At 63.7% G+C, this 112,173-nt stretch carries 108 protein-coding genes and 3 tRNA genes (2 of these 111 only partly in view); 66 read left to right on the top strand and 45 right to left on the bottom strand.

What is annotated here, in order from left to right; all coding sequences use genetic code 11:
• Positions 1–1,398, top strand: partial view of an NAD+ synthase gene (locus ACYU8T_RS11045; RefSeq protein ID WP_461159461.1) — the 3' portion only. It extends 258 nt beyond the left edge of the window; only the last 1,398 of its 1,656 coding nucleotides appear in the window; the start codon falls outside the window, past its left edge; its stop codon occupies positions 1,396–1,398.
• Positions 1,399–1,402: 4 nt separating this feature from the next.
• Positions 1,403–2,728, top strand: a complete 1,326-nt coding sequence (gene gltX, locus ACYU8T_RS11040; RefSeq protein WP_461159460.1) for a glutamate--tRNA ligase — start codon at positions 1,403–1,405, stop codon at positions 2,726–2,728.
• A 162-nt stretch (positions 2,729–2,890) separates the two neighbouring features.
• Here gltX and ACYU8T_RS11035 read toward each other — a convergent pair whose 3' ends face one another.
• The 4 genes from ACYU8T_RS11035 to hemC all read right to left on the bottom strand — a co-directional run bounded on the left by ACYU8T_RS11035 (position 2,891) and on the right by hemC (position 6,258).
• The gene (locus ACYU8T_RS11035) at positions 2,891–3,640 is read right to left on the bottom strand and encodes an esterase/lipase family protein (protein WP_461159459.1); all 750 of its coding nucleotides are present in this window, start codon (positions 3,638–3,640) and stop codon (positions 2,891–2,893) included.
• 116 nt (positions 3,641–3,756) lie between these two features.
• Positions 3,757–4,626, bottom strand: a complete 870-nt coding sequence (locus tag ACYU8T_RS11030) for a hypothetical protein (protein ID WP_461159458.1) — start codon at positions 4,624–4,626, stop codon at positions 3,757–3,759.
• Positions 4,627–4,654: 28 nt separating this feature from the next.
• Positions 4,655–5,323, bottom strand: a complete 669-nt coding sequence (locus ACYU8T_RS11025) for a uroporphyrinogen-III synthase (RefSeq protein WP_461159457.1) — start codon at positions 5,321–5,323, stop codon at positions 4,655–4,657.
• Entirely contained in the window at positions 5,320–6,258 is a 939-nt protein-coding gene (gene hemC / locus ACYU8T_RS11020; protein WP_461159456.1) for a hydroxymethylbilane synthase, read from the bottom strand. Before hemC ends, ACYU8T_RS11025 begins: the two co-directional genes overlap by 4 nt.
• A 44-nt stretch (positions 6,259–6,302) precedes the next feature.
• Between hemC and tsaD the strand changes: the two genes are divergently transcribed.
• Genes tsaD through ACYU8T_RS11005 form a run of 3 tightly spaced genes read left to right on the top strand, consistent with a single transcriptional unit; the run spans position 6,303 to position 9,884 of the window.
• Complete coding sequence (gene tsaD / locus ACYU8T_RS11015) at positions 6,303–7,337, top strand: tRNA (adenosine(37)-N6)-threonylcarbamoyltransferase complex transferase subunit TsaD (protein WP_461159455.1); 1,035 nt, start codon at positions 6,303–6,305, stop codon at positions 7,335–7,337.
• Positions 7,334–8,305 (top strand): NAD(P)H-dependent glycerol-3-phosphate dehydrogenase, encoded by a 972-nt coding sequence (locus tag ACYU8T_RS11010; RefSeq protein WP_461159454.1) that lies wholly within the window; start codon positions 7,334–7,336, stop codon positions 8,303–8,305. The genes tsaD and ACYU8T_RS11010 overlap by 4 nt, the downstream gene beginning before the upstream one ends.
• Before the next feature lie 49 nt (positions 8,306–8,354).
• Positions 8,355–9,884, top strand: a complete 1,530-nt coding sequence (locus ACYU8T_RS11005; RefSeq protein ID WP_461159453.1) for a lipopolysaccharide biosynthesis protein — start codon at positions 8,355–8,357, stop codon at positions 9,882–9,884.
• 69 nt (positions 9,885–9,953) lie between these two features.
• Here ACYU8T_RS11005 and ACYU8T_RS11000 read toward each other — a convergent pair whose 3' ends face one another.
• Positions 9,954–10,958: an adenosine kinase gene (locus ACYU8T_RS11000; RefSeq protein WP_461159452.1), complete on the bottom strand. Its 1,005-nt coding sequence runs from the start codon at positions 10,956–10,958 to the stop codon at positions 9,954–9,956.
• Between the two features lie 109 nt (positions 10,959–11,067).
• Here ACYU8T_RS11000 and ACYU8T_RS10995 point away from each other — a divergent pair, with 109 nt between their 5' ends.
• Positions 11,068–11,736: an EI24 domain-containing protein gene (locus tag ACYU8T_RS10995; protein WP_461159799.1), complete on the top strand. Its 669-nt coding sequence runs from the start codon at positions 11,068–11,070 to the stop codon at positions 11,734–11,736.
• Positions 11,733–12,101 (top strand): hypothetical protein, encoded by a 369-nt coding sequence (locus tag ACYU8T_RS10990; protein ID WP_201515863.1) that lies wholly within the window; start codon positions 11,733–11,735, stop codon positions 12,099–12,101. Before ACYU8T_RS10995 ends, ACYU8T_RS10990 begins: the two co-directional genes overlap by 4 nt.
• Here the strand turns inward: ACYU8T_RS10990 and queG are convergent.
• Positions 12,025–13,152 (bottom strand): tRNA epoxyqueuosine(34) reductase QueG, encoded by a 1,128-nt coding sequence (gene queG, locus ACYU8T_RS10985; RefSeq protein ID WP_461159451.1) that lies wholly within the window; start codon positions 13,150–13,152, stop codon positions 12,025–12,027. The two genes, ACYU8T_RS10990 and queG, sit on opposite strands and share 77 nt — an antisense overlap.
• Positions 13,153–13,174: 22 nt before the next feature.
• Between queG and ACYU8T_RS10980 the strand changes: the two genes are divergently transcribed.
• Genes ACYU8T_RS10980 through msrB form a run of 3 tightly spaced genes read left to right on the top strand, consistent with a single transcriptional unit; the run spans position 13,175 to position 15,812 of the window.
• Positions 13,175–14,137, top strand: a complete 963-nt coding sequence (locus ACYU8T_RS10980; protein ID WP_097092933.1) for an ABC transporter ATP-binding protein — start codon at positions 13,175–13,177, stop codon at positions 14,135–14,137.
• Positions 14,134–15,330 (top strand): ABC transporter permease, encoded by a 1,197-nt coding sequence (locus ACYU8T_RS10975; RefSeq protein ID WP_461159450.1) that lies wholly within the window; start codon positions 14,134–14,136, stop codon positions 15,328–15,330. Before ACYU8T_RS10980 ends, ACYU8T_RS10975 begins: the two co-directional genes overlap by 4 nt.
• Before the next feature lie 8 nt (positions 15,331–15,338).
• The gene (gene msrB, locus ACYU8T_RS10970) at positions 15,339–15,812 is read left to right on the top strand and encodes a peptide-methionine (R)-S-oxide reductase MsrB (RefSeq protein ID WP_461159449.1); all 474 of its coding nucleotides are present in this window, start codon (positions 15,339–15,341) and stop codon (positions 15,810–15,812) included.
• On the opposite strand, the gene ACYU8T_RS10965 is transcribed toward msrB, so the two are convergent.
• The 10 genes from ACYU8T_RS10965 to htpX all read right to left on the bottom strand — a co-directional run bounded on the left by ACYU8T_RS10965 (position 15,793) and on the right by htpX (position 27,316).
• The gene (locus ACYU8T_RS10965; RefSeq protein WP_461159448.1) at positions 15,793–17,622 is read right to left on the bottom strand and encodes a hypothetical protein; all 1,830 of its coding nucleotides are present in this window, start codon (positions 17,620–17,622) and stop codon (positions 15,793–15,795) included. The two genes, msrB and ACYU8T_RS10965, sit on opposite strands and share 20 nt — an antisense overlap.
• Entirely contained in the window at positions 17,600–18,013 is a 414-nt protein-coding gene (locus ACYU8T_RS10960) for a GtrA family protein (protein ID WP_461159447.1), read from the bottom strand. The genes ACYU8T_RS10965 and ACYU8T_RS10960 overlap by 23 nt, the downstream gene beginning before the upstream one ends.
• Before the next feature lie 10 nt (positions 18,014–18,023).
• Complete coding sequence (locus ACYU8T_RS10955; RefSeq protein ID WP_461159446.1) at positions 18,024–19,550, bottom strand: NAD(P)/FAD-dependent oxidoreductase; 1,527 nt, start codon at positions 19,548–19,550, stop codon at positions 18,024–18,026.
• 122 nt (positions 19,551–19,672) lie between these two features.
• A complete protein-coding gene (locus ACYU8T_RS10950; RefSeq protein WP_461159445.1) occupies positions 19,673–20,002 on the bottom strand; it encodes a UrcA family protein in 330 nt (109 codons plus the stop codon).
• A gap of 173 nt (positions 20,003–20,175) precedes the next feature.
• Positions 20,176–21,765 carry a bifunctional phosphoribosylaminoimidazolecarboxamide formyltransferase/IMP cyclohydrolase gene (gene purH / locus ACYU8T_RS10945; RefSeq protein WP_461159444.1) on the bottom strand — a complete coding sequence of 530 codons (1,590 nt, stop codon included), beginning with the start codon at positions 21,763–21,765 and terminating at the stop codon, positions 20,176–20,178.
• Positions 21,766–21,860: 95 nt separating this feature from the next.
• The gene (locus tag ACYU8T_RS10940) at positions 21,861–23,630 is read right to left on the bottom strand and encodes a heparinase II/III family protein (protein ID WP_461159443.1); all 1,770 of its coding nucleotides are present in this window, start codon (positions 23,628–23,630) and stop codon (positions 21,861–21,863) included.
• On the bottom strand, positions 23,627–24,289 hold the full coding sequence (gene rpe / locus ACYU8T_RS10935; RefSeq protein WP_097092555.1) for a ribulose-phosphate 3-epimerase: 663 nt from the start codon (positions 24,287–24,289) through the stop codon (positions 23,627–23,629). The genes ACYU8T_RS10940 and rpe overlap by 4 nt, the downstream gene beginning before the upstream one ends.
• Before the next feature lie 91 nt (positions 24,290–24,380).
• Positions 24,381–24,866, bottom strand: coding sequence for a diguanylate cyclase (locus tag ACYU8T_RS10930; RefSeq protein WP_201515853.1), 486 nt, complete (start codon positions 24,864–24,866; stop codon positions 24,381–24,383).
• A gap of 32 nt (positions 24,867–24,898) precedes the next feature.
• Positions 24,899–26,185 carry an RsmB/NOP family class I SAM-dependent RNA methyltransferase gene (locus tag ACYU8T_RS10925; protein ID WP_461159442.1) on the bottom strand — a complete coding sequence of 429 codons (1,287 nt, stop codon included), beginning with the start codon at positions 26,183–26,185 and terminating at the stop codon, positions 24,899–24,901.
• Between the two features lie 156 nt (positions 26,186–26,341).
• Complete coding sequence (htpX, locus tag ACYU8T_RS10920; RefSeq protein ID WP_461159441.1) at positions 26,342–27,316, bottom strand: zinc metalloprotease HtpX; 975 nt, start codon at positions 27,314–27,316, stop codon at positions 26,342–26,344.
• Between the two features lie 47 nt (positions 27,317–27,363).
• On the opposite strand from htpX, the gene ACYU8T_RS10915 reads away from it, so the two are divergent.
• From ACYU8T_RS10915 to ACYU8T_RS10905, 3 genes are all read left to right on the top strand, one after another.
• Positions 27,364–27,537 carry a DUF1674 domain-containing protein gene (locus ACYU8T_RS10915; protein ID WP_461159440.1) on the top strand — a complete coding sequence of 58 codons (174 nt, stop codon included), beginning with the start codon at positions 27,364–27,366 and terminating at the stop codon, positions 27,535–27,537.
• Between the two features lie 196 nt (positions 27,538–27,733).
• On the top strand, positions 27,734–28,162 hold the full coding sequence (locus tag ACYU8T_RS10910) for a hypothetical protein (protein ID WP_097093833.1): 429 nt from the start codon (positions 27,734–27,736) through the stop codon (positions 28,160–28,162).
• A gap of 86 nt (positions 28,163–28,248) precedes the next feature.
• Positions 28,249–29,148: a UTP--glucose-1-phosphate uridylyltransferase gene (locus tag ACYU8T_RS10905; protein WP_097093832.1), complete on the top strand. Its 900-nt coding sequence runs from the start codon at positions 28,249–28,251 to the stop codon at positions 29,146–29,148.
• A 272-nt stretch (positions 29,149–29,420) separates the two neighbouring features.
• Here ACYU8T_RS10905 and ssb read toward each other — a convergent pair whose 3' ends face one another.
• The 4 genes from ssb to ACYU8T_RS10885 all read right to left on the bottom strand — a co-directional run bounded on the left by ssb (position 29,421) and on the right by ACYU8T_RS10885 (position 32,900).
• Positions 29,421–29,987 (bottom strand): single-stranded DNA-binding protein, encoded by a 567-nt coding sequence (gene ssb, locus ACYU8T_RS10900; RefSeq protein ID WP_461159439.1) that lies wholly within the window; start codon positions 29,985–29,987, stop codon positions 29,421–29,423.
• Positions 29,988–30,036: 49 nt separating this feature from the next.
• A complete protein-coding gene (gene feoB, locus ACYU8T_RS10895) occupies positions 30,037–31,896 on the bottom strand; it encodes a ferrous iron transporter B (protein ID WP_461159438.1) in 1,860 nt (619 codons plus the stop codon).
• A complete protein-coding gene (locus ACYU8T_RS10890) occupies positions 31,893–32,147 on the bottom strand; it encodes a FeoA family protein (RefSeq protein WP_201515939.1) in 255 nt (84 codons plus the stop codon). The genes feoB and ACYU8T_RS10890 overlap by 4 nt, the downstream gene beginning before the upstream one ends.
• 87 nt (positions 32,148–32,234) lie before the next feature.
• On the bottom strand, positions 32,235–32,900 hold the full coding sequence (locus ACYU8T_RS10885) for a COQ9 family protein (protein WP_461159437.1): 666 nt from the start codon (positions 32,898–32,900) through the stop codon (positions 32,235–32,237).
• Between the two features lie 142 nt (positions 32,901–33,042).
• Between ACYU8T_RS10885 and ACYU8T_RS10880 the strand changes: the two genes are divergently transcribed.
• From ACYU8T_RS10880 to ribH, 6 genes are all read left to right on the top strand, one after another.
• Positions 33,043–33,735, top strand: a complete 693-nt coding sequence (locus ACYU8T_RS10880; protein ID WP_461159436.1) for an energy transducer TonB — start codon at positions 33,043–33,045, stop codon at positions 33,733–33,735.
• 65 nt (positions 33,736–33,800) lie between these two features.
• Entirely contained in the window at positions 33,801–34,256 is a 456-nt protein-coding gene (locus tag ACYU8T_RS10875; RefSeq protein ID WP_461159798.1) for a hypothetical protein, read from the top strand.
• A gap of 8 nt (positions 34,257–34,264) precedes the next feature.
• Positions 34,265–35,248, top strand: a complete 984-nt coding sequence (gene ribD / locus ACYU8T_RS10870) for a bifunctional diaminohydroxyphosphoribosylaminopyrimidine deaminase/5-amino-6-(5-phosphoribosylamino)uracil reductase RibD (RefSeq protein WP_461159435.1) — start codon at positions 34,265–34,267, stop codon at positions 35,246–35,248.
• Positions 35,249–35,280: 32 nt separating this feature from the next.
• Positions 35,281–35,892: a riboflavin synthase gene (locus ACYU8T_RS10865; protein WP_461159434.1), complete on the top strand. Its 612-nt coding sequence runs from the start codon at positions 35,281–35,283 to the stop codon at positions 35,890–35,892.
• Positions 35,893–35,962: 70 nt separating this feature from the next.
• Entirely contained in the window at positions 35,963–37,246 is a 1,284-nt protein-coding gene (gene ribB / locus ACYU8T_RS10860; RefSeq protein WP_461159433.1) for a 3,4-dihydroxy-2-butanone-4-phosphate synthase, read from the top strand.
• A 14-nt stretch (positions 37,247–37,260) separates the two neighbouring features.
• Positions 37,261–37,683: a 6,7-dimethyl-8-ribityllumazine synthase gene (gene ribH, locus ACYU8T_RS10855; protein WP_097092547.1), complete on the top strand. Its 423-nt coding sequence runs from the start codon at positions 37,261–37,263 to the stop codon at positions 37,681–37,683.
• A gap of 67 nt (positions 37,684–37,750) precedes the next feature.
• Here ribH and ACYU8T_RS10850 read toward each other — a convergent pair whose 3' ends face one another.
• The 4 genes from ACYU8T_RS10850 to ACYU8T_RS10835 all read right to left on the bottom strand — a co-directional run bounded on the left by ACYU8T_RS10850 (position 37,751) and on the right by ACYU8T_RS10835 (position 44,625).
• Positions 37,751–38,833 (bottom strand): alkene reductase, encoded by a 1,083-nt coding sequence (locus ACYU8T_RS10850; protein WP_461159432.1) that lies wholly within the window; start codon positions 38,831–38,833, stop codon positions 37,751–37,753.
• A gap of 99 nt (positions 38,834–38,932) precedes the next feature.
• The gene (locus tag ACYU8T_RS10845; RefSeq protein WP_461159431.1) at positions 38,933–40,198 is read right to left on the bottom strand and encodes a DUF445 domain-containing protein; all 1,266 of its coding nucleotides are present in this window, start codon (positions 40,196–40,198) and stop codon (positions 38,933–38,935) included.
• 71 nt (positions 40,199–40,269) lie between these two features.
• Positions 40,270–43,431, bottom strand: coding sequence for an efflux RND transporter permease subunit (locus ACYU8T_RS10840; RefSeq protein WP_247229955.1), 3,162 nt, complete (start codon positions 43,429–43,431; stop codon positions 40,270–40,272).
• A 24-nt stretch (positions 43,432–43,455) separates the two neighbouring features.
• Positions 43,456–44,625 (bottom strand): efflux RND transporter periplasmic adaptor subunit, encoded by a 1,170-nt coding sequence (locus tag ACYU8T_RS10835; protein WP_461159430.1) that lies wholly within the window; start codon positions 44,623–44,625, stop codon positions 43,456–43,458.
• 172 nt (positions 44,626–44,797) lie between these two features.
• Here ACYU8T_RS10835 and ACYU8T_RS10830 point away from each other — a divergent pair, with 172 nt between their 5' ends.
• A complete protein-coding gene (locus ACYU8T_RS10830; protein WP_097092543.1) occupies positions 44,798–45,046 on the top strand; it encodes a GlsB/YeaQ/YmgE family stress response membrane protein in 249 nt (82 codons plus the stop codon).
• A 70-nt stretch (positions 45,047–45,116) separates the two neighbouring features.
• Here the strand turns inward: ACYU8T_RS10830 and ACYU8T_RS10825 are convergent, their stop codons facing one another.
• From ACYU8T_RS10825 to ACYU8T_RS10815, 3 genes are all read right to left on the bottom strand, one after another.
• Positions 45,117–45,371 carry a GlsB/YeaQ/YmgE family stress response membrane protein gene (locus ACYU8T_RS10825; RefSeq protein WP_022682486.1) on the bottom strand — a complete coding sequence of 85 codons (255 nt, stop codon included), beginning with the start codon at positions 45,369–45,371 and terminating at the stop codon, positions 45,117–45,119.
• Between the two features lie 201 nt (positions 45,372–45,572).
• Positions 45,573–45,872: a CtrA inhibitor SciP gene (gene sciP, locus ACYU8T_RS10820; protein ID WP_097092542.1), complete on the bottom strand. Its 300-nt coding sequence runs from the start codon at positions 45,870–45,872 to the stop codon at positions 45,573–45,575.
• Positions 45,873–45,979: 107 nt separating this feature from the next.
• Complete coding sequence (locus tag ACYU8T_RS10815; protein ID WP_097092541.1) at positions 45,980–46,276, bottom strand: hypothetical protein; 297 nt, start codon at positions 46,274–46,276, stop codon at positions 45,980–45,982.
• A 124-nt stretch (positions 46,277–46,400) separates the two neighbouring features.
• On the opposite strand from ACYU8T_RS10815, the gene mnmA reads away from it, so the two are divergent.
• The 18 genes from mnmA to ACYU8T_RS10725 all read left to right on the top strand — a co-directional run bounded on the left by mnmA (position 46,401) and on the right by ACYU8T_RS10725 (position 62,703).
• Positions 46,401–47,507, top strand: a complete 1,107-nt coding sequence (mnmA, locus tag ACYU8T_RS10810) for a tRNA 2-thiouridine(34) synthase MnmA (protein WP_247229949.1) — start codon at positions 46,401–46,403, stop codon at positions 47,505–47,507.
• A 41-nt stretch (positions 47,508–47,548) separates the two neighbouring features.
• A complete protein-coding gene (gene hisG / locus ACYU8T_RS10805) occupies positions 47,549–48,211 on the top strand; it encodes an ATP phosphoribosyltransferase (RefSeq protein ID WP_097092539.1) in 663 nt (220 codons plus the stop codon).
• The gene (gene hisD, locus ACYU8T_RS10800) at positions 48,201–49,490 is read left to right on the top strand and encodes a histidinol dehydrogenase (RefSeq protein WP_461159429.1); all 1,290 of its coding nucleotides are present in this window, start codon (positions 48,201–48,203) and stop codon (positions 49,488–49,490) included. The genes hisG and hisD overlap by 11 nt, the downstream gene beginning before the upstream one ends.
• An 84-nt stretch (positions 49,491–49,574) precedes the next feature.
• Positions 49,575–50,021 (top strand): transcription antitermination factor NusB, encoded by a 447-nt coding sequence (gene nusB, locus ACYU8T_RS10795; RefSeq protein WP_097092537.1) that lies wholly within the window; start codon positions 49,575–49,577, stop codon positions 50,019–50,021.
• A 43-nt stretch (positions 50,022–50,064) separates the two neighbouring features.
• Positions 50,065–50,979 (top strand): thiamine-phosphate kinase, encoded by a 915-nt coding sequence (gene thiL / locus ACYU8T_RS10790; protein WP_461159428.1) that lies wholly within the window; start codon positions 50,065–50,067, stop codon positions 50,977–50,979.
• A gap of 251 nt (positions 50,980–51,230) precedes the next feature.
• Positions 51,231–53,354, top strand: a complete 2,124-nt coding sequence (locus ACYU8T_RS10785; protein WP_461159427.1) for a sodium-translocating pyrophosphatase — start codon at positions 51,231–51,233, stop codon at positions 53,352–53,354.
• Between the two features lie 191 nt (positions 53,355–53,545).
• The gene (locus ACYU8T_RS10780; protein ID WP_461159797.1) at positions 53,546–54,226 is read left to right on the top strand and encodes a DUF2490 domain-containing protein; all 681 of its coding nucleotides are present in this window, start codon (positions 53,546–53,548) and stop codon (positions 54,224–54,226) included.
• Between the two features lie 106 nt (positions 54,227–54,332).
• Entirely contained in the window at positions 54,333–55,457 is a 1,125-nt protein-coding gene (locus tag ACYU8T_RS10775) for an 8-amino-7-oxononanoate synthase (protein WP_461159426.1), read from the top strand.
• A complete protein-coding gene (bioD, locus tag ACYU8T_RS10770; protein WP_461159425.1) occupies positions 55,454–56,068 on the top strand; it encodes a dethiobiotin synthase in 615 nt (204 codons plus the stop codon). Before ACYU8T_RS10775 ends, bioD begins: the two co-directional genes overlap by 4 nt.
• Before the next feature lie 102 nt (positions 56,069–56,170).
• Complete coding sequence (locus ACYU8T_RS10765; protein ID WP_461159424.1) at positions 56,171–58,192, top strand: M13 family metallopeptidase; 2,022 nt, start codon at positions 56,171–56,173, stop codon at positions 58,190–58,192.
• A gap of 168 nt (positions 58,193–58,360) precedes the next feature.
• Positions 58,361–58,795 carry a DUF4168 domain-containing protein gene (locus tag ACYU8T_RS10760; protein WP_461159423.1) on the top strand — a complete coding sequence of 145 codons (435 nt, stop codon included), beginning with the start codon at positions 58,361–58,363 and terminating at the stop codon, positions 58,793–58,795.
• Positions 58,796–58,861: 66 nt separating this feature from the next.
• A complete protein-coding gene (locus ACYU8T_RS10755) occupies positions 58,862–60,151 on the top strand; it encodes an adenosylmethionine--8-amino-7-oxononanoate transaminase (protein ID WP_461159422.1) in 1,290 nt (429 codons plus the stop codon).
• A 59-nt stretch (positions 60,152–60,210) separates the two neighbouring features.
• Complete coding sequence (gene infA, locus ACYU8T_RS10750; protein ID WP_003049127.1) at positions 60,211–60,429, top strand: translation initiation factor IF-1; 219 nt, start codon at positions 60,211–60,213, stop codon at positions 60,427–60,429.
• Between the two features lie 12 nt (positions 60,430–60,441).
• Positions 60,442–61,014 (top strand): Maf family protein, encoded by a 573-nt coding sequence (locus ACYU8T_RS10745; protein ID WP_461159421.1) that lies wholly within the window; start codon positions 60,442–60,444, stop codon positions 61,012–61,014.
• Between the two features lie 62 nt (positions 61,015–61,076).
• Positions 61,077–62,066, top strand: coding sequence for a ribonuclease (locus ACYU8T_RS10740; protein ID WP_461159420.1), 990 nt, complete (start codon positions 61,077–61,079; stop codon positions 62,064–62,066).
• A complete protein-coding gene (locus tag ACYU8T_RS10735; protein ID WP_097092527.1) occupies positions 62,056–62,250 on the top strand; it encodes a DNA gyrase inhibitor YacG in 195 nt (64 codons plus the stop codon). The genes ACYU8T_RS10740 and ACYU8T_RS10735 overlap by 11 nt, the downstream gene beginning before the upstream one ends.
• 51 nt (positions 62,251–62,301) lie before the next feature.
• Positions 62,302–62,377 (top strand) — tRNA-Phe (locus tag ACYU8T_RS10730).
• A gap of 179 nt (positions 62,378–62,556) precedes the next feature.
• Positions 62,557–62,703: a DUF6538 domain-containing protein gene (locus ACYU8T_RS10725; protein WP_461159796.1), complete on the top strand. Its 147-nt coding sequence runs from the start codon at positions 62,557–62,559 to the stop codon at positions 62,701–62,703.
• A 194-nt stretch (positions 62,704–62,897) separates the two neighbouring features.
• Here the strand turns inward: ACYU8T_RS10725 and ACYU8T_RS10720 are convergent, their stop codons facing one another.
• From ACYU8T_RS10720 to ACYU8T_RS10710, 3 genes are all read right to left on the bottom strand, one after another.
• Positions 62,898–63,374, bottom strand: coding sequence for a tyrosine-type recombinase/integrase (locus ACYU8T_RS10720; protein ID WP_461159419.1), 477 nt, complete (start codon positions 63,372–63,374; stop codon positions 62,898–62,900).
• Positions 63,375–63,376: 2 nt separating this feature from the next.
• Positions 63,377–63,667: a DUF6538 domain-containing protein gene (locus ACYU8T_RS10715; RefSeq protein ID WP_461159418.1), complete on the bottom strand. Its 291-nt coding sequence runs from the start codon at positions 63,665–63,667 to the stop codon at positions 63,377–63,379.
• Positions 63,668–63,833: 166 nt separating this feature from the next.
• Positions 63,834–63,908: transfer RNA gene (locus ACYU8T_RS10710), tRNA-Gly, on the bottom strand.
• Positions 63,909–64,158: 250 nt separating this feature from the next.
• On the opposite strand from ACYU8T_RS10710, the gene paoA reads away from it, so the two are divergent.
• The 5 genes from paoA (at position 64,159) to ACYU8T_RS10685 (ending at position 70,867) form a co-directional block, all read left to right on the top strand.
• A complete protein-coding gene (gene paoA, locus ACYU8T_RS10705) occupies positions 64,159–64,794 on the top strand; it encodes an aldehyde dehydrogenase iron-sulfur subunit PaoA (protein WP_461159417.1) in 636 nt (211 codons plus the stop codon).
• Positions 64,791–65,741, top strand: a complete 951-nt coding sequence (locus ACYU8T_RS10700) for an FAD binding domain-containing protein (protein WP_461159416.1) — start codon at positions 64,791–64,793, stop codon at positions 65,739–65,741. The genes paoA and ACYU8T_RS10700 overlap by 4 nt, the downstream gene beginning before the upstream one ends.
• Positions 65,738–67,954 (top strand): aldehyde oxidoreductase molybdenum-binding subunit PaoC, encoded by a 2,217-nt coding sequence (gene paoC, locus ACYU8T_RS10695; protein WP_461159415.1) that lies wholly within the window; start codon positions 65,738–65,740, stop codon positions 67,952–67,954. Before ACYU8T_RS10700 ends, paoC begins: the two co-directional genes overlap by 4 nt.
• Before the next feature lie 57 nt (positions 67,955–68,011).
• Complete coding sequence (locus tag ACYU8T_RS10690; RefSeq protein WP_461159414.1) at positions 68,012–70,024, top strand: TonB-dependent receptor plug domain-containing protein; 2,013 nt, start codon at positions 68,012–68,014, stop codon at positions 70,022–70,024.
• A gap of 81 nt (positions 70,025–70,105) precedes the next feature.
• On the top strand, positions 70,106–70,867 hold the full coding sequence (locus ACYU8T_RS10685; protein ID WP_461159413.1) for a Crp/Fnr family transcriptional regulator: 762 nt from the start codon (positions 70,106–70,108) through the stop codon (positions 70,865–70,867).
• 47 nt (positions 70,868–70,914) lie between these two features.
• Here the strand turns inward: ACYU8T_RS10685 and ACYU8T_RS10680 are convergent, their stop codons facing one another.
• Positions 70,915–71,895: a GGDEF domain-containing protein gene (locus tag ACYU8T_RS10680; protein WP_461159412.1), complete on the bottom strand. Its 981-nt coding sequence runs from the start codon at positions 71,893–71,895 to the stop codon at positions 70,915–70,917.
• A gap of 112 nt (positions 71,896–72,007) precedes the next feature.
• Positions 72,008–72,082, bottom strand: a tRNA-Thr gene (locus ACYU8T_RS10675).
• Between the two features lie 86 nt (positions 72,083–72,168).
• Between ACYU8T_RS10675 and ACYU8T_RS10670 the strand changes: the two genes are divergently transcribed.
• Positions 72,169–72,342 (top strand): hypothetical protein, encoded by a 174-nt coding sequence (locus ACYU8T_RS10670; RefSeq protein WP_201515820.1) that lies wholly within the window; start codon positions 72,169–72,171, stop codon positions 72,340–72,342.
• Between the two features lie 8 nt (positions 72,343–72,350).
• Here ACYU8T_RS10670 and ACYU8T_RS10665 read toward each other — a convergent pair whose 3' ends face one another.
• Positions 72,351–74,132: an aminopeptidase P family protein gene (locus ACYU8T_RS10665; RefSeq protein ID WP_461159411.1), complete on the bottom strand. Its 1,782-nt coding sequence runs from the start codon at positions 74,130–74,132 to the stop codon at positions 72,351–72,353.
• Positions 74,133–74,238: 106 nt separating this feature from the next.
• Here ACYU8T_RS10665 and ACYU8T_RS10660 point away from each other — a divergent pair, with 106 nt between their 5' ends.
• The 3 genes from ACYU8T_RS10660 to ACYU8T_RS10650 all read left to right on the top strand — a co-directional run bounded on the left by ACYU8T_RS10660 (position 74,239) and on the right by ACYU8T_RS10650 (position 77,404).
• On the top strand, positions 74,239–76,299 hold the full coding sequence (locus ACYU8T_RS10660; protein ID WP_461159410.1) for a S9 family peptidase: 2,061 nt from the start codon (positions 74,239–74,241) through the stop codon (positions 76,297–76,299).
• Positions 76,299–76,697 (top strand): acyl-CoA thioesterase, encoded by a 399-nt coding sequence (locus ACYU8T_RS10655; protein ID WP_461159409.1) that lies wholly within the window; start codon positions 76,299–76,301, stop codon positions 76,695–76,697. Before ACYU8T_RS10660 ends, ACYU8T_RS10655 begins: the two co-directional genes overlap by 1 nt.
• A gap of 89 nt (positions 76,698–76,786) precedes the next feature.
• On the top strand, positions 76,787–77,404 hold the full coding sequence (locus ACYU8T_RS10650) for a hypothetical protein (protein WP_201515816.1): 618 nt from the start codon (positions 76,787–76,789) through the stop codon (positions 77,402–77,404).
• A gap of 52 nt (positions 77,405–77,456) precedes the next feature.
• On the opposite strand, the gene ACYU8T_RS10645 is transcribed toward ACYU8T_RS10650, so the two are convergent.
• The 6 genes from ACYU8T_RS10645 to ACYU8T_RS10620 all read right to left on the bottom strand — a co-directional run bounded on the left by ACYU8T_RS10645 (position 77,457) and on the right by ACYU8T_RS10620 (position 83,070).
• Entirely contained in the window at positions 77,457–77,735 is a 279-nt protein-coding gene (locus ACYU8T_RS10645) for a hypothetical protein (protein ID WP_461159408.1), read from the bottom strand.
• 11 nt (positions 77,736–77,746) lie between these two features.
• Positions 77,747–79,606 (bottom strand): ABCB family ABC transporter ATP-binding protein/permease, encoded by a 1,860-nt coding sequence (locus tag ACYU8T_RS10640; RefSeq protein WP_461159795.1) that lies wholly within the window; start codon positions 79,604–79,606, stop codon positions 77,747–77,749.
• A 141-nt stretch (positions 79,607–79,747) separates the two neighbouring features.
• Entirely contained in the window at positions 79,748–80,587 is an 840-nt protein-coding gene (dapD, locus tag ACYU8T_RS10635; protein WP_461159407.1) for a 2,3,4,5-tetrahydropyridine-2,6-dicarboxylate N-succinyltransferase, read from the bottom strand.
• Positions 80,584–81,255, bottom strand: a complete 672-nt coding sequence (locus ACYU8T_RS10630; protein WP_461159406.1) for a pyrimidine 5'-nucleotidase — start codon at positions 81,253–81,255, stop codon at positions 80,584–80,586. Before ACYU8T_RS10630 ends, dapD begins: the two co-directional genes overlap by 4 nt.
• Before the next feature lie 212 nt (positions 81,256–81,467).
• A complete protein-coding gene (locus ACYU8T_RS10625) occupies positions 81,468–82,343 on the bottom strand; it encodes an LOG family protein (protein WP_461159405.1) in 876 nt (291 codons plus the stop codon).
• 19 nt (positions 82,344–82,362) lie between these two features.
• The gene (locus tag ACYU8T_RS10620; protein ID WP_097092919.1) at positions 82,363–83,070 is read right to left on the bottom strand and encodes an extensin family protein; all 708 of its coding nucleotides are present in this window, start codon (positions 83,068–83,070) and stop codon (positions 82,363–82,365) included.
• A gap of 175 nt (positions 83,071–83,245) precedes the next feature.
• Here ACYU8T_RS10620 and ACYU8T_RS10615 point away from each other — a divergent pair, with 175 nt between their 5' ends.
• The 7 genes from ACYU8T_RS10615 to ACYU8T_RS10585 all read left to right on the top strand — a co-directional run bounded on the left by ACYU8T_RS10615 (position 83,246) and on the right by ACYU8T_RS10585 (position 90,082).
• Entirely contained in the window at positions 83,246–84,406 is a 1,161-nt protein-coding gene (locus ACYU8T_RS10615; RefSeq protein WP_461159404.1) for a phosphoserine transaminase, read from the top strand.
• Between the two features lie 120 nt (positions 84,407–84,526).
• Positions 84,527–86,107 carry a phosphoglycerate dehydrogenase gene (gene serA, locus ACYU8T_RS10610; RefSeq protein ID WP_461159403.1) on the top strand — a complete coding sequence of 527 codons (1,581 nt, stop codon included), beginning with the start codon at positions 84,527–84,529 and terminating at the stop codon, positions 86,105–86,107.
• A gap of 52 nt (positions 86,108–86,159) precedes the next feature.
• A complete protein-coding gene (locus tag ACYU8T_RS10605) occupies positions 86,160–86,543 on the top strand; it encodes an endonuclease domain-containing protein (protein ID WP_461159402.1) in 384 nt (127 codons plus the stop codon).
• The gene (locus tag ACYU8T_RS10600) at positions 86,544–87,671 is read left to right on the top strand and encodes an ATP phosphoribosyltransferase regulatory subunit (RefSeq protein WP_461159401.1); all 1,128 of its coding nucleotides are present in this window, start codon (positions 86,544–86,546) and stop codon (positions 87,669–87,671) included.
• A 131-nt stretch (positions 87,672–87,802) separates the two neighbouring features.
• Complete coding sequence (locus ACYU8T_RS10595; RefSeq protein WP_461159400.1) at positions 87,803–89,092, top strand: adenylosuccinate synthase; 1,290 nt, start codon at positions 87,803–87,805, stop codon at positions 89,090–89,092.
• A 5-nt stretch (positions 89,093–89,097) separates the two neighbouring features.
• Positions 89,098–89,280: a hypothetical protein gene (locus ACYU8T_RS10590; RefSeq protein ID WP_062113188.1), complete on the top strand. Its 183-nt coding sequence runs from the start codon at positions 89,098–89,100 to the stop codon at positions 89,278–89,280.
• A 232-nt stretch (positions 89,281–89,512) separates the two neighbouring features.
• Positions 89,513–90,082 carry an NADPH-dependent FMN reductase gene (locus ACYU8T_RS10585; protein ID WP_461159399.1) on the top strand — a complete coding sequence of 190 codons (570 nt, stop codon included), beginning with the start codon at positions 89,513–89,515 and terminating at the stop codon, positions 90,080–90,082.
• On the opposite strand, the gene ACYU8T_RS10580 is transcribed toward ACYU8T_RS10585, so the two are convergent.
• The 3 genes from ACYU8T_RS10580 to pdxH all read right to left on the bottom strand — a co-directional run bounded on the left by ACYU8T_RS10580 (position 90,045) and on the right by pdxH (position 93,580).
• Positions 90,045–91,361, bottom strand: a complete 1,317-nt coding sequence (locus ACYU8T_RS10580) for a dicarboxylate/amino acid:cation symporter (RefSeq protein ID WP_461159398.1) — start codon at positions 91,359–91,361, stop codon at positions 90,045–90,047. The two genes, ACYU8T_RS10585 and ACYU8T_RS10580, sit on opposite strands and share 38 nt — an antisense overlap.
• 166 nt (positions 91,362–91,527) lie before the next feature.
• Complete coding sequence (locus tag ACYU8T_RS10575) at positions 91,528–92,859, bottom strand: dicarboxylate/amino acid:cation symporter (protein WP_461159397.1); 1,332 nt, start codon at positions 92,857–92,859, stop codon at positions 91,528–91,530.
• A gap of 145 nt (positions 92,860–93,004) precedes the next feature.
• Positions 93,005–93,580, bottom strand: coding sequence for a pyridoxamine 5'-phosphate oxidase (pdxH, locus tag ACYU8T_RS10570; protein WP_461159396.1), 576 nt, complete (start codon positions 93,578–93,580; stop codon positions 93,005–93,007).
• A 118-nt stretch (positions 93,581–93,698) separates the two neighbouring features.
• Between pdxH and ACYU8T_RS10565 the strand changes: the two genes are divergently transcribed.
• The 5 genes from ACYU8T_RS10565 (at position 93,699) to ACYU8T_RS10545 (ending at position 98,772) form a co-directional block, all read left to right on the top strand.
• Positions 93,699–94,625, top strand: coding sequence for a DnaJ C-terminal domain-containing protein (locus tag ACYU8T_RS10565; protein WP_461159395.1), 927 nt, complete (start codon positions 93,699–93,701; stop codon positions 94,623–94,625).
• A 15-nt stretch (positions 94,626–94,640) separates the two neighbouring features.
• Complete coding sequence (locus ACYU8T_RS10560; protein WP_461159394.1) at positions 94,641–95,612, top strand: YihY/virulence factor BrkB family protein; 972 nt, start codon at positions 94,641–94,643, stop codon at positions 95,610–95,612.
• Positions 95,609–96,418 (top strand): enoyl-ACP reductase FabI, encoded by an 810-nt coding sequence (fabI, locus tag ACYU8T_RS10555; RefSeq protein ID WP_461159393.1) that lies wholly within the window; start codon positions 95,609–95,611, stop codon positions 96,416–96,418. Before ACYU8T_RS10560 ends, fabI begins: the two co-directional genes overlap by 4 nt.
• Before the next feature lie 22 nt (positions 96,419–96,440).
• Positions 96,441–97,514, top strand: coding sequence for a chorismate synthase (aroC, locus tag ACYU8T_RS10550; RefSeq protein ID WP_461159392.1), 1,074 nt, complete (start codon positions 96,441–96,443; stop codon positions 97,512–97,514).
• 469 nt (positions 97,515–97,983) lie between these two features.
• Positions 97,984–98,772 (top strand): PhzF family phenazine biosynthesis protein, encoded by a 789-nt coding sequence (locus ACYU8T_RS10545; protein WP_461159391.1) that lies wholly within the window; start codon positions 97,984–97,986, stop codon positions 98,770–98,772.
• Positions 98,773–98,784: 12 nt separating this feature from the next.
• On the opposite strand, the gene ACYU8T_RS10540 is transcribed toward ACYU8T_RS10545, so the two are convergent.
• The gene (locus tag ACYU8T_RS10540; protein WP_141397854.1) at positions 98,785–99,516 is read right to left on the bottom strand and encodes a hypothetical protein; all 732 of its coding nucleotides are present in this window, start codon (positions 99,514–99,516) and stop codon (positions 98,785–98,787) included.
• 486 nt (positions 99,517–100,002) lie between these two features.
• Here ACYU8T_RS10540 and ACYU8T_RS10535 point away from each other — a divergent pair, with 486 nt between their 5' ends.
• The 3 genes from ACYU8T_RS10535 to ACYU8T_RS10525 all read left to right on the top strand — a co-directional run bounded on the left by ACYU8T_RS10535 (position 100,003) and on the right by ACYU8T_RS10525 (position 105,521).
• A complete protein-coding gene (locus tag ACYU8T_RS10535; protein ID WP_461159390.1) occupies positions 100,003–104,829 on the top strand; it encodes an autotransporter domain-containing protein in 4,827 nt (1,608 codons plus the stop codon).
• 107 nt (positions 104,830–104,936) lie between these two features.
• Positions 104,937–105,224: a hypothetical protein gene (locus ACYU8T_RS10530; RefSeq protein WP_247229839.1), complete on the top strand. Its 288-nt coding sequence runs from the start codon at positions 104,937–104,939 to the stop codon at positions 105,222–105,224.
• Positions 105,225–105,230: 6 nt separating this feature from the next.
• On the top strand, positions 105,231–105,521 hold the full coding sequence (locus ACYU8T_RS10525; protein ID WP_461159389.1) for a DUF5818 domain-containing protein: 291 nt from the start codon (positions 105,231–105,233) through the stop codon (positions 105,519–105,521).
• Between the two features lie 119 nt (positions 105,522–105,640).
• On the opposite strand, the gene ACYU8T_RS10520 is transcribed toward ACYU8T_RS10525, so the two are convergent.
• Positions 105,641–106,768 (bottom strand): serine hydrolase domain-containing protein, encoded by a 1,128-nt coding sequence (locus ACYU8T_RS10520; RefSeq protein WP_461159388.1) that lies wholly within the window; start codon positions 106,766–106,768, stop codon positions 105,641–105,643.
• 38 nt (positions 106,769–106,806) lie between these two features.
• Between ACYU8T_RS10520 and ACYU8T_RS10515 the strand changes: the two genes are divergently transcribed.
• The 4 genes from ACYU8T_RS10515 (at position 106,807) to ACYU8T_RS10500 (ending at position 110,978) form a co-directional block, all read left to right on the top strand.
• A complete protein-coding gene (locus ACYU8T_RS10515) occupies positions 106,807–107,127 on the top strand; it encodes a hypothetical protein (protein ID WP_461159387.1) in 321 nt (106 codons plus the stop codon).
• Between the two features lie 120 nt (positions 107,128–107,247).
• Positions 107,248–109,017, top strand: coding sequence for a DNA helicase RecQ (recQ, locus tag ACYU8T_RS10510; protein WP_461159386.1), 1,770 nt, complete (start codon positions 107,248–107,250; stop codon positions 109,015–109,017).
• A 336-nt stretch (positions 109,018–109,353) separates the two neighbouring features.
• On the top strand, positions 109,354–109,782 hold the full coding sequence (locus tag ACYU8T_RS10505) for a protein tyrosine phosphatase family protein (RefSeq protein WP_097092473.1): 429 nt from the start codon (positions 109,354–109,356) through the stop codon (positions 109,780–109,782).
• Positions 109,783–109,784: 2 nt separating this feature from the next.
• Positions 109,785–110,978: a BaiN/RdsA family NAD(P)/FAD-dependent oxidoreductase gene (locus ACYU8T_RS10500; protein ID WP_461159385.1), complete on the top strand. Its 1,194-nt coding sequence runs from the start codon at positions 109,785–109,787 to the stop codon at positions 110,976–110,978.
• A gap of 18 nt (positions 110,979–110,996) precedes the next feature.
• On the opposite strand, the gene ACYU8T_RS10495 is transcribed toward ACYU8T_RS10500, so the two are convergent.
• On the bottom strand, positions 110,997–112,173 hold the 3' portion of the coding sequence (locus tag ACYU8T_RS10495; RefSeq protein WP_097092472.1) for a porin. 257 nt of this gene lie beyond the right edge of the window; the window shows 1,177 of its 1,434 coding nt (coding positions 258–1,434); the start codon falls outside the window, past its right edge; its stop codon occupies positions 110,997–110,999.

Raw genomic sequence — 112,173 nt, 5'->3', positions numbered from 1 at the left:
GTGGTCGCGTCCCAAGGCGTGTTGTTCAACGTCGTCGCCCTGCTGGAAGACGGCGCGGTCACCGCCATCCGGCAAAAGCGCGAGCTGCCCAATTATGGCACCTTCGATGAAAAGCGCCTCTTCGCGCCCGGCCCGCTGCCCGCGCCCATCGATTTCCGCGGCGTGAAGATCGGCGTGCCGATCTGCGAGGATATCTGGTTTCCCTTCGTCACAGCCCATCTGCGGGCGGAAGGAGCGGAAATCCTCATCAGCCCCAATGGCAGCCCGTTCGAAGTCGACAAGGACGATCGCCGCATCAACGCCGTCGCTGGCACGCGGGTGCGCGAAACCGGTCTGCCGCTCGTCTATCTCAATCGCGTGGGCGGCCAGGACGAACTGGTGTTCGACGGTGCGTCCTTCGTCATGGGCGCCGACCGCAGCATCGCCCACCAACTGCCCGATTGGGAAGAAGCGCTCGTCCTCACCCATTGGGAAAAGTGGGAAGGCCAGTGGGTCTGCATCCCCGGCGATCGGCATGAACTCGATAGCCGCCCGGCCGACATCTATAATGCGATGGTGCTCGGCCTGCGCGACTATGTGAACCGCAACGGCTTTCCCGGCGTCGTCCTCGGCCTGTCAGGCGGCATCGATTCGGCGTTGTCGGCTGCCGTGGCGGTGGACGCCTTGGGACCCGATCGCGTCTGGAGCGTCATGCTGCCGTCGCGCTTCACCAGCCAGGACAGCCTGGACGATGCCGTCGAATGCGCCCGCCTGCTCGGCATCCGCTACGATACGATCCCGATCCAACCGGCCGTCGCAGCCTTCGATTCGATGTTGGCAGATTCGTTCGAAGGGCGGCAGCGCGACCTTACTGAAGAAAATCTCCAGTCCCGCATCCGTGGCGTCACGCTCATGGGCCTGTCCAACAAGTTCGGCCACATGCTGCTGACCACAGGCAACAAGAGCGAGATGTCGGTCGGTTACGCCACCATCTATGGCGACATGGCGGGCGGCTATTCGGTGTTGAAGGATGCCTACAAAACCACCGTCTTCGACCTCAGCCGCTGGCGGAACGAGAATGTCTCCTCGCTCGGCCTCGGGCCCTCTGGTCCGGTCATGCCGGAGCGCGTGATCACCAAGCCGCCAAGCGCGGAACTGCGCGAGGACCAGAAGGATGAGGACAGCCTGCCGCCCTATGAAGTGCTGGACCCGATCCTCTATGGCCTGGTCGAAGAGGAACTGTCCGTCGAACAGCTTGTCGCACGCGGCTTCGACAAGGATGTCGTCGCCCGGATCGAACGCCTCCTCTATGTCGCGGAATATAAGCGCCGCCAGTCGCCCCCGGGCGTAAAGCTCGGCATTCGCAATTTCGGGCGTGATCGCCGCTATCCGATCACCAACGCTTTCCGGACGCTTTAAGCTCATGACCGTCATCACCCGCTTCGCTCCCTCGCCTACCGGCAACCTTCATGTCGGCAATATCCGCGCCGCGCTCCACAACTGGCTTTGGGCACGCAAAAGCGGCGGCAAGTTCCTCCTGCGCCTCGACGATACCGACCTTGAGCGGTCGCGCCCCAAATATGCCGACGCGATCAAGGCGGATCTGTCTTGGCTCGGCCTCCATTGGGACGCGGAAGAAAAGCAATCGGATCGCTTCGCCCTCTACGAAAGCCGCTTCGAGCAGTTGAAGGCGTCGGGCCATGTCTATCCGGCCTATGAAACGAGCCAGGAACTGGAACTGCGGCGCAAGGTGTTGCTCGGCCGGGGCCTTCCCCCGGTCTATGACCGCGCCGCCCTGTCGCTGACCAGCGACCAGATCGCCGCCCATGAAGCCGAAGGCCGCAAGCCCCATTGGCGCTTCAGGCTTGATCATGATCAGCCGATCCTCTGGACCGACCTCATCCGTGGCGAGCAGCGTTTCGACCCCAGGCTGCTGTCCGACCCGGTGATCCGCCGCGCCGATGGCAGCTGGCTCTACATGCTCCCGTCCGTGATCGACGATGTCGACATGGGCATAACCCATGTGCTGCGCGGTGAAGACCATGTGTCCAACACGGCGGCGCAGATCCAGATGTTCACCGCTCTGGGTGCGCAGCTGCCATCCTTCGCGCATGAGGCTCTGCTGACCGGCAGCGAAGGCAAGCTTTCCAAGCGGCTGGGCTCCCTCGGCGTTGCGCATTTCCGCGAAATCGGACTGGAACCAATGGCTGTCCTGTCCCTGCTCGCCCGCCTTGGCACCTCCATGCCGATCGAGCCCTTCGCCAATGTCGATCCCTTGGTCGAAAGCTTCGACTTCGCGCATTTCGGCCGCGCGCCCGCGCGTTTCGATGAAGCGGAACTGGCCACGCTCAACCAGAAGATCGTCCATCTTCTACCCTATGAGGCTGTGGCGAACCGCCTCCCTGCCGGGATGGATGAAGCCGGATGGAGCGCCATCCGGCCCAATCTGGAGAATATGTCGCAGGCCGCCGATTGGTGGCGCATCGTGACTGGCCCTGTCGAAGCGCCTGCGCCTGATGAGGATGATCGCGCCTTCCTCGCCACCGCGCGCGAAATCCTGCTCGGCCTGGATTTCGGGCCTGACATCTGGCCCGCGCTCACTGGCGCGCTCAAGGAACGGACCGGTCGAAAGGGCAAGATGCTGTTCCTGCCGCTCCGCCGTGCGCTCACAGGCCTCGATCATGGCCCCGACATGGCGCAGCTCCTGCCGCTGATCGCTAAGGAGGAAGCGCTTCGGCGCTTAGGCTGACCCTGGAAAGTTGTGCTTAGATCGGCACCACCTCTCACACAGTTCGCCCTGAGCCTGTCGAAGGGCTCTAATTTTCTCAAGGAGGAGAGGGCTGCGACATGTTCAATCTGAACGGATCAAGTGGTTCAGATTGAACATGTTTCCAAAACACAGCTGGCCAGATCAGTTGCCCAACGCCTCCAGCGCTTTGCCCACGGCCAGTATTCCTTCCGGCGCAACGGCAAAGCCCATATGGGTGCAGTCCACCTCGATGGCCCTGTCGCGCTCATGGACATGGCCCTTCGCGCATTCCGGCAGGATGACGCCATCCCGCCGCGACCATAGCGCGATGGTCGGAACCGGTGGCTTCACGTCCCGGCTGCAGGCAAAGGGCGGGCAATCGACCGGATGGCCTGCCACCATCTGATAGAGCCGCCATGCATGATTGGCGCGTGGATCGCCGGAAAAGGGCGAGCCGAGGGTAATCACCCCGGCAACCTTCTCCTGTGCACATTTCGCATATTCCCGCGCAAACAGGCCGCCGAGGCTCCAGCCCACCAAGGTTACAGGCGCGCCGCTCCGGCTGCGGATGGCGTCCACCCTCCGGCCGATCTGATCCAGCGTGTCAGGGCGCGGGCCAAGGTTGCGCCCCATGCCCCAGCCATGGGCATGGAATCCTGCCGCCTCCAATATGGTGCGCATCGGCTCCATCCTCTGTTCGGACGCTAGCAGGCCGGGGATCAGCAGGACATGCCGCCCGTCACCCTTTATCGCGCGCGACAAGGCGGCCCGCTGCGCCCGCGTGCGGGCGAGATCGACAGGCATGGATGCGTTGGCGATCAGATGCTGCCAAGAGGGCCGACCAACCTGGCGCGCAGGCTGCGCCTCGCGTCCCTTCCAGAAACTACTGATCGATCGAACATAAGGCGGCACGAGAAAATAGTCTCCATGGCCCGGAGGGCGAAAGATGACATTCTCATGACAAATGCCCAGCGCGTCCAATGGTTTCGTGAAGCCGGGGCAACGGCTTGCCGATTATGACAGCGGGTTCAGGGAGCGAGGGGAGAGGTTTGCGCGACTGGTCCGCCGTCGACGCCGCGCAACTGCCGGGGTTCCAGGATCGCTGCCGTCTCGATCAGGTCGAGCGCGCGCCGGGCCTCTATATAGCGGCGGGCGAACTGCATCCACCGGTCGGCGGCGGCTCTACCCGGCATGGCTTCGACTTCCGTCAACGCCGCACCCACCCGCCCCGCGTCGATATAGCGCAGCGCACGCTCCATCGCGGCCTCGGGGCGGGGAGAGGGCGTGGATGACCGTCTGATGGTCAACAAAGCGCGCGCTTCATGCTCGACCGAATCCCACCAGCTGCTCTGCGGCCCCGGAGTCGTCAGCTGATCCGACACGGTGGCAAGGCCAGCCCGCAGGTCGGCGAGCGTCACCGGCTCGCGCGCAGCATTGATGATGGTCGCCACCGCGCGGGGCTGGGCCTGGCCGAAGCGCAGCCTCAACTGCCCCTCGACATAGCCGAGCGGCGTCCCGCTATCGAGCGCGCGCCGCGCGGCAAAAGCGACCAGCAGCCCCTCGGCGCGGGCTGCGTTGCCTGAGGCTGCCTGAGCCTCGACCGTGATGCGGTTGAGCCGCTCTTCCAATTGTACGACCCGCCCGTCCAGCATTTGCCCGGCATCGGTCGACAGCGGGCGCAGCGCGACGCCGGATCTTGGATAAGGATCAGCGGCTACGGCAGGGCGGGAGGGCGATCCAGCCCAGCGCCCCTGGAAATAGAACATCGCCGCTATCGCAATCGCCACGCCGATCACGAAAGCGAGGACCACGGCAAGGAAAGTCGTCCAGGAACCCCGCGTGCGTGCAGGAACCGGCGGGATCGCTGTCGCGCTCGCTGCGCCGCCTTCTTCGCTCATCGAGGACCTCTCTTCCATCTTGGCGGGATCATTCGCACAATCGCGCCGCGAGGGCCAGCATCCTCTCATCATCGGGCAATTCAGGCGCTTGGCCGCTCGACCAGCCCGGCCCGCAAGCGGTAAGCGCGGCTGGACTGATGGCGATCACATGCAGGCTGCCGCGCCGCTCCGGCCCGATCAGTTCCGCGAGCCTACTCCCGGCGCGAGGCGAATGAACCAGCAGTATGGCGCCGGGCTCCAAATGGGGATCGATCTCTGCGTCCGGCCGCCCTCCGATCGTGTAAACCGCCACCCGATCGATCGTCAGCGGCCCGGAATCGATCCGGGCAAGGGTCGTTCCGCCAAGGTGCAGGACGTGGGCGTGCCCGTCAGCCGCGATGCGCGCGGCAATCGCGCTGCCATCCCGGTCGCCCTCCGTAACATGCTCGAATCCCTGTTCTTCCATGGCGCGGGCCGTGGCGTGCCCGACCGCATAGGCGGGCAGCCGTCTGTATCGGGAAAGCAGCGGCCCGCCGAGCCGCGCTGCCTGTGCGCTGGTCATGAGCAGCGCGTCAAACCGCTCGGCTGGCGGCGCGTCCCAGCTGATCGGCCGCGCTTCGAAGAGGGGGCAAAGGCGGGGGATAAGGCCGAGCTTCATCGCCCGCGCAGCCGTCTCCCTCGCCCCCGGCTCCGGCCGCAGGATGATGACGGGCTTCACGCTTCGAACAGCGCGCGCAGTTCTGCGCTTGCTCGCTCCAGCAGCGATCGTCCCAGCGCTTCGGCGGCGGCGCTGTCCCCTCGGCTGATGATCCTCACATCCTCGACCCGCTCGCGGCCATCGGCACTCAATATCTCCGCTGCAAGACGGATGCCGCCATCCTCCAAACGGCCCAGCGCTGCGATCGGCGAATGGCATGTGCCGCCAAGACCCTTGAGAACCGCGCGCTCCGCCGTCACGCAATCGAACGTATCGACGTCGTTGATCTCGGCGAGCAAGGCCAGCATCTCCGCATTGCCGCTCAGCGTCTCGATCCCCACTGCCCCCTGCGATGGCGCTGGCAACATGACGTCAAGCGGAATGCATGTTCCCACGTCCGGCTGCCCCAGCCGGTCGAGACCAGCGGCAGCCAGCAGGGTGGCATGCACCTCTCCGGCAGCAAGCTTCGCCAGCCGCGTCGCGACATTGCCCCTGAACAGCACGACCCGCGCATCCGGGCGCAACCGCTTCACCTGCGCCGCCCGCCGTGGCGAACTCGACCCCACCACCGGATTGTCCGGCAAGGCGTCGAAACTCTCCGCCCCGACCAGCCGATCCCGCACATCCGCCCGCGGCAGCATCGCCGCGATCGTGATTTCCGCAGGCCGTATAGTCTCCACATCCTTCATGGAATGAACGGCGAAATCGATTTGCCCTTCGATCAGCGCGCGGTCCAGTTCCTTGGTCCACAGCGCCTTTCCGCCGATTTCGGCTAGCGCTCTGTCCTGAATCCGGTCGCCGCTTGTCTGCACGACGACAGTCGCGATCACGTCCGTATCCCACCCATGCCGCGCACACAGCGCCTCCGCCGTCATGCGCGCCTGCGCCAGCGCCAATGGCGAACCTCGCGTACCAAGGCGCAGCGGACGATCAAGCGTGTAGGATGGCGATGTCATATGCCGCTTGCTCTAATATCCGTGGGCATTAGATGGAAGCGGCAATGACGATCATCCTTGGCCTGGAATCAAGCTGCGACGAAACTGCGGCAGCGCTGGTGACGGCTGAGGGCAAAATCCTCGCGCACCGGCTGGCGACGCAGGAAGAGGCGCATCGCCCCTATGGCGGCGTGGTGCCGGAAATCGCCGCCCGCGCGCATGTCGAGGCGCTTGCTCCCTTGATCGAAGCCGCGCTCGCCGACGCCGGACTGACGCTGGAGCAGGTGGACGTGATCGCCGCCACGGCGGGACCGGGTTTGATCGGGGGGGTGATGGTCGGACTGGTGACAGGCAAGGCGCTCGCCCATGCGGTGAACAAGCCGCTGGTCGCCGTCAATCATCTGGAGGGCCACGCCCTGTCGCCCCGCCTCGCTGATCCGGCGCTGCAATTCCCCTATCTGCTGCTGCTGGTATCTGGCGGGCATTGCCAACTGCTCCATGTTCGCGGGCCAGGAGATTATTCCAGGCTGGCGACGACGATCGACGACGCCAGCGGAGAGGCTTTCGACAAGACGGCCAAGCTGCTTGGCCTCGGCTATCCGGGTGGACCGGCGGTCGAACGCGCCGCATCCAGCGGCAACCCGCAAGCCGTCCCGCTTCCGCGCCCCCTGGTCGGAACGGCCGAGCCGCATTTCTCCTTCGCTGGCCTGAAGAGCGCCGTGATGCGCGCGGCTCAATCGGGCCAATATGCAACCGAGGACATCGCAGCGAGCTTTCAGCAGGCGGTAATAGATTGCCTTGTCGATCGGACGGAAAAACAGCTCGCCACGCTTGAAGGGATAACCGCTCTCGTCGTCGCGGGAGGGGTCGCTGCCAACCAGTCGATCCGTGCAGCGCTCCAAGCGCTCGCCGCGCGGCATGATCTTCCCTTTGTCGCGCCGCCGCTCTGGCTTTGCACGGACAATGCGGCGATGATCGCCTGGGCGGGGGCGGAGCGCCATGCAGCGGGGATGGTCGATGATCTTACCGTTCCAGCCCGGCCGCGCTGGCCGCTGGATCCGGATGCGGAGAAAGCGCGCGGGGCAGGAGTGAAGGCATGAAGGCGGGCGTTATCGGAGCGGGCGCTTGGGGCACGGCGCTGGCGCAGACCCTTGCTTCCCAGGGGGAGCATGTCCGCTTGTGGGCGCTTGAGCCGGACGTGGTCAGCGCGGTCAATGAAGACCATCTCAATCCGCTTTATCTGCCGAACATTCCTCTCAGTCCGGCCGTGGATGCCACCGGTGATATGGCGGATATGGCGGATCGCGACCTGCTGCTCATCGTCTGCCCAGCTCAGCATCTGCGCACCATCGTAACCGGACTGCCTGCCGGTCTTCCGCTCGTCCTCTGCTCCAAGGGTATTGAAGCAGGCAGCGGCCTGCTGATGTCTGAAGTCGCCAGGCAGGCCCAGCCTCGCTCGCCGATTGGCGTCTTGTCCGGCCCGACCTTCGCGCATGAAGTCGCGCGGGGACTGCCTACCGCCATCACTCTTGCATGCGAAGACGCAGAACTGGCCGATCGCATAGCGGCGCGTGTCGCGCGCCCCGCCTTCCGCCCCTATGTGTCGGACGACGTCGTAGGCGCGGAAATCGGCGGAGCTGTGAAGAACGTGCTCGCCATCGCGTGCGGCGTTGCGGAAGGTGCTGGCCTCGGCCTCAACGCCCGCGCCTCGCTGATCAGCCGTGGGTTTGCCGAAATGACCCGCTTCGGGCTTGCTCGGGGGGCGCGGGTTGAAACTCTTTCGGGCTTGTCGGGCCTGGGCGACCTGGTCCTCACCTGCTCGTCGACCAATTCGCGCAACTTCTCCCTGGGGAAGGGACTGGGCGAAGGGAAGCCGGCAGCGGAGCTTCTTGCCAATCGCCGCACAGTCGCCGAAGGCGCGTTCACCGCGCCGGTGCTGCGCGAAGCGGCCCGTGCGGCATCCGTCGAAATGCCGGTGGTGGAAGCTGTCTGTGCCCTGCTCGAAGATGCGGCCCCCTTGGGTGAAGTCATCGACGCGCTGCTCGCCCGTCCGTTGCGGCCGGAATAAATCCGTCGCTCTCCGATCATTTATTGTTTACCATCCGGCACCAGAAAATATGACGCGACAGGGGGACCCTCTTTCTTTGCCGGCTGAGCAAAATCCCTCCGCGCAACAGGATGATATCGCGGCGCTTGCCAAAGGCGGCCGGACAAATGTGTTCGGCTTTCTCCTGCGGCTGGCTGCGCGCCTTCCCTTTCTGTTTATCGCAGGCCGCTGGTACGGTGCGGATGCGCTTGGCCGCTTCGCCTATGCCGTGCTGGTCGTCGAATTCGTCGCCCAGCTTGCAACGCTTGGGCTGAAGCGCGGCCTGGCTGGCGCATTGGCGCAGACCGAGCGCCCGCATAGCCATGTGGTGACAGACGCGATGCTCGTGACGCTGATCGCCGCCGCGATCGGCAGCGGCATATTGGTCGCATTCCCCCAAGCTATGTTCCCCAATAGCGGCATCAATGGCCTGGACCGTTTGCTGGCACTCATCGTTATCGCGGTCGCCGGATCGGATGTCGCGCTGGCCGCTTGTGCCTATCGGTTCGATATAGGGGCGACGGTTCGGGCCAGGTCCATCATAGAACCCTGGGCGATCAGCATCGGTGCCTTCGCTTTCGCCTTCTACTCAACGCGCGACGGCCTGATCCTGTCCTACGTCGTCTCCATGGTCGCCGCGCTGGTCGCGTCCATCATCCCCATGACCCGCCACTATGGCATTCCCTTCGGCTGGCGTCCGGACTTCGGCAGGTTGTGGAGGCTGGCGCGGCGCAACCTGCCGCTCGCTGCTGCCGATGGCGTGGAGTGGGGGTCGCGTCGCCTTGACCTCGCGATCCTGGGCCTGTTCGTCAGCCCCGCCATCGTCGGCGTCTATTATGTCGCGCAGCAGGTCGCATCCTTGCCGCAAAAGCTGAAGACCAGCTTCGATCCCATCCTGGGCCCCGTCATCACGCGCAATCTTGCCGAAGGCAATCTGACCGCCATTGCGCGGCAGGTAAGCCAGGTAGGCTTCTGGATCATTGCTGCGCAGGCGGGCATTGCCCTGGCGCTTGGTATTCCGGGCGAGGCCGTGATGGGCCTGGTCGGCCCGCATTTCGTCGGCGGCACCGGGGCGCTCGCCTTTCTCCTGCTCGCCGAAGTCGTCGCGGCGACTGCGGTGGTCAGCGAGTCCGCGCTCGTCTACATCGCTCGCCATCGCAATCTGATGATTTCGTTGGTCATGATCGGATTGCAGGCTGCGCTCAGTTTCGGCCTGATAGCCTTGGCGCGGCGCTTTGAACTCCCGGTCATGGCGATAGCAGCTGCACCCGCCTTGGCGCTGACCATCGCGCTCGGGGTGGGGGCGCTCGTAAAAGCGCGCTTGCTATCGCACCTTTTGAAGGCGCGGGTGAATGCATGGCGCTGGCCGCTGCTCAGCGCGTGCGGCGTCGCCTGCATCGTCGGCGCCGCTTTCGTCGCCCTGCCACCGGCGCTGGAATGGGTGGAGCTTGTCTTTGGCGTGGCGACGATTCTGGTCGTCTACAGCCTGGTCATATGGCGGTGGGGCTTCGGTCCCGACGACCGCGCCCTGTTCCGGCGGCAGAAAGCCGTTCAAGCCTAGCCAAGGCTGTGCCGCCATTGTCTCTGCAATCAGGAACGGCCGCATGCGCTCAGTGTCGTTCCGGCCTTCTTACCTTGCAAGTGCCGCCCGGATCAGTTTCAGGTCCTGCTCCGGCCGCGCGCCCCAATGGGAAATCACCTCGGCCGCAGCAGCAGCGCCCAATTCCAGGCAATGATGCACGTCCAACCCCTCGACATGCCCGGCCAGGAAGCCCGCAGCGAACAGGTCGCCCGCGCCCGTCGTATCGATGATCTGTGCAACCGGCGCTGCCGGAACTTCATAACGGACACCGTCCACGACAGCGACTGCGCCATTTTCGCTCCGGGTGGAAACCAGCACTGGAACCCGGCCAGAGAAAGCGGCGACCGCCTTGTCGAAATCGTCAATCTGCGCCAGCGACTGGATTTCGCTTTCGTTGGAAAACAGGATATCGACCAAGCCCTGATCGATAAGCTGCACGAAATCATCCCGATGCCGTTCGATGACGAAGCCGTCCGACAGCGTGAAGGCGACTTTCCGTCCGGCGCCCTTAGCGGCATCGATGGCGGCACGCATGGCGGCCCGCGGCTGCTCGGGGTCCCACAGATAGCCTTCCAGATAGAGGATCGATGCGGATCGGATCAGATCAAGGTCAAGGGCGGATTCCGGCAGGAACTGTGACGCGCCGAGGAAAGTGTTCATCGTCCGCTGCGCGTCCGGCGTGACCAAGATCAGGCAGCGAGCGGTGGGCACGTCCCCCTTCACCGCTGGCGTATCGTAGCGAATGCCGAGCGCTCGCACATCATGGGTAAAAACCGCGCCCAGCTGGTCGTCGCAGACCTGCCCGATAAAGGCGCAGCGCTTGCCAAGGGCTGCAAGCCCGGCAAGCGTGTTCGCGGCCGATCCCCCGCTGATTTCCTTAGCCGCCCCCATGTTGGCGTAAAGCGTTTCGGCAGTCGCCGCATCGATCAACTGCATGCCGCCCTTCGCCAGCGCATGTTCGGCCAGGAATGCGTCGTCGCTAGGAGCAAGCACGTCGACGATGGCATTGCCGATCGCGACAACATCTAGCGAGGGAGCAGCAGCAGCGGTCACGCGAAATCCTTATCAGAAGGCTGTAAAATCGCGCCGTGTCTATCCGGCCCGGCTGCCGCGCGCAATGTTGCAGATTGACCGGACAGACGCGGCGGGGAATAGCGTCATCATGGTGATCGCCGCTGCCTATCGCGCCTTCCCCGCGATCTTTCATCCAGCGGCCTTGTGCCTTCTTGCAAAGACGCTGGCCTTGACGCTGATCATTTTCGCCGTGGCCGCTCTGGCGCTCTGGGCGCTGATACATGCCGCGCGGCAATATCTCGGATGGGGCGGGGGCGGCTTTGCCGAAGCTGCGGCAATCGCATTGGTCGTCTTTGCCTTTGCCTGGTTGCTCTTCCGGACGATCGCCATGGCGATCATGAACCTGTTCGCCGATGATATCGTCATTGCGGTGGAGCAGGACAGCTATCCCGCCGCCGCAGCTTCGGCTCGTCCCTTGGGCTTTGCGCGCAGCGTCCGGCTGGCTCTTCGCTCGGCCGGGCGGTCGGCGGGCTGGAACCTGCTCGCGCTCCCTCTTTATCTGGTTCTTCTGATAACCGGTATCGGGACGATCCTGCTTTTCCTCATACTCAATGCCTATCTCCTCGGCCGCGACCTCAGCGAGATGGTGGAGCAGCGGCATGCCGGGCTTGTCACCATGTCTGGCGGCAGCCGATGGCTTCTAGGCCTCGTTTCGGCGCTTCTGTTCCTCATCCCCTTCATCAACCTGCTTGCACCGGTTTGGAGCGCGGCTATGGCGGTACACATGCTGCACGGTGTCCGGAGCAAGTCTTCATGAAAGCCCCTCATCCTGTCTTCTGCGCCTTGCTGGCCCTGTCTCTGTCGGCCTGTGGTGGCTCGATCGTGCCGCCTTCACCGGCTGGACGGTCACCTTCGGGTCCGCCCGCCAGCGCCTTCATGAAATCGGGTCCGCTCATGGGCATGGACGCGCGCCACCTCGTCCAGCAATTCGGCACGCCCCGTCTGGACATCAGGGAAAGCAGCATGCGCAAGCTTCAGTTCGCGAATGGCCGCTGCGTGCTTGACGCCTATCTCTACATCCCTGCTCGGGGCAAGGAGCCGGTCGTCACCCATGTCGATGCACGAACGCCCGCTGGCGCCGATATGGATGCTGGCGCCTGTGCTTCAGCTCTCCACCGTTAGGTGACAGCGCGGATAGCCGCTCCACGGCCCAGGCGGCCGCTTCCGCCACGACGGGATCGTCGTCGGTCAGCAAAGGACGCAGAGGTGTCAGCAGCTTCGGATCACCGCTATTTCCTGCTGCTATCGCGGCGTTGCGCACCATCCGGTTGCGTCCGATCCGCTTGATGGGCGATCCCGAGAAGACCTCTCTGAACCCCGCATCGTCCAACGCCAGCAGGTCGCCAAGTTCAGGCGCGGCCAGTTCCGCCCGGCCGATGAATGCCCGGTTGGCCGCGGCCGTATCGGCGAACTTGTTCCACGGGCATACTGCCAGGCAATCGTCGCAGCCATAGATGCGGTTGCCGATCTTGTCGCGAAACTCCGCCGGGATAGGCCCCTTATGCTCGATGGTGAGGTAAGAAATGCAGCGGCGCGCGTCGACGACATAGGGCGCAGGAAACGCAGCGGTAGGGCAGGCCGATTGGCAAGCGGTACAACTGCCGCAATGGTCCGTTTCCGGCAGGTCGGGCTCCAAGGCAATCTCGCTGTAGATCGCGCCCAGGAAGAGCCAGCTGCCATGGTCGCGGCTGACAAGATTGCTGTGCTTTCCCTGCCAACCCAGCCCCGCCGCCGCCGCGAGCGGCTTTTCCATCACCGGCGCGGTATCGACGAAGACCTTCAGCGCGCTTGCCTGCTCTTCGACCAGCCAGCGGGCAAGGCTCTTCAGCCCCTTCTTCACCACATCATGATAGTCGCGCCCCTGCGCATAGACCGAAATCCGTCCACGGTCGCCCTCATCGGCCAGCGCCAGCGGATCGCGCGCGGGGGCATAGCTCATCCCAAGCATGATGACGCTGCGCACGTCGGGCCACAGCGCTTGCGGCGAGCCTCGCTGCTCGGCGCGCTCCTCCATCCACAGCATCTCGCCATGGCACCCATCGTCCAGCCATTGCCGCAGCCGCCGTCCCGCCTCAGGTGCAGCGTCCGCGCGCGCGATGGCGCATGCGGCAAAGCCCAGCCGCCGCGCCTGCGCCTTCAGGCGCTGTTCCAAGGATTCGGTTTGCGTTGGCATGCTGTGCGACTATCAGGAGGGGATGATCCGTAACAATCCGGCTCCGTCTTCGGCCTATGCCGTCGAAGGCCATGCTCTTGTCAAGACTTTCGGCAAATTCCGGGCAGTCGATGGCATCGACATCGCCGTTCCAGCCGGGTCGATCTATGGCATCCTGGGGCCGAACGGGGCGGGCAAGACGACCTTGCTGCGCACCCTGCTCGGCATCATCGATCCTGATGAAGGCCATCGTAGATTGCTGGGCGACGACGTTCCGCTGCGCCAGGCGCGCGCTATCGGCTATTTGCCTGAGGAGCGCGGCCTTTACCCGTCCATGAAGGCCGCGGAGGCGATCGCCTTCATGGGTGCCCTGCGCGGGCTGCCGATCAAGGTCGGGCGGGAACGCGCCCGGGCGATGCTCACCGAACATGGCATGGGCGCCTCTGTTGACAAGCCGATCCGCCAATTGTCGAAAGGCATGGCCCAAACCGTTCAGCTTTTCGGGACGATCGTTCATGAGCCGAAGCTGATCGTTCTGGACGAGCCATTTTCCGGCCTGGACGCGATCAACCAGGGCAAGCTGGAAACGCTGATCCGTGATCAGGCACGGCGCGGCGTCACCATCCTCTTCTCCACCCATGTCATCGCGCACGCCGAACGTCTTTGCGAACGCATCGCGATCGTGGCTGGTGGGCAGATCCGGTTCGAGGGATCGGTGAGCGAGGCGCGGGACAAGCTCCGGCCGCAAGTGCGACTGAGGACGCGCGCGAGCGATGGTAGTTGGCGCCGCGCACTCCCGGCCGAGACATTGGCGGCCGATGGCGCTTGGCATTTCGATCTTCCGGACGAGGGGATCGAACCGCTGCTGCGCGCCCTGCTCGACGGACAGGCAGGTATTGAGAGCCTCTCGATCGAACGACCGGGCCTGCATGACGCGTTCGTTTCCATTGCGGGCGCAGCTGCGGCCCGGCAGATGCAGGGTGCGGAAGAGGAACTGGCCGGATGAGCCAGATCCTGCGCGCCGCCCTGGTGATTGCCCGCCGCGATTTTTCCGCCGTGATCTTTTCCAAGACCTTCATCCTTTTCCTGCTCGGTCCCCTGTTCCCGGTGGTGATCGGCATGGCGTTCGGGGGGCTGGGTGAAAAGATCACGACGGAAAGCCTGCGTCCGACCGTCGGCCTGGCCATGGCGGCCGATGACGCCGCGCGGATGGAACATGCGCACGACATGCTGGCCGTGCGCGTTGGGGCGGCCAACCTCCCCCGCCTGCAACGCGCTCCCCCAAGTGACCCTCGCTCTTTGCTCACGCGGCCGGACACGCGCTTCATCGCCATCGTTTCGGGTACGATCGACAAACCCGTGCTGACAGGCAAGGCCGGTGACCTGGCCATGCTGGAGGGTGATATAAACCTGATCGCCAGCGCCGCCGTCGCCGGCGAGCAATTGCCTCATGTGCGGGTCGCAAAGCAGCTGGTGACTGCGAGCGCTGGCGCGGAAGCGCAGTCCCGCCTGCTGACCGGCCGGGCCGCCCAGGTGCTCATTTTCCTGCTGACGATGTTGCTGGCGGGCATGGTCCTGTCGAACCTGGTGGAGGAAAAGACCAACAAGGTGATCGAGATCCTCGCCGCCGCCGTCCCGATCGACTCCGTCTTTCTGGGGAAGCTCATCGCGATGCTTGGGATGAGCTTTGTCGGCATCGCTTTCTGGGGAGCAGGTGTCGTGTTCGGCGTCAGGATCTTTGCAGGCCCGGATATCGCGCCGCCCACTCCCGCAGTTGGATGGCCTATTTTCCTGTTGCTTGGCGGTATCTACTTCACCATGGCCTATGCGCTTCTTGGCTCCCTGTTCCTGGGGATTGGCGCGCAGGCCGCCACAGTGCGCGAGGTGCAGACTCTCAACATGCCGGTCACCATGGCGCAGATGGGCGTGTTCTTCTTCGCCACCTATGCCGTCGATCATATGGGATCAGCGCCTGAAATCGCCGCGATCCTCTTTCCCTTTTCCTCACCCTTCGCGATGATCGCGCGGGCGGCGCAGGATGCAGCCCTTTGGCCCCATGTCGTTGCGATCATCTGGCAGGCGATCTGGGTGGCTGCTATCATTCGGCTCGGCGTCTGGCTGTTCCGGCGGCATGTCCTGAAATCGGGGCAGGGTAGCAGCAGGAAGTTGTTCAGGCGCCGCTCAGCCCCGGCAAGTTAGACAGAATGATGGATCGCCGTCACCTCCTCAAGAGCAGCTTGGGCGGAGCCGCCGCACTTACCTTCTGGGCTCTTGGAGGAGGCGAGGCTGCCGCTTATCCCTTCTCGCTGACGGATGCGCAGTGGCGCAAACGCTTGAGCCCCCTAGCGTACAATGTGCTGCGCAAACATGCGACCGAGCATCCCTTCACCAGCCCGCTCAACAAGGAACATCGTCCTGGCATCTTCAAATGCGCGGGCTGCGGACAGGGGTTGTTCGATGCGAAGACGAAGTTTGACAGCGGCACCGGCTGGCCAAGCTTCTGGGCGCCGCTGCCACGCGCCGTGGGCACGTCGCGGGATTTCTCGCTGGTCTATCCCCGTATCGAAGTCCATTGCGCGCGGTGCGGCGGCCATCTCGGCCATGTGTTCGATGATGGGCCGCGACCTACCGGCAAGCGCTATTGCATGAACGGCGTTGCCCTCAGCTTTTCGGCGGCATGATCCTGTCGACCCGCAGGGCTGCGGTGCTTTGAACCTTTACCGGCTTCAGCCATGCGGGAGTCGCGCCCTTGTCCAGCACAGACGCCAGACTGCCGGGATGTTCGTCGGCATAATGCCTGAATTCATTGAGGCCTCCGCATGTCACCAGATAGTCCGGTCCCTTGCCACTATTCAACGCGCTCAGAATGTCCCTGGCTCTTGATGGCGGCGCGGTGAAGGCTTCGACGACTGCAGTGATCCCGGCCGCGTTGCGGTGATGGGCCGTGCCGATGACATTATGAGGGGTCCTGATCAGAATGTCCGGGCCCATATCCAGCGGGGCGAACAGCGTTGATCGGGGCAGTCGCCGCAACGGTGCCAAGGCGTCGGCGCTGCGGCATTCTCCGGCGGGCGTAGCCGCTTTTTCTGCCTTGTCGTCCGCGCTCGCCGTCACCGCGATCCAGAGCGCGCACAAGGCCGCTGGCGTGAGCAGGGCGACGGCGGAAGAGGCAAACACCCTCGGCAGGGTTGCGGATTGCTGTTGCGCGCGGCGGAAGAGCCGCAACATGAGCCAGGCAAGGCCCGGCAAGGCCAGAACATGAGCCACGGACATAGCCCGCATCACCAGCATGGCGATCAGCGTCGATCCGGTCAGAAGCAGCACCACGGCCAGCCAACGGTCGCGGGCCTTCGCCGATTCGCTGGCACGCACGGCCAGAAGCGAACCAGTCAGCCCTGCCAGAGGCGGCAGAAGGATAAGGCCCGTCATCGAGCGGCCCTGTTCCCAAATCGGACGGCCTTCCATGACGTGCAGATACCAGAGCTTATAGGCGATCGGCCCAAGTGCCTGGAACGGATCGCCCGTCAGGCAGGGGCGACCGGTAATGACGAACAGCGCGGCCGCTGCCATGGCACCCGACCCGGCGGCAAGGAAGCGCCCCAGTGCCGAGGCAGGAGCGAGGTGAAAGGCGAGGGGTGTGATGACCGCAAAGGCAAGCAGTGGCCAGACATAGGCCGCTGACAGCGCGTCGCACTGCGCCTGCACCAGTGGAGGCAGGCCGCGCAGGATTGCCAACAAGAACAGCGCGGCGCCGCCCAAGGTCAGGGCATAGGCCACAAAGCGGGCCACTTCATCGCGATCGCGCCACTGGCGCAACGCCAATATGGCCGCGAACAAGGCGGCATAGGGCAACCCCTCGCTCGAAATCTGCAGCCAGACCGCCATTGCCGTGCCAGCGACCACACCGCCGCGCTTGGCTTGCGGATCCATCGCACCTGCGAGCGCGATCGCCGCCATGAGGATCTGCCATCCATGATGGTCGATCCGCAGTGGCCCGAACTGAACGAGGATTGTCGGTGTGATGAGCACCAGGACGGACGCCAGCATGGCCGCCGACTTCCCGGCGACACGCGCGGACGCGCAATGGACGGCCCACACCAAAGCCCCCAGCAGGATCAACGGAACCGCCGAACAGGCTACAATCTCGGCCAGGTTGCTGCCCACCATCGGCCGCAGGATCAGGATCATGGCCGCGATTGGCGCATCCACGATCCGCGACCAATGCATCGGGCCGCCGACAGGCGGGTTCACGCGGTGCTGGCTGACGTCCAGAAAGGGCTGGCCGGAAAGCCAGTCTCGCACCTGCTGAAGGCGCATCGCGTCATCCGGATCACGAAACCCCAAGGCGCCAAGCTCGTTGCGGAAGAGCCACAGCAGGACAGCGGCACAGCATAGCCAGGCCAGGATGAGCCAGCGGGCGCGCGGAACGCCGTGCACCCCCAAGTCGCGGGTGAACCCTGTACGGGCCTTAGCGAGCGGCGAAGACGCCATATTTCCGGATCGCATATACCGCCAGGAAACTTACCGGGATGGCAAAGAGCTTCGCCATTGCCGGAGCCATGCCTGCCGCTCCCAATGCGCTGATAAGGCCCGAGGTCACGCCGATGCCAACCACTGCGCTGACGACAAAGCCCAGCCGTTGCTTGGTTGTAGGACCAACAGCCGACGGGAAGACAAAGCGAACGCTGATCAGCCAGTGCAGCAGCAGCCCGCCGGTATAGCCAATCGCGCCCGCCAAGGTCGGCGGAACATCAATCCGCAGCAGCGCGAGGAACAACAGCATGTCGGCGCAGAGCGCGCACAGGCTCGCCAGCACATAGCGGACGAGCGTGAAACGAACGGCAACAGCGCTGGTCAGATAGCTTAGGTTCGTCAATGCCATGACTGCCGGTTCAAGCGGCCCTCAAGCGACCGGGGACCCGCCGCAGGCTGGTCAGCGCTGCCTTCTGCCCGACCGTCTCTTCGCCTTCCGCGCCAGCCTCATGATATTCGGCATCCTCATTGACGGCCCAGGTGTCGAACTGGCGTTCACCCGCTTCGATGTTCCGCACGGTCAGCATGGCGGTCATCATCGCATGATCCTGATTATTATAACGATGCATGCCGTTGCGGCCGACCAGATGCAGCGTCGGGTAGAGTTGCTCCAGCTCGGTCCGCATCTTCAGCACATTGGCGGCATAGTCGTCGTCATAGACCGGATAGGCCTTCTCCTGGCGAACGACCGCTCCGCCCACCACGTCGGCGGGGTCGCAGAGCCCCAGGATCGCCATTTCGCGCTTGGCCAGTTCGATCAAGGCGTCGTCGCTCGATGACCAGAGGCCGTCGCCCTCGAAGCAGAAATATTCCAGGCCCACGCAAGCGAGCGACGGATCGGGCACCATCTCCGGAGACCAACTGCGGAAATTCTGGATGCGGCCGACCTGGACCTTTGAATCATGAATGTAGATCCAATTGTCGGGAAACAGGTCTTCCGACTTGATCATCAGGGCGACGGTCAGGAAGTCGCGATATTTCAGCTCCATCGCATTGCCGAGCGTTGCGGGCAGGGGGTGGATGCGGCCTGCAAGCTCACGCATCGGCGCGGAACTGATCACATGACGGGCCTTTAGCAGCACATCGCCGCCCGGGCCCTGGGCAACCATCTGCCATTGGCCGGAGCCCTGGTCATGTGACAGTTGCTTCAGACCATGCGCCATCAACACCCGGTTTCCGCGAGCGATCACGAAATCCCGTGCCGCTTCCCACATCATGCCGGGCCCAAGGCGCGGATAGCGAAAGCTTTCAAGCAAGGTCTTGGCCGCCATGCCGTCATTGGGCCGTTTGTTGAGCCCCAGCGACCGCTTCAGCCCGTCTTTTACCGCGCCCCAGAGCGACAAGCCCTTGATCCGCTGCGCCGCCCAATCGGCCGACATTTCGTTGCAGGGCATGCCCCAGACCTTTTCGGTATAGGTCTTGAAGAAAATCGAGAAGAGCTTGTGCCCGAAGGCATTCACCGTCCAATCCTGGAAGGAGCGGACGTTGCGGTTCGGCAGCAGCCTGGCCTTCGCGAAACTCGCCATGCATAGCGTCGATCGCCACAGGCCAAGGTTCCACAACGCTTCGAAAGCGCGCAGCGGATAGCTGTAGAATTTGCCCTCATAATAGATGCGGCTCATCCGGGGGCGCTGGATGAAATCATTGGGCAGGATCTCGTTCCAGAGATCGACAACCTCTCTCGACTTCGAAAAGAAGCGGTGGCCGCCAATATCGAAGCGGAAACCGTTCAGTTCGACAGTGCGGCTGATCCCGCCGACATAGCGGGGGTCCTTCTCGATGACGGTGACTGTGTAGCCCTTCTTCGTCAGCAGATAGGCCGCGGTCAGGCCTGCCGGACCCGCGCCGATGATGGCGACATCCACATTCTGGTCGATTTCCGGCATGCAATGCCCCCCGATAGGCTAACTTCTATCATCGGGAGTGGCGGAAATCATCTAAGGAATGGTTAACGGGCGGGTAAGCATGACAGGGCCGCATGTACGGCCCTGTCGCTATTCGTGACGGATCAGCCCTGATGCTGTCCCTGTACCGAACCGTCCAGACTGCCCCGCGCGCTTTCCAGGGCGCTGCTGTAGCAGTCGCGGAATTCACGCGTAGGCTGCTGGATCGAGCCGCTGAGCCAGCCGCAGGCCTGCTTGGCTGCGCGATCGATGCGGGAATTTGCCAAGCGGGCGCCGTGCGCGCTCGCCAAATTCAGGTCGGCCACGGAAACCATGATGCTGCGCGTCTCTGTGCCAGCGCGGGCATCCACGACCAGCGTGCTTGAGGCGAGTGCCGAAACAGGTAAGGCGAGGGTCATCGTGGCAGCCAACGCCGCCAGCGTCTTCATGGTCATCCTATATCTCCTGCGAACAATGGTTGCCCGCAGCCTGCATGGGCTTGGGGTCGGCTGGAAAATAGGATGTGCGCAAGGCATTGGGAAGAGGCCACTTGGTTGAAAGTGGCAGAAATCAGCTATTTTTGCGGATGCGAAAGGAATGTGCGCCCTCTCGCATCCGCATGACAGAGTCAGTGGCGGAAGTGCCGCATGCCGGTGAATAGCATGGCCAGCCCCGCCTCATCCGCCGCCGCGATGACTTCCTCGTCCCGGATGGATCCGCCCGGCTGGATCACGGCTGTAGCGCCAGCCTCGACTGCGGCGAGGAGGCCGTCAGCGAAGGGGAAGAAGGCGTCGGACGCGACTGCCGAGCCGATGGTGCGGGCTTCGCTCCACCCTGCCTTTTCAGCGGCATCCTTGGCCTTCCACGCCGCGATGCGAGCGGACTCCAGGCGATTCATCTGCCCCGCACCGATGCCTGCGGTGCTGTTGCCCTTGGCATAGACGATGGCGTTGGATTTCACATGCTTTGCGACGGTCCAGGCGAACAGGCAGTCATTCAATTCCTGATCAGTGGGCGCGCGCTTGGTAACGACCTTCAACTGGTCGCGCGTGATGCGGCCATTGTCGCGGCTCTGCACGAGCAGCCCGCCAGCGATGCTCTTCATCATCAGGCCAGTGCGGGCGGGGTCGGGCAACTCGCCGGTCAGCAGCAGGCGAAGGTTCTTCTTCTTCGCAAAGATCGCCTTCGCATCGTCATCGGCGTCGGGTGCCGCGACCACTTCGGTGAAGATGCCGCTGATCGCCTCGGCCGTAGGCCCGTCGAGCGGACGGTTTACGGCGATGATGCCGCCAAAGGCCGATACGCTGTCGCAGGCAAGCGCCGCTTCATAGGCTTCGATCAACGTGTTGCCGGTAGCCACGCCACAGGGATTGGCGTGCTTCACGATCACCACTGTCGGCGGGCCATCACGGAACTCGCTGACCAGCTCAAGCGCCGCGTCGGCGTCATTATAATTATTGTAGCTCAGCTCCTTGCCCTGGATCTGCTTGGCCTGAGCAATGCCGTTGGCTGACGGGCCGACAGGCAGATAGAGCGCGGCGGACTGGTGCGGATTCTCGCCATAGCGCAGGCTCGATCCGAGCTTGCTCGACACCGCCAAGGTCTCGGGGAAATCGACGCCCTGATCCGCAAAGGCAAACCAGCTGGCGATCATAGAATCATAGGCGGCGGTGGAGGCATAGGCCTTGGCCGCCAGCATACGGCGGAAATCATAGCTGGTCGCGCCGCCCTTTTCCGCCATCTCCGCGATCAGGCGGGCATAGTCGGCCGGATCGGTGACGATGGCGACGCTTTCATGATTCTTCGCGGCGGAGCGAACCATGGAGGGGCCGCCGATATCGATATTCTCGATAATCTCTTCGCGCTCTGCCCCCTTGGCGACCGTGGCGGCGAACGGATAGAGGTTGACGATGACGAGGTCGATCGCGCCAATCTCATGCTCCTGCATCGAGGCGACATGGTCGGGATTGTTGCGCACGGCGAGCAGGCCGCCATGAACCTTCGGGTGCAGCGTCTTGACGCGCCCATCCATCATTTCGGGAAAGTCGGTGAGGTCCGAAATATCCTTCACCTCCAACCCGGCATCGCGCAGAGCCTTGGCCGTGCCGCCGGTGGACACCAGTTCGACGCCATGTTTGCCCAGCGCCTGGCCCAATTCGACCAGGCCGGACTTGTCCGACACGGAAAGGAGGGCGCGTTTGATGGTGACGTCTGACATGATGCTTCCTGCTGTTCGGGTGCCGCTCAGGCTTGCCGCAGCCCTCTAGTCCTGCCGGGCCAATGCGGCAAGGAAAGGATTGGATGTTAAGAGCCTTAGCTCATCCGCTTGAAGAGCCAGCCGATGGTCGATCCGCCCGGCAGCGCTTCGGCAGTGATGACCAGCTGGCGGGTTTCGTGCGGGCGGCCCTCTCCATCGACCCACAGGCTTTCCTCGATCGCGAGCTTCCCCGCATTGGCGCGGAACTGCCAGATCGGCCCCATTTCGATCCGCAACAGCGCACCCATGCCGTCGGCGGTCGCGGTGGGCTCGACCAGCGGCGCAAGATGGAAGCGCAACTGCGCGGGCAGCTTCACTGGCCTGCGGCGGCGGGCGGCGGGGGTCAGCAAATCCTCGCCCCGGATTTCCCGGCCATCGATGCTGACGAGCAGCAGGCGGCGATGGACATAGCCCATGCGGCGGACATAGCCATCATGGCTGATCTCTATGCGACTGCCGCTTTCCTGCTCCTGCCGGTGAAGTTCGACCTCAGTAACGCCGCGGCCCAATGTGCCATCCGGCATCAGAGCGGTGGAATTGGTATCGTTCAGCACCAGCGTGCTGTGCGCAGCTGTAGTTCTAAGCCCTTGCGCCAGCCCATCGGGCATCCACGCGCCCTCCAGCGCCGCGCCGCCGCAATTGACGATCAGCCGCTGCGGCCCATCGCTGATCTCGATCGCGGTGGTGGAGGCGCATCCCGCCGCTGCCAAACGCGCCACGGGCGGCGGCGCGGCGTCGATCTGAACGATGGTAGGGCCCGCGACCAGCCGCTGATACCCCCAATCATTCGCCTGCCGCAGCGGTCGCGCGCGCACCCGACTCGCGCGGATCACCGCTTCGACCGTGGAGGGATCGATAGCACCCGCACCCTGCCAGCTGCCCAGCCCGCCATCGCCATGGGCGAGGCCAAGCAGGGCGGGCACCATCCGCCCCAGCGCTTCGGTCAAGAAAGGCGGCACCTGTTCCCGGCGCACGTCATAGACGGCGCGCACCATGGAAAGCAGCATGATGGCGCCCTGCTGATCCAGCGGCGATCGCGACACGATACCGCCATCGCCATGCACCGCATTGTCGATCGCGCGCTTGAGGCCTGCTTCCCCGAAAATCTTCCGTGCCGCGCCACCGGGCAGCAGCATGGAGGCGGCGACGATGCCGCCCCAGGCGACCAGGCGAGGCAGACCGAGCGGTGCCTTGTCCGCGCCGCGATCCAGATGCCGCGCCGTCCGCGCGATACAGTTCAGCACCAGCGATCGATAGACCAGGTCGCTGGATGACAGGATGAGCGGCGCATGGGCCGACCAGAAGAGCAGCCGCCAGCCCGCATTGTCCGCGCGCCAGGCCGGTTCGCTCGGCGTTTCGGCATGCGCCTCCAGCCATTTGCGCAGCACGCCTTCCGCGACGGGCGCACCCTGTTCGCGCGTGGCGGCCGACGACAGGTCGCGCAGCCAGGCGAAGCTGTGCAGATAATCGGCAAATGCTGGCACGACGCTCAGCCGGTCGAAATCCAGCGTGTTGAGCGGCTGCTTCAGTCCACGGAACAGGAAATAACCGGCGCGGATGGCCTGCCCCGCCTTCGCATCGCCCGGAATTTCATCATCGGGCACAGCGAGCAGCTTGAGCGGATATTTTCCCTTCAGCCGCCGACCGTGGATCGGCGTCTTCCAGCTCATTAGGTAAAAGCGGTTGGCGATCCGCTGGGCCAGCGACAGGCCTTTGTCATCCGCCACGCGGATGAGCCGCTTGCCCTGTTCGATCCCGTTTTCGGCTGGTTCTGATTCCGCCGTATCCGCAAGCGAAGGGCTGGGGATGCGCCGCCTGTCGCTCACCCGCCCTTGAGCTTCCGGATATTGTCGGCATAGGCGGAAGGCCCGCCACGGAATGTGGCGGTGCCCGCGACCAGCACATCCGCGCCCGCCTCAATCGCGCGCGGCGCCGTGGTGAAGTCGATGCCGCCGTCGACCTGCAGGCGGATGTCGCGCCCGCTCTTGTCGATCATCTTGCGGATCGCCTCGATCTTGCGCAGCTGATTCTCGATGAAGCTCTGCCCGCCGAAGCCGGGATTGACGCTCATCACCAGGATCAGATCGACATCATCGATCAGATAGTCGAGCATCTTGGCCGGGGTGCCGGGATTGAGCACCACGCCAGCCTGTACGCCCAATGACTTGATGTGCTGGATGGAGCGGTGGATATGCGGCCCAGCTTCCGGATGGACGGTCAGGATGTCGGCACCTGCCTGCGCGAAGGCATCCAGATACTGATCCACCGGAGAGATCATCAGATGCACGTCGAACGGCTTCTTGCTGTGGGGGCGCAGCGCCTTCACCACGGCCGGGCCGATGGTGATGTTGGGCACGAAATGGCCGTCCATCACATCGATATGAATCCAGTCGCAACCCGCTTCGTCGATCGCGCGGACCTCCTCGCCCAGGCGGGCGAAGTCGGCGGACAGGATGGAGGGCGAGATAAGGATCGGGCTGGTCATCAACAGTCGGCTCTAGCCGCGCCACGGATCAAGGGCAACGCTGCAGTTCGACCTTATCCACAGGCTTTTGCGGCGGGTATGGCCAAGGATTTCAGGGCAGGATGAAAATGGTGGGGTCAAGGCCGCAGGAACCCGCCGAGCCGCGCGGGAGAAACTGTTTGACGCCGTGCAGGCCGATGACGCGCGTGCCTTCCAGGATTGGCGCGGCGATAAGGCGCACCGTGCATTCGCTGCCATCCAACGGGCGAATATCCACGTCCAGGGTGAAGCCGCGCCGATGACGGATGGCGTAGGCGCGCAGCTGCTCCATCGCCTCGCGCGAATCCGGCTGGTAAAGCGAAGTGGCAAGCGGGCGCGGAACGGCGACGCCCCTTTCTATGCCGAACAGGTCATAGACGCCGCTGGTCCACGACAGGCTGTTGTCGCTGAGATCGCAATGCCACAGCCCGATCCCGCGCTCTGCCAGCGCCTGATCGTCGCGTGCGGTGCGATCATCCAGGGACACTGACGCAAGATGCTGGCGCAGATCGTAGAGCGGCCAACTATGGTGCAGGGGGAGGGGCTCGGTCGGGCGCAAGCGTGGCCTTTCTGACGTTCCCTGATCTTAGTTCATTGTGCCGCGCGAGCAAGGCGGGCAACGAAAAAGCCATCCGTGCCACCCTTGTCGGCCAATGTGTCGGGCAAAGTGCGCAGCCAACCCTCCGGATCGGGACAAATGCCCTGCGGCAATTCGCCTTGTTGTGCTGGCTGAAGGCTGAAGCCGGGGTTTTGACGCAGAAATGCCTCCAGCTGCTCCTCGCCCTCCGCCTTTTCGAGCGAGCAGGTGGCGTAGATCAGGGTCCCGCCAGGCTTCAGCCATTGGGCAGCGCGGCTCAGCAGTTCGGCCTGCAGCTCTGCCAACTCGGCGATCTGGCGCGGACCGATGCGGTGCAGCACGTCGGGATGGCGGCGATAGATGCCGGTGGCGGTGCAGGGGGCGTCGAGCAGGATGGCGTCGACTTGGCGTTTAGGTTCCCATTGGCGCAGGTCGGCTTGCACGATCGTAGCGGCCAGCGCCGTGCGTGCCAGATTCTCGCTCAGCCGTTCCAGGCGCTTCTTCGATTGATCCAGCGCCGTCACTTGCCACCCCGCGGCGGCCAGCTGCATCGTCTTGCCACCGGGCGCGGCGCAAAGGTCCAGCACGATGCGGCCTTCGCCTGTTCCGAGCAGGCGGGCGGGGCAGGACGCCGCGAGATCCTGAACCCACCATGCGCCTTCTGCAAAGCCGGGCAACTCCGTCACCGATGCATGATCGGGCAGGCGGACATGACCAAGAGCGAAGCTTTCGCCGCCCAGCTTTTCGGCCCAGTCCGCCGTCTCTGCCGGGTGGCGCAGGCTGACGTCCACGGGCGGACGCACGCCATAGGCGCTTGCCGCAGCGGCGGGCATGTCGCCTCCCCACTGCGCTTCCCACCGCGCGGCGACCTCTTCAGGCAGGGTAGGCGGGTCCGGCAGAGCGGACGCGGCGCGAGTCACTGTGCCGAATACGCCATGCACCAGCTTGCGCGGCCCGCCATCCACCAGCGGCAGGGCAGTCGCGATGGCGGCATGCGGCGCCGTGCCAAGCGCGAGCACCTGAATAAGGGCGATCCGTAGCACCATGCGCGCTTTCGCATCATTCGGCAGCGGCTGACGAGTCGCGCCGTCGATCAGCGCGTCTAGGTCGGGCAGACGGCGCAGCGTTTCTGCGGCGATGGCATGGACAAGTGCGCGATCGGCTGCGGGGAGCCCCTGCGCCGCGCCATGCAACGCCAGCTCCAGCGGGTCGCCCCGGCGCAGGACGGCGTCGAGCAGCCGCAAAGCGGCGCGGCGTGCAGGAAGGCCGGGAATATCTGCGGGGCGGGGAGGGCGAGCCATGGCGAGCGCCTTACGCTAATTGCCATGGGAAAGTCATGGCCCTTCAATGCTCGCCCCCGCCACATTCGTCATCCCAGCGAAAGCTGGGATCTCAGGCCTCTATGCGCAGCTGCATGAGATGCCAGCCTTCGCTGGCATGACGGCAAAATCAAGACCTCAATTCCGCCCCAGTGGATCAAGCGCGCTCGACCGTCGACGCTTGGGCGTCGCCACGGGGCTCAATGCCGACGCGCGCGGGGCTGAAGGAGCGGGAATAGCCATGCCTCCCGCCATCTCCTCCAGGGCGGCGATGCGCTTCTCCGTAGCCGGATGGGTGGAGAACAGCTCGCTGACATGTACGGGAACGATATAGAGCTGGGCTGCGGCCGGATTGCGTTCAGCCACATGGTTGGGGATCATCTCCGCCTTGCCGGAAATCTTTGCAAGCGCCGACGCCAACGCGCGCGGGTTGCCGCTGATTTCCGCTCCGGCGGCGTCAGCGCCATATTCACGCGTGCGGCTGATCGCCATCTGAACGATCATTGCGGCAAAGGGCGCGACGATCACCGCCATCAGTGTCGCCAGCATGTTGCCATGCCCATTCTCCTCATTACCGCCGCGGAAGAACAGGCCGAAATTGGCGAGCATCGACACCGCGCCCGCGATCGTCGCGACCATGGTCATGATCAGCGTGTCGCGATTCTTCACATGGGCAAGCTCATGCGCCATCACGCCCGCAACCTCATCGCGGCTCAGCATCGACAGCAGGCCAGTCGTCGCTGCCACGGCGGCATGCTCGGGATTGCGGCCCGTAGCGAAAGCGTTCGGGTGCGGTTCGTCGATCAGGTAGACGCGCGGCATGGGCAGCTTCGCCCGCTGCGCCAGATCGCGCACCAGCCCGTAAAATTCCGGAGCGCTCTCAGCATCCACCTCCCGCGCATTGTGCATCGACAGGACGATCTTGTCGGCATTCCAGAAGGTGAACAGGTTCATGCCCGCCGCCACCAGCAGCGCGATCATCGCCCCGCCGCTGCCGCCCAGCGTATAGCCCAGAGCCATGAACAGCGCCGTCAGCGCCGACAACAGCATCACCGTCTTGAAACCGCTCACTTGTCTTCCACTCCTTTGCGGCCCAGATAGCAGGCCATGCATGAATATGGGGTTGCCGACACGGCGCCACAATCGAAAGGCTTTTGGACATGGGAACCTATAACGGCAAGCGCCCCGCGCATGTGAAGCCGCCTGAGCACCTGTCGAAGAGTCCACCGGTGCCTCAGTCCGATCCCCTGGATCGACCCTCGCGCCATGACGAGGAACTGAGCCCGGTCCGATACGGCGACTGGGAGCGCAAGGGGATCGCGATCGATTTTTGAACCCGGCTGATCACATTTGATCGGTTCATCGCTGATTCTGCACGTCTTCCGCTGGCCTGTGCCCTCCTTGCGGGCGATGTGCACCTCCGCCTCTAGCCTTTACCGCCTGTTTTTGTGCAGGATTCATGCGGGCATAAGGAAGAAAACAAGCCGGGGGCGGGTCGTGAATCATATAGCTGAGATAAAAGTGAGGGCGGTGTCTGAATATGCGCCGGAGGACGCGGCGCTGCTCTGTGCCGTGGGTCGTCTGGTCTGTGCCTGGACGATGCTGGAGCAGAGTCTGGAGGCGAAAATCGCCATGATGCGGGAAGCCATGGGTGACGTGCGAACCGTCGGCACCCGGACGCGCCCTGGAATGGCGAAACTGATGACGGAACTCCGCACGATGGTGGCGATGCGTGACAAGCGCAACGCCAGCGCCTTGACGGAGATTTCGGATATCGAGCGGCACATGCAAAGGATCGATCGCTTCCGGTCGCTCATCATTGGCGGCTTTCAGCAGCCAGCGCCCGGCGGCTTTACCTGCCGCGACGCGCGGAACAATCACACGCATGTCTCGCTTGATCACCTCGATGCGGAGATCTCTTCGCTCGAAACGGTGGCGCAGCGCCTGCTGGCCGTCTGACCGGGCGAGGTAATCCTCCCGCTATGCTTGACCTTTGACGCGTGGAGGGCGAAGCCTGTCCGCGCGTCTAGCGAGAATGGAGTACCATGCCCTACAAGCCGATACGCAAAGCCGTGTTTCCTGTCGCAGGCCTCGGCACGCGCTTCCTGCCTGCCACCAAGTCGGTGCCCAAGGAATTGCTGCCGGTCGTCGATCGCCCGCTGATCCAATATGCCGTCGACGAAGCGCGCGAGGCGGGGATCGAGCAGATGATCTTCATCACCGGGCGCGGCAAGGGCGCGATCGAGGATTATTTCGACATGGCCTTCGAAGCCGAAGCGACCCAGCGGGAGCGCGGCAAGGACCTGTCCGCCCTTGACGGCACGCGCCTGGCACCGGGCAACGCGGTCTTCCTGCGCCAGCAGGAACCGCTCGGCCTCGGCCACGCCATCTGGTGCGCGCGCGACATCGTCGGCGATGAACCCTTCGCTATCCTGTTGCCCGACGAGTTCATGAAGGGTGCTCCCGGCCGTGGCTGCCTCAAGCAGATGGTCGAAGCCTATGATCAGGTGGGCGGCAATCTCGTCTGCGCGCTGGAAGTGCCGATGGCCGACACCCCAAGCTATGGCGTGATCGATCCGGGCGAACGCAATGGCCCGCTCACCGAAGTTAAGGGTCTCGTTGAAAAGCCCGCGCCCGGCACCGCGCCGTCCAACCTCATCCTGCCGGGCCGTTATATCCTGCAGCCAGAGGTCATGAAGATCCTCGCCACACAGGAAAAGGGCGCGGGCGGCGAGATCCAGCTGACCGACGCCATGGCTTCGATGATCGGGCAACAGCCCTTCCACGGCGTGACCTTCGATGGCCGTCGCTTCGACTGCGGGTCAAAGGCGGGCTATATCGAAGCCAACCTGGCACTCGCGCTGGAACGCGAGGACCTTGGCGAACATATCCGTGAATTCGCCCTAGCCGAACTGGGCGCAACGACGATCGCCGCTGCTGCCTAACGGCCTTGGCGGAAAAAGCTGGCCCCATTCCTCATCTCCCCTCCCGCAAGCGGGAGGGGCCGGGGGTGGGCCAGCGCAACGTCCGTCTTGGCTGAGGTAACGCAAAAGCTCGCTCCGCTCGCGCCCACCCCTAACCCTCCAAACGAGTCACGCGCCTCGTTTGAACGCGTGCGGGAGGGGAACATGTTTTGGTCGCCCCACCAGCTGATTTAGCGACATAAAAAAGGCGGCCCTCTCAGAGCCGCCCTCTACCTCGTGCCAAAACAAAACCCTCAGAACGGCACTTCATCATCCAGATCATTGTCGAAATTCGGCCCGCCCGCGCCGCCGCGCCCGCCGCCTGATGAGCGGCCGCCGCTGCCGCCGCCAAAGCCGCCGCCGCTGCCACCACCGCCGAAATCATCATAATCGCCGCCAAAGCCGCCAGCGCTGGCGCCCCAGTCACTGCCGCCGCCTTGCGAGCGCCCGCCGCCCTGGCCACCACCCGGCGCGCCGTCCAGCATGGTCAGCACCGCGCCCGGACCCTGAAGCACGACTTCGGTGGTGTAGCGGTCATTGCCCGACTGGTCCTGCCACTTGCGCGTGCGCAGCTGGCCCTCGACATAGACCTTCGAACCCTTGCGCAGGAACCGCTCGGCGACGCCCGCCAGTCCTTCGGAAAAGATCGAGACGCTGTGCCATTCGGTGCGCTCCTTGCGCTCGCCCGACATGCGGTCCTTCCAGCTTTCGGACGTAGCGATGCGAAGGTTGCACACCTTGCCGCCATTCTGGAAGCTCTTCACCTCCGGGTCGGCGCCCAGATTGCCGACCAGAATGACCTTGTTGACCGAACCCGCCATATTTCCTCCGATACTTTGGAGGTTCTTATAGTCGGCTGGCCTGCGGACGCTACCCTAAACCGATGGCGGTTGCCGTCCAGAAAGTTACCCCAGCAGCGGCGTAGGCAAGCGCGAAAAGATAGCCGATCATGAACAGCGGCCACTTCCATCCATTGGTTTCGCGTTTGGTCACCGCGATCGTCGAAATGCACTGCGGCGCGAAGACGAACCAGGCGAGGAACGCCAGCGCAGTGGGCAGCGGCCAATTGTCCTTCAGCCTGTCGCCTAGGCTCCGCTCCAGCTTTGCCTCATCCTCGTCGGCATCAAGCGAGTAGACGGTCGCCAGCGCCGATACCGCCACTTCGCGCGCCGCCATCGCCGGGATCAGCGCCAGGGAAATGTCGCGGTTGAAGCCGATCGGCTCCAGCACGACGTTGAGCCCGTTGGCGATCCGCCCGGCGACCGAATAATTCACCTGGCTGACGGCGCTGTCTTCCGGCGCCTTGGGAAAGCTCAGCAGCAACCAGAGGATCACCGTGGACGCGAAGATGATCGTGCCCGCGCGCTTGAGGAAGATGATCGCGCGCTGCCACAGTCCCAGCACGATGTCCTGGGGGCGCGGCCATTGATATTTCGGCATTTCCATCAGGAATCCGCCGCTTGCGCCCTTTGTTACCGTAAGGCGCAGCACCAGCGCCACCAGCATCGCACCGATAATTCCGGCAATATACAGGCAGAAGAGGACGAGGCCCTGAAGGCCGATGCCCAGACCTACATTCCGCGCCGGAATGAAAGCGCCGATGATGACCGCATAGACCGGCAGCCGGGCCGAGCAGGTCATGAGCGGCGCAATCAATATGGTCGTCAGACGATCCTTGGGATCGGAAATGGTGCGCGTCGCCATGATCCCGGGCACGGCGCAGGCGAAGGATGAAAGCAGTGGAATGAAGGCGCGGCCCGACAGGCCGACGCGCGCCATCAGGCCATCCATCAGGAATGCGGCGCGAACCATATAGCCGGTCGCTTCCAGCATCAGGATGAAGAAGAAGAGGATCAGGATCTGCGGCAGGAAGACGACGACCGATCCCACGCCATTGATGACGCCATCCACCAGGAAGGACCGTAGCAGCCCGTCCGGCAGCGCGTCGCTTGCTGCCGAGCTGGCCGCTTCCGCCAGCCCTTCGATCATGGCGATGGGCGCTTCCGACCAGGCATAGACCGCCTGGAACATGATGAACAGCAGCGCCAGCAGCAGCAGCAGCCCGGCGACGGGATGCAGAGCGACCCGATCGACCGCAGCCGTCAACCGGCGGGACGGCGTTTCGCGCACCACCGCCGCGCGGGCAATCCTGCGGGCCTCGCTGCGCAATGCGTCGAAGCCAAGCGGGGCCGCGGACGGCCGCGCCTTTGAGCTTCCGTCAAAAAGAGTGTCCAATTCGGTCCGCAGATGGTCGAGGCCCCGCTTGCGCACCGCGACGGTCGAGATCACCGGCACGCCCAGTTCGCGCGAGAGGATATTCGCGTCCAACTCCAGCCCATCGCGGGTGGCGAGGTCGACCATATTGAGCGCCACCACGGTCGGCAGGCCAAGCGCGATCAGTTCAAGGGCGAAACGCAGGTGATTGTCGAGATTTGACGCATCCACGACCACAACCAGCGCATCCGGCAGGCGTTCGCCATGCTGTTTGCCAAGCACGACGTCGCGGGTCACCTGCTCATCGGGGCTGGTGGGGTTGAGGCTGTAGGTGCCGGGCAGGTCGACCAGTTCGAGCGGGCGGCCATCGGACAGCGACAGCCTGCCTGCCTTGCGCTCTACGGTCACGCCCGGATAATTGCCGAGTTTCTGCCGCGCGCCGGTCAAGGCGTTGAACAGGGCGCTCTTGCCGGCATTGGGGTTGCCGACCAGCGCAACCAGCGGCAGGCTGCTCATGCGGCGTCCGCCGGGCCCGTGCGGACTGTGATCGCAGCGGCGTGATTGCGCCGCATGGCAATGGTCATGCGCCCCACCTTGCAGGCGATCGGACCTCGGCCAAGCAGGCCGCCATGGTGAAGCGCTTCGACGCTCGCGCCTTCGCACAGGCCGAATTCACGCAAGCGCTGGCCGTCCGACGCGGTCAGCGCGTCCCAGTCGATCAGGTCCACATAGGCTGGCTGGCGCAACGGCAGTTCGGTCAGGCGCAAGGTAGAAGAGCTCGCTGAAGTCACCTGCGAGTGACTATCAATATAGATAGGAAAAGGCCAGCCGGAATCGCGGCCTCCTCGTTGGGGTCAGATGGCGGGGTAACGGAGCCTGCCGATGAAGCGGGCAAGGCTCAGCCTTTCCCCGCCGCCGATGCCCTTCCACTTGGCCTTTGCTCGTTCGAAGCGCATTACGCCTTCGATGCGGCGATCGAGGAAGGCGCGGCTGTCCGACCAATCGTCGCTCTCGTCATCGACGAACACCAGCAGCGTCGCGGCATAGACGCCCGCCAGCGTCAGGCGCTTGCTATAATGATTGAGGTCGGTGGCGTGATCGCCAGCGGCGCGCCACATGACATCGGCCGCCCGCCAGCCCAGCCGCGCCGCCCGAACGCTGTTCTGCGGCAGCGCCATGATGGCGAGCGCGCGTCGTAACGCCTCCCTGTCGCGGGCGAGCAGTGTCAGCCGCGCCGTAATCAACGCGACGATGCGTTGGCGGACCGACATGGTGACCAGCTTTTCCGGCGGGAGCGCCTCCAGCATGCCTGCGTCGATGCTCGCAAACCAGGCGTCGATCATGTCCATCGCTCCGCCGGGAAAGGCGAGCTGCGCGATCTCGGCATCCACACGTCCTTCCGAAGCGGCCATGGTGACGGCTTCCGGCCGCCAGCCATCGAAGGCGGCGTGGCGCGGCACGATTGGCGCGAGATACGCCCGCACTTCGTCCAGGGTCGGGTCTTCGGGCAATGTCTTCATGGCTCCTATGGTAAGGTGCCGCATGCCAGCGCACAAGTTCCCTCCACGGCATGAACATAATGTTGCAACATATCACTAGATATGATGTAACATCATCTTCCAGCAGCGGCTCAAGCCGCGCAAGTTGAGGATGGAGGATGAAATGGCAGTATCGGCAATGCATGCGGCAAATGGCCACCAGCGTGGCTACAGCGGTGGCGGGGGATCACCCGCCGCAATCGGGGCGACCATCGCGGTGCATGCGCTGGTGGTCGGCGCTTTCATCCTGATGCCCAAGGAGGTGATCGCGCCTTATGTGCCGCAGATCCTGATCGGCAATCAGATCCCCCTCGATCCGCCGCCGCCGCCCGAAGCCCAGCCGCAGCCCGCCGAGACCAAGCTTCCGGCCCAACCGACCATAGACCCGATCCCCTCCAATCCCGATGATCTGGTGAAGCTGCCCAATAGCGGTGAGGGGCCGGTAGTGCCCACAGGCGGAACAACCGCTGGCACCGGCGCGGGAAGTACCCTCATTGATCCGCCCATCGAGCCGGGGCGTGAACCCGTTGTCACAGAAGTCGGCATCGACCCGCGCGCCATGGCGGCCTTCCAGCCCGATTATCCCGGCTCGATGATCCGGCAAAGCGTGGAAGGATCGGTCACCGTCCGCGTCAGCATAGGCGCGGACGGCAGGGTGACGGGCATCGAGCGGCTGTCTGCGACCGATGAGGCCTTCTGGATCGCCACCCAGCGGCATGCGATGCGCAAATGGCGTTTTCGCCCCGCGACTCGCGATGGCGTGCCGGTGCCAGGAACAAAGGTTCTCACCGTCCATTTCAAGCTGACCGACAGGTGAGCCTGACGGCGCCGGATGCAAGGCGCGGCTTTGCATCCGGCGCTGCCCTATCCTATATAGCGGCGATGGCGATTTTCCCCCGTCCGGTCTCTCCCAAAAGCGCGCTTGGCGACCTGTGGAGCTATTTCCGCGAGAATCGGCCGCATAAATGGCCGCTGCTCGGGCTGTCGATGGCGATCACGTGGGTCATCATCTGGGTGTTCATGGTCGACGCCAACACCAACACCATGCCGACCCGCAACAAGATCATCTATGTGCAGAGCTGGGACGCGAGCCGGTCGGACGCCGCCATCATCCTGCAGCAGAAGATCGACCTCGCGAAAAGCGAAGCGGCGCTGCAAAAGCGGCAAAAGCAGATGCAGGGTTGGGCCGACGCATTCGGCATCGACTGGCGCACCGAGGAAGCCCGCAACAGCGCCAGGCGCAAGGAAGCTTTGAAGCAGATCAACGCGCAGCTCGATTCGCGGCTGGCCAAGGCGGAAGCGGCGGAAAAGGCCGCGCGCAAGACCAGCCAGAATTGAGTTTCCCGATGGCCGACCTCGCCGACGACCACCGTTTCATGGCAGCGGCCATTGCCCTGTCGGAACGTGGCCGGGGCCTGTCCACGCCCAATCCCAATGTCGGCTGCCTGATCGTTCGCGATGGAGTCGTCGTCGGCCGCGGCTGGACCCAGAAGGGCGGTCGCCCCCATGCCGAAGCGCAGGCTCTGGAAGAGGCGCAGGGTCAGGCGCGCGGTGCCACGGCCTATGTGACGCTGGAACCCTGTTTTCACCTGTCCGCCCGTGGGCCGCGCTGTGCCGACCTGATGGCACGAGCAGGCGTTGCCCGCGTGGTGATCGCGCTTCGCGACCCCGACCCGCGTACCGATGGGCAGGGCGCAGGGCATCTGCGCGCGCGCGGCATCCAGGTCGAAATGGGCGTGATGGCGAAGGAGGCTGCTGCGGCCATGCGCGGTTTCGTCCTGCGCCAGACGCTGGGCCGCCCCGCCGTCACCCTGAAGCTTGGCCTGTCGCTCGACGGCTGCATCGCGCTGAAGGAAGGGTCCAGCCGCTGGATTACAGGAGAGGCCGCGCGCGCGCATGCGCATCTGGAGCGGGCGCGCCATGACGCCATCCTTGTCGGCGGCGGCACACTGCGCGCCGATGCGCCGCGGCTTGATGTGCGCCTGCCGGGGTTGGAGGATCGCTCTCCCCGCCGCCTGCTGCTGACGCGCGGCGATGCGCCCGAAGGTTGGGAAGCCGTCGCGCAGCCCGAAGAGATCGCCGCGCTCAATCATGTCGATCATCTGATGGTGGAGGGTGGCGCTTCAACCGCAGCGGCGTTTCTGCGAGCCGACTTGGTCGACCGTCTGCTCTTCTACCGCGCGCCTGTTATCATCGGTGGCGGTATGCCCGGCATCGGCGACATCGGCCTGTCGGACCTCGCTCAGGCGCATCATCGCTGGGCCCTAACCGACGCACGGCAACTAGGCGACGACCGGCTGGAGGTTTACGAAAGGCGGCGCGGCGCTTAGGAGCGTCACCGAACCAGCAGGATCACGCACCCATGTTCACCGGCATCATCACCGACATCGGCACCATCCGCTCCGCCGAACAGCGGGGAGACCTTCGCCTCGTTATCGGCACCGCTTATGACATGGACAGCGTTGCGATCGGCGCCTCGATCGCCTGCTCGGGCGCTTGCCTTACAGTGGTGGAGAAGGGGCCTGACTGGTTCGCCGTCGATCTGTCCGCCGAAACGGTGGATCGCACCGCGCCCGGTCTCTGGCAGCAGGGCGGCAGGCTGAATCTGGAACGCGCGCTCAAGGTGGGTGACGAGCTCGGCGGCCATATCGTGACTGGCCATGTCGATGGCGTCGGCACATTGGTATCGGCCACCCCTGAGGGGGATTCGACCCGGCTGGTGATCGCCGCGCCTCCCGCGCTCGCCTCCGCTCTCGCGGCCAAGGGGTCGATCACCGTCGATGGCATTTCGCTGACCGTCAACAGCGTCGAAGATCAGCCCGACGGCTCCGTCCAGTTCGGCCTCAACATCATTCCGCACACCGCCGCCGCCACGACGTTGGACGCTCTGGCCCCCGGCCGTTCGTTCAATCTGGAGATCGACGTGCTCGCCCGCTACCTCGATCGGATGCAGAGCCTGCGCCAAGCAATGTGATTGCTGCTTGATAAAATCACATCATGATGTGATAACCCACTCCAAGACCCTGTTGGTCAAGGAGTCGCTCATGTCTTCCGCTCTTATCGATACTGTCCGCACCCTGGTGAATGAAGGGGGCATGTCCCGTTCGGGGCTGGCGCGCGCTGCGGGCCTTCATGCCAATTCTCTCCGTAGATTGGGCGAAACCGACTGGAATCCCACTGCCGAAACCTTGGGCAAGCTGGAAACCTATCTGGCGCGGCGCGAAGGTGGCACCGCCCTCGCCTCGCCGGAAGAGATCATCAACGAAGCCCGCAACGGCCGCATGTTCATCCTGGTCGATGATGAAGACCGGGAAAATGAAGGCGATCTGGTGATCCCAGCGCAAATGGCGACGCCGGACGCAATCAACTTCATGGCGACCCATGGCCGTGGCCTCATCTGCCTGGCCTTGACCAAGGATCGGGTCGATCATCTCGGCATCGACCTCATGAGCCGCAACAACGGCACGCGGCATGAAACCGCCTTCACCGTGTCAATTGAAGCGCGGGAAGGCGTCACCACCGGGATCAGCGCCGCCGACCGCGCGCGCACCATCTCCGTCGCGATCGACGGGTCAAAGGGGCGCGACGACATCGTGACGCCCGGCCATGTCTTCCCTCTCGTCGCAAAGGATGGCGGCGTGCTGGTGCGCACCGGCCATACCGAGGCGGCCGTCGACGTGGCGCGTCTCGCCGGACTCAACCCGTCGGGTGTGATCTGCGAAGTGATGAAGGACGACGGCACCATGGCGCGCCTCGATGATCTCATCCCCTTCGCCCAGAAGCACAAGATGAAGATCGGCACGATCCGCGACCTTATCGCCTATCGCCGCCGTCATGACCATATGGTCGAGCGGCGGGCCGAAACCGTCTTCAACAGCAAGTGGGGCGGCGACTGGAAGGCGATCAGCTTCTACAACAAGGCAACGCAGAGCGAGCAGCTGGTGCTGCAAAAAGGTCATGTCTCGCCTGATGAGCCGACGCTGGTGCGCGTGCATCAACTCTCGCTGCTGGACGATGTATACGGCGCCAGCGGTCCCCGTTGCGAGATATTGGGCAAGTCGATGGAGATCATCGCGAAGGAAGGCGCTGGCCTGATCGTCGTGCTGACCAGCAATTCGCCGACCGATTTCCTGACGCGTATCCTGCGCCACCATGCGGGCCAGCCGGGCAGCGGCATGGACGAACTGCGCGATTATGGCGTGGGCGCGCAAATCCTTGCGGAACTTGGCGTGCACGACATGGTGCTGCTCACCAATAGCAGCCATAGCCTCATCGCGCTTGACGGCTATGACCTTGCCGTGGTTGGGCACCGGCCCATCGAGCTATAGGAAGGATAACGGCCGTGGCGAAATTCCTGATCGTTGAAGCACGCTTCTACGACCATCTCAATGATCTGCTGATCGAAGGCGCGGTGGCCGCGTTGGAGGCGGAAGGGCATAAATATGACGTCGTGACGGTGCCGGGCGCGCTGGAAATCCCCGGCGCGGTCGCGCTGGCGGCGGAGTCCGGCCGTTATGACGGCTTCGTGGCGATCGGCGTGGTGATCCGCGGCGAAACCTATCATTTCGAAGTGGTGTCGAACGAAAGCGCGCGGGGCCTCATGGCGCTCAGCATGGATGGCATCGCCATTGGCAACGGCATCCTGACCGTCGAGAACGAGGCGCAAGCGCTCACCCGCGCCAAGCCGGATGAAAAGGACAAGGGCGGCGAAGCTGCGAAGGCCGCCATTGCCATGCTGGCGTTGCGCGAGAAATTCGGCGCCTGATCCCTGCGCCGCTGCTCACAAGAAAAAGGGCGCCCTTGATCGGAGCGGCCCTCTTTCCATCAAGGGTTCAGCCTGCCTTGGCGAGAACCGGATAATCGACATAGCCCTCGCGGCCCTGCGTGTAGAGCGTGTCGGTGCTCAAGGGATTGAGCGGAGCGCCTAGCGACAGGCGATCCGGCAGGTCCGGATTGGCGATGAATGGGCGTCCGAAGCTGATCGCCTGGGCAAGGCCGCTGTCCAGATCCTCCTGCGCCCGGGCCGCGTCATAATCGCTGTTCAGGACCAGCGGCCCGTTGAAATGACGGCGGATCAGGGGGGACTGGCGCGGAACGTCGCTCGCTCCCCGTGTGCCCTCCGGACGCAGTTCGCGCATCTCGAGGAAGGCGATCCCGATTGGGTCCAGCGCCTTGGCGATGGCGATGGCAAGGCTGGCGGGATCGCTATCGTCCGTGCCTTGCGACGCGCCGTTGATGGAGATGCGCACCGCCGTCCTGTCAGCACCGATAGCGTCAGCGACGGCCTGGGTGATTTCGCGCAGCAGCCGGACGCGCTTCTCCGGGCTGCCGCCATACTCGTCCTGCCGCTGGTTGACGCCGTCGCGCAGGAATTCGTCTATCAGATAGCCGTTCGCGGCGTGGATCTGGACGCCATCGAACCCGGCTTCACGCGCGTTGCGCGCAGCGGTGACATAGCTAGCGATCAGGCCCGGGATTTCGTCCGCTTCCAGCGCGCGCGGCTGCTCATAGGGCTTGTTGCCGTCATAGCTATGGGCGTGGCCGGGCGCGGTGATCGGGCTGGACGATACGGGCTGCTGCCCGCTGACGCTGGAATGGACCAGGCGGCCCATGTGCCAGAGCTGCGCAAAGATGCGGCCGCCCGCATCATGCACGGCCTGGGTGATCGGCTTCCAGGCCTCCACCTGCTCGGCCGACCAGATGCCCGCCGCGAATGGCCAACCTAGGCCCTGCTGAGACACGCCGATGCCTTCGCTGATGATCAGGCCCGCCGTGGCGCGCTGGCGATAATAATCGGCCATGATCGGCGTCGGCACATGGTCGCGGGTCGCGCGGGCGCGGGTCAGCGGCGCCATCAATATCCGATTGCGCGCCTTGACGGCGCCTAGTTGAACGGGATCGAAGAGGCTGATCATGAAAATCCCCTTATCAAAGTTGCTATTTGCAACTGAAATGCTTGTTGACGCCAATTAGGGAGCCAAATTCAGGCTTTCAAGGCCGCGCGCCGCAAAATGTCAAAACAGCGTGTCGACCGTGTGAATGGCCAGGCCGACGAGTCCACCGACCAACGTCCCATTGATGCGGATATATTGCAGGTCGCGCCCGACGGCGCTCTCCAATCGGCTCGTCACCGTGCCCGCATCCCAGCCGCGCACCGTCTCGCTGACCAGCGTCACGATGGAATCGCCATAGGCGGCGGTCGCGCCGACCGCAGCCCGGCGCACAAAGCGGTTGATCAGCAGGCGCAGGCGCGAATCCTCCTGCAATGTCGTTCCCAGTTGCTGCAATGCTTCGCCGAGCCGCCCGGCCATCGCCTTGCCGGGGTCACGCACCGCGCGCAACAATCCGGAACGGGCTTGCTCCCACAGGCCATCTATCCAACGCTGCATCGCCGGATTGTCCACGATCTCGCCACGGATGCGCGCGACGCGCTCCTGCATCGCGGGATCGAATTGCAGGTCGCTTGCCAGCTTTGCCATGCCTTCTTCGGCCTTGAGGCGCAGGCTATGTTGCGGGTCAGCGGCCATTTCCGCCAGCAGCCGCCGCAGCCCGTCGATGATCGCGTTGGACAGGTTTTCGTCCAATCCTGTCCATCGCAATATCTTGCCCGCCCGGTCATGCACCATCTGGCGGATAAGATGGTCATTGGCCTCCAATGTGCGGTCGGCCCAATGGATGATGCCGTCCATCACCGGCGCATGGCGGCCGTCGCGCATCGCCGCCTCGATGGCCTGCCCGATCAGCGGGGCGACGTTCATGCCGCGCAGCCGTTGGGCAATGGCGCCCTTCACCATGCCGCCAAGCCTCTCCTGATCTAGCGCCTCCAGCATGTCCGCCGCCAGCCGCGATGCGCCTTCGCGCAAGCGGCCGTCCCCGCCTGCGGGGCTGGCGAGGAAGCGCCCGGCGGCCGCTGCGACATCCAGCCGCTGCATCCGGCGCGCGACAACGGCGGGGGTCAGGAAATTGTCCCTCAGGAACAGCGCAAGCGTGTCGCCAATCCGGTCCTTGTTGCGCGGGATGATCGCCGTATGCGGGATCGGCAGTCCCAGCGGATGCCGGAACAGCGCCGTCACCGCGAACCAGTCCGCCAGACCGCCCACCATGGCAGCTTCCGCAAAAGCCTGAACGAAGCCGATCGCGGGGTGCAGGTGGACCGTGGATCGCGCGGCGAGGAACAGCAGCGCCATCGCGATCAACATGCCCGTCGCCACCAGCCGCATGTCGCGCGGGGTCCGGGCAGGGGCATGCGCGGCGGGCAGGGACACAGGAAGCTGCTTCATCGTCCGTCCAACGGTTACGCCGCCGTTTCGTTCAGCCGCACGCGTCTTTCACGCTGATCAGCCAATTGGCTTCACTCCGCCGGTTGTGCAGTTCCTTCATGCTTTGCGTCGTCTCCCGCCTTATAAGTAAGCAGGCGTCGGCCAAGGCGCGGTCCCGCCCATCCTTCCAGCTGCAACGCCAAACTGAATGTTGCAGGCACGATGACGAGCGTGAGGAGCGTGGACAGAAGCAGCCCGCCGATCACCGTAATACCCATCGGCGCGCGCCACGCGCTATCCCCGCCAAGCGAAACCGCGGTCGGCACCATGCCCGCCACCATTGCGACCGTGGTCATGACGATCGGCTGCGCGCGCTTGTGCCCGGCATCGATGATCGCGTCGAAACGAGGAACCCCCTTCTGGATTTCCTCCAGCGCGAAGTCGATCACCAGGATCGAATTTTTCGCCACGATACCCAACAGCATCAAGACGCCAATCATGACCGGCATCGAAATGGGATTGCCTGTAAGATGCAATGCCAAGGCTCCGCCGAGCGGCGCCAGCAGCAGCGATCCGAGATTGACGAAGGGCGGCATCAACCGCTTGTACAGAAGCGTCAGCACCGCGAGCACCAGCAGGATGCCGGAAATCACCGCGACGGCGAAGTTCTTGAGCATCTCCGCCTGCCATTTCGACTCACCGGTATTGATCTTCTGAATGCCGGTGATGCGGCCTTCGTTGATCTCCTTCATCGTGGGCAGGGCGTTGATCTTCTTCATCGCCTGACTGCTGACGATGCCTGGGGCAAAGTCGGCATCGACGACGATCCGGCGTATCTGATTATATCGGCGTATCTGCGTCGGCCCGGCGCCAAATTCCACGTCAGCAACGACTTTCAGCGGAACCGAACCGCCGTTGACCGTCGGTACGGGCATGTTCTCGATGGTCGTGATATCGCTTCGGCTATTCTCCTCCACCGCGACGCGGATCGGGATCTGCCGGTCCGAGAGCGAGAATTTCGCGGTATTCTGATCGATGTCGCCGATCGTCGCCACTCGGATCGTCTGGCTGAGCGCGGCCGTCGTGACGCCAAGGCTGGCGGCCAGGTCGAAGCGCGGCTTGATGATGATCTCGGGTCTGTTCATATCGCCCTGTACCCGAGGCGCCCGTATTTCCTTCACGCTCAGCATCTCGCCGACCAGCTTGTTTGCAGTTTGGTCAAGCAGTTCGGCATTGTCGCTGCCCAGCATGATGGTAACGTCGCGGCCCATGCCGCCACCTGCCTGCGACTGGAAGTTCACGCGCGCATCTGCGATTTGCTGGAATTTGGGCGCCATGCTGCGTTCCCATTCCACGGAGGACGCAGGCCGGTCCTTCTTGAGCGTTAGATAGATGTTTGCGCTGGTCGGTTGGATGTCCGCGAAAGCCGCGTCGACAAATTGCTTGTCCGCCGTCAGCATGTCCGCCACGCGGCGCGCAACCTGAGTGGTCTGCGCAAGCGTGCTGCCTGGCACGGTTTCGATCTTCACCTGACTGTAATCGGTGTTCATCGACGGCTGGAACGCCATTGGCAGGGTGCCGAAGGCAAGCAGCGTCGCCAGAAATGCGAGCCCCCCTATGCCCACCGTCCAGATCCGGTGATCGCGCAGCCATGCGGCAAAGCGCGGCCTTGCTCCCCGCGCGCGATGCGCATTGGCCCGGCTTTCATCCAGCGACCAGTGGAGCACCCGCATATAGACGTCCATCAGCCAGCCTTCGCCATGGCTTTCCTGCCCATGCGCCTTCAGGAAATAGGCGGCGATCATCGGCGTGATCAGGCGCGCGACGGCCAGGCTGAGCAGCACCGCCACTACGACGGTCATGCCGAACTGGATGAAGAACTGGCCTGAAATGCCCGGCATCAATCCGACCGGCAGGAACACGGCAACGATCGCCATGGTCGTAGCCAGCACGGCCAGTCCGATTTCGTCCGCCGCGTCGATCGAGGCCTGGTAGGCCGTCTTTCCCATGCGCATATGGCGGACGATATTCTCGATTTCCACGATGGCATCGTCGACCAGCACGCCCGCAACCAGACTCAAGGCCAGGAGCGAGGTGACGTTGAGCGTGAAGCCCATCATATCCATGAACCAGAAGGTCGGAATGGCCGACAGCGGAATGGCCAGCGCGGCGATGATCGTCGCGCGCCAGTCGCGCAGGAACAGGAACACCACGACGACCGCCAGCACCGCGCCTTCGATCATCGACTGCATCGCCGCGTGGTACTGGCTCTTGGTGTAATCGACGCTGTTGAACAGCTCCCTGTAACGGACCTTCGGATTTTCCTTCTTCAGCTGCTCCATCACCTTCATCGCATCGTCGAATACGGTGACGTCGGATGATCCCTTCGCCTTTTCCAGGCTGAAGCTCGTCACCTGCATGCCGTTCATCAGCGAAAGCGATCGCTGTTCGGCAAACATGTCGCGAACATCGGCTAGATCGGACAGCTTTACGGTGCGGCCCCCTGGGATGGCTATCTGAGTCTGGCCAAGCGCATAGGCATCCTGTGCGTTGCCGAGCACGCGGATCGCCTGTTCGGCTCCGGCGATTTCGGTGCGTCCGCCCGCAGCGTTCAGGTTGACCTGCTGCAACTGTTGATTGACCTGCGCGGCGGTGACCCCATGGGACTGCAACTTTGCCGGGTCGAGAATGACGCGTATTTCGCGAGTGACGCCGCCACCGCGCCGGACTGCTGCCATGCCCGGCACCGCGAGCAGCCGCTTGGCGACGGTATTGTCGACATACCATGACAATTGTTCGAGGGTCATGTCGGTGGCTTCGGCGCTGAAATAGGCGATCGGGCGATCGGCATCCAGGCGCGTCACCTGCGGTTCCAATATGCCTTCGGGCAGGTCGCTGCGGATTTGGTCGACCGCATTCTTGACGTCATTGACGCCCCGGTCGATCGGAGTTCCGATCTGGAACTGGACGATCGTCGTCGACTGACCCTCAGACACTGTTGAGGTGATCTCGTCCACGCCGCTGATGCCACGCACCGCCGCTTCGACGCGCTGGGTTACCTGGGTTTCCAGTTCAGGCGGTGCGGCGCCCGGCTGTAAAACGACCACTTGAGCAACGGGAAAGGTGACGTCCGGCTGCTGGTTGACGTCCATGCGGCCGAAGCTGACCATGCCGGCCAGCAGCAGGGCTACGAACAGCACGAGCGGGGACACTGGGTTGCGGATGGCCCAGGCAGAGATATTGCGAAAACTCATGACGGCTTCCTCGCCTGCGCGGGCTTACCCGGCCTTTTGAACTTGTGGCCGCACCTTCTGCCCCGGCCGCAGGAATGCGCCTGCGGATGCGACAATGCGTTCGCCGCCATTGAGGCCGCGCGTCACCGGAACACCCTTCGGAGAGACCTGCCCGACCTCGACGCCGCGCCGTTCAGCCTCATTCCTTCCGTTGATGACATAGACGAAATGCCCCTTGGCATCCGTCTGAATGGCGGACTCCGGCAGCAGCGGTGCCGTAGCGGTGCCGCTCACGATCTTGGCGGCAGCAAAGCCGCCTGGCCTGATTTCCTTGTTATAGGGAATGGCGATGCGGACAATGCCCTGCCGCGTCTGCGGATCGACGACCGGCGATACCTGCCAGACGCGGCCTGAAAATTCGGTTTGACTACCGACAGGCGTGACTGTTGCGCTGTTACCCGGCCGCAGCGTCGCAAGATCGCCTTCGCTCAGCTGGGTCAAAAGCTCCATCTCGCCACCCTTGGCCATGCGGAACAGCACGCCGCTGCCCGAACCCACAATCTGTCCCGGCTCCACCTCTCGCGTCAGGACGAGGCCCGCGGCAGGCGCGCGAATATCGAGCCGCCCGGTGCGGGCGCGTTGTTCGGCAAGCTGCGCTACGGCGACATTGACCCGAGCGTTGGCGGCGTCGCGCGTGGCGGTACGCTGATCGATGTCGGCTCGGCTGATGAAACCGCGCTTCACAAGAGCTTGGGCCCGGTCGAGCTGCGCCTGCGCCAGCTTCGCATCGGCCCGATTGACCTCCAGCTGTGCGGCGAGCGAACGTATCTGCTCGGTCTGCACCGATCGTTCGATCACTGCCAGCACCTGTCCGGCGCGCACCCAGTCGCCCGGTTGCACCAGCACGCGCGTGACCTGTCCGCCTTCGCCCACCACGCCGACCGGCATGTCGACCCGAGCGGCGAGCGATCCGGTGCCGCTCACGATGCGGGGCACGATGGATTGCCCGGGAACCAGCACGGTGACGACCGGCGCCTCTTCCACCGTGGCGGCCGCATCCTCGCCCTTGCCATGCATGCTGATCCAGGCGGCCGCAGCAATCAGGATGATGGCGATCACAGCGCCAATCGTCAGCGCCCGCCGCTTGGAAGAGCGCGGTTCTTCGCCAAAGATGCGCGCCGGAGCGTCGCCGGCAACCTGAGTTTCGTAGTTCATCCTGGTTCCATCAACGGGCGGCCGAGCCGGCAGGTGCTGTGTTATATAAATACATCACCCTGCTCAACCCTAAATACACTGTGCGCACCAGCGGGGCAACGGCGGCACTGGCCCGCGCGCTTGCCAAATCGGCGCACCTGTGGCGCTATGGGGGATGTGGGCGGAGGCTAGGATGGAATTACTGGGGTGGATCATCGTAGGCCTGCTCGCTGGAGCGATCGCTCGTCTGGTGATGCCTGGCCGCGATCCAAGTGGATGCGTCGTGACTATATTGCTGGGGATAGCGGGTGCGCTGTTCGCCGCTTATGTCGGGCGTCTGCTCGGCATCTATGAACCCGGGCAGCAGGCGAGCTTCCTTGCTGCGGTTCTCGGGTCGATCGCGGTTCTGGCAATCTACCGGTGGTTCGCGCGGCGCGGTTGACCGCATGACGAAAAGGGCTGCGCCGAAACGCAGCCCTTCATACCCGCCAGCGATGCTTTGGGTGGTTTTTTTAACGCACCGATCCGCGACGGACCAGGTTAACGATGGCAAGCAGCACGATGGCGCCTACCAGGGAAACGAGGAAGCTATAGAGCGTCAGGCCATCATTGATCGAACCGCCGCTAAAGATCAGGCCACCAATGAACGCGCCGACGATGCCGACGACGATGTTCAGCAAAATGCCCTGCTGCGCATCGGTGCGCATGACCATGCTGGCAAGCCAGCCAATGATGCCACCGACAACAAGCCACAAAATGATACCCATTTCACACTCTCCTTGGACCAGCGCCCCCAGCGGGTTGGCTGATCTATTCAACGGCGAACTCGGCTTCGCGTTCCCTGAGAAATGTTTCTGGGTTGACAATGGCTGGTGAATCGGATGGCCCACCAACAGAAAGTGCCGCCGAATCTGCATTCGGCGGCACTTGCCCGAAGCGCGTCCAGCATGTGCCGGACTGGCGGATCCTCAGTATTTCTGCTGCCGTTCGTAGAGCGACTTATAATATTGAATCCGCGTCACGCGCAGGCCATGCATGCCTGAACGGTCCACGGCGCGCTGCCATCCTGCAAATTCCTCCAGCGTCAGCGAGTAACGCGCGCAGGCTTCATCGACCGTAAGCAGGCCTCCATTGACGGCTGCGACGACCTCAGCCTTGCGGCGGACGACCCAGCGCGTCGTGTTGGCAGGCGGCAGGCTCTCCAGAGTCAAGGGTTCCCCGAGCGGCCCGACGACCTGAGCAGGTCGGATTTTTTGATTTTCTATCATTCTCACCCTCAAAAAGCGGCACTGGCGTTGCCGAATTCAGCAGCGGCAACCGTTATGCGCGTCAGCCCTGAAGATCAGCTAAAGCGCCACGGTAAACGCCCCCTTCATCATCCTTGTCCCACTCTTAAATGCTGTGCGATCAACGGGTTGAAGCTTCCCGTCGGACGCGCGGCTTCGATCATGCCGCTTGGACGTGGCGCGAACACTTCGGCCAAATCCTGGATCCAGTCTCCTGGTTCATCCTGCCCCCGCAGGACCCCGGCAACCGCCTGAGCGGTCGGGCTGGCCGCCTGCTCCGCCGCGGAAGCGGCGCGCAGCAGCGGCCAGACCGGCGCGTGCGGCCGGCTGACAGGTCTGGCATTGGCGGGTTTAAGCCCGCCTGCCCGAAGGAAACCGAAATCCATGGGAAGGATAAGTAGGGGAGAAAGGATAAAGTCCGGTAAACTCGCGCAACCGAAACGATGCTTTGGAGGCGAAAGGGCCGAATCCGGCTGGAATGCATCGCAGCGGGCGATTATATGGCCGCCTATGCAGCCCGAATTTCAGTTGCCCGAACCGCTTGCGAAGCGGCGAATCGTCGTTGCCATGTCAGGCGGCGTGGATTCCAGCGTCGTTGCCGCTCTTGCTGCACGCACGGGGGCTGAAACCATTGGCGTGACGCTCCAGCTTTATGATCATGGCGCGGCGGTCGGCCGCACCGGCAGCTGCTGCGCGGGGCAGGACATACGCGACGCGCGCGCTGTCGCCGATCGGATCGGTATTGCCCATTATGTCTTTGACTATGAGAGCCGCTTTCGCGATTCAGTGATCGCGGACTTCGCCGATGAATATATGTCGGGACGGACGCCTATCCCCTGCGTCAAATGCAATATGGGGGTGAAGTTTACCGATCTGTTTCAGATAGCGCGAGACCTGGGCGCCGACTGTCTGGCGACCGGCCATTATGTTCGCCGCGTCGAAGGCGCGCAAGGTGCTGAACTGCACCGGGCTGCGGACCCGGCGCGCGACCAGAGCTATTTCCTTTTCGCCACGACGCAGGCCCAGCTCGATTATCTGCGCTTTCCGCTGGGTGGCCTACCCAAGCCGCAGGTGCGCGAAATCGCGGCGGAACTCGGCCTCTCCGTGGCGCTGAAGCCCGACAGCCAGGACATCTGCTTCGTGCCCGATGGCGATTATGCAGGGGTGGTGCGCAAGCTGCGCCCGGATGCCGACGAGGGCGGCGACATCGTCCATGTCGATGGTCGCGTCCTCGGCACGCATAAGGGGCTGATCCACTACACCGTTGGCCAGCGCAAGGGGCTGGAGATTGGCGGACAGGCCGAGCCGCTTTATGTCGTCCGCCTCGATGCTGACGGGCGGCGGGTAATTGTCGGACCCAAGGCCGCGCTGGCGGTGTCTGCGGCGCGGCTGAGTGACATCAACTGGCTTGGCGGCGCCTTCACAGGCCCCCTGACGGCCAAGGTGCGCTCCATGGCCAAGCCCGTCCCGGCCCGGCTGGAGGGTGATCGCCTGGCTTTCGACGCGCCCGAATATGGCGTCGCGCCGGGGCAGGCGGCGGTGCTCTATGCGGGCGACCGGGTGCTGGGGGGCGGCTGGATCGAGGCCACCGAAGCGGCGCTGGCGCACGCTGCATGAATATTGTCCTTTATGGCGCGCGCCGCTAAGGCCCGCCGGTCATGACTCGTCCGCTCACCCTTGCCATCCCGAAAGGCCGCATCCTCGATGAGGCGCTGCCGATGCTCGCGCGCGTCGGCATAGAGCCGGAGGCGGAGTTTCATGACAAGAAGAGCCGGGCGCTGCGCTTCGCCACCAATCGCCCTGACATTTCGATCATCCGCGTGCGCGCCTTCGACGTGGCGACCTTCGTCGCCCATGGCGCGGCGCAGATCGGGATAGTAGGTTCCGACGTGGTGGATGAGTTCGACTATTCCGAGCTTTATGCGCCGGTCGACCTCGACATCGGTCATTGCCGCTTGTCGGTCGCCGAACCGGTCGATCTTGCTGGGGAGGATGAGGCGGCGATGAGCCATGTGCGAGTCGCCACCAAATATCCCTATCTGACCCGCCGCTACTATGAGGCGCGTGGGATTCAGGCGGAGTGCGTGAAGCTGAACGGAGCGATGGAACTCGCGCCCTCGCTCGGCCTGTCGCGGCGGATCGTCGATCTCGTGTCGTCGGGAGCGACACTCAAGGCGAACGGGTTGGTCGAAACCCATGTCATCATGCAGGTCTCGGCGCGGCTGGTCGTCAATCGCGCCGCCTACAAGATGCGTTCGGCCGAACTGGCGCCGTTGGTGGAAGGCTTCCGCAAGGCCGTAGGAGGCAGGGATGCCGCTTAGGCTCGACAGCCGTGACGCCGACTTCGCCGCCGCCTTCACGGCGCTGGTCGATGCCCGGCGCGAGGCGGATGAAGATGTGTCCCGCGATGTCGCGGCGATTCTGAAGCGCGTCCGTGCGGAGGGCGATGCAGCACTTGCCGATTATACCAGCCGGTTCGACCGGCACGATCTGGCAGCAAGCGGCTGGGCGGTCACCCCCGCCGAGTGCCGCGCGGCGCTGGACGGCATCTCGTCCGAATTACGCGAAGCCCTCGAACTCGCGGCGGCACGTATCACCGCCTATCATGAAAAGCAGAAGCCGCAGGACAGCGATGGCACCGACAGCGCTGGCGTGCGGCTGGGCGCACGCTGGCGGCCGGTCGATGCGGCGGGGCTTTATGTACCGGGCGGCCGGGCGGCGTATCCCAGCTCGCTGCTGATGAACGTCATCCCCGCCAAGGTGGCTGGCGTGTCGCGCATCGCCATGGTGACCCCGACGCCCAATGGCGTGATCAATCCGCTCGTCCTCGCCGCTGCCAGCATCGTCGGTATCGAGGAAATCTGGCGCGTCGGCGGTGCTCAGGCGGTGGCGGCGCTTGCCTACGGCACGGATCGGATCAAGCCTGTGGATGTCGTCACCGGGCCCGGCAATGCCTGGGTCGCTGAAGCCAAGCGGCAATTATATGGCGTGGTCGGCATCGACATGGTCGCTGGCCCATCCGAGATCGTTGTCGTCGCCGACGGGAAAAACGATCCGGACTGGATCGCCGCCGATCTGCTGAGCCAATCGGAGCATGATCCGACCAGCCAGTCGATCCTGTTCACGGACGATGCGGTTTTCGCCGACGCGGTTGCAGCGGCGGTGGAAAGGCGCTTGCCGCTCTTGTCGACGCAGGCGGTCGCCACGACCAGTTGGGCTGCAAATGGCGCGGTCATCCTCGTGCGCGATCTTGAAGAGGCCATGCCGCTCGTCAACCGTCTGGCGGCCGAGCATCTGGAACTGGCTGTGGATGATCCCGAAATCCTGTTTGCGCAGGTTCGTCATGCCGGATCGGTGTTCCTGGGCCGCCTGACCCCCGAAGCGGTGGGCGATTATGTCGCGGGACCGAACCACGTCCTGCCCACCGGGCGGCGCGCGCGTTTCTCCTCGGGGCTATCGGTACTCGACTTCATGAAGCGCACCAGCTTCCTCAGCCTTGATCAGGCCGCGATCGATGCGATCGGCCCGGCGGCGGTTGCGCTGGCGGAGGCGGAAGGACTGCCCGCGCACGCCGCCTCCGTGGCGGTGCGGCTGAGCTGATCATTTTCGTTCGGTTCGAGCCTGTCGAGAACCGGATGCGCAGGGTTCTCGACAGGCTCCAATTGATCGGAATAGAAGACCTTTATGAACGAACGCTCCAAATCCCGCTCCGCCGCCCGCCTTGCCGCGGTGCAGGCGCTGTACCAGCTGGAAATGGAAAGCACGCCGCTTAGCGTCCTGCTGCATGAATTCCATCAGCACCGGCTCGGCGCGACGATCGAGGATGTGACCTATGCCGAAGCGGAGGAAATCTTCTTCGACGATATCGTGACTGGCGTTGACAAGCGGCGCGGCGAAATTGACGGACTGATCACCGCCCGCCTTTCGAAGGGCTGGAGCCTCGAGCGTCTGGACAGGCCCATGCGGCAGATCCTGCGTGCGGGCGCCTATGAGCTCATCGCGCGCCGCGATGTGCCGACCGGAACCGTGATCAGCGAATATGTCGACGTGGCTCACGCCTTTTACGACAAGCGCGAGGCGGGTTTCGTGAACGGCCTGCTGGATGGCGTCGCAAAGGATGTGCGGAAGTAACGAACCACTTCTGTTAGGGCCAAGGGCGAACGAGGTCATTTTCATGTCCGCTGAATCCCGCTTCCTGACCCTCCTCCGCCTGCTGGCCAATGATCCCGCCGCGCGCGGACTGCAGGACGATGCCGCCGTTCTGGACGTGGGCGGTTCGCGGCTGATCCTCACCAGCGACACGATGGTGGAGGGGGTGCATCATCTTGCCAACGATCCTCCCGCCGACATCGGCTGGAAGCTGGCGGCGGTCAACCTGTCCGACCTCGCCGCCAAAGGCGCACGGCCGGTCGGCTGTTTGTTAAACTATGCGCTGTCAGGGGATGACCCTTGGGACGTCGCCTTTCTCGAAGGATTGGGGGAGGCACTCGGCCGTCATGCCATGCCACTTCTGGGTGGAGACACGGTAAAGATGCCGCAGGGTAGCGCGCGCAGCTACAGCCTGACCGCGATTGGCGAGGCAAGCGGTTCGGTCCCTGCCAGGAGCGGCGCGCAGGCGGGTGATCGCCTTTACCTCACCGGGCCAGTAGGCGACGCAGGGGCGGGTCTGGACTTGCTCCGATCGAACCCTGCCGCGTCAGGGCCGCTGGTCGAGGCCTATCGGCGTCCCAGGCCCCGTCTTGCGGAAGGCGCGCTACTCGCGGGCCAGGTGCATGCGATGATGGACGTGTCGGACGGGCTCCTGATCGACGCTATGCGCATGGCGCAGGCCAGCGGGCTATCCGTCACCATCGACCATGTGCCGCTCTCTTCGGCCCTGGAACTGGTGAGCGGCGGCGGCACGGCCGCTCAGATCGCCGCCGCGCGCGCAGGCGATGATTATGAACTCCTGTTCGCCATGCCATCCTCCGTCAAGCCGCCGGTAAGGGCCATTCCAGTAGGCAGCTTCTCTCCCGGGTCAGGCCTCACGCTGATGATCGACGGGGCGTCAGTGCCGCTGCCGGACCGGCTCGGCTGGGAACATGGTTGAAAGCCAAGCGCGCAACAGCTTGATTCAGGTGCGTTTCGTAACGACTTGACGCCGCTCATCCTGCCTGTAGCTTCGCGCCATCCTTTTCTCAGCCCGGTTGGACGCCATCATGTCCGTGACCTTGACGCTGATTGATGCGGTGCCTGATGCCGGAAGCGCGAATTCCGGCCGCCCGCTTTCATGCCTTTCGTCCGCCCGTCTTTCCCTGCGGAGCGGCCGATGACAGGAAAACAAGGGGGAGAGGAACATCCATGCAGATTGTCTATATCGCCATAGGGTGCGGCCTGCTGGCCGTGCTCTACGGCTTGTTCACCAGTCGTCAGGTGCTGGCAGCGTCTGCCGGCAATGAAACCATGCAATCCATAGCGGGCGCGATTCAGGAGGGGGCGAAGGCCTATCTCAGCCGCCAATATATGACGATCGGCATGGTCGGGGTCGTGGTGGCCGCCCTGGTCTTCTTCTTCCTGGGCGGGACCTCCGCAATCGGATTTCTGATCGGCGCGATCCTGTCGGGGGCGGCCGGCTTCATCGGCATGAATATTTCCGTGCGCGCCAATGTCCGTACCGCCGAAGCGGCACGCACGACATTGCAGAGCGGGCTTACGGTGGCTTTCCGCGCGGGTGCGATCACGGGCATGCTCGTGGCAGGGCTGGCGCTGCTCGCGATCAGCGTCTTCTTCTGGTATCTGACGGGGCCAGCGGGCCACGCTCCCGATGACCGGCTGGTGATCGACTCTCTGGTAGCGCTTGCATTCGGCGCCAGCCTCATCTCGATCTTCGCGCGGCTGGGCGGCGGCATCTTCACTAAGGCGGCGGACGTCGGCGCGGATCTTGTGGGCAAGGTGGAAGCGGGCATTCCGGAGGACGACCCACGCAACCCCGCCGTGATTGCGGACAATGTCGGCGACAATGTCGGTGACTGCGCGGGCATGGCAGCCGATTTGTTCGAAACCTATGTCGTGACGGTCGGCGCGACCATGGTCCTGACCGCCCTGCTGGTGAGCGGTGTCGACAACGCCTTTCTGCAACGGCTGATGTCCCTGCCGCTGATCGTTGGCGGCGTGTGCATCATCACCTCGATCATCGGCACCTATATGGTGCGTCTCGGTTCCAGCCAGTCGATCATGGGCGCGCTCTACAAGGGCTTCTGGACCACCGCGATCCTTTCGATTCCGGCGCTCTATTTTGCAACCAGCTTCACGCTGGGAGACTTGAATGCACGCTTCGGCACTGATCTGGACGGCGCAGGCGGTTATACCGGCAGGGCCTTGTTCTGGGCGATGATGGTCGGGCTTGCTGTCACTGGCCTCATCGTCTGGATCACCGAATATTATACCGGCACCAATTATCGCCCGGTGCGCAGCATAGCCCGTGCGTCTGAAACCGGCCACGGCACCAACGTGATCCAGGGCCTAGCCGTCAGCCTGGAAGCGACCGCGCTTCCGACGCTTGTGATCGTCGCGGGGATCATCGTCGCGCATCAGTTGGCGGGGCTGATCGGCATAGCCTTTGCAGCGACCGCGATGCTGGCGCTCGCGGGCATGGTCGTGGCACTGGACGCCTATGGCCCTGTGACGGACAATGCGGGCGGCATCGCGGAGATGTCGCATCTCGACGACAGCGTGCGGGTCAAGACCGACGCGCTCGATGCCGTGGGCAACACCACCAAGGCAGTGACGAAGGGCTATGCCATCGGCTCGGCTGGGCTCGCAGCGCTTGTGCTGTTCGGCGCCTACACGGAGGACCTCAAATTCTACAACTCGGCCCTCGGCCTGACTGAGCCGGTCGATTTCAGCCTGTCCAATCCTTACGTCATCGTCGGTCTGCTGCTGGGCGCATTGCTGCCCTATCTGTTCGGCGCGATGGGCATGACGGCTGTCGGCCGCGCGGCGGGCGACGTTGTGAAGGACGTTCGCGATCAGTTCGCCACCAACAGCGGCATCATGAAAGGCACGTCGCGCCCTGATTATGCCCGCACGGTCGATCTCGTCACCCGCGCGGCGATCAAGGAGATGATCATACCCAGCCTGCTGCCGGTGCTGGCGCCGATCATCGTCTATTTCGCCATTTCCGCCGTAGCCGGGACGCCGAACGGCTTTGCGGCGCTTGGCGCTTTGCTGCTTGGCGTCATCGTGTCGGGCCTGTTCGTCGCGCTCTCGATGACCTCAGGCGGGGGCGCCTGGGACAATGCCAAGAAATATATCGAGGACGGCAACCATGGCGGCAAGGGATCTGACGCGCACAAGGCGGCGGTGACCGGCGATACGGTGGGTGATCCTTATAAGGACACCGCCGGACCGGCCGTCAATCCGATGATAAAGATCACGAACATCGTTGCCTTGCTGCTGCTCGCCGCTCTCGCACACGGCGTCTGACGGCAAAAATTTTCGAGGACGAAGATGGCCCTGTCCGGCGATGGACGGGGCCATTTTTAGTGCGATCTGGATCGGCCATGGCGCAGGATAACTTCAGAAACAATTGTCACAAAAAATACATAAAATGGAAATGACATGGTCACATAAAGGTCATAGTCGGCCCCCGCGCCACAAGGCGATGGGAGATCATGATGCGACCGACTCTGAAGCTGTTGACGGCCTCGCTGGCCTTGGCTGTGCCATCTCTGGCACATGCGACTGAGGATGATCAGCTTTGGACCGGTGTCAGCGCCACGGTGAAGCTGAGCGACAAATGGCGCTTATCTCAGGAAGTCATTGCCCGGTTCAGCGAAGACCGCGACGGCCTTTACGAGGTCGAGATGAATTCGCTCCTCGGTTACAAGGTGACGAAGAATGTGACGGTCTGGGCGGGCTACACCCACGATCCCAACTACAATGCCGGAGAGTTCGCGGTGATGGAGCATCGCGGCCGCCAGCAGGTAACGTTCGACAATATCGTGAAGATCGGGCCGGGCCAGTTGAGCGCGCGCCTTCGCCTGGAAGAGCGCTGGCGCGAAGGTGTCGACGGCACCGCGTGGCGCTTCCGCCCCTATGTCAAATATGTGCTGCCTTTCAAGGAAGGCGGCAAGACCGCCTTGGTGCTGAGCCATGAAAGCTTCATCGACCTCAACACCACCAATTTCCAGCGGGTCGAGGGGGAGGAGCGGATGCGCAACCTGATCGCCATCACCACCCCAATCACGAAGAATGTGAATGCGGAAATCGGCTATCTGCATCAGCATGGCTTCCGGCCCAATGCGGAAGATGCCAATGACAATGTGGCGTCCTTCGCGTTGAGCTTCTCCTTCTGATTATTCGAACTTAGGCGGGGGAGGAGGGTGCCTTTCCTTGCTCGACGGATGAACGCCAGGCCCTCCAGCTTGCCCCTGTGCCTGTCGCGGGCCTATAGGGCCCGCCATGACAAGCGAACCCTTCCGCTCGCAACTGGCGGCTCTTGAAAGTCGCGGCCGCCTGCGCCGCCTGGTGCCGCGCGCCGGGCGCGATTTCGCCTCCAACGACTATCTGGGCCTCGCGTCCGATCCGATGATCGGCCAAGCGGTGGCGGATGCGGTGGCGCGGGGCGTGCCCGTGGGATCGGGTGGCTCCCGCCTGCTGCGCGGCAACGCACCCGAGCATGAGGGGCTGGAGGCGAAGGCTGCGGCCTTCTTCCGCACGCAGGCGGCCTTGTTCCTCGCCAATGGCTTCGCAGCCAATAGCGCGCTGTTTTCGACATTGCCGCAGCGGGGCGACCTGATCGTTGCGGACGAGCTGATCCACGCCAGCGTGCATGACGGCATCCGCCTGTCCAAGGCCGCCACTGTCTTCGCCCGGCATAATGATGTGCAGAGCTTCGCCGACCTGATCACCGCCTGGCGGGGGGAAGGCGGCAAGGGCCGCATCTGGATCGCGGTCGAAACGCTTTATTCGATGGACGGCGATACGGCTCCGCTCGCTGATCTTGCCAAACTGGCGGCGCAGCATGACGCGATGCTGATCCTCGACGAAGCCCATGGCACGGGCGTGTCCGGCCCGAGCGGCCGGGGCTTGTCCGCCGGGTTCGACGGGCTGCACAATGTCGTGACGCTCCATACCTGCGGCAAAGCGATGGGCGTGGAAGGCGCACTGATTTGCGGGCCGCAGATCATCATCGACTATTTGATCAACCGCGCACGAGCCTTCATTTTCTCCACCGCGCCCTCGCCTCTGATGGCGGTGGCGGCTTCGGCCGCACTCGATCGGATCGAGCAGGCGGACGACCTGCGCGCGCGGCTGAAGACGCTGTGCATCGATGCCGCCGAAGTGATCTGCGCGCCGTTGGGCCTGCCTGCGCCGCGTAGCCAGATCGTGCCGATCCTGCTCGGTGAGGACCGGCGCGCCATGGCTGCCGCCGCCGCACTTCAGGAGGCAGGCTTCGACGTGCGCGGCATCCGCCCGCCTACCGTCCCGCCGGGCACCAGCCGCCTGCGCATTTCCCTGACATTGAATGTCGGCCGAGCCGATGTGGCGGCGCTTGGGGAAGAATTGCAGAGGGTCTTGGGATGACGCGCTTCCTGGTCACCGGAACGGACACGGATATCGGCAAGACGGTCTTCGCCGCAGGCCTGGCAGGCGCACTTGGCGCATATTATTGGAAGCCGGTTCAGGCCGGGGTCGATCCAGAAGGCGACAAGGAAACGGTCGCCCGGCTTGGCGGCATTCCCAAGACCCATATCCTTCCCGAGGCCTACCGCCTCAGGACGCCTGCTTCACCTCATCTGGCGGCGCGTATCGACGGGGTGGAAGTGCATCTCGACAAGCTCGCCCTGCCGCAAGTGGACGGGCCGCTGGTTGTGGAAGGTGCAGGCGGCGTGCTGGTGCCGGTCAGCGAAACGCTGCTGATGGCCGATCTCTTTGCATATTGGCAGCTGCCGGTGATTCTTTGCGCGCGCACCGCGCTTGGCACCATCAATCACAGCCTGCTCAGCATCGAGGCGCTGCGCAGCCGGGGCGTGCCGCTGGCAGGCATTGCTTTCATCGGCGATCCACATGAGGAGAATGAGCGGATCATCCCGCAGCTTGCCAAGGTGCCCAGCCTCGGCCGTCTCCCCCGCCTGGACCCGCTCAATGCCGCCAGCCTGAAGGCTGCTTTTGCCGAGAATATCCGCCTGCCCTGAACCGGGCGGCAGCCGCTTTTGCATGATTTTCGATAATTGACATGGACTTGTCCGGCTGCGCCGGGTCAACTGCCATGATCGGATCAAGCAAGGGATGCTTCGATGAAAAATCTTCTGATGAGCGCCGCTGTTGGCGTTCTCCTGCTCGCCGCCAACGCCGCGCAGGCGGATCAGGCGCCACCGGCCAAGCCGACCTATGGCAGCTACGGCTTCGACAGCAAGGGCATGGACCCGTCCGTCAAGCCGGGCGATGATTTCTACCTTCACGCCAATGGCGGCTGGGCCAAGGCCACGCCGATCCCCGCAGACAAATCCAATTATGGCGCGTTCAACGTGCTTGATGACCTGTCGCGAGAGCGCACCCGGGGCATATTGGAGGAGGCGAGGAAAGACCCCGCCAGCCGGATCGGCATCGCCTATGCCAGTTATCTCGACGCGCCCACCGTGGAAGCGAAGGGGCTGACGCCCATCAAGCCCTGGCTCGCGAAGATCGAGGCGGTGAAGGACAAGGCTGGTTACGCCCGCTTGGCGGCGGAGGCTGCCCGGGCCGGCATAGCAGGACCCTTCACCTTTTATGTCGGACAGGATGACAAGGCGCCTGACACTTACATCCTGAACCTGCGCCAGTCGGGTCTGGGTCTACCCGACCGTGACTTTTATCTCCAGCCCGACGATAAGATGGCGGCCATCCGGACCGCCTATGCCGCGCATCTGGAACAGATGCTGACGCTGGCGGGCGCGAGCAACGCAAAGGCCCGCGCTGCCAACCTGATGGCGTTCGAAACGGAAGTCGCCAAGCTGCACTGGACCCAGGTCGACAGCAGGGACGCGAACAAGACCTATAACCGGATGACCCTTGCCGAATTGCAGGAGGCCGCGCCCGGTTTCGACTTCGCCGCCTATTTCGCCGCCAACGGACTGAAACCAGAGGCGCTGATTGTCGCGCAGCCCACGGCGATCACCGGCGAAGCAGCACTGATCGCGCGAACCCCGGTCGAAGTGCTCAAGGACGCCCTTCTGCTGCGTAGCCTCCATAGCTATGCCACTTATCTGCCCGATCGCATTGCCGACGCGGACTTCGCTTTCTACGGCACCACCTTGTCGGGCACGCCTCAGCGCGAAGAACGGTGGAAGCGCGCGGTCGGCTTCGTCAAGGATGCGATGGGCGAGGAAGTCGGCAAAATCTATGTCGCCCGCTATTTTCCGCCGGAAACCAAGGCGGCGATGGATCAACTCGTCAAGAATGTGATCGCCGCCATGGGTCGCCGCATCGATGGCCTCAGCTGGATGAGCGATGGCGCGAAGGAGAGGGCGCACAAGAAGCTGGCGGCCTTCACGCCAAAGATCGGCTACCCCGACAAATGGCGGGATTATGGCGGGCTCGACATGGCGGCGGGCGATCTGTTCGGCAATGCGCTGCGGTCGAACCAATATGAATTCGATTATCAGATGGGCAAGCTGGGGAAGCCCATTTACCGGTGGGAATGGCAGATGACGCCGATGGAGATCAACGCTTATGCGGACTTCTCCATGGTTGAGATCGTCTTCCCGGCCGCGATCCTCCAGCCGCCCTTCTTCGATCCCTACGCCGATCCGGCAGTGAATTATGGCGGCATCGGCGCGGTGATCGGCCATGAACTCAGCCATCATTTCGACGACCAAGGCGCCAAATATGATGAAAGCGGCAAGCTCAACCAGTGGTGGAGCGATGCCGATGTCGCGGCTTTCAAACAGCTGACCGGCAAGCTGGTGAAGCAATATGACGCCTATGAACCCTTTCCCGGAGCGCATGTGAAGGGCGATTTCACGCTGGGTGAGAATATCGGTGATCTCGCAGGCGTCGCTGTGGCGCTCGACGCCTATCATGCCTCGCTCGGCGACAAGCCTGCGCCGGTGATCGATGGCACCACCGGGGATCAACGCTTCTTCCTGGGTTGGGCACAGGTATGGCGGCGCAATTATCGCGAACCGAACTTGCGCCAGCGGCTCGTCACCGACCCGCATTCGCCCTCGCAATATCGGGCGGACACGGTGCGGAACTTCGATCAATGGTACGCCGCCTTCAAGCCTGCGCCCGGCAGCAAGCTCTATCTTGCTCCGCAGGAGCGCGTGAGAATCTGGTAAAAAATGAGGACGTCTAACGTTCCGGCTGCGGCGAGCCGTGACGATGCGGGGGATGAGTTGAACGGCGCCCGGCCGTCACCCCTCAAATCTCACGTTTCGCCGGAACACTCTTTAAACCTTGTGCGCTCTTCCACAGCTTTAAGCCATCAAATCGCAAGGAGAAGCATGTTGACGGGTTTTCGTTCATCACTGGTTTTGAAGACGGCTATGGCATCGGTGGCCCTGTTGGCAGCGGCACCCGTTCTGGCTCGGGGCGCGGCCGCTCCGGCGACGCCCGCGACCCCAGCCACTCCGGCAGCACCTTCGGCTGCAGCAGGCAAATATAGCGATGCCGACATCAAGCTGTTTGCTGCAGCAGCGGTCGAAGTGACCAAGATTCAGTCCGACACCAGCATTGCTGATGCGGAAAAGCAGCCCAAGATGCTCGCCGCGCTGCAGGCATCGGGCATTGCGCCTGAAAAGTTCAATGAAATCGGCCAGGCCGCAGCTGCCGACCCGGCATTGCAGCAGCGTATCCAGGCGGCCGCTCCAGCAGCACCGGCTGCTCCGGCCAGCCCCGCTACGCCGGCTTCGCCCGCTACTCCGGCTAATCCAGCCAAGTAAGCGGTAACGGCATGTTTCAGGGGAGGGAGCTTGGCCTGACGCTTGGGCTATTCTAAGCGTCTCGCCATGACCTCCCCTATATGGCACCCCTTCACCCAGCACGGCCTCAACGAAACCATCCCGCATGTCGTGCGCGCCGACGGCGCGTCATTGCATCTGGCAGAGGGAGGCACGTTGATTGACGCCATTTCCAGCTGGTGGGTGACGACGCACGGCCACTGTCATCCCCGCATCGCTCGGGCGATTGCGCAGCAGGCCGAGCAGCTCGACCAGCTCATCTTTGCCAGTTACACGCATGAACCCGCTGAAGAGGTAGCGCGCGGCCTGATCGAACTGGCGCCGCGCGCGGAAGGGCGCGATCCGCTCGCCTATGTCTTCTTTTCCGACAGCGGGTCGACCTCCGTCGAGGTCGCGCTGAAGATGGCGCTCGGCTACTGGCACAATCGGGCGCTGGACGGACTGTCCGCGCCACGGCATCGCATCCTCGTCCTCGAACATGGCTATCATGGCGACACGATCGGCACGATGTCGGTCGGCGAGCGCGGCGTGTATAATGCGGCATGGACGCCTTTGCTGTTCGATGTCGGCACCATAGCGTTTCCGGCACCAGGGGCCGAGCAGCAGACGCTCGACGCGCTGGAAGCTGCCTGCAAGGAGCATCCGGCGGCGTTCATCGTCGAACCGCTGGTGTTGGGCGCGGGCGGGATGCTGATCTACTCGCCGGAGATATTGCGGCAGATGGCGGAAATCTGCGCACGGCACGATGTCCTTTTCATCGCCGACGAAGTGATGACCGGATGGGGCCGCACCGGAACAATCTTTGCTTGCGAACAGGCGGGCGTCGTGCCCGACATCATGGCCATCGCAAAGGGAATCACTGGAGGCTCCGTTCCGCTCGCGGCGACGCTCGCCACGGCGCGCATTTTTGACGCGCACAAGTCGCAGGATCGGGCGCGGCTCTTCTACCATTCGTCCAGCTATACGGCCAACGCCATCTCCTGCGCCGCCGCGGCCGCCAACCTCGCCATCTGGCGGGAGGAGGATGTGCTCGGCCGCATCGCCGCGCTCGAACAGAATATGGCGCAGCGACTCGGAAGGCTGGCGCTTCATCCTGCCTTCACGAACGCCCGGCAGCTTGGCACGATCGTCGCGATCGACCTGATCGCGCAGGATGCAGGCTATCTGTCCGACCTTGCCCCACGCCTGCGCGCCTTCTTCCTTGATCGGGGCATTTTGCTGCGTCCGTTGGGCAACAGCATCTATCTGATGCCGCCCTATTGCACTGATGTGGATCAGCTGGATCACATCTTTGCAGCCCTCTCCGCAGCGGGTGATGCGTTCGGCGCGTCAGCCTGACTTCCATTTTCCGCATTTTGTCGTTATGGCGGCGCGATTTTCGGTTTCCCCAGGATATTATGGCAAAAGAAGAACTGCTTGAAATGCGCGGACAGGTTGTGGAGCTTCTCCCCAACGCCATGTTTCGCGTCCGGCTTGAAAATGATCACGAGATCCTTGGCCACACGGCTGGCAAGATGCGGAAAAACCGCATCCGCGTGCTGGTGGGCGACGAAGTGCTGGTCGAACTGACCCCCTACGACCTGACCAAGGGTCGGATCACTTACCGCTTCAAATAAGCCGCTTTTTCGATGCGGCTCATCCTTGCTTCGGCTTCGCCTAGACGGTGTGAACTTCTGGGTCAGATCGGCGTGCGTCCTGATATGGTGGACCCCGCCGACGTCGATGAAACCCCATTGAAAGGCGAACTTCCCGGCCCATACGCTACGCGCGTGGCGGCTGAAAAGGCGGCGCTTGTCGCTGCCCGCCATCCCGGCGCGCTCGTGCTTTCGGGCGATACTGTGGTCGCAGCGGGCCGCCGCATTTTGCCCAAGGCAGAGGCGGAGGATGAGGCGCGCGCCTGTCTTTCGTTGCTCTCCGGCCGCCGCCACCGTGTGCTGAGCGCCATCACGCTCATCGATGGCGAGGGGAGGGCAAGGCATCGCCTCTCGACCAACATCGTGACGTTCAAGCGTCTGGAGCAGGCCGAAATCGACGCCTATATCGTCAGCGAAGAATGGCATGGCAAGGCAGGGGGCTATGCGATCCAGGGTCGTGCCGCCGGGCTGATCCGCGCGATACATGGCAGCCATAGCGCGATCATGGGTCTGCCCCTTTACGAAACCCGCGCGCTGCTGAAGGCAGTGGGCTATCCATTGGACTAGAGGGATGGCCAGGGGAATTGTACATTTCCGGCTCCGCGATCCCGACCAGCAGGAATATAGTGATGGCCGAATGGCTCTATGAAGAAGGGATTGGCGAGGCCCGCGCCGCGCTGATCGAAAAGGGCCGTCTGGTCGAAGCGGAGATCGAGCGTGAGGGCGATGGCGCCCGCGCCGGCGCGGTGATGCAGGGCAAGCTCGTCCGGACGATCATCCCCAAGAAGCGCGGCATCGCCCGCCTGATCTCGGGCGAGGAAGTGCTGGTCGAGCCCATCCCGCCAAAAACCTCGGAGGGAGCGACTGTCCTCCTTCAAATCTTGCGCGAAGCCATTCCTGAGGAAGGCCGCCCCAAGCTCGCCAAGGCGCGCATCGCGCAGCCGGGCTCCAAGGTGCATCCCGCCCCCAGCCTGCTCCAGCGTCTGCGTGCAACCGGCATTCCGGTCATCCCGTGCCCCGCGCATGAGGAGGATCGCTTGGAAGCCCATGGCTGGAGCGAGCTCATGGAAGAGGCGATGTCCGGCGAGATCGGCACCGAGGAAGCGGCGCTCCGCATCTTCCCGACGCCTGCCATGATCCTGATCGACGTGGACGGATCTCTGCCGCCCGCCAAGCTCGGTCCAAAAGGTGCGAAGCTCGCCGCGCAAGCGATCCGCCGCATGGGCCTGACCGGATCGATCGGCATCGACTTGCCCACCATGAACAACAAGGATGAGCGCGCTGTCGCCTCCGCGCAGATCGACAAATATCTGCCCCTTCCTTTCGAACGCACCGCGGTGAACGGCTTCGGCTTCGTCCAGATCATTCGCCGCCGTGAGCGGATGAACCTCATGGAGCTGCTGCGGGCTGATCCGATCGAAACCGCCTCCCTCGCATTGCTCCGCCGTGCCGAGCGAGAGGGCAATGGCGGGCCGGTGACGATCACCGCCGCGCCCGCCATCATCGACCGCCTTTACAAAGCCACCGACTGGCTGGAGCAACTCGCTCGCCGCCGTGGCGGGGCCGTCAGCTTGAAGGCGGACCCCGCGCTTGCCATATCGGCCGGCCATGTCGCCTAAATCATCCTCCTGCCCGATCTGCGGCCAAGCTTCACATCCAGACACGCGGCCTTTCTGCGGAAAGCCATGTCGCGATCGTGACCTTTTGCAATGGCTGGGCGAAGGCTATCGGGTCCCCGGAACCCCCGCCGCTGACGAGATGAAAAAAAGCGACGATGATGGGGTGGACAACCCCCTGGATTGATGCCTATAGGCACGCCTCTCAACGCCGCCGGTGGTTCTCCCCGGCGCCCGTGCCCGGGTAGCTCAGTTGGTAGAGCATGCGACTGAAAATCGCAGTGTCGGCGGTTCGACTCCGTCCCCGGGCACCATTTGTTCTCATCGACCTGAAAACATTGGAAAATCGTCGAAAAGACGGTGTTCGAACCCTTGCTCCCCCGCAGCTCTGCTACACAGTCGAGTAGCGAAAAGTGCTGAAAACCCTTGGAAAACAAGGGCCTTGGGTTCCAAGAACTGCTACACAAAGCTGCTACACAAATTGCCTTCAGGCATGTGTTTGCGGGGCGGTCAGTTCTACTTCCGACGCCGTGTTCCTCACGATGTCCGCGCGCATATGGGGCGCGCCGAGATTTGGCGGTCGTTGCGCACCGACAGCCTGAAATGTGCTGTTCGACGCTTCCCCTTGATCGTCTCCTAAGTCGAAGCCGAAATTGAAGGTGCGAGGTCGCAGGCGGGATTGGCCGTCGATCCGATGCTGCTCGCGGCGGTAGGAGGGTCTGCTCCAATGGGGCAGCGCATGCCCCAGTTTACGATAGCGTCAAGCGTCCCGGCGGAGCAGCCTGCCATATCACCCCAACCGCCGCTCCTGACCTTCGGTGAGGTCTACGACCGTTATATCAACGATCCGACAGGAGGCTGGTCTGTTCGGACGCGGAACTCATATGATAGCCGTAGTCCCTTCGCAGGACTCTTGTCGAGGTATCCCTCCTCCACCGCCCAGTTCAGGACGCCTGAGAACTTGTTCAAATATGCATTCACATTGGCAATGCTGATCACGCCTGTATCGGGACGCTGCTTCGCCGCCTCAACGGCCTGAACGATGGTCAGGCCGGGGAACTTCCGATCAGCATGGCGCGGCACCTGCGTCAGCGACTGGACGAATGCGCGAGTTTGTTCGTGGGCGATGTCGTTGATCGCGATTTCCTCGCCGAAAAATTCCATCACCCAGTTGCGAGTCGTCCGATAGGCAATTCGCGTCCGCTCGCGCCAAGTGTGCCGTGGATCGGTAGTATAGAGATCGTAAACTTCACCGAGCGTCTTTGCCTTGGGAGCCGCCGCAGGTGCTTGCTCGGCGACCGGCACATCCACGGTCAGTCGCTCGGCGACCTTTCCACCAACATCGAAAGAGCAGATTCGCCGGATAGTCTGTTGGACGACCGCGGAGGGCAGGGATTGGCAAGGATGCCAATTGCGGCGCGTGCGGCTTCCAGTTCGGCCTCGATCTCGGCGGCAGCGAAGTGGATCCGTCGCAAAGCGATTTGGACACTATCCGTTCGTAGCGAGCGCCATAGCTCAGACCGTCCGATTGCCGTCCTCAGAGCATTGGGGACACGGCGACGACGATGATAAATCCGGCCCTGTAGGCAGACGCCTTTTGGCAATTTGTGGAGTGATCTTGTGTAGTAATCAGCGCGACAATTTCCCTCACCATCACGGACACTCAGTCCGACTGTGGAGCGCGCATTGTGTAGTAGTTTTGTGGGGTAAAGTCGCCGATGCTGCCGCGCGAGGCGGTTTTTCTACGGTTTTCAGTATGTTGAATATCATTGGAGCGGGCGAAGGGATTCGAACCCTCGACCCCAACCTTGGCAAGGTTGTGCTCTACCCCTGAGCTACGCCCGCTCTGGCGGCCGGAGGAAGTCCCTCTCGGCGGGTGAGGCGGGCAACTAGCAGCGGTTGGGGAGGTCGGCAAGGGAGAATTTGACCTTGGCTGAAATTTATCCCGCCAGCGGCCGCGCGCGGCCCTTGCTGCCGGAATGCGGCTTGGCTGGGGCAAGCTCTCGCCCTATCTCTGCTGCCGCACCTTTTCTGGTCCGCAGCGGGATCGTCCATGATCCTGCTTCGTATTGGGCATGGCAGGAGGAACAACCTTATGGCGCCAGATCATGTGACTCGCCGTGCGGTTTTGCAGGGCGGGGGAGCGGCCATGGCGTTGCCGGGCGTAGCGGGCGCTGAAACGGGGGCAATGCTGTCCCCGGAATCGAACAGGGAAAAAGACATGTCCACCGTCGAGTTCACCGTGAACGGCGATCGCGTTCAGCTCCAGCTTGATCCGCGCACCACATTGCTGGACGCCCTGCGTGAGCATCTGCAACTCACAGGTACGAAGAAGGGGTGCGATCACGGCCAATGCGGCGCTTGCACGGTCCTTGTCGAGGGCCAGCGGATCAACAGCTGCCTGACGCTGGCCGTCATGCATGAAGGGGACTCCGTTACCACGATAGAGGGGCTGGGAACGCCGGAAAAGCTGCATCCGGTGCAGCGAGCCTTCGTCACGCATGATGGCTATCAATGCGGTTATTGCACGCCCGGCCAGATCTGCTCGGCTGTCGCTGTCCTGGGGGAGATCGAGGCAGGCATTCCCAGCCACGCGACGGAGGATCTGGAGCAAGTCGTCCTGTCCGACGCGGAATTGCGCGAAAGGATGAGCGGGAATATCTGCCGCTGCGCCGCCTATCCCAACATCATCGCGGCGATCCGCGACGTCGCAACGGGGGACAAGGCATGAAGCCCTTCACCTACAGCCGCGCCGCCAGCGTCGAGGATGCCGTGGCTGCCGCTTCTTCCGGCGGGCGCTTCATCGCGGGCGGGACCAATTTGCTGGACCTTATGAAGCTCCAGATCGAAACGCCTTCGCACCTTATCGATGTCAACCATCTGGGGCTGAACCGGATAGAGCGCACACCCGAAGGCGGCTTGCGGATCGGCGCCATGGTCCGCAACACCGCGCTGGCCGCGCACCCGGATGTCCGGCGCGACTATGCGGTGCTCAGCCGGGCGCTGCTTGCCGGAGCATCGGGCCAGCTGCGCAACAAGGCGACGACGGCCGGAAATCTGCTTCAGCGCACCCGTTGCCCCTATTTCTACGACACGCGCATGCCCTGCAACAAGAGGAAGCCCGGCAGCGGGTGCGGAGCGCTGAAAGGGGTCAGTCGAAGCCTGGCGATCGTCGGCACGAGCGACGCCTGTATCGCGCAGCATCCGTCGGACATGGCCGTGGCGATGCGGGTGCTGGATGCAGCGGTGGATACGGTGGCAGCGGACGGTACACGCCGTTCCATACCCATTGCCGACTTCCACCTGCTGCCGGGTGATACGCCGCACATTGAAAACCAGCTAAAGCCGGGCGAGTTCATCACGTCGGTGACGCTGCCCAACCCCCTTGGCGGCACCCATGTCTATCGCAAGGTCCGGGATCGCAGCTCCTATGCGTTCGCCCTCGTCTCGGTTGCGGCAGTGTTCGACGGGCAGGGCGGCTCTCGCTTCGCCTTCGGCGGCATCGCGCCCAAGCCATGGCGGGTTGCGGCGGCTGATGCAGCTGCCGCGGCAGGGCCGGGAGAGGTCGCGCAGGCGGCGCTGGCCGATGCCCGGCCGACGGCGCAAAACGCCTTCAAGCAACAGCTTGTTGCCGGCACCCTTACATCTCTCTTCCGGCAAAAGGAGGCGCGGCTATGAAGTTCGACACGCCTGCGACCACCAACCCGATCGATCGCGGCCGGGTTGTCGGCGTGGCACACGACCGGATCGACGGGCCTGCCAAGGTCACCGGAACTGCGCCCTACGCCTATGAGCGCCATGACGCCGCGCCTCAGGCCGCCTATGGCTGGATCGTCGGATCAGCGATCGCCAAGGGTAAGATCGACGCCATGGACCTGCGAGCGGCGCAATCCGCGCAGGGCGTGCTTGCAATCGTCACGCACCAGAATGCGGGACCTCTGGGCAAGGGCGCCAGGAACACCGCCCATCTGCTGGGCGGCCCGATCATCGAACATTATGATCAGGCTGTCGCGCTGGTGATCGCGGACAGTTTCGAAAATGCGCGGGACGCGGCGCGCCTTTTGCGGATCGATTACAGTCCGGAGAAAGGCCGCTATGACCTTGCCGCCGAACGCGGCCATGCCACCGTTCCAAAGGAAGGCTTTGGCGGCCCTGCCGACACAGCCGCCGGAAACTTCGAAGCGGGTTTCGCAAAGGCCGCGGTGAAGGTGGACCAAAGCTACACGACGCCAGACCAGAGCCATGCGATGATGGAGCCGCATGCCACAACGGCGGCCTGGGATGGTGACAGCCTGACCTTGTGGACATCCAATCAGATGGTGGCCTGGGCAGTAGAAGATATGGCGGCCACGCTAAAGATCCCCAAGGACAAGATCCGCGTCGTCACCCCCTATATCGGCGGCGGCTTTGGTGGAAAGCTGTTCCTGCGGGCAGATGCCCTGCTCGCCGCCCTGGGCGCGCGCGCGGCGGGACGACCCGTCAAGGTGGCGCTTGCCCGCCCGCAAATCCCGAACAACACGACCCATCGCGCCGCGACCATCCAGCGTATCCGGATCGGCGCCGACCGCGATGGCATCATCGGCGCGATTGGCCACGAAGTCTGGTCGGGTGATCTGCCCGGCGGCGGGCCGGAGGTGGCGGCACAGCAGACGCGGTTGCTCTATCGCGGGACCGATCGGCTCACCGCCCATCGTCTGGCAGAACTCGACTTGCCGGAAGCCAATGCCATGCGCGCGCCGGGGGAAGCGGTGGGCCTGCTGGCGCTGGAAATCGCGATGGATGAACTGGCGGAGGCGACTGGCGTCGATCCGGTCGAACTGCGCATCCGCAACGATGTGCAATATGATCCCGAAGTTGGGCTGCAGCGTCCCTTTTCCAGCCGCAAGTTCGTGGAATGCCTGCGTCAGGGTGCCGAACGCTTCGGCTGGGAACGACGCGTGCCGCAGCCGGGGCGGGTGAGGGACGGGCGCTGGCTGGTCGGCATGGGCATGGCCGCGGCGTTCCGCAACAATCTCGTCGCGAAGTCGGGCGCGCGCGTCGGCATCGACGGGCGTGGCCATGTCGTGGTCGAAACCGACATGACCGATATCGGCACGGGCAGCTACACCATCCTGGCGCAGACCGCTGCGGAAATGCTGGGAGTGCCGATTGAGGCAGTCACGGTGCGCCTGGGCGACAGCCTCTTCCCCAAATCGGCGGGATCGGGCGGACAGTTCGGCGCCAACAGCGCGACGGCGGGCCTTTATGCCGCATGCGTCGCCCTGCGGGAGAAGCTTGCCGCCAAAGCAGGCTTCCCCGCGAACGAAGCCGTGTTCGAAGACGGGCTTGTGCGGCTTGGCAATCGGTCGCAACCGATCGGCGCGCTGGCGGGCGAAGAGGGCATGTGGGCCGAGGATCGGATCGAATTCGGCAAGTTGACGCAGGATTATGCGCAAGCGACCTTCGGCGCTCATTTTTGCGAGGTCGGGGTGGATATCGATACGGCCGAAGTCCGGGTGCGGCGCATGGGCGGCGCCTTCGCTGCGGGACGCATCCTCAACCCGAAATCAGCGCGCAGCCAGGTCATCGGGGCGATGACCATGGGTGTCGGCGCGGCGCTGATGGAGGAACTGCATGTCGACAAGCGCTTCGGTTTCTTCGTCAATCACGACATGGCGGAATATCTCGTCCCCGTGCATGCCGACATTCCCGAACAGGATGTGCTCTTCCTTGACGAACTGGATGACAAAAGTTCGCCGATGAAGGCCAAGGGCGTAGGGGAACTCGGCATTTGCGGCGCAGGCGCGGCGGTTGCGAACGCGATCTACAACGCCACCGGGATCCGCCTGCGCGACTATCCGCTCACCATCGACAAGCTTTTGGCGCAACGCGAAGGATCGGCCTTGGCTTGAGGCCACAAATTGTCCCTTAGATTGTCAGCGTGAGGGGGCATGGCTATGGGCGTGGTCATGAAAGCTGGCTCTCTTTGGCTGTTGCCCGTCCTGCTGCCATCCGCCGCATTGGCTCAGCCCGACGACTATGGCAGCGCCCAGGCGCGCATCGTCATCACCGGCGCCGGTTTGCCCTTGCCGCTGGGCACTCCCGCCTATGGGTCGGTGCAGATCGAACGGGATCGCCTCCTCGATAGTGCCTCCGGGCGTATCGAGACCGTCCTGACCGATGTGGCAGGGTTCCAGCAGTTCCGGCGATCGGACAGCCGTTCGGCGAACCCGTCCGCGCAAGGGGCGAGCTTGCGAGCCTTGGGCGGCAACGCGTCCAGCCGTACGCTGGTGCTCCTGGACGGCGTGCCGATGGCTGACCCCTTTTTCGGTTACATTCCCTTCAGTGCGCTGGTTCCGGAGCGGCTTTCCGCTGCCCGCGTGACACGTGGCGGTGGTGTCGGCGCATTCGGCGCGGGGGCGGTGGCCGGGACCATCGAACTGGCAAGCGCCACGCGTGATCAGTTGCCGATGCTTTCCGCCACGGCGCTTTACGGCAGCCGGGACGCGACCGAATTGTCCGCCAGCCTCACCCCGAACCTTGGCGGAGGCTTCCTGTCCCTCTCTGGCCGCTGGGACAGGGGCGACGGCTTTCAAACGACACCTCGCGACCAGCGCGTGTCAGCGACGGTTCCTGCTGCCTATCATGACTGGTCGGCCAATCTGCGCGCGGTTGTTCCGATTTCCACGAGCGAAGAGCTGCAATTCCGCACGACCCTGTTCCATGATGAGCGAACGCTGCGCTTTCGCGGCGCTGACAGCCTGAGCGAAGGGCAGGATGCCAGCATCCGCTATGTGTCGCGCGGCCGGTGGCAGGTGGATGCCCTGGCCTATGTTCAGGCCCGCAACTTCTCGAACATCGTTATCTCGTCCAACCCGCCCTTCCGCAAGACGCTCGATCAGCGCAGCACCCCCTCGACCGGCATCGGCGGCAAGATCGAACTGCGGCCGCCGGTGGGGCAGGATCATCTGGTGCGTGTTGGCGTCGATGGCCGCTTTGCCATGGGCGACATGTTCGAGGATGCCTATAGCGCCGCGACCGGATTGGTGACCGCACGCCGCCACGCCGGGGGACGGCAGCGGACGATCGGCATGTTCGCCGAAGATGATTGGACCCTTGGCAGTCTTGTTCTGACCGGCGGTGTGCGGGCGGACCGCTGGACGATCAGCGACGGCTTTTTCCGCGTGGCGGGCTCTCCTGCAAACAGTGCCGATTTCAAAAACCGTTCCGGCTGGGAGACTTCAGCACGTGCGGGTGCTTTGCTCCATGTCGACAAGCATATCGCCTTGCGCGCGGCGGCTTATACCGGCTTCCGCCTGCCGACCCTGAACGAGCTGTACCGGCCTTTCGTCATTTTCCCCGTCACGACGCAGGCGAACCCCACGCTGGCGCCGGAAAAACTGAAAGGGGTGGAGGCCGGTGCCGATCTCAATCCCTTGAAAGGGCTCTCGCTCTCGGCCACCGCCTTCTACAACAGGCTGGACAACGCCATCGCCAATGTCACCATTGGCACCAACCTCCGCAGGCGAGACAATGTGGACGCGATCGTTGCAAAGGGGGTCGAACTGACCGCCAGCGGCCGTTTGGGCGCGATGTCCCTGTCCGCATCCTATGCTTATAGCCACAGCACGGTTCGCGCGCCGGGCAATCTGTTCGACGGCTTGTCCCCGGCGCAAACTCCGCGCCATGCCGCCAGCGCCACCATGGCCTGGCAGCCGCGGCAGGGGCCACGCCTGTCCGCAACCCTGCATTATGTCTCGGCCCAATATGAAGATGATCTGCATGCCGATCGCTTGGCGGGCGCGCTCACCGTCGATGCGGTCGCCCGCCTGCCGGTCGGGCGCGGCCTGGAGTTGATCGCGCGGGGTGAGAACCTCTTCGACCAGGAGGTGCTGACCCGCCGTGTCACCGGCAGCACGGGCGTCTCGGAGGATCTCGGCACGCCCCGAACCTTGTGGATCGGCCTCACCGTTTCGCGCTGAATCTCGCGCTTCTTGCTCCATTTTAAAGAGAGGGGGGCTGCGCTTTGCTAGAGCGGCCGGATTGATCCGTTCCGAGGTTCCGTGCGCGCAGTTCCAGACGACTCTTCTCCGCTAGTTTTCTCGCAGGCCCGACTGGCTGAATTCCGCTCGCCAAGCCCGGCAGAGCTCGAAATCTTTTCCAGCCTGGCTGGTCCGGTTCAGCAGATCGCGCGCAATCGGACGATCCGGCGCGAAGGAGACGCTCCACAGTCGGTCTATCTGCTGCTGGATGGCTGGGCGCTCAGCAGCATGACGCTGGCCGATGGCGGCAGGCAGATATTGAAGGTGCATTTGCCCGGCGATATCCTGGGCACGCCCAGCATGGCGCTAGACAAGGCCGCGGAAACCTTGACGGCGCTCACGCCCGTCAAGCTGCGCTCGGTCAGCTTGTCGGCATTCGGCAGCCTTTTCACGCGCGCGCCACATATGGCGGCTCTCATGTTCCTCAGCGTGCAGCAGGAGCGCGTGATGCTGATGGACCGGCTCTGCTCCATCGGCCGGACCTCTGCCGAATGCCGTCTTGCCGATTTTCTGGTTCACCTGCACAGCCGTTTGAACGTGATACAGCCGGGCGTCGGCCCACGTTTCGAACATCCTTTGACGCAGGAGCAGATCGGCGACGTCATCGGCCTGACCGCCGTTCACGTGAACCGGGTCTTCCGGACGCTTGAGGACAAGAAACTGATCCTGCGGGACGGTCACATGATCGAACTGCTCGATATGCCGGCCTTGCGTAAGCTCAGCGGCGTGCCGTCCCGTACGCTGGCGCAGGATTTAAGCTGGTTGCCAAAGCCGCTCCCCTGAGGGGCGGAGCTTTGCTGGAAAGGAGATAGGCCGGACAGCAGCAGCGCTTATCCCCTCAGAACCATGTTCCGTCCTTGAGCCTTGGCCCGGTACAGTGCCGCATCGGCTGAATTGAGCGCGTTGCTCCACTCTGCGCCTTCATTGACGAGCGCAACCCCGGCCGAGAAGGTGATCGCCCCCATCGGCTCGTCGGTCTCGCGCAGCTTGAAGGCGCGTTGCCCGAGCGCGCGGCGGGCGTCATCCAACAGTTCGACCGTGTCGTCGATCGCATGTCCCTGCACGACCACCAGAAATTCCTCGCCACCCCAGCGGCCCACCAGTTGCCCGCCGCAGCTTTCCACCAGGGAAGTGGCGACCATCTTGAGCACCCGGTCGCCGACCGCATGGCCATATCGGTCGTTCACACGCTTGAAATGATCGACGTCGCAAATCGCCACGGCATGGGGCAGCTTTCCCTTCTGCAACCGGTCCATCGCTGCTTCCAACGCCCGGCGGTTGGGCAGCCCGGTCAAGGCATCGAGGTTGGCGTCATGGCGCGCGGTGTCCAGTTCCTGCCGAAGAACCTCAACCTCCCTCGCGGCGGCTGCAAGGTCCTGTTCGGCCCGCAATGAACGTTCGATCATGTCGGAGATTATCAATCCGATGCCGGCCGCATCCTTGTCGGCCAGCTTCTCATAGCCTGTGCTGAGGTCGCGGTTGAAATCCCCGGTCCGCTCGGCGGCGCTGCTTGCCACCTCTGCCAGGCGAAGCAGTTGATGACGCGTCTGGTTCCTCAATGCGTCGGTCGCATGCGCGCCCCCCGCGCCGCCCAGGCTGCCGACACAGCGCATGAAGATATCGTCCGCCTGCTGCTGGCTCATCCGAATGCCGCCGTCAGTCGCGTCATTGACGGCTTTGGACAGCGCTTCATTGGAGCCACTTTTCAGCACATAGCCCATCGCATAATTTTGCGGTGTGGGCGCAAGACTTTGACGCTGAAGAAAAGTCAAAACCTCATGCGCAACGGACTGTTGCTCACGCACCTTCATCCCCCGAATCCCCCGATTCCAAGGTAAATCAAATAATATAGATTAGTTGCCGCAACAACGATCAATAAAGGGAAAATATAGCTTGGCTGATCTACTTTAGCCTGCTGGGAAATGGTGCTGCCGGCGAGGATTGAACTCGCGACCTCAGCCTTACCAAGGATGCGCTCTACCACTGAGCTACGGCAGCACTTTCACCATCGCGCAATGCCTTTCGGCTTGCGGAGCCGGGCCTATGGCCGCGCGCGTCCCGCTTGTCAAGGCGGGTTGCGGTGGATGCGGCAATTTGCTTATGGCCCGGTGATGAGCAGTGGACAGGATGATCGCAAGGCAAGGCTGGCCCAGGCGCTGCGGGACAATCTGCGCCGTCGCAAGGCGCAGGCGAGAGAAGAGGCGGGCAGCCGTGAAGCGCCGCCCTCTTCAGGCGAGGTGGGTCGGCGCGACGACTAAAGCGGCGATCACAAAGGCGCGCAAGCCTGCTCCAACCATAAGAGCGCGTCACTATCCAGTTGCGGCCCGACAATCTCGATGACGTTGGCATGATAGGCGTCGACCCACGCCCGTTCCTCTACGGTCAATATGTCGATAGCGATGGCATTGCGGTCGATCGGCGCGAAGGTGAGCGTCTCGAAACCCAGCATCTCCCGCTCGGCTCCGGGCACATCGCGCCGTTCGACCAGCACCAGATTTTCGATGCGGATGCCATATTCGCCGGTCTTGTAATAGCCGGGCTCGTTCGAAAGGATCATGCCCGGTTGCAGCGGCTCGTCATTGCCTCCCGCCGTCGCAATGCGCTGCGGTCCTTCATGCACCGACAGGAAGCTGCCGACGCCATGGCCTGTGCCATGCGCATAATCCAATCCCTCGGCCCACAGGAACTGGCGCGCGAGCACATCAAGCTGGCTACCCCGCGTGCTTATGGGAAACTGCGCCCGGGCAAGCGCGATATGGCCCTTCAGCACCAACGTAAAACGGCGTTTCATCTCCTCGCTTGGCGTACCAATGGCGATCGTCCGGGTCACATCGGTCGTGCCGTCGCGATACTGGCCGCCTGAATCGACCAGATAGAAGGAACCCTGTTCGATCGGCCGGTTGGTCTTTTTCTCGACCCGGTAATGCACCACCGCGCCATTGGGCCCGGCCCCGCTGATCGTGTCGAAGGACAGGTCCTCCAGCAGCCCTGTCTCCTTGCGGAACGCCTCCAGCCGAGCGGCGGCGGAAAGCTCATCGACACCGCCCTTGGGCGTTTCGACCGCGATCCAGTGGAGAAAGCGTGACAAGGCAGCCCCGTCACGCGCCTGCGCTGCCTTGTGCCCGGCTATTTCGACCGGGTTCTTGATCGCCTTGGGCAGCACGGCCGGATCGCGAACCGGCAAAATCGTCGCGCCGCCCTCGTCCAGAGCCTCGAAGATCGCCGCCACCGCGCGTTCGGGATCGGCTGCCACCGTCTTGCCGGCCATATCCCTTAGCGCCTCGGCGAAGTCCGCGCGCGAATGCACCCGCACCGCATTGCCCAGATGCTGCACGATCGCTTCATCGATCTTCTCGGGCGCGACAAAGAGATCCGCCGTCGCGTCATCATGCACGATCGCATAGGCAAGCGCGACCGGCGTGCGCGAGACGTCCTTGCCCCGGATGTTGAAGGTCCAGGCGATGGAATCAAGCGCCGACAGCACGACGGCATCCACCTTCTTCTCCGTCAGCCAATCGGCCATCGCCTGCCGCTTTTCCGCAGCGCTCTGGCCGGCATAGCGGTCCTCATGCACCACCAGCCGGGCGTCGCTGGGGGCGGGGCGGTCGGGCCACACGGCGTCCACCGGATTGGTTTCCACCGCCACCAGTTCCGCCCCGCGTTCCGCCAGCGCCTCGCTGGCCGCCTTCACCCATGCGCGGGTGTGCAGCCAGGGATCATAGCCGATCCGCCCGCCCTGCGGCGCGTGAACGCCAAGCCAGGCCGCGACGGAGGTCTGCGGCACGCTTTCGAACTGCCAGTGGGCGGCATCCACCTGCTCGCGCACTTGCAGCGTATAGCGCCCGTCGACGAAGATCGCGGCTTCCTCCGGCAGTACCACCGCGCTTCCCGCCGATCCCTGAAAGCCGGTCAGCCAAGCGAGGCGCTGCGCATATTCGCCGACATATTCGCTCATATGCTCATCGGTCAGCGGCACGACAAAGCCGTCCAGCCGCTCGCGCACCAGTTGTTCACGCAGGGCTTTCAGACGGTCTTCATAAGCGGACATCGCATTTCCTTGATCGAGAACCCTTGCGCAGGGCATGCCGCCGCCAACATAAGCAGGCAAAGCCGCTTATGCCAGCGTGCCTCCGGCACAAGAATCAGGACCCTGAATGACCGTAAACAGCATGCCTCCTTCCGCCGCCCGCCGCCCGCACAGCTTCACGCGCCATGGGATCACGGTGGAAGACCCGTGGGCGTGGCTGCGCGATCCGGGTTATCCGGACGTGAAGGACAAGGATGTCCTCACCTATCTGGAAGCGGAAAATGCCTTCTTCGAAAGCGCCATGCAGCCCCGCAAGCCGCTGACCGACGCGCTTTTTGCGGAGATGAAGGGCCGCATCAAGGAAGATGACAGCTCCGTGCCGCAAAAGGATGGGGATTATGTCTATTGGCGGGCGTTCGAAACCGGCGCGCAATATCGCAAATGGTATCGCCGTCCCGTGGCGGGCGGCGAAGATCAATTGATCCTCGACGAGCCGTCGCTGGCGGAGGGGCATGAATATTTTCGCCTCGGCGCGCTGTCGGTCAGCCCGGACGGCCGCTATCTCGCCTATGCGATCGACAATAATGGGTCCGAACGGTTCGAGGCGCGGATCAAGGACCTGTTTACCGGAGAAATCCTGCCCGAAGTCATTCCCGATACGCTGTCCTCGCTCGTCTGGACCAGTGACAGCAAGGGGCTGCTCTACGGCATCGCCAACGATCAATGGCGCACCGACAATGCGCGGCTGCACTGGCTGGGCCAACCGGTCGAAAGCGATGTCGAGCTTTTCCATGAGGATGACGACGGCTTTCGCGTGTCCGTTGGCCTCACCTCATCGGAAAAATGGATCGTTATCGCGACGGGCGACCATGTCACCACCGAAAGCTGGCTGCTTCCCGCTGACAATCCCTTGGCGCAGCCGCTGCTCGTCTCGCCACGCAAGCCGGGGCGCGAATATGATGTCGATGAGCATGAAGGCACGCTCTACCTCCGCACCAACGACACGCACCCCAATTTTCGGCTGGCGATGGCGTCGCTGGAGGCTCCGGGCGAATGGTCGGAGGTGATCCCTGCCGATCCGCATTTCTACCTCACCGACTTCACCCTGTTCAAAACCTTCTACGTCACCGAAGGACGGCAGGACGGCCTCGACCAGATCGAACTGCGCGATTACGCGACCCACGCGGCCAAGCGGCTTCCGTTCCCGGAGGCCAGCTATTCGGCCAGCCTTGACGACAATCCCGAATATGACGTGACGAAGCTGCGCATCGGCTATGAATCCATGGTCACGCCGGACACCATCTACGACTATCATCTCGCCACTGGTGAGTTGGAGGTTCTGAAGGTCCAGGAAATTCCTTCAGGATACGACGCGACCCGCTACGCGACCGAGCGGCTGACGATCCCGGCGCGGGACGGCACGCCGATCCCGGTGTCGATCGTCTATCCCAAGGACCTGCCCCGCGACGGCAGCGCGCCACTCCACCTCTACGGCTATGGCGCCTATGGTATCGCCATGGAACCTGGCTTTTCAACGAGCCGCCTGTCGCTGCTCGACCGAGGTTTCGCCTTTGCCCTCGCGCACATCCGGGGCGGCGATGACCTTGGCCAGCAATGGTATCTCGACGGCAAGCTCGACAAGCGCACCAACACGTTCAACGATTTCGTCGATGTAGCGAAAGGCCTGATCGAGCGCGGCTATACGTCAAAGGGCCGGATCAGCATTTCCGGCGGCTCGGCTGGTGGCGAACTGATGGGGGCGGTGATCAATTCCGATCCTGAACTCTGGGGCGCGGTCGTCGCGCATGTCCCCTTCGTCGATGTGCTCAACACCATGCTGGACGAAAGCCTGCCGCTGACGCCCGGCGAATGGCCCGAATGGGGCAACCCGATCGAGGACAAGGCGGCGTTCGAAACCATCCTCGCCTATGATCCCTACAACAATGTGAAGCCGCAATCCTATCCGCCGCTGCTCGTCAGCGCCGGTCTCAACGACCCGCGCGTCACCTATTGGGAACCGGCGAAATGGGTGGCGAAGCTGCGCGCAACCAAGACCGACCAGAATATCCTGCTGCTCAAGACCAATATGGGCGCGGGCCACGGCGGAAAATCGGGTCGCTTCGAAAGCCTGCAGGAAACCGCCGAGGAATTCGCCTTCATCCTCTGGCAGCTGGGCGTGGAGGACTGATGTCCTCCACCTACACCACCCAGATCATGGCAGGCTCCGAGCATATCGACATGCTCGGCCATGTGAACAACGCGGTCTGGGTGCGGTGGATGGAGCAGGTCGCGACCGAACATTGGACCCGCGACGCCGCGCCGGAGCATCTCGACGCCTATGTGTGGGTCGTGACCCGGCACGAGATCGACTATCGCGGCAACGTGCGGGAGGGAGAGACCGTAACTGCCCGCACCTGGATTCCGGAAGGGCCAAGGGGTGCACGGTTCGACCGCCACATGGAGTTCATCGGCCCTGACGGCAAGGTCAAGGTCAGCGCGAGATCGACCTGGGCTATCATCGACCGGACAAGCGGCCGCATCCTGCGCGTCCCCGCCGAAGTCGCCGCGCGCTTTCTGCCCGACTGACGGCGGCTCACCCCTCTCCAGCAACGGCGCATCTGGAACCCGGTTCGTTTCGGTACGTTACCCGGCTCTCAACATTGACAGGAGAGAATATGCGTAAATTCGGCTATTCCCTGCGCGCTCTTGCCGCGGCTTCGGCGCTTTTCCTCGCGAGCGGCCCCGCGCTCGCTGGTGACGAGGAACAGGCGCTCAAGGCAATCGCGCAGGCCCAGGGCAAGATCGACGCTGCCTCCAAATTGCAGGCTGGCCAGTTCGACCCGGCGGTACTCGCCCGCGCCCAGGCGTCGCTGCGCCTCGCTCAGGAACGGCTGAAGAGCGGCAAGGAACAGGACGCCATCAAGGCCGCCGTGGAGGCGCAAGGCTTCGCTGACACCGCCATTGGCCAGAGCCAGGCGAGCGTGAAGACGGATGCTCAGGTCCAGGCTTCGACCGCAGCGGCCGCGCAGCAGGATGCCGCCGCCGCGAACGCGCGTGCCGATGCCGCCGAGCGCGCTGCCGCATCCGCTGCTGCCGACGCGCAAGCCGCTCGCGCCGCTGCCGCGACGGTTCCCGCCGCCACCACCATCACGACCGAAACCGTGAAAACCGCGCCTGCGGCCACGGTGCGCAAGGCAGCGCCGGTGAAGCGCAAGGTCGTACGCAAGACCACTGCTGCTCCGGCTCGGGCAACGGTCGTCGAAAAAACCACGACCACCGTCACCAACCGCTGATCATTTCAGGAAAGCGGCCTCCGGCCTCGCGCCGGGGCCGCTTCCCTCACCGTCAGGAAAAGATGCCGACCGCCCCCGCCGCCCACAGCAGTGCGACCGCCAAGACAAGCGCGCCCGCTGCCGCGATCCGCTGCCAGCGCCCAGTAATCCGCCGCACGCCCCGTTCATAGACGAGCGCAGCGCCGCCCAGCAGCGCGCCTGCCGCAAGGAAGTCCCAACCGGTCCAGCGCACCTCGTCGGTGAATTGCATCGCCACCAGTGGCACAGCCAACACTAAGGCGATCACCACCCAGGGCGCAATCCGCCAGTTGTTCCGGATCGTCTGCGTCATCCCCAAGCTCCTTACCGGACCGACAATGCAGGCTGCGACCCTGCAAAATCATCTTCGATCACAGGCTCGACGGGCATGTCCTCCCGCTCCGTGGCCTGCCGCGCCCACATGGTAGCATAGAGACCATTGGACCGCACCAGATCCGCATGGCGGCCGCGCTCCACGATCCTTCCCTGGTCAAGCACAATGATCTCGTCCGCGTCCACCACCGTTGAAAGCCGATGCGCGACCACCAGCGTGGTGCGCTTGCGCGAAATGCTGCGCAACACATCCTGGATTTCCGTTTCAGTCCTGCTGTCGAGCGCGCTCGTCGCTTCGTCCAGCACCAGCACCGGCGGGTCTTTCAACAAGGTGCGGGCGATCGCCACCCGCTGCTTTTCGCCGCCCGAAAGCTTGAGGCCTCGCTCGCCGACCCGTGTGTCATAGCCCTGCGGCATCCGCATGATGAAGTCATGTATCGACGCCGCCTTGGCCGCCGCCTCAATCTCCTGCTGGCTCGCGCCTGCCCGGCCATAGCCGATATTATAGCCGACCGTGTCGTTGAACAGCACCATGTCCTGCGGCACGATGCCGATCGCCGCGCGCAGCGACGATTGCGTCACCTCGGCAATATCCTGCCCGTCGATCAGGATGCGGCCGCTTTGAATGTCATAGAAGCGGAACAGCGTCCGCGCGATCGTGGATTTGCCCGCGCCCGAAGGCCCCACGATCGCCAGCGTTTTGCCCGCCGGCACGGCGAAACTGACATCATGCAGGATTTCGCGGTCTGGATCATAGCCAAAGCGGACATGGTCAAACCGCACTTCGCCAGCCTTTACCTTGAGGGCTGGAGCCCCCGGTGCGTCGGCAATCTCCGCCTCCGTATCGATCAGCTTGTACATCGCCTCCATGTCGATCAGGCCCTGACGTATGGTGCGATAAACCATGCCGAGCAGGTCCAGCGGCCTGAATAGTTGGCTAAGCAATGTATTGACGAGAACCACGTCGCCGGTGGTGAAGCTGCCCTTGCTCCAGCCCCACACCGTGTAGCCCATCGCACCTGCCATCATCAGGTTGGTGATGAGCGACTGCCCGATGTTGAGCCAGGCGAGGCTGTTCTCGGACTTCACCGCCGCCTCGGCATAGCGGCGCATCGCCGTGCCGTAACGCGCAGCCTCACGCTCTTCGGCGCCAAAATATTTGACGGTCTCGAAATTGAGCAGGCTGTCGACGGCATGGGCAACAGCGTTGGTGTCCATGTCAACCATGTCGCGGCGAAGCTGGTTGCGCCACTCCGTGATCATGCGGGTGAACCAGATGTAGAGCCCGACCATCACCAATGTCGCGGCGACCAGCCCCGGCCCGAACTTAACGAAGAATATGACGCAGACTGCCGCCAGTTCCAGTACCGTCGGCGCGATGTTGAACAGGAGGAAATAGAGCATCGTGTCGATGCTCTTGGTGCCGCGCTCGACGATTTTGGTGACTGCGCCCGTGCGGCGATCAAGGTGAAAGCGCAGTGACAGGCGGTGCAGATGGACGAACACATCGTCGGACAGCCGCCGTCCGGCCTCCTGTCCCACCCGTTCGAACACCGCATTACGCAAATTGTCGAACAGCACGCTGCCGAACCGCGCGCCTGCATAGGCTACGACCAGCGCGATGGCGAGCGCCACGCCCGGCTCCAGCCCCGGCGCCATGCGATCGATCGCGGCCTTGTAGGCAAAGGGCATCACCAGGCTGATGACCTTGGCCAGCACCACCAGCAGCATGGCAATGGCCACCCGCCGCCGCAGCGCAGGCGCATCCGATGGCCAGAGATAGGGAAGAAACCGCCGCAGCGTCGCCCAGACAGGCGGAAGAGGCGTGTTGTCAGGTGTCGATGGCGGCATAGGCGCTATGTAGGCCATCCGGTCCTCCCCTAAAAGGGGACGGGGACCGCGGAGCGGTGGAGGGGTATTAGCGAAACTCTGGCGCCGCTACCCCTCCGTCAGCCCCATGGGCTGCCACCTCCCCTTCTAGGGGAGGATTTTTTAGTCCCGCAGCAACTCGTTGATCCCGGTCTTCGACCGCGTCTGCGCATCCACGCGCTTCACGATCACCGCGCAATAGAGGCTCGGCCCCGGCGTGCCGTCAGGCAGCGGCTTGCCCGGCAGCGATCCAGGCACGACCACCGAATAGGGCGGCACTTCGCCCATGAAGACTTCGCCCGTGGTACGATCCACGATCTTGGTCGACTGGCCGATGAACACGCCCATCGACAGCACCGATCCCTTGCCGATGCGGACGCCTTCCACGACTTCCGACCGTGCGCCGATGAAGCAGTCATCCTCGATGATCACGGGATCGGCCTGCAACGGCTCCAACACGCCGCCGATGCCGACGCCGCCCGACAGGTGGACATTTTTGCCGATCTGCGCGCAGCTGCCTACCGTCACCCAGGTGTCGACCATCGTGCCTTCATCGACGAAAGCGCCGATATTGACGAAGCTCGGCATCAGGATGACGTTCCTGGCGATGTGCGATCCGGCGCGGGCAAAGCTGCCCGGCACCGCGCGGAAACCGGCGGCGCGGAAAGCCGCTTCGTCCCAGCCTGCGAACTTGCTCGGCACCTTGTCCCACCAATGGCCAGCTCCGGGGCCGTTGTCGATCATGGCATTGTCGTTGAGGCGGAACGATAGCAACACCGCCTTCTTCGCCCACTGATTGACCTGCCAGCCATCCGCAGTGGGCTCAGCAACGCGCAACTCACCCTTGTCCAGCATCGCCAGCGCCTTGTCGACCGCCTGGCGGACCTCGCCCTGCGTCGTCAGGCTCACATTGGCCCGGTCTTCCCAGGCGGCGTCGATGGTGGCGATCAGGTCTTGGCTCATGGTCTTTCCCCAATGATGTCGGCCAGAAATGGCGTCAGATGGTCGGTCTCGAAATCGATAAAGTCGGGATGATGCTCGTGATTGCCCGCTTCAGAGCCATTGTTCACCCAGATGGTGCTCATGCCGATCGCCTTGGCGGGCTTCAAATTGCGGGCCATATCCTCGAAAAAGGCGGCGCGCGCCGGATCGACGCCATGCACGCGGCACAGCTCCGCATAGCCCGATGGATCGGGCTTGGGCACATATTGGCAGGCATGGATGTCGTGGATCAGCTCGAACGCGCCGGAAAGCCCCAGCTTGTCCAGCACCCGCCCGGCATAGGCCGCGTCGCCATTGGTGAAGATCAGCCGCCGCCCCGGCAGCGCGGCGATATGGGCGTTGAGCGCCTCATCCACTTCCAGCCGATCCATGGAAATGTCGTGCACATAGTCCAGAAATGCGCGCGGCTCGATGCCATGATGGTGCATCAGCCCCGACAACGTCGTGCCATGCTCCATGAAGTAGCGCTTCTGCGTCGCCTTCGCGACGTCTGCGTCGCAGCCGAGCAGCCCCTGGATGAACTCGCCCATCTTCACGTCGATCAGCGCGAACAGGTCCGCCTTCGCCGGGTACAGCGTATTGTCCAGATCGAAGATCCAGCAATCGACATGATCAAGCGCCGCAAGCATGGCCGCGCCCTAGTCTTCACAGCCCCACGAAGCAAGCGCCTAACCCTTCTCCCCTCGGGGGAGAAGGATACGCAGCCTTGGCCCAAATGGGCCTAGGCGAAGTTGGATGAGGGGAAGGGGCCAGACGCGTGCCTCGCCCCTCTCCAGCTCCGACTAGGCGGCACAGCCGCCAAGTCTCCACATCCTCTCCCCTGAAGGAGAGAGGATAGGCATCAACAACCCGGCGCTTCGCTATCCTGATAAAAAGTCTGCACCGCTTTCCACGCATCCTCGGCCGTCTCGACCCAGGTCAGCAGGTTCAAGTCCGAAGGCGAAATCACGCCCTCATCGGCCAGCGCCTCGAAATCCACGACCCGCGTCCAGAACTCCTTCCCGAACAGCAGCACCGGAATGGGCTTCATCTTCCCCGTCTGGATCAGGGTCAGCAATTCGAACATCTCGTCGAACGTGCCGAATCCGCCCGGAAACACCGCCAAAGCCCGCGCGCGCAGCAGAAAGTGCATCTTCCTCAGCGCGAAATAATGAAACTGGAAAGAAAGCTCCGGCGTCACGAAGCGATTGGGCGCCTGCTCATGCGGCAGCACGATGTTCATGCCGATCGTCTGCGCGCCGACATCGTCTGCGCCGCGATTGGCTGCCTCCATGATCGAAGGGCCACCGCCCGAACACACCACGAAATGGCGGCACCCCGCTTCGTTCACCGGATATTGCGCCGCGATCCGCGCCAGCTTGCGCGCTTCCTCATAATAGCGCGCCTTCTTCCCCAGATTCTCGGCGATCCGCCGTTGATCCGGCGTCGTGGCAGCGTCGATCCGCGCCTGCACTTGGCTTGGCTCCGGGATACGCGCCGACCCGTAGAAGACGAACGTCGATTCAATCTTCGCCTCGTCCATCAATAATTGCGGCTTCAGTAGCTCCAGCTGGAACCGCACCGGCCGCAAATCCTCACGCAGCAGGAATTCGGTGTCCTGGAACGCCAGGCGATAGGCGGCGCTGCTGGTCTGGGGGGTGCCCACCGCCTTCTGGGCATCGACGGCTTCCTGACGGGCGGGGCGGAATTTACGTTCTTCGATTTCTTTTCTTGTCATTCAACCCAACTTAGGAAGGTCAGCGGCAAAAGCCACCCCGTCCCCCCATATCGAAATGAAAATGATCGCGATGGGCGACATTATAATCGGGGCTCAGCACCGTGCGAAACCGCTTGCAGGCGCTGGCCCGCACCACTTCCAGAAACTGCCGCGTCTGCCGGTCGCCATTCCAGCCCTGCTCGATGGTGATCCGCCGCCCGTCCGACAGGACAAAGGCCGACACATCGACCGCATTGCTGTGCGCATGTTCGGACAGTTTGCCGCTCCCCGCGATCGGGCGGCAGTTATAGGTGCCGAACGTCTCGATCTTCTCGATCTCCGCGCCCAGGATCAGCCGCGCGGCAGGCTGCACCCCATAGCGGGCCCAAGCCGCGAAATTGGCTGCCAGCCCACATGTCATCGCGCCTAGATTGGTGGCAGGCACGCCGATGTCGAGCAGTTTGACGCTACCCATCGCCGAACATCCGCCGCCAAAATTCTGGTCGGGCAGGGGCTGGAACAGCACGGATTGCGATTGCAGCTTCACCAGGCACTGGCGCAACTCCATCGGCGGCGGCGCGGCCGGACGGGCGCTCTTCACTGGTTTGGACGGACGCTCCACCCGCCCGCGCGGCACGATGTCGCCGCCGCAGGATGCCAATGCCACGCAAAGCGCCAGCAAGGCCGCCTGACCCGCGCGACGCCTCACCGCTTCTCTGGCCGCTGTCCCCCAAACCCGCTCGTTCATGCCCATCCATTTACCACGATCTGCGGCTTTGTGGGTTAACGAGTGCATCGGTTCATCGCATCCAGCCCTTCGTCTGGACTCATTGGCCGCTTGACTCTTTGTCCGCGATCTTTAGGGCGGCCAGCGGGCCACGCGGTCCCAACGCCGCGCGAGCTCTCTGCAAGGAGAAGCGTACATGACTGAAGTGACTGCCGCCGACGCCACCATTGCGCCCGCGGCCAAGCCCGCTACCAAGCCGGCTCGCCCCTATTTTTCTTCCGGTCCCTGCGCCAAGCCTCCGGGCTGGAGCGCCGAAAAGCTGAGCGCTGAATCCCTCGGCCGCTCGCACCGTGCCAAGATCGGCAAGACCCGCCTTGCTTACTGCATCGACCTGATGCGGGAACTGCTGAACCTGCCCGACACGCACCGCATCGGCATCGTGCCCGGCTCCGACACCGGCGCCTTCGAAATGGCGATGTGGACCATGCTGGGCGCCCGTCCGGTGACGACGCTTGCCTGGGAAAGCTTCGGCGAAGGTTGGGTAACGGACGCCGCCAAGCAGCTGAAGCTCGACCCGACGGTTATCCGCGCCGACTATGGCCAGCTGCCCGACCTGAACACTGTGAACTTCGCCCATGACGTGCTGTTCACCTGGAACGGCACGACGTCGGGCGTGCGCGTGCCCAACGCCGACTGGATCCCCACCGATCGCGAAGGCCTGACCTTCGCCGACGCCACCAGCGGCGTGTTCGCCTACGAGATCGACTGGAGCAAGATCGACGTCGCCACCTTCTCCTGGCAGAAGGTGCTGGGGGGTGAGGGCGGTCATGGCGTGCTGATCCTCGGCCCCCGCGCGGTCGAGCGCCTTGAAACCCACACCCCCGCATGGCCGCTGCCCAAGGTCTTCCGCCTGATGGCGAAGGGCAAGCTTGCCGAAGGCATCTTCAAGGGCGAGACGATCAACACCCCCTCCATGCTGGCGGTCGAAGACGCGATCTTCGCGCTGGAATGGGGCAAGTCGCTGGGCGGCCTTCAGGGCCTGATCGCGCGCAGCAACGCCAATGCCGCGGCGCTCAACAAGATCGTCGAGGAACGCGATTGGCTTGGCCATCTCGCCGCCGATCCCGCCACCCGCTCGACCACCAGCGTCTGCCTGACGGTGGAGGGCGCTGACGAAGCCTTCATCAAGAGCATGGCTGGCCTGCTGGAGAAGGAAGGCGCCGCTTACGACGTCGCAGGTTATCGCGATGCCCCGGCTGGCCTGCGCATCTGGTGCGGCGCGACGGTCGAAACCGCCGATATCGAAGCGTTGGGTCCCTGGCTCGACTGGGCCTACGCAACGGCCAAGGCTGGCTGATTTAGCTTAACCGCGTCACCCCGGCCTTGAGCCGGGGCCCCGCTTCTTCTTCATGTCCGCCCGCAGATAAGCGGGACCCCGGATCAAGTCCGGGGTGACGAGGAAACATAGGAATTCTACATGCCCAAGGTACTTATTTCCGACAAGATGGACCCCCGCGCCGCCGCGATCTTCCGCGAACGTGGCGTCGAGGTCGACGAAATCACCGGCAAGACCCCCGACGAACTGAAGGCGATCATCGGCCAATATGACGGCCTCGCCATCCGTAGCTCGACCAAGGTCACCAAGGACATTCTCGACCACGCGACCAACCTCAAGGTGATCGGCCGCGCAGGTATCGGCGTCGACAATGTCGACATCCCGGCTGCCTCGGCCAAGGGCGTGATCGTGATGAACACGCCGTTCGGCAACTCCATCACCACCGCCGAACATGCCATCGCGCTGATGTTCGCGCTGGCCCGCCAACTGCCCGAAGCCAATGCCCAGACCCAGCAGGGCCTGTGGCCCAAGAACGGCTTCATGGGCGTGGAAGTCACCGGCAAGACGCTGGGCCTGATCGGCGCGGGCAATATCGGTTCGATCGTCGCCAGCCGCGCACTCGGCCTCAAGATGAAGGTCGTCGCCTTCGATCCCTTCCTCACCCCCGAACGCGCCGTGGAAATGGGCGTGGAAAAGGCGGATCTCGACACGCTGCTGGCGAAGGCGGACTTCATCACGCTGCATACGCCGCTAACCGACCAGACCCGCAACATCCTGAGCAAGGAAAATCTCGCCAAGACCAAGAAGGGCGTACGCATCATCAACTGCGCGCGTGGCGGTCTGGTCGATGAGGCCGCACTCAAGGAAGCGATGGATTCGGGCCATGTCGCTGGCGCCGCGCTCGACGTGTTCGTTCAGGAACCGGCCAAGGAATCGCCGCTGTTCGGCACGCCCAACTTCATCTGCACCCCGCACCTCGGCGCATCGACCGACGAAGCGCAGGTCAATGTCGCGCTTCAGGTTGCTGAGCAACTCAGCGACTATCTGCTCGACGGCGGCATCACCAACGCGCTGAACGTGCCGAGCCTGTCCGCTGAAGAAGCGCCCAAGCTCAAGCCCTATATGGCTCTGGCCGAAGAACTGGGCAGCCTCGTCGGCCAGTTGGAAGGCGATCGCATTCAGGGCGTTTCGGTCGAGGTCGAAGGTCATGCCGCCGAACTCAACCAGAAGCCGATCACGGCTGCGGTGCTCGCTGGCCTGATGCGCGTCTATTCGGACACGGTGAACATGGTCAACGCGCCCTTCCTCGCGAAGGAACGCGGCCTCGATGTCCGCGAAGTGCGTCATGACCGCGAGGGTGACTACCAGACCCTCGTCCGCGTCACGGTGAAGACCGAGGGCGGCGACAAGTCGGTTGCAGGCACCCTGTTCGGTCACGGCAGCCCGCGTCTGGTCGAATTGTTCGGCATCAAGGTCGAAGCCGACCTCGAAGGCCATATGCTCTACATCGTCAACCAGGACGCTCCGGGCTTCATCGGCCGTCTCGGCTCGACGCTGGGTGAGGCAGGCGTCAACATCGGCACCTTCCACCTCGGCCGCCGCAGCCAGGGTGGCGAAGCCGTGCTGCTGCTGTCGGTCGACGGCGCGGTCAGCGAAGAAGTGCTGAACGACATCTGCAAGCTTGCAGGCGTCAAGACGGTGAAGCTGCTGCGCTTCGCGTGATGCTTAAAAGCCCTCCCCCCTCGGGGGGAGGGTTGGGAGAGGGGGAGGAGCGGTGCGTCTCGACCCAAAGCTCAAGGAACGCGCGAGACAAATGCGCGCTAATCCAACTCCCGCCGAACAGAGACTGTGGCTTGCCCTTCGCGCGAACCGCTTAGAAAATCAGCAATTCACCCGGCAAACGATCATCGCGCCCTACATTGTAGATTTTGCGTCCAAGGCGTCGAAACTCATCTTCGAGATCGACGGGGATACACATTCCGCCAAAGATCGCTATGACGCACGGCGAACGGAATTTCTGGAATCGCTAGGATATCACGTGCTTCGTTTTGGCAACCCGGATGTGATGGGGAATATTGAGGGCGTGCTTCGCGTGATCGCTCAAGCGTTGCGCGGATTCCCCTCTCCCAAACCCTCCCCCCAAGGGGGGAGGGCTTAAATGAGCATCCCTCCCGGCCTCCTCCCCGAAGGACTGTCCGACCGCCTGCCGCCGCAGGCCGAAGCCTCCGCGCGCCTCGCGCGCCGCGTGCTCGATACGGTCGCATCGCACGGCTATGAGCGCGTCATGCCTCCTCTCGCCGAATTTGAAGAAACGCTGGTCAGCCGCTTGAAATCCATGCGCGCGCAGGACCTCGTCCGTGCGATCGATCCGGTCTCGCAGCGCAGCCTGGCGCTTCGCCCCGACATGACCGCACAGGTCGGCCGCATCGCCGCCACTCGCCTCGCCAGCGCGCCGCGCCCACTCCGCCTTTCCTATGGCGGTCCCGTGATCCGCCTCAAGGCGAACCAGCTCCGCCCCGAACGCGAGCGACTGCAAGTCGGCGCCGAACTCATCGGCAGCGACAGCGTCGCCGCAGCGGTCGAGATCGTGAATGTCGCGATCGAAGCACTCCAGGCGGCAGGCGTGACCGGCATCACCATCGATTTTACCCTGCCGGACCTGATCGATAGCCTCGCCGCCGGGCCGCTCCCGCTCGCGCGCGACGAGATAGAAGCGGTCCGCGCGGAACTCGATGCCAAGGACGCTGGCGCGCTCGCTGCGATCAGCCCCGCCGCCGCCGCCTATCTCCCCCTGATGGAAGCGACCGGGCCCTTCCACCCAGCAATGGAAAAGCTCGAAGCGCTCAATGCCAAGCTGGGCAGCGCGATCGACAGCCGCATTGCGGGGCTGCGCGCCATCGCCAAGCCGATCGGCTGGGACATTACACTGACGCTGGACCCCACCGAGCGCCATGGTTTCGAATATCAGAATTGGTTCGGCTTCTCCATCTTCGCGGAAGGCTTCATTGGAGAGATCGGCCGGGGCGGCAGCTACGCCATCACCCGTGCGGACGGATCGGAAGAACCGGCCATGGGCTTCTCGCTCTACCCTGATCCCCTGATCGATGCCGGTTTCGGCGCGGGTAGTCCGAAGCGCCTGTTCCTCCCCCTTCATCACGACCAAAGTCGCGCCGCGCAACTTCGTGCAGATGGCTGGCAGACCGTTGCCGCCCTCACGGCGCGAGAAAATGGCGAAGCGCTGCGCTGCACTCACTGGCTGAATGGCGACGAACCGCACGCCTACTGACTTGACCCAGGGATGGCGCACGGCTAACGCGCGCCCCGCATAGGGCGTGAAGCGCCCATCCTATCCCACCGGCATGCCGAGTCCCGTCGAAGGGCATGGCCGGTCCGCGCGGCGGGCGGAGGACTGTATCTGTGGCAAATGTGACCGTGATCGGCGCTCAATGGGGCGACGAAGGCAAGGGCAAGATCGTCGACTGGCTGTCGGAGCGCGCCGATGTCGTCGCCCGCTTCCAGGGCGGCCATAATGCCGGCCACACGCTCGTCGTGGGCGAGAAGGTCTATAAGCTCTCGCTGCTCCCTTCGGGCATCGTGCGCGGCACGCTGAGCGTTATCGGAAACGGTGTCGTCCTCGATCCCTGGCACTTCCGCGATGAAGTCGCGAAGCTGAAGGGGCAGGGCGTCGAGATCACCCCCGAAAACCTGCAGATCGCCGAAACCTGCCCGCTGATCCTCCCCTTCCACCGCGATCTCGACGGCCTGCGCGAAGACGCTTCGGGCGCGGGCAAGATCGGCACCACCCGCCGCGGCATCGGCCCGGCCTATGAGGACAAGGTCGGCCGCCGCGCCATCCGCGTCTGCGACCTCGCCCATCTCGACGACCTTGGTCCTCAGCTTGACCGCCTGACCGCCCACCATGACGCCCTGCGCGCCGGTTTCAATGAAGCCCCGATCGACCGCGACGCGCTGATGGCGGACCTCCGCGACATCGCCCAGTTCATCCTGCCCTTCGTCAAGCCCGTCTGGCTGACCCTCAACAAGGCAAAGGCAGCGGGCCAGCGCATCCTGTTCGAAGGCGCGCAGGGCACCTTGCTCGACATCGACCACGGCACCTATCCCTTCGTCACCTCATCCAACACGGTCGCGGGCACGGCGGCGAGCGGCACCGGCCTTGGCCCGAACGGCGCGGGCTTCGTGCTCGGCATCGTCAAGGCCTACACCACCCGCGTCGGCTCCGGTCCCTTCCCGACCGAGCAGGAAAATGACGTCGGCCAGCGCCTTGGCGAACGCGGCCATGAATTCGGCACCGTGACGGGGCGCAAGCGCCGCTGCGGCTGGTTCGACGCCGTGCTGGTGCGCCAGTCGGTTGCCGTGTCGGGCGTCACCGGCATCGCGCTCACCAAGCTCGACGTGCTCGACGGCTTCGACACGCTCAAGATCTGCGTCGGCTATAAGATCGGCGACCGGACCTTCGACTATCTCCCCGCCCATGCGCAGGACCAGGCGAAGGCGGAGCCGATCTACGAGGATATCGAAGGTTGGCAGGACACAACGGCGGGCGCGCGCAGCTGGGCCGACCTCCCGGCCCAGGCGATCAAATATATCCGCCGAATCGAGGAACTGATCGGCTGCCCGGTCACGCTCGTCTCCACCAGTCCCGAGCGTGAGGACACCATCCTCGTGCGTGATCCTTTCGCGGACTAAGTAGCATGGCAGGCGATCGCTTCGAACGGCACAAGCAGCCCTGGACCGCCGACGAGCTGCAAAAGCTCCATTCGCTGGCGAAGAAGGGCATGGCGCTGAAGGCGATCGCCAAGGCCCTGACGCGCAGCGAGGAGTCGGTAAAAGCTCGCGCCAAACAGGACGGCCTCTCCATCGCCAAGCTGCGTTAAGGCCGCCAACGGAACAAGACGCGCCTGCTCCTTCTCCCGCTGGCGGGAGAAGGATACGCAGCCTTGCAGCGTGCGGGCTGGGCGAAGTTGGATGAGGGTGGCCCGCTAACCCTCACCCTCCCACCGCTTTGCGGCGGGCCCCTCCCACTCCCGTAAACGGGAGAGGGAGGCCGCTGCCGAAGGCCATCTGCAAACCCTGGACGCAGCCTCCACCGTCTGCGACAATGGCCGCATGTCCCTCAACATCCTCGTCCTCTACGGGTCCTACCGCCGCGGCCGCATGGGCATCCGCCTTGCCGACTATCTCATCAACGGATTCCAGCAACTCGGCCACGAAGCGGAACTGATCGACGCCATGCACGCCGGTCTCCCCATGCTCGACCAGCGCTACAGCGACTATCCGCCCGGCGAAGCGCCCACTGCCATGGCGGCGCTCGCCGACCGCCTCACTGCCGCCGACGCATTCGTCTTCGTCGCGGGCGAATATAATCGCGGCGTCCAACCGGGCCTCAAGAACCTCGTCGATCATTATCTCAAGGAGTTCGACAAGCGCCCGGCAGGCATCGCCAGCTATTCGGCTGGCCGCTATGCCGGGGTGAACAGCCACGCTGCATGGACGGTGACGCTCTCCGCCATGGGCATGGCGGTCATTCCCGAACGCCTGAGCGTCGGCCAGATCGGCCAAACGCTTGACGAGCAGGGCCAGCCGCAAGGTGATGGTGGCGCGGCGCTCGCGCGCGGATTCAACGGCTTTGCCGACAGTCTCATTTGGTGGGCAGAGGCGGCAAAGGCGGCTCGCTGACCGCTTCTGCCGGTTCGCCTGCCGAGATGACGGCTGCGGCGACCAGATCGCCGGTGACGTTCAGAGTGGTGCGGCACATATCGAGCAACCGATCGACGCCCAACACCAATGCGATCCCCTCTGGCGGCACGCCCACCATGCCCAGGATCAACGCGATCACGGGCAGTGATCCGGCTGGCACACCCGCCGTTCCTACCCCGCCCAATATGCACACCAGCATGACCATCAACTGCTGTGCCCAATCCAGTTCGATGCCAAAGAACTGGGCGAGGAACAAGACGGTGATCCCCTCGAACATGGCCGTGCCGTTCTGGTTTGCCGTCGCACCGATCGTCAGAACGAAGCGCGCGATCCGGCGGGGCAGGCCCAGTTGTTCCTCGGCCACGCGAATTGCAGTGGGCAGCGTCGCGTTGGACGATGCGGTGGCAAAGGCCATCACCATCGCCTCCTGCGCCCCTGCGAAAAAGGCGATCGGCGATCGTCGTGCGAAAATGGCGAGCAGCAGCGAATAGACGACCACCATTTGAAACAGCAGTGCCAGCACGACAACACCGACATAGGCGGACAACCGCTCCAGCAATTCCCATCCGAACTGCGCTGCCAGGTTGAACATGAAGCATGTGATGGCGATAGGCGCCAGCCGAATGACCAATCCCATCAGCCGCATGGTGACTTCGAACAACCCCTCCATCGCCGATAGCAGCAGGCGGCTCTGTTCCGTTCGAACCAGCACCAGGCCTATGCCGAAGAAAAGGGCAAAGACCATCACTGCCAATATATCGTTGTTCGCCATCGCCTTGACGATGTTGTCCGGCACCATCGCGATCAGGGCGTCCATCCCGTGAGGTGCTTCTCCGCCCCGGGCCAGGATGGCGCGGGCGCCCGCGCCGGCATCGTCCAGCATCGCTCGCGCCTGAACAGGATCGACCCCGTCGCCGGGGCGCAGGATGTTGACGGCGGCCAGGCTGATGAGGACGGCGATGCTCGATACCAGCAGCGTGTAGAGCAGGGTCTTGATCCCCACCCGGCGCAGCGTGCGCATCTCGCCCATCTCGGCGATGCCTACGATCAGAGCGGACACCAGCAGCGGGATCACCAGCATGAACAGCAGTCGCAGGAACAGTTGGCCAATGGGCCCGGTGACATAGGTGGTGACCTGATCGACCCAGGCCGCTTCAGGCGCGCTGGCATGGACGATCAGTCCTAGGATCAGTCCGATCAGGAATCCGGCCAGCATCTGCCACTGAAGTGACAGGGCTCGTCTGCCCGCTATCGTCATCTCATGCTTGCCAGGATGCGCATGCACTAAGAACCGTTGACGCAGCGTAATGTTGCAGGCTGCGCAGCCCTGCGGCAATGTGTCGCGCGAGAAGTCGTCCTGTTGCCATAGGTCGGGGATGAGGCTCCCCGTGGCTCAATCCGTCAGTTGCGCGGCCTTCCAAGGCTCATCGCCGATGGTCCTCTTCTACCATGTCCGGCGCCAGCTCTAGCCCGGCACGACCGTGCGCCGGTGTATGGGCTGGCGCCTTGGGATGCGGAACATAGTCCGGCTCCTCGACTTCCAGCATGCCTTCCCATTTGGTGATGACGGACGTCGCGATGGCGTTGCCCAGCACGTTCGTCGCTGTCCGGCCCATGTCCATGAAATGATCCACCGCCAGGATGAAGGCGATCCCCTCGACCGGAAGGTCGAACTGCCCCAGCGTGGCTGCGACGACGACCAGCGAGGCGCGCGGGACCGCCGCGATGCCCTTGCTGGTCACCATCAACACCAGCAGGATGGTGATCTGCGTCGCGATCGGCAGGTCGATGCCATAGGCTTGCGCGATGAAGATCGTAGCGAAGGTCGAATACATCATCGACCCGTCGAGGTTGAACGAATAGCCGAGCGGGAGGACGAAGCTGTAGATGCGGCGCGGCACGCCAAAGCGGTCCAGCTGCTCCAGCATCTTGGGATAGGCCGCTTCGGACGATGCCGTGGAAAAGGCGATCAGCAGCGGCTCGCGTACATATTTCAGCAGCTTGCCCATCCGCCGCCCGAGGAACAGCGCGCCGGCGCAGCACAGCAATATCCACAGGGCAAGGAGCGACAGGTAGAACTCACCCACCAACTCGCCGAAGGTCTTGAGCACGCCCAGCCCTTCGGTCGTGATCGCCGACGCCAGCGCCCCGAACACGGCGAAGGGCGCCACCCGCATGACATAGCCGGTGACCTGCAGCATCAGCTCGACCATCGCCTCGATCACCGTCACGATGGGCTTGCCCTTCTCCCCGATCGCCGTCAGCGCAACGCCGACGAACAGCGAAAAGACGACGATCTGCAGGATCGAATTTTCCGCCATTGCCCCGACCATGGAGGTTGGGAAGACGTGCAGGACGAAATCCCTGAAATTGAGCGCTTCGGTGTTGACGCCGGACTCAGCGCCCGAGCGCACAAGGTTCAGCCCCTCGCCCGGCGCGAAGAAATTGACGAAGACCAGGCCCAGCGTCAGCGAAATCAGGCTCGCGATGATGAACCAGGCGAGGGCGCGTCCGCCGATCCGCCCCAGCGCCGCGCTGTCTCCCATATGGGCGATGCCAGCGACCAGCGTGGAAAACACCAGCGGCGCGATGATCATTTTGATCAGGTGCAGGAATATGTCGGCCAGCAGGTGGAAATAACCCGCGACGTCCTTCGCCAATGCCTTGTCGCCACCGACCCACAGATTGGCGACAAAGCCAGTCACTACTCCCAGGAACATGCCGGCAAGGATGAAGGCCGTCAGTTTATTCCGCATGCATTCCCTCTTCGCCGTGCTGGCCGCACATCTAGCAAGCACCCGCCCGGACGCCTAACCTTTTGAACGAACGGCGACCCGCTTTCCTCGCCCAATGCAGGACCCATCCACTCCACGATCCGGCGGGGAAGGAAGGGTGGCGGCTTCAGGGATAAAGCAGTCCTTCGCTCCACCCCTGTCCATCGCGGATGAACAGACGTCGCTCATGCAGGCGATGTTCGCGGTCCTGCCAGAATTCGATACGCTCCGGCACCACGCGGAAACCCGACCAGTGCGGCGGGCGGGGCACGGGTCTGCCCTCGAACCGGGCAAGCGCATCGGCATAGCGGCTCATGAAGACATCGCGGGAAGGCAGGGGGCGTGATTGGTCCGAAGCCCAGGCGCCTAGTTGGCTATCGCGGCTGCGCGTTGCGAAATAGGCATCGGCGGTGGCGTCGTCCACGGTTTCCACCGGTCCTTCGATGCGGATTTGCCGCCGCAGGCTTTTCCAGTGGAACAGCAGCGCCGCATGCGGATTGGCCAGCAAATCGTCAGCCTTGCGCCCTTCGAAATTGGTGTAGAAGACAAAGCCGTCCGGCCCATGCCCTTTCAGCAGCACCATCCGCACCGAAGGTCGCCCGCGCGCGTCGGCTGTGGCCAGCGACATCGCGTTGCTGTCGTTGATCTCGCTCTGGCGCGCTTCGCCATACCATTGGTCGAACAGGGTGAATGGGTCGGTCATGCCGGTGGTCTAAGCCTCGATTCGGCCGATGTCGATGGTCGCGCCGCTTGAACGATCGTGACAGTTTCGCCACATATGCAGCAAATCGGTTTTCATGAACAAGGATAGACACTCGGCAATGGCGGATCCCTACTCCACACTTGGCGTCGCGCGCGGCGCGAGCGAGGCAGAGATCAAGTCGGCCTACCGCAAGCTCGCCAAGGAGCTTCACCCTGACCGGAACCAGGACAATCCCAAGGCGGCGGAGAAGTTCTCGGCCGTCACCGGCGCCTATGACCTGTTGTCCGACAAGGACAAGCGCGCCCGTTTCGACCGCGGCGAAATCGACGGCGACGGCAATCCGACTGCGCCCTTCGGCTTTGGCGGCAATGGCGGCGGCTTTCGCGGCCGTCCCGGAGCAGGCGGAGGCTTCGAGTTTAACGAGGGCGGTGACTTCGGCGATATCTTCGAAGGATTGTTCGGCGGTGGTGGCGCTCGCCAGCGCGGCGGCGGCTTTGGCGGCTTCGGCAGGGGCGCTCCTCCGCAAAAAGGCGCGAACGTCTCTTACCGGCTGGCCGTCGCCTTCGTCGATGCCGCCACGCTCGCCCCGCAGCGCATCACCCTGCAGGATGGCAAGACCATCGACTTGAAGCTCCCCGCGGGCGTCGAAAGCGGGACGCAGATGCGCTTGTCGGGCAAGGGGCAGGCAGGGCCGGCCGGGGCAGGGGACGCGATCGTTACGATCGAAATCAAACCGCACCCGTTCTTCACGCGCGATGGCGACAATGTTCTTCTCGATCTCCCCATATCGCTCGACGAAGCGGTGAAGGGCGGCAAGGTGAAGGTGCCGACCGTCGATGGCCCGGTGATGCTCGGCATCCCTGCGGGCACGACGTCGGGCAAGACTCTGCGCCTGCGCGGCAAGGGCTTCACGCACAAGGGTGGTGAGCGGGGCGACCAGCTCGTCCGTCTGCTCATCGACTTGCCTGGCGACGATGCGGCCCTCAAATCCTTCGTCGAGGGTTGGCAGGACGGGCGGGCCGTTCGCGCCCATCTGGGCGTCTAGGGCGTTAGGGGAGGGATGCCGCAGCCTTCACCCTATTCGCCTGAATCCCGCCGTCAAAAGCTTGCTCACGGCGCCCGCGCTCGCTTCGACCGCGGCATGGCAATGTTTCGCGCCGGCAGCCACGCCTTCGAAATCATGAAGCGCGTGGCCGTAGGCACCTATAGTGATGGCTTCATCCATGCGGGCAACCTTGCCTATCTGTCGCTGATGACGCTGTTTCCCTTCTTCATCGTGGCGGCGGCGGTGGCCAGCATCTTTGGCCGGTCGCAGGACGGGCTGGCGGCGGTCGGCGCATTTCTCGAAACCGTGCCGCCTGGCGTTGCAAACGTCGTGAGGCAGCCGATCATCGATGTCATCAACGCCCGCACCGGCCCGTTGCTCTGGCTTGGCGGTCTTGTCGGCCTCTGGACGGTCGGCAGCCTCATTGAAACGATCCGGGACATTCTTCGCCGCGCCTATGGCACCAGGAGCACGCGACCCTTCTGGCACTATCGCCTGACCGCGATCGGGATAACGCTGATCAGTGTCTTCGCGGTGATGTTCGCCTTCTCGCTTCAGATCATCATCACCGCCATCGACCAGTTCCTGCGCCAGATCCTGCCCTTTGCCGACGAGGCGATCCAGATCGTCAGCCTGACCCGCCTGCTTCCGATGCTGATCCTCTGCATTGCCCTCTACTACCTCTATTTCTCGCTGACGCCGAGCGCCTACAAGGACAAGCGCTTCCCGAAATGGCCTGGTGCGGTAGCCACGGCATTGTGGTGGTATGGCGTCACCATGCTGCTGCCACCCACGCTCTCGCTGCTTGGCGGCTATGATCGCACCTATGGCAGCCTGGCCGGCGTGATGATTACGCTGATTTTTTTCTTCCTCGTCGGCCTTGGCGTGGTAATTGGCGCGGAACTCAATGCGGCGCTTGCTGAATTTCCCGAAGAGGAACTGGAGCAAGCCACCGCAGACAGCAAAGGGAACGGGACATCAGAATGACTGGCTTGATGGCGGGGAAGCGGGGTCTGATCATGGGCCTCGCTAATGACAAGTCGCTTGCATGGGGCATTTCCAAGGCGTTGCGCGCACAGGGGGCAGAGCTTGCCTTTTCCTACCAGGGCGATGCGCTGGCAAAGCGCGTGCGCCCGCTTGCGCAGGAGCTGGGATCGGACTTCCTGCTCGATTGCGACGTCTCGGACATGGCAAAGCTCGACACCGCCTTCGACGAAGTGAAGGCGCGCTGGGGCAAGCTCGATTTCGTCGTGCATGCGATCGGCTTTTCCGACAAGAACGAACTGCGCGGCAAATATGTCGATACCAGCCTCGAAAACTTCCTGATGACCATGAACATCTCGGCCTACAGCTTCGTCGCCGTCGCCCGGCGCGCGCGCGAACTGATGGCGGAAGGCGGCAGTCTGCTGACCCTGTCCTACTATGGCGCGGAAAAGGTCATCCCTCACTATAACGTCATGGGCGTTGCCAAGGCGGCGCTGGAAACCAGCGTCAAATATCTGGCGATGGACCTGGGTCCAGAAAATATCCGGGTCAATGCCATCTCGGCGGGGCCCATCAAGACGCTGGCCGCCAGCGGCATCGGCGACTTCCGCTACATCATGAAGTGGAATGAATTGAACAGCCCGCTTCGCCGTAATGTGACGATCGAAGATGTGGGGGGCGCGGCCCTCTACCTTTTGTCCGATCTCGCATCGGGCGTTACGGGTGAAATCCACCATGTGGACGCGGGCTATAACGTCGTCGGCATGAAGGCAGAAGACGCCCCCGACATCGCGCTCGACAAGGGCTGATCCGCGCGTCAAAGGGCAGGGCATGAGCTTTAACACATTCGGCCGGGTCTTCCGCTTTTCCACCTGGGGTGAAAGCCACGGCCCAGCCATCGGCGCCTTGGTGGACGGTTGTCCTCCCGGCTTGCCGTTGAGCGAAGCCGACATTCAGCCCTTCCTCGACAAGCGCAAGCCCGGCACGTCCAAGTTCACCACCCAGCGGCGGGAGCCTGACGAGGTGCGTATCCTGTCGGGCGTGTTCGAAGGCCGCACTACCGGTACGCCGATCAGCCTGATGATCGGAAATACCGATCAGCGGTCCAAGGATTATTCGGATGTCGCCAAGGCTTATCGCCCCGGCCACGCCGACTATGCCTATGACGCCAAATACGGCTTTCGCGACTATCGCGGCGGTGGCCGTTCGTCGGCACGGGAAACCGCGTCCCGCGTCGCGGCCGGCGCTGTCGCCCGCCTGGTCCTGCCGGAGGTCGACATCTTCGCCTATGTCAGCGAAATCGGCGGAGACGCGATCGACTTTGCCCGGTTCGATGCTGCGGAAATCGGCAACAACCCCTTCTTCTGCCCTGATCCGCAAGCGGCCCAGCGGTGGGAGCAGATGGTGGATGACGCGCGCCAGGACGGTTCATCCCTGGGCGCGGTTGTCGAATGCGTCGCTTCTGGCCTGCCTGCAGGTTGGGGCGCGCCGCTTTATGCAAAGCTCGACAGCGAATTGGCCGCCGCGATGATGAGCATCAATGCGGTGAAGGGCGTCGAAATCGGCGACGGCTTCGCTGCGGCCCGACTGCGGGGCGAGCAAAATGCCGATCCCATGCGGCCGGGCGAAGATGGCCCAGTCTTCCTCGCCAACCACGCAGGCGGGATTGCCGGAGGCATCTCGACTGGCCAGCCCGTCAAGATACGCGTCGCCTTCAAGCCGACCAGCTCGATCCTCATTCCAGTGGAAACCATCACGCGTGAGGGCGAGGCGTCGGACATCATCACGAAGGGCCGCCATGATCCATGCGTCGGCATTCGCGGCGTTCCCGTGGTGGAAGCGATGATGGCGCTTGTGCTGGCCGATCAGAAGCTGCTCCACCGCGCGCAATGTGGCGGCTCCTAACCGGCTGACCCGAGCGGATTTCCCGTTGAAAGCTATCTTAGCGCGAGACGACTCAGCAAATCTGCGTTAATATCGCAGGCATCGATCGCCCGCGGGAGGGCGAGCGGCAGTGCGTAAGCCTGGGGAGCGTCACCATGCTAAGCATGGCCTGACGGTCAAAGCGTCCCCTCAAGCCGCGAACACGGGCCAGCCATGAATGTGGCTGGCCCATTTCGTTTGTACCTCACGTCAGTAAAGCTGGCTCCATCGCCGAATGCGGCGGCCACGCCAGCGATTTGACATGCCTGACGGGCAATCGTCTCCACCCCTGCTCATCGTCATGCCAGCGAAGGCTGGCATCTCGGGCCTCTACACCGAACGCCACGTCGCTCCCCACCCAATATTCGAACCCAGACCAATATGTCTCCGCTGGCCCTGTCTTCCCGCCCCGCATCCCGCCATCATGGCGTCACCAGCCAGGACAATCTCCATGACCAGCCTTCCTTTCAACCAGGTCGACGCCTTCGCCGACGCGCCTTTCACTGGCAATCCGGCCGCTGTGATGCCGCTCGGCCGCTGGCTCGACGATGCGACGCTTCAGGCGATCGCGGCGGAAAACAACCTGTCGGAAACCGCCTTCACCGTTCCCTTGCCTGATGATCCGGACGCCGATTATGCGCTGCGCTGGTTCACGCCCACGGTCGAGGTAAAGCTGTGTGGCCACGCTACCCTCGCAAGCGGCCATGTTCTCATGGGCGGCCGCACCGCGCTTCGCTTCCGCACCCGGCATGCAGGCGTCCTCACGGTGGCAAGGGATCGCGACGGCTATGCCCTCTCGCTGCCCGCCTGGCACATGGAGCCGCGAGCGCTGCCTGACCTTGCCGCCGGGCTAGGCGGCGCCCCAATCGAGGCCCACTGGCGCGACGGCGGCTATAGCCTCTTCCTTTTCCCCGATGCTGCCGCCATCCGCGCGCTTCAGCCCAACTATGCGGCCCTGAAAGCGCTGGGCGACATCATGCTCATCGCGACGGCTCCAGGCGAAGACAGCGACATCATCAGCCGCGTCTTCGTGCCCGGCGGCGGCGTGGACGAGGACCCCGTGACCGGTTCAGCGCACTGCCTGCTCACTCCCTTCTGGGCAGCCCGGCTCGGGAAGACGAAGCTCAGCGCCGTTCAAGCCTCACTACGCGGCGGCAGTATGAGTTGCCAACTGAAAGACGACCGCGTCACCCTGACCGGAGCCTGCCGCACGGTAATAGAGGGGCAATTCTTGCTGTAGAGCCGCGCTGCCTCAGGCTTCGTCGTCGAGCATCGCTATGATGGGAAAGATATGCCGCACCTTGCTGCGGTGAATGGAGGCGGTCACCCGATCCTTATATTGCGTCAGGCCGATCAGGTTGCGATCCCGGGCGCTCAGCTTGCCGATCGTCCATAAGGACCGCTCGTCGTCGTCGCGCAGCTGCACGATCACATCTGTGTCGATGGACGCAGGCTTGATCCTGTCCAATATGACGCGCTCACCAGCCCGGAAGCGTGGCTCCATGGCCTCGCTGGGGATGTAGATGGCGAAATAGCGGTTGGCGTCGCCACGGCCGAACGGAGCAGGCATGTAGGCAGCCGGCTGCGTAAAGTCGCCTTCCCAGATTTCCAGGTCATTTGCGACCGATATGCTGTCGTCGTCGGGGAATAGAAGCGAAGCGGCGTAGACGGGTATCGATCGATCACCAGGCATCGCAAAGGGCAGCGGCCGTTCCTTCACCATATGGCTGTGGCTCGGGATCGAAGCCACGCTGCCCCGCGCCTCGCACATGGCGAACGGCTCGGGAAAGGCTTCCCTGAGTTTGGCGATGCTTCGGGCGGAGAGGGAATAGCCGACCGATGGCGTGGGGTAGATCCGAGTGAGCGTCGATGGTGACAAGCCTGATCGCCGCGCGACTTCGGTCGCGGAAAGGCCGGTTTCCTCGATCAGGCAACTGATCAGCCCGCGCGCTTTCTGCTGATCCCATTCATAGTCAAAAGGCATGTTGTTCCGCGCCTGCTCTGGGCACACCGGTGTGACCACTTCGATAGAAACGGCAGCCGCGCAAACGCCCGGCCTCCTATCAATGGTTTCTAGAGGGCTTCACATTTCCGCTGCAAACCTGCCAATTGCATATTGAACATCTATACAATTTGCGCACATGAATATCTAGAAAATTCATCCAAATCCCTCCGATGCGGAGACAAAAGCTCATAAATTCGGAGTCATTTGCGCTTCTGTTTGCGCTACCGCAAAAAGCCGTTGCGAAGAAAAGGGATTGCGCATAGGACGTTTGCGCAAGTTGCGCACACGCACGCGAAGTGCGTCTGGCGTTGTGCAGGGGGTGAAGGGGATTTTTCACCGCGCATTTAGATGCGGAAAGGCCGGGCTGGTGTCGCCCCGGGCCTTCTCCCCTGCGCCGCTTGGCTTCGCGGCTTTGCACGATGACTAGGGGAAAGACGAATGAGAACTAACTCGAAACTGCATCGGATGCTGCTTTTGTCAGCCTCGATGCCGGCGATGGCGCTGCTTGCCAACGCCAGCGGAGCCTCTGCCGCTCCTGCCGCTGTGAACGTGCCCACCGGCGCAGGCACCGCCGCTGCAGTGAACGCTGCCATCGACGCTGCGATCACGACGCCTGCCAATCCCGATCTGAACGTCACGATCGCCGCTGGGGCTGACATCACCGGCGGCACCGTCCGTTATGATTTCGTCGCGGGCGGCTATGCGTCCGGCGAAGGCGACGGTGCGATTTCGCTGACCAATGACGGCCGGGTGACCGGCATCGCCTTTGGCGGCGTCGGAACCACGGCTGCGGCGAACAGCTTCACCGCCACCAACAATGGCGAAGTAGCAGGCAGCATCAGCGCGAGCGGCTTCGGCGGCACGGCTTCGATCACCAACAATGCTGTCGTGGACGGCGACGTCATCGGTTCGGCCTATGGCGATGTGACGCTGGTGAATGGCCCCGCGGGCGAAGTGAGCGGCAGCCTGGTCGGGTTGGCCCTCGATACCGCAAACGTCTCAGTCAACAACGGCGGTGCCGTCGATGGCGACCTTGTTGGCGCGGCGACGACCGGTTCTGTCACTTTGGCCAACAGCGGCTCAGTGGGTGGCAGCGCCTTTGCCTCGACCACGGATGGCGCGATCTCGATCACCAACGCGGCCGCAGGGCGCATCAGCGGCGACGTCGATGCAGATTCGGACACGGGCGCGATCACCATCGCGAACAATGGCCAGGTCCTCGGCGAGACGACTGCGGTTAGCAGCAGCACTGTCTCGACCAGCACTGGTCCGACAACGACCGTCTCCGGAACGACTACGACCACGGTGGCGAGCAGCTCGAGCGAAAGCGCTGGCGGCGACATCGACGGCACCTATGCAGGCATCAATGGCTCGCTGAACTTCGGCACCGGCAATGATGGCAGCGTCAGCCAGTTCACCGCGGGCAACAGCACGGCCACCATCAGCGGCAGCGTTTACGGCGATGTGTCGTCCACGGCGCAGGGCTTTTCATCTGCCAGCAGCAGCACCGACGTCGTCACCGACTCGCGCGATGGCGCAGGCACTGGCGCGGTCGTCAACAGCAGCACCTTCTCGTCGCAATCGGCGACGACGGGCGGCACGAGCACAGTTAATATCAGCGGCACGGTCGCTCCTGGCGATTCCGGTCTTACCGGTTCGGTAAACTCGAACGGCTTTGCTGGCAGCAGCGTCAACCTCAATGGCGGGCAAGTCGCGGGCAACATCAGCTCCACCAGCCAGGGTTTCGCCAGCGAAAGCTCCTTCGCGACGGTACAGACCGACAACTATGACGCGGGCGTGTTCCAAGGCTTCACCAGCACCCTGGACAGCCAGTCCAGCAGCGAACAGACCGGCGGCGCCGCCTCCGTATCGCTTGCTGGCGACAGCAATGTCGGCGGGTCGGTAAATGTCTCTGGCGGATCGGCTCTGGCTGACATTGGCGCAAACTCGTCAGTCGAAGGCAGTGTGTCCGTCAGCAGCGCGCTCTCGCCCGCCTTCACGCTTGCGTCCTCCTCCGTCCGCACGGAAAACGCAGCAGGCGACGGCTCGCTTGTGGAAACTTCATCCTTCACGACGGATGCACCCGCTGCGGCAGGCAATGCCACGCTTAACAATGCCGGTCGGATCGAAGGTTCCGCTGAAGCTTTCGCAAGCTTTGGTGACGCAAGCGTCAACATCACCGGTTCGGTAGGCGAATCAGTAATTGCTTCTGCAAATACCAGCCTGACGAATTTTGAACTGGTCGACGAGTATACCCTCGCAGGCAGCGTTCCCTCGTTAACGACAAGCACGCAAACCACCAGCTTCACCTCTGCAGGCGGTCAGGCTTCGGTTGTCGTGGATGCTCCCTCGCAGCAGGGCGTGCCCAGCGTTGCGGGCGATGTCTTCGCTTCGGGCCTGGGCGGCGCGTCGATCACCATCGGCGAAGGCAGCGTGATTGGCGATGGAAGCTTCGCAAGCGGCAACCTGTCCGCGAGCAGCGTCGGTATCGATGGCAACCAGGAAGTTGTCACCACCTATGCGGCGGACGGCTTCACTCCTGTCAGCGTCGTGACGACGTTCACTGGTCAGCCAGTTGGCGCGGCGGCTTCGGTCACGAACGACGGAACCGTCCTTGGCGATGTCGATGTTGAAGGCCTCACCTCTGCCTCGTTCGTCAACAATGGCTCGGCCGGTACACTCGGCGCAGGCAATGTCTTCAACGTTTCGGCGCTGGAACAGGGCGGCAGCGCGACGATCACCGACACGAACCCGGCTGATGCTGGCACCCGCACCATCGCGGCAAGCATCACGGCGGCTCCGGTCGGCGGCAACGCCAGCTTCACCAACAGCGGCATCGCCTTTGGCGACGTAGAGCTGGAAGGCGTCACCGGTACTGTCACGAACAACGGCATCCTGACGGGCACCACGACGCTCGGCGGGTCGGCGTTCAGCGGCACGGCCACTGTCGATGCGACCGTCAATACGACGGCCGTCACCGTCACCGCCGCTCCGGCTGCACAGACCTACACCGTCGATCAGAACGGCGTTTCTGGCGGTTTCAACGTCACCGGCGCGGTTTCGACGCAGGACGATGTTGCTTCTGCACTGTCATCGCTGGTCTCGGGCGCGGGCGTTCCGCTTGATCCGTCGCAGGTCGATCCGGCTGCATTCAACCTGACCGTCGGTGGCGAAGCTGCCGTCAAGACGGCTGACATCAACGCCACGATCAACCTCAACAACGGCTCGATCACGCTCGGCGACATTGACGCCCAGCGCGATGACAACGGCGCGTTCCTGACCAACACCACGGTCAACCTGAACGGTGCTGGCTTCCTGGGTGCCAGCCAGTTCAAGCCAGTCGCTTCCGACGAAGTGGCGTTCAATCCTCTGGCCGAATTGCCAGAGGACGCAGAAGGCCTGTTCGGCCCGACTGCGGTTCGCGTGCTTGGCGTCAACACCGTCAACAAGACCGGTGCTGGCACCTTCGTCGTGACGGGTGCCGAATATGTCCCGGCCGAAGGCTCCACGCCTGCCGCCTGGACGATGGATGTCGGCAACCTCAACGTGCAGGCTGGCGAGCTTCAGCTCGACGTGGCCGGTTCGGACGATGCGGTCTTCGGGATCAAGGGCAACATCAACAATGATGCGACCCTGGTCATCGGCCGCCGCGCGCCCACCGTCATCCGCACGGTCGGCAACAGCATCGTCACGCCGGGTCCAGAAGCGATCAAGGGCATCGAAGTCTATCAGCAGGGCAACTATACCCAGAGTGCCACCGGCACGACGGTTGTGGGCGTCAATCCTTCGCTGATCCGCAACGGCCTCACCATTGCCAATGGCGGCACGGCTCCGGAAGTTCTGGGCCCGATCACTGGCGGCGTGGGCATTCCCTACTTCACCACTCCGGAAAATGCCGGTGTCTTCTCGACCCCGTCATTCGTCACGGTGGACGGGAACCTGAACCTCGCTGGCAAGGTCGCGGTGACCGTGTCGAAGGACAGCCTCTATTCCACGGGCGACGGCTACACGCTGTTCACCTACACGGGTACGGGTGATGTCACGGCAACGGCTACCTCGTCGCTGAACTCGCAGTTCGTGACCTTCGGCCTGACGCATGACACGGCTGCCAAGACCGTGTCGATCGAAGCGACCCGCAACAGCTATGCTGTTGGCGCGACCAACCGCAACGCGGCTGCTGCGGCTGTGGGTCTGGACAGCGCGCTTGCTGACGTCATCGCCCGCGTTAAAACGGACGCTGCCGGCGGCAACGGCTTTGCCACCGCGACCGAGATCGCCAATGCGCAGGACATCGCGAATATCGCGGCTGGCCTCGACTGGCGCCTCAACAGCGCACAGGCGGCGCAGGTCTTCAACGAGCTTTCCTCGGCGGAGATCTACGGTTCGCTTGCTGCGGTGGATCAGAACGCCGTCTTCAACACCACGGTCAGCCGTCTGGCGGCGCGTCGCGGTTATGGAGAGGCTCTGGGCACCCAGATCTGGTTCAACCCCTCGGCTAATTTCGCGAAGACGGGCGGCACCCGCTCGGGCGCGTCGAAGATCAAGACCAACAGCTATGGTGGCGCCTTCGGTATCGACGTCGCTTATCAGGAAGACGGCGCCTTCGGCATCGGCTTCGGCTATGGTCAGCATGACGTGTCGGCCAAGGGTTCGCCGGAAGAAGCGCAGGTCCGCACCTACACCATCGGTGCCTATGCGACCCAGGGCTTTGGTCCCTTCTACGGCAGCTTCCAGTTCGCCTACGGCTTCTCGAAGTTCGAAGTCGAACGCGACCTGACCCTGCTTGCCCGCACCATCGAAGGCGACTTCAAGGGCTCGCAATGGGATGCCAGCCTTGAACTGGGCTATGACTTCGCGGCCGGCAACGGTCTCGTCGTGACGCCCTATGGTAAGCTGGCTCTGCGCCGCTGGTCGATGAACGGCTTCACCGAAGAAGGTGGCGCAGGCATCGGTCTGCGTGTGGATGATGCGTCGAAGACGGTCTTCTCGCCGATCATCGGTGTGAAGGCGGGTGCCCTGCTGGGCGACGTCGAAGGCGTCGCATACCGCCCCTATGCCAAGGTGCAGTACAGCTTCCAGGGCAACATCGGCAGCGACCGCACCGTTCAATATGTGGGTGGCGGCAATGCCTTCAACCTGAAGGGCGTCGACCCCGATGGTCATGGCTTGATCGAACTGGGTATCGACGCTTCTGTGAACAAGCGCGTCAACCTGTTCCTGTCCGGTGGTTACGGCTTCGGCGGGCACAACAGCCTGGCTCAGATCCGCGGCGGTATCAGCTTCGGTTTCTGATCCAACTCTCCTCATGCACTGGGCGCGTCGATTTCGGCGCGCCCTTTTTTTGGGCTCACCTGTTGAGTGCGGGACAGACCTCCAGCGTTGGAAAGATGGGCACGGATATGAAATGGGAACAATATGTCGCCGACATGCTGATCGATCGGCTCAGGCAGCATCATGTAGAGCTTTTGGCGGGCGAACAGGACAGCATATGCTTCTTCGTCGATCCGACGCCGCCATCCACGCGTCGCACCGCAGTCAGTGACTATGACAAGGGCGTGATTGATGGCGCGATCCGCGAACTTCAACATCTCATCCACGCATCGCCGCTGCTCAAGCGCGCCATCTTCGATCGCCTGTCAGCCTTAGATGGCGCTGCCGAACTGCGCCGCCATCGGCTTCCGGGATGAACCCGGATGCCTAGAGGCCTATGTCATGTGGAAACCGGAATATTGCGCCCGGGCCGATGGGGCTGTGCGTTGGAAACGGATGGCGGTGGCATCTGGCAGCTGGACGCGCCTCGATCTGCACGGCGCTATCTGGGAATGCGAGTGAAGGTCGAAGGAAGGCGGTCGGGCTTCGACCTGCTGGACGTGCATCGCATATCGCCGATCGACCCGCCTATAAAGCAACCGCTTCGCCGATGGCGGCAACTGCTCGGCCGCTTTGGCCTGGGTCGACCTTTGGCCACTGGCGCATCGACCTAAATTAGCCGACTTTCGGCCACCCCGTTCGGGCTGAGCTTGTCGAGGCCCCTCACTTGCCTTTCAGGCCGCAGTGCCGCTCCGGCCGTCAGAATATAGCGGCACCCGTACCCGTCTAAACCTCAGGCCGGAAACAGCCGCATCAATCTCGCCAGCCCCTGCTTGAGCGCTGCGCGTTGTTCCTTATCCGGTGACGCTCCAATCCGCACCACCGTCAATGACTGCCCCGGCGACACCAATATATATTGCCCGCCGTGCCCCACACAGCCGAACAGGCTGCGCGGCGCGTCTCCCGGCATCAGTGCGCTCTCGTCGCTCTCCCGGTTCAACCAGAGATGCGCGCCATAAGCCGGATTGCGGGGAGAGGGGGTCCGCATGAAATCGACCCACTTCTCCGGCACGATCTGATGTCCATTGGGGCCACGCCCATGGTTGCGCAGCAGTTCGCCAAATCGCGCATAATCGCGCGCGGTCATGTGCAGGAAGCTGCCGCCGATCATCGTGCCCGCCGCGTCATATTCCACCGTCAGGCTCCTGATCCCTGCCGGGATCTTAAGCCGCCCGTCGATAAAGGTCTGCATCGCCTGCCGCCGCGCATCGGGATCGGGATTGCTCGTCAGCATACGCGCCATCAGGTCCCCGAGGATCAGCGTGTTGCCGGTCGAATAGGAAAAGCGCGACCCCGGCGCATGGGCGAGCGGCTTGGCCTCGGCAAAGCCGCTCATGTCCTGTGCGCCGTCGGTGAACAGCATGCGCACCGTGTCGGCCTGCGCCAGCGGCTCATCGTCCTCTACATGGTCCAGCCCTGACGTCATGGCGAGCAGTTGCCGCAGCGTGATCCGCCCGCGCGGATCGCCCGGTTGGCCCCACGTCGCGACCGGCACAGGCGAATCGAGTGCCAGCCGCCCATCCGCGACCATCAACCCGACCAGCACCGCCGTTACGCTCTTGCCCATCGACCAGCCGAGCAGTTTCGTCTCCGGCCCGAACCCGACCGCATAGCGTTCCGCGATAATCTCGCCCCGGTGCATGACGATCAGTGCCCGCGTCTCGCCGACATCCTCCTCGCCCTCGAACAGCGGATCGATCACCGCGCGCAGATCCGCTTCGCTCACCCCCGAAGGCGCCGTCACCTGATAGCCGGGCGCCGGGTCCGCCGCGCGCACCGCCAGTCCGCCAGCAAGCGCCAGCAGCGACAAAATGGCGATGCCGATGCCAACAGGCTTTACGCTTTTCCGCTCGAGCTTCATAAGCCGCGCCCTTAGCACGGCTCATCGGAAAGGGGAGCATGCCCGCACGCCCGAAATGGATTTATGCGCTCGCCGCCATTGCAGTGCTGCTCGTCCTGCTGCTGGCGTGGAACTGGAGCGGCATGCGCGCCCGCGCCGCCGTGGGCGCGGGTTATGGCGCACGGATCACCTGCTCCTGCCGTTATGTGGAGGGGCGCGGCATGGACAGCTGCAGGCATGACAAGGAACCCGGCATGACCTTCGTCACCCTCTCCGACGACCCCGAATCGCGCAGCGTCGAAGCCAGCGTCCCGCTTCTCGCCTCCCGCACGGCACGCTACCGCAAGGGCTGGGGCTGCCTGCTCGACCCGCTGGACTGATCGCGCCGAGGCACAGAGCGCGCAGAGACAAAAAGCCCGCGCGCAGCGCATCTTAAAATCTCCGCGCCTCTGCGTGAACCCATTATTTGCCTCTCCAGCCACAACCGCTACAGCCCTCGGATGCGCCCCGACATCCCCACTCTCCTCCACGACATCTTCGGCTTCCCGGCGTTCCGGGGCGTGCAGGAACAGGTCGTCGGCCGCATCATGGCGGGCCAGCCCACGCTCGCCATCATGCCGACCGGCGCGGGCAAGTCGCTCTGCTATCAACTGCCCGCCGTCGCGCTCGATGGCTGCTGCGTCGTCATCTCCCCGCTCATCGCGCTGATGCATGACCAGCTCCGCGCGGCCCAGGCGGTCGGCATTCGCGCCGCCAGCCTCACCAGCGTCGATGCCGACTGGCGCGAGACGCAGGACCGCCTGCGCAATGGTGACCTCGACCTCCTCTACGTCGCGCCCGAACGCGCCAGCGGGGAGGGGTTCCGCAATCTCCTTCGCGCCACGAAAGTTGCCCTCTTCGCCATAGACGAAGCGCATTGCGTCTCCGAATGGGGCCATGATTTCCGCCCCGACTACCGCCTGCTGCGCCCGCTGCTCGACGAATTCCCGCAAGTCCCCCGCCTGGCGCTAACCGCCACAGCGGACCATCACACCCGCGACGACATCCTCGTCCAGCTCGGCATCCCGCGCGAAGGCCTGATCATCGCGGGCTTCGACCGGCCCAACATCCGCTATGCCGTCCATCCCCGCGACGGCCTGCCGCGCCAGCTGTCCGCGCTCATCGCCGCCAGCGAAGGCCCCGGCATCGTCTATGCCCCCACCCGCGCCGCGACGGAAAAGCTGGCCGAGACACTGACCCGCACCGGTCGCCCGACCCGCGCTTATCATGCCGGGCTCGACCCCGCCGTCCGCGCCGCCAGTCAGGCCGCCTTCATCGCCAGCGAAGACATGGTCATGGTCGCGACCATCGCGTTCGGCATGGGCATCGACAAGCCCGACGTCCGCTTCGTCGCCCACGCCGCGCTGCCAAAATCGATCGAGGGCTATTATCAGGAGTCCGGCCGCGCAGGCCGCGACGGCGAGCCCGCGCAAGCGCACCTCTTCTGGGGCGCCGACGACTTCGCCCGGGCCCGCCAGCGCATCGCCGAACTCGATCCCGCCCGCCAGCAGGGCGAGCGTACCCGCATCACCGCACTTGGCGGCCTTGTCGAAACAGGCACCTGCCGCCGCGCCATCCTGCTCCGCCACTTTGGCGAGCATCCGCCTGCCACATGCGGCAACTGCGACAACTGCCTCAATCCCCCCGCCAGCATCGACGCGACGGAGACGGCCCGCAAATTCCTCTCCGCCGTCTATCGCACCGGCCAGAGCTTCGGCGTCGGCCATATCGAACAGGTGCTGACCGGTGCCGTAACCGACCGCATCCGCGAACGCGGCCATGACAAAATCTCGGTCTACGGCATCGTGTCGGGAGAAGAAACGCCGCTCCTCCGCCCGGTTTCCCGCGCGCTTCTGGTAAAAGATGCTTTGCAAACTAATGAACATGGCGGCCTCGAACTCGGCCCGAGCGCTCGCCCCATCCTGCGTGGAGAAGAGGCGGTCAGCCTCGTCCTCCCGCCCCGCCGGGAGCGCCGCCGCAACGCACGCAACGGAAAGGCGGAAAACCCCGTAGGCGATCCGCTGTTCGATGCCCTGCGCGCCTGCCGCCGCGAACTCGCGCAGGAACAGGGGGTGCCTCCCTATGTGATCTTCCACGATTCCACCCTGCGCGAAATGGCCGAACAGCGCCCGTCGAGCCTCGCCGAACTCGGCCACATCAGCGGCATCGGCCAGCGCAAGCTCGACGCATATGGCGACGCCTTCCTCGCCGCCATCCGCCCGCACCTCTAATCCTCTCCTTCAGCGGAGAGGCCAGGGAGCCTTGTTGCTTCAGCAGCTAGGCCTATTTGGAAGCAGAGCTTGGTTCACGCGGAGCCGCGGAGCCGCGGAGAGAAGACTGCCCAGAGACGCGTCTGCCGTTCGCGCGCGGAGCGCAGTAAAACCAGCCCGTCTCCCGCAAATCCACCAAGACACGAATACCCTCACCTCAATCCACCTCCGCGTCTCCGCGCCTCCGCGTGAACCATAATTCATCCCCCCAGCGGCCCGTGCGCCTCCGCCTGCCAAAACCCCTTGAAACCCTCCCCCCACAAGCGCATGGCTCGCGGCAGAAGGAGTCCCCGTCCCATGTTCCGTCAGATCACCCCCAGCCTCTACGTCTCCCCCCAGATCAGCGTGGATCAGGTAGAAGAAGCCAGGGCATTGGGTGTGACCGTCATCATCAACAACCGCCCCGATGACGAGGAAGCGGGCCAGACCAACGGCGCGGAAATCGAAGCAGCGGCAAAAGCGGCTGGCCTCGCCTACGCTGCCGTTCCCGTAGCCCATGGCGGTTTCGCCCCATGGCAGCTCGATGCGATGGCGGCGGCGTTCAACGAAGCAGGCGAGGGGAAGGTGCTCGCCTATTGCCGCTCCGGCACCCGCAGCACGCTCCTTTGGGCTCTGACGCGCGCCCGCGCCGGTGATCACCCCACGGTCTTGAGCGAAAAGGCGGAAGCGGCGGGCTATGATCTCGCTCCCATTCGCCAGATCATGGATGCGCTCGCCGCAGGTTGATCTTGTCCGGCCCTGCTGATCCATTCGACGCCATCGTCCTCGGCGCTGGCGGAGCAGGCCTCATGTGCGCGGCAGCGGCCGGGCAGCGCGGCAAGCGCGTCCTCGTCCTCGACCATGCCGACCAGCCGGGAAAGAAGATCCTGATCTCGGGCGGGGGCCGCTGCAACTTCACCAATATCCACACCGCGCCGGACCGCTACCTCTCCGCCAATCCCCATTTCGCCAAGTCCGCGCTTGGCCGCTACACGCCGTCCGATTTCCTTGCGCTGGTCGAACGCCATGCCATCGCTTGGCATGAAAAGACGCTTGGCCAGCTTTTCTGTGATCATTCCGCGCGGCAGATCGTCGCCATGCTGCTCGCCGAATGCGAGGCGGGCGGCGTCACCATCCTCCTCGGCCACGCGCTCGGCCCCATCACCCACGCCGATGGCCGGTTCAGCGTCAATCATGGAGACAGGACCGTAGAGGCCCCCGCGCTGGTCATCGCCACCGGCGGCCCCTCCATCCCCAAATTGGGCGCAACCGGTTTCGCCTATGACCTTGCCCGCCAGTTCGGCCTCAAGGTGGTGGAGCCGCGCCCCGCACTCGTCCCGCTCACCCTTGGCGGCGAGGACATGCTGTTCCGCGAACTATCCGGCGTCTCGACCCCGGTGATCGCCCGTCACGGCAAGACCGCCTTTCGCGAAGCCGCGCTCCTCACCCATCGCGGCCTGTCCGGCCCGGCGATCCTGCAAATATCCTCCTATTGGCGTCATGGCGGCGAAGTCGCATTGGACTTCCTGCCCGACATGCCTGCCAACTGGCTGACGCAAGCCAAACGCGGCAAGCCCCGCGCCTCGCTGGTCAGCCTGCTACGCGCCTCTCTGCCCGCGCGCCTCGCTGACGCCCTTGCCGAACGCCTCGCGCTTCCCGGCGATCTTGGCAATATCGCCGACCGTAAGCTGGAAGAGGCGCAGCGCCGCCTCGCGTCCTGGTCCTTCACGCCCAATGGCACCGAAGGCTTCGCCAAGGCGGAGGTCACGGTTGGCGGCATCTCCACCGCCGAACTCTCCTCCCGCACGATGGAGGCACGCCGCGTCCCCGGCCTCTACGCGATCGGCGAAGCGGTCGATGTCACCGGCTGGCTGGGCGGCTATAATTTCCAATGGGCCTGGGCCAGCGGCTGGGCGGCGGGGCAGGCGATCGGCGAAGGCTGACCGCCCGCAACTTCCAGCTCAATAATTCCACTGCACCTGCGTGCGGATCAAATCGCCGGTTGCACGGCCCGTGCGCCGCTCGTCCGCTTCGGCCCGCTTCATCCGCGCATAGGCCAGCGTGATCTCCAGCGCCTTCCACGGCTGCCATTCCAGCCCCAGTTCGAACTCATCCGTTTCCAGACGCGGCGCATTGGTCGATGCCTTCCAACCCCCGCGATAATGTTGCCACCGACCATAGGGCATCAGCACGCCGATTGAATCGGTAGGCAGGCGATACATCATCTGGACATAGCCGCCGTTCAGCTTCTTCGTCTCGATCGACCGGCTCACCCGATCGAACTCAGGCCCCTTGCCCCAATTCCATTCCGCCTGAATGCCGAAGGGCTGCGGATAGAGCATCGCATGGATGCCGACCCGATCATCGTCATAAGCCTGCGAGCTGATCACAGTCGTCGATCCGCTGCGCACCTCCGGCTGCACATCGTTCATCATCGCCGATCCGCCGATTTCGAATACCTGATCCTCGAACATGCCGCCCAGACCGTCCAGCTCGAACGGCCATGTTGCGAAAGCGACCTTCATCAGGCCTCGATTCTGCTCGGTCCTGTTGATCCCCTGACCGTTGAACACACCGAAGCCAAATGCGCCATAATTGCCGAACAGCTTCTGTCCGTCATGCCCCAGCCGGTCCCAGATCTTCTGGACCGACGCCGGCGTATAGTAGCCGACGATGCCCAGGTCGCGTTCGCCCGGCACGGCGCTGTTGATCGCATCGCTGCGATCCAGCGTCAGGCGATTGGACGAAGACTGCATATTCTCCCAGCCATAGGGCACCTTCGACTGGCCCAGGCGCAGGCGGAATGTCTTGGCCTTGTCCAGGAAGATGTCGGCATAGGCGTCGCGCAGTTGCACAAAGCCTTCCCGCCGTTCACTACCCGCCTGGTTGTTGACCGCGGCAGCGAAATCGGACTGAAGGTAGAGCGAGACCCGATCGGAAACATCGCCCTGGACGACCAGGCGCGCCCGGCGCAGCGAGAAGCTGCTCTTGTCGGAAATGGAGCTGTCATGCACCGACCGCAGGCGCGATTGGCCTGCCGGAGCCGTGTCATCCCCCGACAGGAAGGCGTTGTAACGCATCTGCGTGTAACCGCGCAGCGACAGCCGCTCATACCAGGGCTTCGACTTCTTCTCGGGA

It is taken from the genome of Sphingobium sp. TomMM35A, assembly GCF_054771735.1.
The sequence above is the reverse complement of the archived record's forward strand: the minus strand, read 5'-3'. Positions and strand labels throughout refer to the sequence as shown.

What these genes read in the sequence shown, in the direction of transcription:
- gltX (WP_461159460.1), top strand. Translation starts at nt 1,403, where the DNA reads ATGACCGTCATCACCCGCTTCGCTCCCTCGCCTACCGGCAACCTTCAT.
- ACYU8T_RS11030 (WP_461159458.1), bottom strand. Translation starts at nt 4,626, where the DNA reads ATGAGCGAAGAAGGCGGCGCAGCGAGCGCGACAGCGATCCCGCCGGTT.
- hemC (WP_461159456.1), bottom strand. Translation starts at nt 6,258, where the DNA reads ATGACATCGCCATCCTACACGCTTGATCGTCCGCTGCGCCTTGGTACG.
- tsaD (WP_461159455.1), top strand. Translation starts at nt 6,303, where the DNA reads ATGACGATCATCCTTGGCCTGGAATCAAGCTGCGACGAAACTGCGGCA.
- ACYU8T_RS11010 (WP_461159454.1), top strand. Translation starts at nt 7,334, where the DNA reads ATGAAGGCGGGCGTTATCGGAGCGGGCGCTTGGGGCACGGCGCTGGCG.
- ACYU8T_RS11005 (WP_461159453.1), top strand. Translation starts at nt 8,355, where the DNA reads ATGACGCGACAGGGGGACCCTCTTTCTTTGCCGGCTGAGCAAAATCCC.
- ACYU8T_RS10995 (WP_461159799.1), top strand. Translation starts at nt 11,068, where the DNA reads ATGGTGATCGCCGCTGCCTATCGCGCCTTCCCCGCGATCTTTCATCCA.
- ACYU8T_RS10990 (WP_201515863.1), top strand. Translation starts at nt 11,733, where the DNA reads ATGAAAGCCCCTCATCCTGTCTTCTGCGCCTTGCTGGCCCTGTCTCTG.
- queG (WP_461159451.1), bottom strand. Translation starts at nt 13,152, where the DNA reads ATGCCAACGCAAACCGAATCCTTGGAACAGCGCCTGAAGGCGCAGGCG.
- ACYU8T_RS10980 (WP_097092933.1), top strand. Translation starts at nt 13,175, where the DNA reads ATGATCCGTAACAATCCGGCTCCGTCTTCGGCCTATGCCGTCGAAGGC.
- ACYU8T_RS10975 (WP_461159450.1), top strand. Translation starts at nt 14,134, where the DNA reads ATGAGCCAGATCCTGCGCGCCGCCCTGGTGATTGCCCGCCGCGATTTT.
- msrB (WP_461159449.1), top strand. Translation starts at nt 15,339, where the DNA reads ATGGATCGCCGTCACCTCCTCAAGAGCAGCTTGGGCGGAGCCGCCGCA.
- ACYU8T_RS10965 (WP_461159448.1), bottom strand. Translation starts at nt 17,622, where the DNA reads ATGGCGTCTTCGCCGCTCGCTAAGGCCCGTACAGGGTTCACCCGCGAC.
- ACYU8T_RS10960 (WP_461159447.1), bottom strand. Translation starts at nt 18,013, where the DNA reads ATGGCATTGACGAACCTAAGCTATCTGACCAGCGCTGTTGCCGTTCGT.
- ACYU8T_RS10955 (WP_461159446.1), bottom strand. Translation starts at nt 19,550, where the DNA reads ATGCCGGAAATCGACCAGAATGTGGATGTCGCCATCATCGGCGCGGGT.
- ACYU8T_RS10950 (WP_461159445.1), bottom strand. Translation starts at nt 20,002, where the DNA reads ATGACCATGAAGACGCTGGCGGCGTTGGCTGCCACGATGACCCTCGCC.
- purH (WP_461159444.1), bottom strand. Translation starts at nt 21,765, where the DNA reads ATGTCAGACGTCACCATCAAACGCGCCCTCCTTTCCGTGTCGGACAAG.
- rpe (WP_097092555.1), bottom strand. Translation starts at nt 24,289, where the DNA reads ATGACCAGCCCGATCCTTATCTCGCCCTCCATCCTGTCCGCCGACTTC.
- ACYU8T_RS10925 (WP_461159442.1), bottom strand. Translation starts at nt 26,185, where the DNA reads ATGGCTCGCCCTCCCCGCCCCGCAGATATTCCCGGCCTTCCTGCACGC.
- htpX (WP_461159441.1), bottom strand. Translation starts at nt 27,316, where the DNA reads ATGCATGGCCTGCTATCTGGGCCGCAAAGGAGTGGAAGACAAGTGAGC.
- ACYU8T_RS10915 (WP_461159440.1), top strand. Translation starts at nt 27,364, where the DNA reads ATGGGAACCTATAACGGCAAGCGCCCCGCGCATGTGAAGCCGCCTGAG.
- ACYU8T_RS10905 (WP_097093832.1), top strand. Translation starts at nt 28,249, where the DNA reads ATGCCCTACAAGCCGATACGCAAAGCCGTGTTTCCTGTCGCAGGCCTC.
- ssb (WP_461159439.1), bottom strand. Translation starts at nt 29,987, where the DNA reads ATGGCGGGTTCGGTCAACAAGGTCATTCTGGTCGGCAATCTGGGCGCC.
- feoB (WP_461159438.1), bottom strand. Translation starts at nt 31,896, where the DNA reads ATGAGCAGCCTGCCGCTGGTTGCGCTGGTCGGCAACCCCAATGCCGGC.
- ACYU8T_RS10885 (WP_461159437.1), bottom strand. Translation starts at nt 32,900, where the DNA reads ATGAAGACATTGCCCGAAGACCCGACCCTGGACGAAGTGCGGGCGTAT.
- ACYU8T_RS10880 (WP_461159436.1), top strand. Translation starts at nt 33,043, where the DNA reads ATGGCAGTATCGGCAATGCATGCGGCAAATGGCCACCAGCGTGGCTAC.
- ACYU8T_RS10875 (WP_461159798.1), top strand. Translation starts at nt 33,801, where the DNA reads ATGGCGATTTTCCCCCGTCCGGTCTCTCCCAAAAGCGCGCTTGGCGAC.
- ribD (WP_461159435.1), top strand. Translation starts at nt 34,265, where the DNA reads ATGGCCGACCTCGCCGACGACCACCGTTTCATGGCAGCGGCCATTGCC.
- ACYU8T_RS10865 (WP_461159434.1), top strand. Translation starts at nt 35,281, where the DNA reads ATGTTCACCGGCATCATCACCGACATCGGCACCATCCGCTCCGCCGAA.
- ribB (WP_461159433.1), top strand. Translation starts at nt 35,963, where the DNA reads ATGTCTTCCGCTCTTATCGATACTGTCCGCACCCTGGTGAATGAAGGG.
- ACYU8T_RS10850 (WP_461159432.1), bottom strand. Translation starts at nt 38,833, where the DNA reads ATGATCAGCCTCTTCGATCCCGTTCAACTAGGCGCCGTCAAGGCGCGC.
- ACYU8T_RS10845 (WP_461159431.1), bottom strand. Translation starts at nt 40,198, where the DNA reads ATGAAGCAGCTTCCTGTGTCCCTGCCCGCCGCGCATGCCCCTGCCCGG.
- ACYU8T_RS10840 (WP_247229955.1), bottom strand. Translation starts at nt 43,431, where the DNA reads ATGAGTTTTCGCAATATCTCTGCCTGGGCCATCCGCAACCCAGTGTCC.
- ACYU8T_RS10835 (WP_461159430.1), bottom strand. Translation starts at nt 44,625, where the DNA reads ATGAACTACGAAACTCAGGTTGCCGGCGACGCTCCGGCGCGCATCTTT.
- ACYU8T_RS10830 (WP_097092543.1), top strand. Translation starts at nt 44,798, where the DNA reads ATGGAATTACTGGGGTGGATCATCGTAGGCCTGCTCGCTGGAGCGATC.
- ACYU8T_RS10825 (WP_022682486.1), bottom strand. Translation starts at nt 45,371, where the DNA reads ATGGGTATCATTTTGTGGCTTGTTGTCGGTGGCATCATTGGCTGGCTT.
- sciP (WP_097092542.1), bottom strand. Translation starts at nt 45,872, where the DNA reads ATGATAGAAAATCAAAAAATCCGACCTGCTCAGGTCGTCGGGCCGCTC.
- ACYU8T_RS10815 (WP_097092541.1), bottom strand. Translation starts at nt 46,276, where the DNA reads ATGGATTTCGGTTTCCTTCGGGCAGGCGGGCTTAAACCCGCCAATGCC.
- mnmA (WP_247229949.1), top strand. Translation starts at nt 46,401, where the DNA reads ATGCAGCCCGAATTTCAGTTGCCCGAACCGCTTGCGAAGCGGCGAATC.
- hisG (WP_097092539.1), top strand. Translation starts at nt 47,549, where the DNA reads ATGACTCGTCCGCTCACCCTTGCCATCCCGAAAGGCCGCATCCTCGAT.
- hisD (WP_461159429.1), top strand. Translation starts at nt 48,201, where the DNA reads ATGCCGCTTAGGCTCGACAGCCGTGACGCCGACTTCGCCGCCGCCTTC.
- nusB (WP_097092537.1), top strand. Translation starts at nt 49,575, where the DNA reads ATGAACGAACGCTCCAAATCCCGCTCCGCCGCCCGCCTTGCCGCGGTG.
- thiL (WP_461159428.1), top strand. Translation starts at nt 50,065, where the DNA reads ATGTCCGCTGAATCCCGCTTCCTGACCCTCCTCCGCCTGCTGGCCAAT.
- ACYU8T_RS10785 (WP_461159427.1), top strand. Translation starts at nt 51,231, where the DNA reads ATGCAGATTGTCTATATCGCCATAGGGTGCGGCCTGCTGGCCGTGCTC.
- ACYU8T_RS10780 (WP_461159797.1), top strand. Translation starts at nt 53,546, where the DNA reads ATGCGACCGACTCTGAAGCTGTTGACGGCCTCGCTGGCCTTGGCTGTG.
- ACYU8T_RS10775 (WP_461159426.1), top strand. Translation starts at nt 54,333, where the DNA reads ATGACAAGCGAACCCTTCCGCTCGCAACTGGCGGCTCTTGAAAGTCGC.
- bioD (WP_461159425.1), top strand. Translation starts at nt 55,454, where the DNA reads ATGACGCGCTTCCTGGTCACCGGAACGGACACGGATATCGGCAAGACG.
- ACYU8T_RS10765 (WP_461159424.1), top strand. Translation starts at nt 56,171, where the DNA reads ATGAAAAATCTTCTGATGAGCGCCGCTGTTGGCGTTCTCCTGCTCGCC.
- ACYU8T_RS10755 (WP_461159422.1), top strand. Translation starts at nt 58,862, where the DNA reads ATGACCTCCCCTATATGGCACCCCTTCACCCAGCACGGCCTCAACGAA.
- infA (WP_003049127.1), top strand. Translation starts at nt 60,211, where the DNA reads ATGGCAAAAGAAGAACTGCTTGAAATGCGCGGACAGGTTGTGGAGCTT.
- ACYU8T_RS10745 (WP_461159421.1), top strand. Translation starts at nt 60,442, where the DNA reads ATGCGGCTCATCCTTGCTTCGGCTTCGCCTAGACGGTGTGAACTTCTG.
- ACYU8T_RS10740 (WP_461159420.1), top strand. Translation starts at nt 61,077, where the DNA reads ATGGCCGAATGGCTCTATGAAGAAGGGATTGGCGAGGCCCGCGCCGCG.
- ACYU8T_RS10735 (WP_097092527.1), top strand. Translation starts at nt 62,056, where the DNA reads ATGTCGCCTAAATCATCCTCCTGCCCGATCTGCGGCCAAGCTTCACAT.
- ACYU8T_RS10725 (WP_461159796.1), top strand. Translation starts at nt 62,557, where the DNA reads ATGTGTTTGCGGGGCGGTCAGTTCTACTTCCGACGCCGTGTTCCTCAC.
- paoA (WP_461159417.1), top strand. Translation starts at nt 64,159, where the DNA reads ATGGCGCCAGATCATGTGACTCGCCGTGCGGTTTTGCAGGGCGGGGGA.
- ACYU8T_RS10700 (WP_461159416.1), top strand. Translation starts at nt 64,791, where the DNA reads ATGAAGCCCTTCACCTACAGCCGCGCCGCCAGCGTCGAGGATGCCGTG.
- paoC (WP_461159415.1), top strand. Translation starts at nt 65,738, where the DNA reads ATGAAGTTCGACACGCCTGCGACCACCAACCCGATCGATCGCGGCCGG.
- ACYU8T_RS10690 (WP_461159414.1), top strand. Translation starts at nt 68,012, where the DNA reads ATGAAAGCTGGCTCTCTTTGGCTGTTGCCCGTCCTGCTGCCATCCGCC.
- ACYU8T_RS10680 (WP_461159412.1), bottom strand. Translation starts at nt 71,895, where the DNA reads ATGAAGGTGCGTGAGCAACAGTCCGTTGCGCATGAGGTTTTGACTTTT.
- ACYU8T_RS10670 (WP_201515820.1), top strand. Translation starts at nt 72,169, where the DNA reads ATGCGGCAATTTGCTTATGGCCCGGTGATGAGCAGTGGACAGGATGAT.
- ACYU8T_RS10665 (WP_461159411.1), bottom strand. Translation starts at nt 74,132, where the DNA reads ATGTCCGCTTATGAAGACCGTCTGAAAGCCCTGCGTGAACAACTGGTG.
- ACYU8T_RS10660 (WP_461159410.1), top strand. Translation starts at nt 74,239, where the DNA reads ATGACCGTAAACAGCATGCCTCCTTCCGCCGCCCGCCGCCCGCACAGC.
- ACYU8T_RS10655 (WP_461159409.1), top strand. Translation starts at nt 76,299, where the DNA reads ATGTCCTCCACCTACACCACCCAGATCATGGCAGGCTCCGAGCATATC.
- ACYU8T_RS10650 (WP_201515816.1), top strand. Translation starts at nt 76,787, where the DNA reads ATGCGTAAATTCGGCTATTCCCTGCGCGCTCTTGCCGCGGCTTCGGCG.
- ACYU8T_RS10645 (WP_461159408.1), bottom strand. Translation starts at nt 77,735, where the DNA reads ATGACGCAGACGATCCGGAACAACTGGCGGATTGCGCCCTGGGTGGTG.
- ACYU8T_RS10640 (WP_461159795.1), bottom strand. Translation starts at nt 79,606, where the DNA reads ATGCCGCCATCGACACCTGACAACACGCCTCTTCCGCCTGTCTGGGCG.
- dapD (WP_461159407.1), bottom strand. Translation starts at nt 80,587, where the DNA reads ATGAGCCAAGACCTGATCGCCACCATCGACGCCGCCTGGGAAGACCGG.
- ACYU8T_RS10630 (WP_461159406.1), bottom strand. Translation starts at nt 81,255, where the DNA reads ATGCTTGCGGCGCTTGATCATGTCGATTGCTGGATCTTCGATCTGGAC.
- ACYU8T_RS10625 (WP_461159405.1), bottom strand. Translation starts at nt 82,343, where the DNA reads ATGACAAGAAAAGAAATCGAAGAACGTAAATTCCGCCCCGCCCGTCAG.
- ACYU8T_RS10620 (WP_097092919.1), bottom strand. Translation starts at nt 83,070, where the DNA reads ATGAACGAGCGGGTTTGGGGGACAGCGGCCAGAGAAGCGGTGAGGCGT.
- ACYU8T_RS10615 (WP_461159404.1), top strand. Translation starts at nt 83,246, where the DNA reads ATGACTGAAGTGACTGCCGCCGACGCCACCATTGCGCCCGCGGCCAAG.
- serA (WP_461159403.1), top strand. Translation starts at nt 84,527, where the DNA reads ATGCCCAAGGTACTTATTTCCGACAAGATGGACCCCCGCGCCGCCGCG.
- ACYU8T_RS10600 (WP_461159401.1), top strand. Translation starts at nt 86,544, where the DNA reads ATGAGCATCCCTCCCGGCCTCCTCCCCGAAGGACTGTCCGACCGCCTG.
- ACYU8T_RS10590 (WP_062113188.1), top strand. Translation starts at nt 89,098, where the DNA reads ATGGCAGGCGATCGCTTCGAACGGCACAAGCAGCCCTGGACCGCCGAC.
- ACYU8T_RS10585 (WP_461159399.1), top strand. Translation starts at nt 89,513, where the DNA reads ATGTCCCTCAACATCCTCGTCCTCTACGGGTCCTACCGCCGCGGCCGC.
- ACYU8T_RS10580 (WP_461159398.1), bottom strand. Translation starts at nt 91,361, where the DNA reads ATGACGATAGCGGGCAGACGAGCCCTGTCACTTCAGTGGCAGATGCTG.
- ACYU8T_RS10575 (WP_461159397.1), bottom strand. Translation starts at nt 92,859, where the DNA reads ATGCGGAATAAACTGACGGCCTTCATCCTTGCCGGCATGTTCCTGGGA.
- pdxH (WP_461159396.1), bottom strand. Translation starts at nt 93,580, where the DNA reads ATGACCGACCCATTCACCCTGTTCGACCAATGGTATGGCGAAGCGCGC.
- ACYU8T_RS10565 (WP_461159395.1), top strand. Translation starts at nt 93,699, where the DNA reads ATGGCGGATCCCTACTCCACACTTGGCGTCGCGCGCGGCGCGAGCGAG.
- ACYU8T_RS10560 (WP_461159394.1), top strand. Translation starts at nt 94,641, where the DNA reads ATGCCGCAGCCTTCACCCTATTCGCCTGAATCCCGCCGTCAAAAGCTT.
- fabI (WP_461159393.1), top strand. Translation starts at nt 95,609, where the DNA reads ATGACTGGCTTGATGGCGGGGAAGCGGGGTCTGATCATGGGCCTCGCT.
- aroC (WP_461159392.1), top strand. Translation starts at nt 96,441, where the DNA reads ATGAGCTTTAACACATTCGGCCGGGTCTTCCGCTTTTCCACCTGGGGT.
- ACYU8T_RS10545 (WP_461159391.1), top strand. Translation starts at nt 97,984, where the DNA reads ATGACCAGCCTTCCTTTCAACCAGGTCGACGCCTTCGCCGACGCGCCT.
- ACYU8T_RS10540 (WP_141397854.1), bottom strand. Translation starts at nt 99,516, where the DNA reads ATGCCTTTTGACTATGAATGGGATCAGCAGAAAGCGCGCGGGCTGATC.
- ACYU8T_RS10535 (WP_461159390.1), top strand. Translation starts at nt 100,003, where the DNA reads ATGCTGCTTTTGTCAGCCTCGATGCCGGCGATGGCGCTGCTTGCCAAC.
- ACYU8T_RS10530 (WP_247229839.1), top strand. Translation starts at nt 104,937, where the DNA reads ATGAAATGGGAACAATATGTCGCCGACATGCTGATCGATCGGCTCAGG.
- ACYU8T_RS10525 (WP_461159389.1), top strand. Translation starts at nt 105,231, where the DNA reads ATGCCTAGAGGCCTATGTCATGTGGAAACCGGAATATTGCGCCCGGGC.
- ACYU8T_RS10520 (WP_461159388.1), bottom strand. Translation starts at nt 106,768, where the DNA reads ATGAAGCTCGAGCGGAAAAGCGTAAAGCCTGTTGGCATCGGCATCGCC.
- ACYU8T_RS10515 (WP_461159387.1), top strand. Translation starts at nt 106,807, where the DNA reads ATGCCCGCACGCCCGAAATGGATTTATGCGCTCGCCGCCATTGCAGTG.
- recQ (WP_461159386.1), top strand. Translation starts at nt 107,248, where the DNA reads ATGCGCCCCGACATCCCCACTCTCCTCCACGACATCTTCGGCTTCCCG.
- ACYU8T_RS10505 (WP_097092473.1), top strand. Translation starts at nt 109,354, where the DNA reads ATGTTCCGTCAGATCACCCCCAGCCTCTACGTCTCCCCCCAGATCAGC.